The following is an 84,391-nucleotide window of genomic DNA, read 5'->3' as shown; positions in this document are numbered from 1 at the left end:
TATTGAAATATATGCATAGATTGTTCATTTACAGGTTTGTAAGTTGATGAAAACTCAGTAAATGAATGTTTATAAATTGAAAATAAAGATAATGATTTAAAATCAAGTACAGTTTTAAGCTTGTTGACATGAATCATTCGGTAGACGTGTTATTTTTAAAGATTTAGTATTCTAAAAAGTTATAGTATTTATAAAATAAAATGTTTAAAAATTGAGCTGTTTTAGTGATCATTCAGTCGCAATATATTATAAAAGTAGAATGTTTTGTGTAGAAATTACAGAATTTTTTGAAAAAAGTGGGTATTGTTAAAGGCATATAAAGACGATTTATTTTCAAAATTTTAACCAAGTTTTTTCTATAAATTGGTCTGTTTGTCATTTAGACGAGCATGCTCAAAAGGTGTGTATCTGAATCAAACAACAAAAATTAGTTTTATGGTCTTTTGATGTTAACGATATAACCACAATAAGTTGCATGTAAAAGGGCCTAAGGTTTAGGTGTTGTATGTCGGATAATCGTGAGAACTGGTCTGCACGATCAGGGTTTATTATTGCAGCTATTGGTTCTGCAGTAGGTTTAGGTAATATTTGGCGTTTTCCATACGTAGCGTATGAAAATGGTGGCGGGGCATTTTTAGTTCCTTATTTAATTGCAATTTTTGCTGCAGGTTTACCATTATTATTCTTGGACTATGCGGTAGGCCATAAATTTCGTAAAGCGCCACCAACGGCTTATAAGAAACTTATGAACGCTGAGTCTCTAGGCTGGTGGCAAGTCATGGTGACATTGGTGATTGGTATTTATTATGCCAGTGTACTGTCATGGGCTGGCAGTTATATGTTCTATTCATTTGGGCAAAAATGGGGAGCTGATACGCAAGCCTTTTTCTTTTCGACATATTTACAAAATGGCGAAGGCTTAGCTTTAGGTTTTGTACCGACCTTATTCTTTGGTTTGGTTGCTGTTTGGGCTGTAGTGATGTTCATCCTATATGGCGGTGTGCGTCGTGGCGTTGAATTAGCAAATAAAATCTTTATGCCGTTATTAGTGATTTTATTTACCATTTTAGTGATTCAAGCTGTACGTTTGCCTGGTGCAACAGAGGGTTTAAATGCTTTCTTTACGCCAAATTGGGATGCAATGACCAATTATAAAGTTTGGTTAGCTGCCTTTGGTCATATTTTCTTTTCGTTGTCAGTGGGCTTCGGCATCATGCTGACCTATGCATCGTATTTAAAGAAGAAGACTAATTTAACTGGATCTGGTGTCGTTGTAGCTTTAGCGAATTCTTCATTTGAAATTTTAGCAGGTATTGGTGTATTTGCAGCGCTTGGCTTTATGGCACATAGTGCTGGGGCAAGTGTACAAGATGTTGTATCTGGCGGTATTGGTCTAGCATTTATTGCTTTCCCTAAAATTATTTCAAGTATGGGTGCTGGCGGCGATCTATTTGGTTTCTTGTTCTTTGCATCATTGGTTGTTGCTGGTATTACTTCCATGGTAAGTATTTTGGAAGTGCCGATTGCTTCTTTTCAAGATAAATTGGCTTGGTCGCGTAAGAAGTCTGTAACGATTATTGCTGGTGGTTCAGCAGTTGTATCTACGCTTATTTTCTCGACTCATAGCGCAATTACATTTGTAGATATCATTGATTACTTTGCCAATAACATTGGTATTGTTGGTGGTGGTTTATTGTCTATTATTTTGGTTTCTTGGTTCCGTCGTCCATTGTTGCAACAATTACAAGCACATGTGAATGAATACTCAAGTATTAAATTAGGTAAAGGTTGGAATTTCCTTGTTACCGTGATTACACCATTATCTTTATTAGTTGCACTTGTGTTGACTTTTAAGTCGATTATGCTTGAAGGCTATGGTGGTTATGCATCGCATATTTTATGGATTGTAGGTGGCGGTACGATGGCATTCTTAATTCTTGGTGCGATTGTATTGGCCTGTTTCAAAGATAAAGTAGTTGAGGAGAAATGATATGAATACATCTGCAATGATTATGATGATTATTTCTATGGTATTACTTTGGGGTGGGTTAGTTTTGGCGACTGTTCATCTTGTGAAACATCCAGATGAGGAAGATGATTAATTATCTTATTTAAAAAAAAGGGAATCCATAAGGATTCCCTTTTTTAATTTACTGATTCAAAAAATTACGATTTTTGGATCAAGCAATAATAGAAACCATCGCCTTTCGCTTGCTGTGGTAACAATTGACGACCGTGGATTTGTTCAATTCCCCAATCTGCATCAATTTTAATTTCTTGAGCATCTGCATGCGTTGCAAAAAAATCAACCATCTGCTGTTCATTTTCCGCTTTTAAAATTGAACAAGTGATGTAGAGCAAGTGGCCACCAGCTTTCACTTGTTGCCACATGTGTTGCAAAATTTCTTTTTGCAACGCAACGGTTTGAGCAATATCACTTGATTGGCGCAGTAAGCGAATATCTGGATGGCGGCGCATTACACCAATCGCCGAGCATGGTGCATCTAGAACGATACAATCGACAGCTTCAGGTACAATCCAGTTGGTCGCATCGGCTGTCAAAATTTCAACATCCGCGTGCTGTGTCAATTGAAGGCGTTCTAGATTTTCAGAAACGCGTAATAAGCGTTTTGAATCTTGATCAATGGCATATAACTTTTTCAGGTCAAAGCGTTCAAGTAAATGTGCTGTTTTACCACCTGGTGCTGCACATGCATCTACCACCACTTTGCCATCTAAGTTTGGCAAAATTTGTGCGCAGAGCTGAGCGTGCTCATCTTGTACAGAAAAACCGCCATCTTCAAAGCCAGGAAGGTTTGGAATTTGAACAGCTTGCTCGAGCACGATCCCAACATCTGAAAGTTCACATGCACGGGCAGCAATATTGTGTTCGGTTAAAATGTCTAAGAAGTCACCACGGCTCACTGCACTGTCGTTGACACGGAGTGTGAGTGGGGCAATTTGTTTTAAATCCCAACATAATTTTTCAAGGGTTTCTTCGCCCCAGTCTTTTTTCAAGCGTTTAAATAACCAACTTGGTAGACCATGCGCGTGAGCGAGTTCTTCTTGAAAATGCGTTGTTTCACGTGAAACACGGCGCAGCACCGCATTAACCAAACCACTGAGTGGGCCATAACCCAATTGCTTTACAGCTTCAACAGTTTCAGAAATTACCCCATGTGGTGCAAGTCGTGTGCAAAGCAGTTGGTAAATACCTACATATATGCAGGTTTCGACGGTTTCGTTGTTATCTGATTTTGTCAGTAACGGCAAAGTAATACTTTTTAAGCTATACCACTGGCGTAGTGAACCCAGTACTAATTCATGAAAAAGTGCACGATCACGATCCGCGACTTTTTGTAAATGAATTGGGAGCACGCTAGCAAGAGATTGACCTTGATGGACGGCCAATAAAGTACGAATCACTTGAGCGCGTAAATTAAGGTGGGAAGTTCCCGGTTGTGGCTGACTCATGGGAGAATTTGTCCTACCTGAAGTTTTTGAGTTTGGTTAATTTGAACGGGGTTGAGGGCTTTGCCACCCGGCCATTGAAGACTGGTCAGGCAAATCGCTTTTTCATCGCCGCAAGCAACGTGAACGCCTTGCTTGTCTATATTTAAAATGGTGCCAGCTGTTTTGCCTGAAGCATCTACATTTGACAGCATAGAGCCCCAAACACGCAGATTATTGCTTTCATCTAGCGCAATAAAAGCCACAGGCCATGGGTTAAAGGCACGAATGTTACGGTCAATTTGTACCGCTGTTTCAGACCAGTTAATTTGCGCTTCAGCTTTAGAAAGCTTGTGTGCATAGACTGTTAATGCTTCATCTTGCACTTCTCGTTCAGCCAAATAACGCTGCAGGCTTGCTTCGGAAGCCAAGACTTGAACAGTGGCTTCTGCACCTTGTTGCGCCAATTTGTCGTGCAAAGTAGCAGAAGTATCTGAAGCTTCAATCGGACAGATGGTTTTCAGCATCATATCACCCGTATCTAAACCAGCTGCCATTTTCATAATGGTTACACCAGTTTCGGCATCACCTGTGCTGATAGCACGCTGAATAGGTGCTGCACCGCGCCAGCGTGGAAGCAAAGAACCATGAATATTCAAGCAACCATATTTAGGCATGTCTAAAACAGCTTGAGGGAGAATCAAACCATAAGCTGCAACCACCATAACATCTGCGTTGTGAGCACGAAGTTCTGCTTGAGCTGCTAAGCCGTCTTCAGTAGAAGATTTAAAATGTAAAGGTTGATATACCGGAATGCTGTTCTCAAGTGCTAACTGTTTCACTGGAGATGCAGTGAGTTTTTGACCGCGACCAGCTTTACGGTCAGGTTGGGTGTAAACCGCAACAATTTCATGTTCTGTTTTTAATAATGCGTCCAAAGCTACGGCCGCAAATTCGGGCGTGCCTGCAAAGATGATTTTCAACGTGAACACGCTCAAAAAATGAAGTGAGCTCTATTATACCAAACTCGAAATTTATAGTTTTGATTAATAGACCTTGTATCTTGGAGCTTGTAGTGATTAGCTTCCACTATATGCAAATTGTAGAGTTTGTAATAGACCTAAGACTTTTAGTCTGTGAAAGAGATAAAACCTACAATTTGCCCTAACCACTTGCACAACTCTGGACGGTAACTAAGCACTTTGATGCAGTATTCACAAGAAAAGACGGTGGTTATGCTAAAACAATAATTGGATAAATAAAGCAGGTAAAGATTATGTTTTATCTTGGTATTGATGTTGCTAAAGCTAAAATTGATTGCTGTTTAATTTTAGAAAATTCTGCAAGTAAAAAGAAAACCAAAACTTTTTCAAATACGCCAAAAGGTTTTGAGCAACTTCAAACCTGGCTAAAGTAGCATGCTGCAACTTCTACGCAGACCATTATCTTAATGGAAGCCACATCTATTTATCATGAACTCTTGGCTAAATATTTATTTGATGCGGACTATCAAGTCTGTGTAACCAATCCTGCCAGAGCTCGATATTTTGCTCAGAGTATGTCTAAGCTAAATAAAACAGACAAGGTGGATAGTGAAGTTCTAGCTCGATTTGCGATGACTGCCGATCTACATTTTTGGCAACCTTTACCCCAACCTATTCAATTTCTGAATGCTTTGCTAGATAGAAGAGCTGTGCTTTGTGAAGATTTACAACGTGAAAAGAATCGTTTGGAAAAAGCAGAGTCTACCTTCACGATGGAACCTGTACTTTAGTCTATCCATAAGAGTATTAGGCAGTTAAACAAGCACATTCAGGGTATCGACCAGCAAATTGATGCTCATATCGATCAGAATCCTGATTTAAGAAATGATAAAGAACTGCTCAGCAGTATTCCAGCTATTGCAGATCGAACCAGTTTATTAATGCTTAGTTTCTTGCGCAGCCATACTTTTGAAAGCGCTAGTCAAGCGGCCGCCTTTGTTGGCTTGGTCCCCATTCAAAAGCAATCAGGTAGCTCCATTCATGGCAGAAGCCGTTTATCCAAAGCGGGCTCTTCCAAAATACGTGCCGGTTTATATATGGCAGCCATTGTCGCAACTCGGCATAATCCCCACATTAGAGGGATGAATGAAAGATTATTGGCCAATGGTAAAACCAAAATGATGGCGATTGGAGCTGCGATGAGGAAGTTGGTTCATCTTTGTTATGGTGTACTCAAACACCAACAACCTTATCAAGCGGATTATTGAGCATGAATTCTCAATAATTTGCTTGACGTTTCAGACGGTATCTCTTGCGAAAGTAAAAATCACATCCATATAAATTTCATGAGATATCAGAAATTAAATCGTTTTTCAGATTCTGAATTCAAACGCTTGGTTGGCGTGCCTCGACAAGTTTTTACTGAGATGGTAGACGTTCTAGAAAAAGCAGAATCACTCAAAAAGAAATCAGGTCAACCTCATACTTTAGATATAGAGGATCAATTGTTATTAACTCTCAATTACTTACGAAACTACAGCACTCAACTGGAATTAGCGGCAAATTACCATATTGCTGAAAGTAATGTGAATCGGACGATTAAAAAAGTTGAAAATGCATTGATGAAATCAAGACGTTTTACCCTGCCAAAACGAAGCATAACCACAGTAGAAGAACACTTTAACTGGGTCATTATTGATGCGACAGAATGTTCAATCGAACGCCCGAAAAAAAATCAGAGTAAGTTCTATAGTGGTAAAAAAAGAAACATACGCTAAAAGCTCAAGTGATCTATCATCCGAAGAGTAAACAAATCATAGGGCTAGATATATCGAATGGCAGTCAGCATGACATTACACTGGCAAGAAAAACGGTTAAGAAATTTAAACATTGTGAATATGTTATGACCGATTTAGGGTATTACGGATTAGAGCAACATGGCTTTAAATTATTGATGCCCATAAAGAAAAAGAAGAATTTCCCCTTATTTAGTGTTGAGAAAAATTACAATAAACTGATTGGAAAAATACGAGTTGTGATCGAACACATCAATAGTCAATTGAAAACATTTAGAATATTGAGTGAGCGCTATCGAAATAGACGGAAAAGATTCGGTTTACGCATTAACTTAATTGCTGCACTGGTAAACCGAATAAACTCGCAATAAGGACTTTCGCAAGAGGTCTAATATTAATGATGCAATTTCGAGCGTAAATACGGCAGCCACCAAAGCCAAAACCACAGTGACACAAGGTGCAAATATTGTCGTTACACCATCGACCAATACCGATGGTTCTACGAACTATCAAGTTGCAACGGCGAAGGATGTTAATTTTGATAATGTGAATGTCAGCAACAACGTGAGTGTCGGTGGAAATGTCAGCGCAAATGAGTTCAAAGCTGGCAACACCAGTGTGAATAACAACGGCATCACCATTGCTCATACTGACCCGAATAAAGTGGTGAGCGTGACAGATAGTGGCATTAGTGCAGGAGGCAATAAAGTCACCAATGTTGCACCGGGGGCCATTTCATCAACATCTACAGATGCGGTGAACGGTTCACAATTGAATGCAACGAATAATGCCTTCAATAGTTTCCTTGGTGGTGGCGCAACCTATAACGACAATACCAAAACCTATACGGCACCAACTTATGTGATTAACAATGGTTCGGGTAGTAATAGCTATAACAATGTTGGTGATGCGTTGGGTGCACTCAATCAGGCGGATAGCACCATCAATAACAGAATCGATGTGTTAGGCGACCGCTTAGAACAAAGTTTCCGTAATACCAATAACCGAATTGATGATGTAGAGAAAACAGCAAATGCAGGTATTGTAGCAGCTATGTCCTTAGAAAACGCACCTTATATTGCAGGTAAATATACTTATGCAGTGGGTGCGGCCTATCACGGTGGTGAAAATGCAATTGGTGTGACCTTACGTAAAACAGCGGACAATGGTCGCTGGTCATTAACAGGTGGTGTTGCAGCAGCCTCTCAAGGTGATCCAAGTGTTCGAATTGGTATCAGTGGTGTGATTGATTAATACACGGGATATCTACACTTTTCTTAGATTCAAACAATTAGAGAGAATATAACAATGAATAGAACACAGAAGATTGCGATGATGGGCCTGATCGTTGTGGGTATGGCATCATCAGTATGGGCAAATGAAAACCTAAATTTAAACCAAGCCTCTGAGGATGTGACTTTTCCAGAGCCAAAAGATAGTTACTTAAAACAAGTGCATCGTTATGAATATGCAGATGTACTGCGTTTGGATAATGGGCTGACTAAAGATCAAATTCGACGCTTACTGGGTAATCCACAGTTTAGTGAAGGGTTGTTTGCGGTACGCCAATGGAACTATGTTTTAGATATTCGAGTTCCAGAAACACAAAACTACCGCAGATGCCAATTACGAATTGATTTTGATCAACACTATTTGGCAGAACGTTATTCATGGCGAGGCTTGTCAGGGTTTAGCACAGTATGGCGCAAATAATGAAACGCCTCCTGTTGTACCAGCTCCAAGCCCACAAAAGCATGCAGCTCACTTTCTATTTGCATTTGACCGTAGTGATGCATCCTCGATTGAGCAGCAGTCTATTCAATTTAATGAATTGGTAGCTGCATTAAAAAACAGTAATCAGCCGATTCAAATTACAGGTTATACCGACCGAAAAGGCCATGCTGCTTATAATCAAAATTTATCTGCACGACGTGCACAAACTGTGGCGGCATTGCTCACCCAAAATGGAATTGCTGCTGATCGCATTCATGTATCAGCACAAGGCGCGACAGGAGAATACCAAAGCTGTGAAGGGCAATTAAAACGCTCAAGTGAAATCCAATGTTTAGCGCCCAATCGGCGAGTTACCGTAAATTGGTAAGCTTTTAAATTTTAACCATATAAAAAAAGCATTCTGAGGAGTGCTTTTTTTATGGCATTGGATCAGTATTTATATAAATAAAACTCATGCAAATTGTAAAAATTATTCATGAAAGTTTTGTATTTAATCATTGATGATAGCGTTATAGTAGTTTTTAGATAGAAATTTATTGTGCTTGCATTGAAGCGATTATAGACATATCTAAGCGGTCACACGCATTTTCTGCTACTTTGCATAACAGTAGCTTATTTTATGATATGTTTAAAATTAAACTGTTTTCATGCTCACAATCATAAAGATTTTGCCAGAGTAAATGCGATCATTTACTCCAGCACAAACATAGTTGGAATAACACCATGCCTGATTATCGTTCAAAAACATCGACACACGGAAGAAACATGGCGGGTGCGCGTGGCTTATGGCGCGCAACTGGTATGAAAGACGAAGACTTCGGCAAGCCAATTATTGCGGTCGTTAACTCATTCACGCAATTCGTACCAGGCCACGTTCATCTCAAAGACTTAGGTCAACTTGTGGCGCGCCAAATTGAACAAGCAGGTGGTGTAGCCAAAGAATTCAACACTATCGCAGTCGATGATGGTATTGCAATGGGCCATGACGGCATGTTGTATTCATTGCCTTCACGTGACTTGATTGCAGACTCAGTTGAATACATGGTGAATGCACACTGTGCAGACGCAATGGTATGTATCTCTAACTGTGACAAAATCACCCCAGGGATGCTAATGGCATCAATGCGTTTGAACATTCCAGTGGTGTTTGTATCAGGCGGTCCAATGGAAGCGGGTAAAGTTAAAATCCGTGGCAATGAACATGCAATTGACCTTGTTGATGCCATGATCGTAGCGGCTGATGACAACTTTACTGACGAAGAAGTAAAAGAATATGAACGCTCTGCATGTCCAACATGCGGTTCATGTTCAGGTATGTTCACGGCAAACTCAATGAACTGCTTAACAGAAGCATTAGGTTTATCTTTGCCGGGCAATGGTTCAACACTTGCAACACATGCCAACCGTAAAAAATTATTCGAAAAAGCAGGTCAGTTAATCGTAGAGATTACTAAACGTCACTACGAACAAAATGATTACAGCGTGTTACCGCGTAATATTGCTCCTAAAGCAGCCTATGAAAATGCCATGACTTTAGACATCGCAATGGGCGGTTCAACCAATACGGTATTGCATCTTTTAGCTGCTGCACACGAAGCAGAAGTAGACTTTACGATGGACGATATTGACCGTTTATCACGTAAAGTACCTGTGCTATGTAAAGTTGCACCAGCGAAACAAGACGTTCACATGGAAGATGTACACCGTGCAGGTGGCATCATGTCAATCTTGGGTGAATTAGACCGTGCAGGCTTATTAGATACTTCTGTGAGTACTGTACATGAGCCAACCTTAAAAGACGCTTTGGATAAGTGGGACATTATCCGCACTGAAGATGAAGATGTTTATAATTTCTTCAAATCTGCGCCAGGCGGTGTACCAACACAAACTGCCTTCTCACAAGACCGTTACTACTCACGTTTAGACGGCGATCGTGAAAAGGGCGTCATCCGCAATGCAGAACATGCTTTCTCTAAAGACGGCGGTTTGGCAGTGCTTTACGGTAACATTGCGCTTGATGGCTGTATCGTAAAAACTGCGGGTGTAGATGAATCGATCTTAAAATTCAACGGCACAGCACGCGTATTTGAAAGCCAAGATGATGCAGTAGAAGCGATCCTAGGTGGTAAAATCGTTGCAGGTGATGTGGTTCTTATCCGCTACGAAGGCCCGCAAGGCGGTCCAGGTATGCAAGAAATGCTTTACCCAACCAGCTATTTAAAATCGAAAGGCTTAGGTAAAGACTGCGCACTGGTAACAGATGGTCGTTTCTCAGGCGGTTCTTCAGGTCTTTCAATTGGCCACGTTTCTCCTGAAGCAGCTGAAGGCGGTGCAATTGCCTTGGTTGAAGATGGTGACCGTATCGAAATTGATATTCCAAACCGTACCATTCACTTGGCAGTAGACGATGCAACAATGGCGCATCGCCGTACGCAACAAGAAGCGAAAGGTTGGAAGCCTGCGAAAGAGCGTCCACGTAAAATTTCGAAAGCACTCAAAGCTTATGCAATGCATGCTACAAGTGCTGCCAAAGGTGCAGTAAGAGAGATCTAATCTTTCAATAAACCCATAAAAAAGCACGCGAAATAAGCGTGCTTTTTTATGTCTAAGTTTAGGCTGTAGTAGATGTGGCAGGCAATTTTACAAGTAGGTATCTGAAGCTTGAACTGATAAACTAGTGGGCAAATGATCAACGGCTAATTTGATTGATGTTGCCCGCCACCCGCGAAACATTGAACATTGTGACTTGAGTTGCTATAAATTTGGCTGAGGGTTATAAACTAATTTCATATTCCCACATCGGGAGATAAAACTGTGCGATATCATCATGATCGCATGGCTTTGTTTATTGAGGCTTAAATTCATGTCACTGTTACGCCGTTGGTTTGATCCAATCCGATCGGGATGGTTTTACAATAAACCGTCACGTCAAGCGGTGTTGTCCACAGAGCAAGGTTTAAGCGTCTATTTGCGTTTAGATGATGTCTATAGTTATTTGACGGCGCAGCAATTGCCTCAGTTAGAAGACATTTTGAGTGATGAACTAAAACCGCTTAAGGTGATTATTTCTAATCGTTCAGCAGAAGCACCCAATCACATGTCAGAAGCTGAGTGGCATAATTATTGTTTAAATGATGCGCAAATTTTATCGAAGCAACATCGCTTTAGTTTTCACGAAACGCCAGAACAACCCAAACCAGAAGCCTTATTACAGGCCGAAACAATCTTAAAAAATACCCCCTTACGTGGGCAAGATTTTCTCTATTTATTAGAAGATGTGTTTCACATGCTGTGGCAAAAGCAAGATGGCAAATTACGTACTTTATATGCCATGGCCAGCAAACATCATCGTGCACAACATTTTGAAGAACGTATTTTTAACGACACGCCAGTATTGGCCAGTTATTTTGAATTTGGGGAGCGTAAATATCATGCAGTTGATGATTTATTGCGCTTAACCCGCCGTTTGCGTCAGCAAAAACTCCTGACGGATAATCCTATTTTTTTAATTAACCACATCGAATGGCGCGAACATCTGATTAGTGATGCTGAAGAGCTCAATGAAATTCAAGCACTCGACCCAGAGCTAGATTTATATGTGGCCTTAGAAGATCCGATTTCGTGGCTACTTTTGGCTTATATCAAAGAAGAGCTGGCAGACTATTATAATATTCGCCTGAATATTTATCCGCTGAGTTATCACGGCCGCGATTTATTTGATTGGGGCTTGGCAACACGTTTGTCTAAACGAACGGGAGTCAGTTTTACGCCGTTCTGTCGTCCAGACCAGCAGGCAACAGTGCAGATGGCCAATTTGTACTACAGTGTGCCTGAAGAGCAACGCATTGATGCCATGTACAAAATCTTGCATGCAGTATGGTGCAAGGGCAAAGACCTATCATTTAAGCCCCATTTTCAACAGTTACAACAAGAATTAGAACTGACCACGTTTAGCACTGAAGATGTAGTGGGTAAATTAGCTGAAAATGACATGCATTGTGAAATGAAATCACAGCCAGACTTTCCAGTACTTGAGCTCAGAATTGATGGGCAAAGTTATGTATTTAATAGCTTATATCGCGTATGGATGATTGAAAGTATTTTCAGTAATGTGTTAGAAGAGAAGTATAAAAGTGAAAACATTGCTGAGAATGAGTTAAGGAAGAATGAAGAAAGATAAGGTTGAAAATTTGGAACAGGCGCGTGCTCAAATCGATGTGATTGACCATGCTTTAATTGAGCTTATTTCAGCCCGTCAGTTTTATGTCGATCAAGCTGTTCGATTTAAACGTACAACGCACGATGTACAATCTCCAGAGCGTGTGGAAGATGTGATTAAGAAAGTTCGTGGTGCGGCACAAGATCAAGGTGTAGATCCAAATTTAATTGAGCATATTTATCGCGAAATGATTCATCATTTTATTCAACGCGAGTTAAAGGAGCTACGTCCATAATTGGCAGGTCATATTGCAGTGAAAAATCAAATTTTTACTGCAATATGGGATAGTTTGCAGATAAGCTTAATATTTCATTTAACATTCACATTAAAAATGAAATAATGCATGCCTTATGTCCATGACTAAAGTCACTTTTTATTGCCTATGGATTCCCAATTTCAATATAGCAAGATCGTTAATGAGCTTGAAAACTATCAAGTTGCTATTGATGCACATTCAATTGTTGCGATTACAGATACTCAAGGCGTAATTACCCATGTGAATCAGAAATTCTGTGATATTTCTAAATATTCACGTGAGGAATTGCTGGGTTCTACGCATAAAATTATTAATTCAGGTTGCCATCCACGTAGTTTCTTTAAGCAAATGTGGGGCACCATTGCTCAAGGCAAAATCTGGAATGGTGAAATTTGTAATCGAAATAAGCAGGGTGAACTGTATTGGGTGGACACCACGATCGTTCCTCTTAAAGATCGGCACGGCATGTTGCAACAGTACATTGCAATTCGAACGGATATTACGCAGCTCAAACAGTCCGAAGATCATGCCCGCTACATGGCCTTGCATGACGAGTTAACCAGTCTGCCTAATCGGCGCTATATGCAAGATTATATGAAGCAAGTAATTGCTTCTAATCGTAGCAATGGCATGTATAGCGCGATGATCATGCTGGATTTGGATAATTTTAAAAATATTAATGACACATTAGGGCACAGTGTAGGGGATAGCCTACTGAAAATGGTGGCTACCCGTCTTTTACTTAACACCCCACAGCCTAATTCGATTATTCGCTTAGGTGGCGATGAGTTTTTGGTGATCGTGTCGAATTTATCCATGCAATATGAAGAAGCGCATGACGCGGTATTGCAGGTGGCGAATAAGCTCAAAACAGAATTAAATAAACCCTATTTTTTAAATGAGCAAAGTGTTCATACCACGTCCAGTAGTGGCGTATTTATTTTTAAAGACTTTAATTTATCTGAAAATGCCTTTTTAAAATATGCCGATATGGCGCTGTATCATGCCAAAGGCAATGGTAAAAATTGTATTGCGGTTTTTGATCCTTTAATTGAAGAAAGCATTGTATTGAAAGCAAAATTAATTAATGACTTAAGTCGTGCATTACAACATGACGAGTTTGAACTGTACTATCAACGAATCGTCAATGATTCCCAGCAGATTATTGGTTATGAAGCTTTAATTCGTTGGCAACATCCTGAAAAAGGCTTGGTTTTACCTGGACATTTTATGGCTGAGATTGAAAAATCCAGCATGATTCATGAAGTAGGTCAAAAAGTTCTCAACATGGCATGTCAGCAGTTACAAGCATGGCGTGATATCCCCGAATGTGCGCATTGGACAATTTCAGTCAATATTAGTGTCGGGCAATTTAGAGCAATTAATTTTGATCAAGAGGTCATTCAGTTGGTTCATGCATACGGTATTTGTCCAAGCCGTTTACGCTTGGAACTGACCGAAAGTATGTTTTATACCGACATGGACAGTTCAATCGCTAAAATGCATCGCCTCATTGAAGCGGGTTTTAACTTTTCTATGGATGACTTTGGGACAGGGTATTCATCTTTAAATTATTTAAGAATGTTGCCTCTACGCCAATTGAAAATTGACCGCGCTTTTGTTGAACATATTAGTGAAAACCCGCGTGATTTAGCGATTGTAAAAACTATTATTGCTTTGGCGGCAGCATTAGAGTTAAACGTTGTTGCAGAGGGTGTGGAAACTTTAGAACAGTTCCAATTACTCAAAGACAATGGCTGTACGGCATTCCAAGGTTATTACTTTGGTCGTCCTGAAGCATTATAAGGTCGCTTTAAGTTGGACCTTTAGAGGTTTTACTCATATCGAATAAGCCAAATATGCACTCTATAGGCATAAAAAAAGCAGCCATTTGGCTGCTTAAAATATTGTTCAATTATTTAGATTTGTCTGCAAGGCTAAAGAACCAGTTGAGAATAAGGGCTGCGAAAGTTGCAGTACCAATACCACCTAGGTTAAAGCTACCAAATTGTAGTGCAAAGTCACCCGTACCTAAAATAATCGTAACCGCAGCTACCATGAGGTTTTTGTTTTGTGAAAAATCGACTTTGTTTTCAATCCAAATTTTGGCACCAGCAATGGTAATTAAACCAAACACCACAATAGATGCACCAGTTAAAATCGCACTCGGAATGGTATGAATGATTGCACCAAATTTTGGTGACAGGCCTAAGAAGATTGCGAAAATACCCGCGACAACAAAAATAATCGTTGAATAAACGCGTGTAACCGCCATGACGCCAATATTTTCACCATAAGTGGTCATCCCAGGGCCACCCACACTACCCGATAAAGTCGTTGCAACACCATCAGCGACAAAAGCTTTACCAATATGTGGATCGAGGTTTTCGCCTGTCATTGCGCCAACTGCTTTAATATGACCTAAGTTTTCAGCCACTAAAATCAATGCAATCGGTGCAATAATTAGCATGGCATTGACATTAAATTCTGGTGAATGGAACTGTGGAATACCAAACCAAGCCGCTTGTTGGATTGGCGTAAAGTTGATTGGTGTGCCATATCCCATTACATTCGATACGATAAAGTAGATGAAATATGCTGAAAGCAAGCCCACCAATAGTAATAAGCGTTGTAAAAGGCCTTTGGTGAATACGGCAATAGAACCCATACAAAGCACAGTAACCAATGACATCCACATATTAAAGTTATTACCCATTACGCCTTTAACAGTGACTGGTGCAAGGTTAAGACCAATAATCATTACTACAGCACCTGTTACTACAGGTGGCATAAGTTTTTCAATCCAGCGTGTACCCGTAGCCATCACGATAAAACCAAAAATCGTGTAGAGCACACCGCAGGCAATAATCCCGCCAGCAGCCATGGCAATATTGGCATTTGGAGCACCAGTACCAGAGGCTGCATAGCCTGTGGCAGCAATAACCACCCCAATAAAGGCAAAACTTGAACCTAAATAGCTAGGTACACGACCACCCGTCATAAAGAAGAAGAGTACGGTACATAGACCTGACATCAAAATTGCGAGGTTTGGATCAAAACCCATTAAGAAGGGTGCAAGTACCGTTGCCCCAAACATTGCAAAGGCATGTTGTATGCCCAAAACTACACTTTGTGCAGGGGGCAAATATTCATTAGTGCCTACAGGACGTGCATCAATACTGTCTTTATACGGACGCCATTTGGGAAACCAACTGGACATAAAATGAGCACTCAAAAGATAAATTGTGCACATCATACGCTTCTTTTTTGGAAGATTTAATCATTGAGTAAAAAAAACGTTAAAACTAATGTACTGACTTTTCGATTGTTTTACCGCATGGTAAAAGTTTTGGTATTTAAAAATAAAGTGAAATCAGTTATTAATCGCCAATTGTATCGAGCTGTTTAGTTATAAATAAATCTTATTCTTGATATAAATAAATTGTGGATGTTTCTTGCAATCGCTTATAAATAAAGCACATCATGGCGATGTGCTTTATTTATGCTAAAAAAATACAGTGTTTAACTTAGCCTGTATTGCGTAGCCCAGCAGCAATACCTGCAATGCTGACCATCAGTGCATGATCGACAGGGGTATTTTCTGCCTGACAATTGGCCAAGTAAGCACGGCGTCGTTTCATTAATTCAGCTTGGAGCAGATGCAATGGTAATAAATATGGCTTACGCACTTTCATGGATTGATCTAAAACATCATTGCTACTGAGCAGTTTAGATTCACCTTTGAGCGCTAAAAGTGTTTGCACCGCATCACGTAAACGTTGACGTAGCTCTTCACCTAAAACTTTCAAATCTTCATCTTGAGTCAGATGCGCTTCATAATATAAAGCCACATGACTGTCTGCTTTGGAGAGCACCATTTCCAACATATCAATTAAGGTTTGGAAATAAGGCCACTGATGTAGCATGTCCTCAAGCATGGCTTTTTGGCCTTGGTCGAGCACTTGGTTAATGGCTGCACCTGTACCTAACCATGCAGGGAGCATCAAACGGATTTGTGTCCATGCAAATACCCATGGAATCGCGCGTAAAGATTCGATCCCGCCACTGACTTTACGTTTGGCTGGGCGTGAACCCAACGGTAGCATTTGTAGTTCGAGTTCAGGGGTAACCGTACGTAAGTATTTCACGAAGTGTGGGTTTTCACGCACTGTTTGGCGGTAGACCTGTACAGAGAGGTCCGTCATGCTGTGCATGAGCTCGCGCCATTCTGGTTTCGGCACTGGTGGTGGAAGCAATGTAGCTTCGAGCGTAGCCGCGGTATAGATCTCAAGATTTTGGAGCGCAATGCCTTCTAAACCAAATTTGAAGCGGATCATTTCGCCTTGTTCGGTTACACGAATAGCCCCAGAGATGGAACCTGGCGGTTGAGAGAACAAAGCTTGTTGAGTTGGTGCACCACCGCGACTAATTGAACCGCCACGACCATGGAATAAGGTCAACTGCACTGCATGATTTTTAGCAATTTCAGTCAGTTCTTCTTGCGCACGGTACTGTGCCCAATTGGCAGACATAAAGCCAGCATCTTTGGCTGAGTCCGAATAGCCGATCATCACTTCATGTTTACCCTGAATATGCTGTTTATACCAATGCATATTAAATAGGGTGTTCATGGTTTTAGATGCGCCATCTAAATCTTTGAGGGTTTCAAATAAAGGAACGACACGTAAGGGATGTAAAATGCCCGCTTCTTTTTGCAGTAATAATACTGCCAATACATCACTTGGGTATTCGGCCATGGAAATAATATAAGCTCCCAAACTTTCACTTGGCTGTGAGGCCAATGTGCGCATGGTCGCAAACACTTCTTGCACATCTGGATGGCAAATCAGACTACCTTCAGGCTCACTCAGATGTTTAGGTAATAATGGACGTTTGCTTTGAAGTTCTTGGAGCAAGAAATTTTGTCGTGCTTGTTCTGTCCATGTTTCAAAATTACCTAAGCCCAAGTATTCGGTAATGGCAGAAATCGCTTGGCGATGGCGCCCAGATTCCTGACGAATATCCAGCTTTAATAATTCAATACCAAAGCAATTTACGCGATGAATGAAGTCCAACAGTTTACCGTTGGCAATTTCAGGCAAATCGCATGCGATGAGCGAACGATAGCAGAGTAAAAGCGGCTGAAGCAGTTCATCCTTACTTTTAATCACTTGGCTGTCGTCGGCATCATGGCCACGTAGTTTTTCTGTCAGCCAAAAACGTGTGGCTTTCAGGCGTTGGCGTGTGTCACGTAAATATTCGCGGTAGGGTTCAGCGTGTTCTTTGCCTAAGGCTGTTCGTAGTTCATCGCTACATTGTTCAATCGACAGTTCCCAACGCAGGGCTTCAATATCACGCACATATAAATCAGCAGCTTTCCAACGAGATAACCACAGCACCTCTTGAGTGATGTCATGGGTGACATTGGGGTTGCCGTCACGGTCACCGCCCATCCAAGAGGCAAAGCGAACTGGCGCGATGGTGAGAGGTAAAGATTGACCACAATGTTCTGCCACCATGCCGTCCAATTCACGCATAAACTTCGGCACAGCATTCCATAAGGTTTGCTCAATAGTGGTAAAGCCCCATTTGGCTTCATCTACTGGAGTCGGGCGGTGCTGACGAATTTCATCAGTTTGCCAAGCAGAGCAAATCAATTGTTTTAAATCATCTAAAACTGCGCTGCGTTCACGTGGCGTGAGTTTTTGCTGATCCATTTTAAATAAACAGTCATTGATGCCGTCATATTTTTGAATCAAGGTGCGACGGCTGACTTCTGTTGGATGCGCAGTTAAGACCAATTCAATTTTGAGTTCGCAAATTTGTTGATACAGCGTTTCTGAACTGATGTCGCGATCTTTAAATTTTTGAAATAAGTGATCTAAAGGATTTGGTGATGGAGCGTGCTCATCAAATTCGCTTTGGCGACGGCTACGCACCACATTATATTGTTCTGCAATATTGGCAAAATTTAGAAAGTGGGTAAAAGCGCGGGTAAGCGGCAGAATTTCATGGTCTTCTAGGCTTAAAAATAATTTTTCGAGTTCTTTTTCTGCTTCGGCTTGACCATCACGTGCACCCTTGGCCAAGGCACGAATTTGTTCAATTTGATTAAACAAATCTTGTCCAGCCTGCTGTTTCAGGGTTTCACCCAATAAATTTCCCAGCAGGCGTACATCTTCTCTTAGTGGAGCATCAATTTGTTGAATCATTCTACATTCTCCGTATGTCCTTGATTTTGACTATAGCGCGAATCTTGGTCTTGCCAAGTGAAACCTCGACAAAAGTCGGATTTGTTTTGTGTATTAATTAGCAAACTGAATGCCAAAACAGCAGAATGTGAAGGTTTAAGCTAAATGCCAGCTAGGCTTGAGGCGAATAGCGCAGTAAAAATAACTTTAGCGCGGATTGAATAATCTGTTCCTGCTCTTGAGGATTGGGGATTTCACGGACTCCCATGAGGACTTCATGGTGGCGCATACCTAACAGTAAAGAAAACAATAACAGCAGATGTTCACGCTCAGCAGCAGGTTGAATAAACTTTAGCGCCACGGCTTGGTCAAAAAAGTTTTGCCATAAGGCACTGAGTTTTTGATGAGATGCATTATAAAACTGCTGTGCCAGTGGATTATGCTGTGAAGCCAACTCCAACAATAAATATTCCATTTTGAGTGCTTCGGGTAAATTCACTAAATTTAAGGTGAGCTCACAAGCACTGATAAATGCTTGAATGAAATTACTATCAGGGCTTAATACCATTGGACGAGCATTAATCAGAGAATCACAGGTTTCTGCAATTGCACAGGTAAACAAGCTTTCTTTGTCTTGAAAATGGTTATATACCGTCAGTTTGGTGACATCGGCTTTTTGTGCAATTTTATTCATGCTACAGCCGTGGTAACCACATTCTAAAAATAGAATTTTTGCGGCATCTAAAATCCGTTTACGTTTTTCTAAATCTTTCGGTCGGCCAGCAGTCATTTGCTAAAAAAGTTTCCAAAATGTCATTAAAGTCATTGATTTTACCTTAAATAGGTAATTAATGTGCCGTATAGTTTATTAATTAAAAAATAACCATTTTAATTTCGTCTATATTGCCTGAAAAAACAACTTTAGATAAGAGCCTAAGTTCATGAGTACGATCAAGACCGCCTGTATAGGCATAATCATCGTTTGTAGTGTGACCTTGTGGGGGTGTAGTCATCATGATGCACCTACGGAACAGGAAGTTCCTTTGGTCATGGTGGCGCAAGCAAGTAGCAGTCATGCTGAGCAAAAAAGCTATGCAGGTGAAGTGCAAGCGCGCCAACAAACTGCGTTGGCTTTTCGTGTCGCAGGGCAGGTGGTCGAACGTTATGTGGATGTCGGTGATCAGGTCAAAGTTGGGCAGGTCTTAGCGCGTTTAGATGTAAAAGATGCAGAATTACAAAAAAATGCCACGCGTGCGCAATTAGAAAGTGCGCAATCTGCTGCCAAAATAGCAGGTGATGAACTCAAGCGTTATCAGCAATTACTGCCAATGAATGCTGTTAGCCGTTCACAATATGATGCTGTTGAAAATCAATATAAAGCAGCGATGTCGAGTTTAAAACAAGCGCAATCAAATGACGACGCCAGCGCAAACCAAACGCAATATAACCAATTAATTGCAAGTAAAAACGGTGTGATTACACAGCGTAATTTAGAAGTTGGGCAAGTGGTGTCTGCAGGGCAGGCGGTGTATCAGCTGGCGATTGATGGTGAGCGAGATGTCGTGGTGGGTGTACCTGAGCAGCTCATTTCAAGCATAAAAACAGGGCAAGTTGCAGAAGTGAGTCTGTGGTCGAAGCCTGAAGAAAAGTTTCAAGCCTATGTCCGTGAAATTGCACCTGCAGCGGATCAGTCGCGCACGTATCGTGTCAAAGTCGCTTTGCGTGAAGGCTCAGGTGTGATTCAACTGGGACAAAGTGCACGGGTATTTTTAAATACTGCGACTCATGAAACCTTAAACATTCCATTATCAAGTGTGTCTGCACAAGGGCAACAAGCCTATGTGTTAACGGTGAAAGCGGACAATACGGTACATAAAGTCCCTGTGAGCTTAGGTGCCTATGGCCGTGACAGCGTACCTGTGTTGAGTGGTTTAGCACCTTCAGATTATGTGGTGATTGGCGGTGTGCATTTATTACGAGATAAACAAAAAATACGTCCGATTGACCGAGAAAATCGTGCGGTGACTGTTCGAGCTGGGGGTTAAAAATGAATTTTAACCTGTCGGAATGGGCGCTCAAAAATAAAGGTTTGGTCCTTTATTTTATGATCCTCTTGGGCATCGTTGGGGTATTTTCATACTCGAAATTAGCACAAAGTGAAGACCCGCCATTTACTTTTAAGGTCATGATCATTCAGACCTATTGGCCGGGTGCAACAGCGGAAGAGGTGTCTTTACAAGTCACAGATCGCATTGAAAAAGAACTCATGACCACGGGCAATTATGAGCGCATTATGGCGTTTTCACGTCCAGGTGAGTCTATGGTGACCTTTGTTGCCAAAGATTCTTTGCGTTCAAAAGATATTCCAGACGTTTGGTATACGGTGCGTAAAAAGGTGAATGACATTCGTCATCAGTTGCCTAGTGGGGTGCAAGGGCCATTTTTTAATGATGAATTTGGCGATACCTTTGGCAATATTTATGTACTGACAGGCAAAGACTTTGACTATGCCACGCTGAAAGACTATGCCGACCGTTTACAACTGCAATTGCAACGCGTGCGGGATGTCAGCAAAGTCGATTTGATTGGCCTACAAGATCAAAAGATTTGGATTGAAATGTCCAATACCAAGGCTGCCCAATTGGGTGTGCCTGTTTCTGCGATTCAGCAAGCCTTACAACAGCAAAATACAGTGGCCAGTGCAGGCTTTTTTGAAACGCAGTCAGACCGCATTCAAGTGCGTGCCAGTGGTAGTTTAAAAACGGTTGAAGAACTGAAAAAAATGCCCTTACTGGTAAATGGTCAAACCATTCAATTGGGCGATGTGGCTGATATTTACCGTGGCTTTAGCGATCCAGCACAGCCTCGTATGCGTTTTATGGGTGAAAATGGCATTGGTATTGCGGTGTCTATGCGCAAGGGTGGAGACATTCTGGCATTGGGGAAAAACCTCGAAACTGAATTTGCACAACTGCAAAAATCATTACCACTGGGCATGAAATTACAGAAGGTTTCAGACCAGCCTGTGGCAGTAAAGCGCAGTGTAAACGAGTTCATGAAAGTCTTGGCAGAAGCGGTGATTATTGTTCTGCTGGTGAGCTTTTTCTCTTTGGGCTTTCGTACAGGATTGGTGGTGGCATTTTCCATTCCATTGGTCTTGGCCATGACCTTTGCGGGCATGAATATGCTCGATGTCGGCTTACACAAAATTTCTCTAGGGGCTTTAATTCTAGCCTTGGGTCTGTTGGTCGATGACGCCATTATTGCCGTAGAAATGATGGCAATTAAAATGGAGCAAGGCTATAGCCGTATACAAGCGGCTGGTCATGCATGGCGTACCACAGCATTTCCAATGTTAACGGGAACCTTGATTACTGCAGCGGGCTTTTTACCGATTGCCACGGCTGCATCGAGTACTGGTGAATATACCCGCTCAATTTTCCAAGTGGTCACGATTGCACTGATTGTGTCGTGGTTTGCGGCAGTCCTATTTGTGCCTTATTTAGGAGACAAACTGCTCCCCGATTTTAATAAAGACCTGGTACAAAAAGCGCCGTGGTATGCACGCTTGTTGGCACGTTTAAGAAAACAACCTGAGCCTGCACCTGTGGTTCATCATGCTGGTGAGCATCATGATCCTTATCAAACCAAGTTTTATCAGGGCTTTAAGCGATGGGTGAATATTTGTGTGACCTATCGTAAAACTGTGATTGCAACCACGGTGGCCATTTTTGTGTTGTCAGTGATGATGTTTAAACTGGTGCCACAACAATTTTTCCCACCGTCGAACCGTGCCGAAATTTTAGTCGATATTAAACTTGAAGAAGGGGCATCTTTAAAAGCCACTGAAGCTGCTGTACGTAAAGTCGAGCATTTTTTATCGAAACAACAAGGCATTGATAACTTTGTGGCTTATGTCGGCACTGGTTCACCACGTTTCTATTTGCCCTTAGATCAACAATTACCACAGGCTAGCTTTGCACAATTTGTCGTGCTGGCATCATCACTCGATGATCGAGATGAAATTCGCCGTAATTTGAGTGACAAAATTCGTGTGCTGTTACCTGAGGCGCGTACACGGGTGTCTTTATTGGAAAATGGCCCACCTGTGGGCTATCCATTACAATTTCGAGTCTCAGGTGAAAACTTGGACGTAGTGCGTGAATGGGCACAAAAAGTCGCAGCTACAATTAGTGCGAATCCAAATAGTACCAATGTCCATTTAGATTGGGGCGAGCCAAGTAAAGTTATTCAACTAGACATTGATCAAGATCGTGCACGCCAATTGGGCATCAGCAGTTTAGATTTATCTAATTTCTTAAGCAGTGCAATTAGCGGTGCATCAGTCAATCAATACCGTGAAAAACGTGATTTGATTGAAATCCGTATGCGCGGCGACCAAGTTGACCGTGTTGATGTAGGTTCACTCAGTAGTTTGGCTGTACCTACGGCGTCAGGTCAATCTGTACCTTTAGCGCAAATTGCTAAAATTGAATATGCGTTTGAAGACGGTTTGATCTGGCATCGTAATCGGTTACCGACCATTACTGTACGGGCGGATATTCGTAGTCAACTACAGCCTGCAACGGTGGTCAATGAGCTTGCAGAGCCATTGGCAAAATTGCGTGCAGCACTACCAAATGGTTATTTGCTGGAAGTGGGTGGCACAGTAGAAGAGTCTGCAAAAGGTCAATCTTCTGTGAATGCAGGTATGCCAATGTTCCTTGCTGTGGTGCTGACCTTGCTGATGATTCAGCTCAAAAGTATGTCGCGAACCTTTATTGTGTTTTTGACTGCACCACTGGGCATTATTGGCGTAGTTTTATTCTTGCTACTTTTTAATAAGCCATTTGGTTTTGTGGCCATGTTGGGCACCATCGCGCTGTCAGGGATGATCATGCGAAACTCACTGATTTTGATTGATCAGATTGAACAAGATATCCAAGCAGGGCATGATCCTTGGGATTCAATTCTGGATGCGACGGTACGTCGTTGTCGTCCGATTGTACTCACAGCATTGGCTGCGGTTTTGGCCATGATTCCATTATCGCGCAGTATTTTCTTCGGTCCGATGGCCGTTGCGATTATGGGCGGTTTGATTGTTGCGACACTGTTAACATTATTCTTCTTGCCAGCCTTGTATGCACAGTGGTTTAAGGTGAAAAAAAGTCCTGAGAAAGTGTAAAAATGGGTGCGAAATATTGTTTTTTTCAATATAGTAGCACCTAAATCTTTGCTGAAAATTTTTATAAGACAAACACTGTTCGGGGTAAAGATTCACAGGGCAGTGTATGGGGTTAAATCAGACATGACGACAGATAAACTGATCAAGTATCGGCGCTATATTGCGATTTCTTACGTCTTCATGTTTTTGGCGATTTTTACCGTGGTTAGTGGGGTGTTAGCGTATTGGCTGGCACGTAAAGTCACACAGGTCGATTCCGCTGAAGTTTGGTTACAAGCACAGGCATTTTGGGTGATGCGTAGTATCGTAATTTTCACTATTTTGGCTTTGTTTGCAGCACTTTGGTTTATTCCACTCTTCTTCTTTTATTGGGACAGCGCGCTATGGGTAACAGGTTGCACTGTTGCTGGCGTTATTTTTAGTGCCATTGCATTTTTATATTTGTTAAATGCATGGGTACAAGGCTTATCTAAATTCTTTAAAAATAAAGCAGTTTTTTAACTCGTCTTTATTTTTTTCATCGCTGACCCTTGAAAAAATGGTTTGATCCCCCAATTTCAGACCACAGCCCAGTATTAAATAAATTCCGTGAGGAGCATCGCCAGACATGGCTAAACGTGATTATTATGAGGTTTTAGGCGTATCTAAAACCGCAGGTGATGATGAAATTAAAAAAGCCTACCGTAAGTTGGCGATGAAGTATCACCCTGACCGTAACCCAGATAACCCAGAAGCTGAAGAGAAATTCAAAGAAGCTGCTGAAGCTTATGAAGTTCTTTCAGACAGCGAAAAGCGTAGCATGTACGACCGTATGGGCCATCAAGCATTTGAAGGCGGTATGGGCGGCGGTGGTGGCTTTGGCGGTGGTTTCAGCGCTGAAGACATTTTCAGCCAGTTCGGCGACATTTTCGGTGGTGCTTTTGGTGGTGGTGGCCGTGGTGGTCAGCAACGCGCACGCCGTGGTTCAGACTTACGTTATGTGATGGAACTCACCCTTGAAGAAGCGGTGAAGGGCGTGAAAAAAACCATTACGTTCACTGCGCCTGCGCCGTGTGAAACTTGTGATGGTAAAGGCTCTAAAAATCCTAACGACGTTGAAACCTGTAAAACCTGTCATGGCGCGGGTCAAGTGCGTATGCAGCAAGGTTTCTTCTCTGTACAGCAAACCTGTAATACGTGCCGTGGTCAAGGCAAAATCATTAAGAACCCATGTAATACATGTCATGGTTCAGGTGTGTCTGACCGTCAGCAAACTTTGGAAGTCACTATTCCTGCAGGCGTAGACAATGGCGATCGCGTACGTTTAAGCGGTAAAGGCGAAGCGATTCGTGACGGCCAATCAGGCGACTTGTACGTAGAAGTGGTTGTCCGTGAACACGAGATTTTCCAACGTGATGGTGCAGATCTGTATATGGACGTGCCTGTAAGCATTGCTGATGCGGCTTTAGGTAAAGAAATTCAGATTCCAACACTCGATGGCCGTGTCAGCTTGAAAGTGCCTGAAGGTACGCAAACTGGTAAGTTATTCCGTTTACGTGGCAAAGGGGTAAAACCTGTACGTACCAGCATGCAAGGTGATTTACTTTGCCGTATTGTGGTGGAAACACCTGTGAATTTGACTACTCGTCAACGTGAGTTACTCAAAGAATTACAAGCGAGTATGGAAAGTGAAGAAGGCGGTAAATCTTCTCCGAAGAAAAAATCGTTTTTAGATCGCTTATTTGACTAAGTCATGCAGTCAATGCCATCGAAAGCATAAAAAAAAGCGCCTCAAGGCGCTTTTTTTTATGTGCTTAAACAGCCTTAAGGTTGCTTTGGCGCACCGTTAAGTAAGCTGTCATAGTCCATATCCGTTTTTTGGATAATCGCCAGTAGTTTGAGCTGATGTTTCGCTTCGGCTTCATAACCATTAAATGCCAGCATTTTAGCGTATTTAATGATGTGATAACGGGTTGGATAGCTACGTGCCATTTCACCTGCCATTTGCAGTTGTTGTGGGCTTAACTGGGTAAACGGATCAATCAGAATAAAATTAATCCGTTGATCCAATTCGGTTAGTACATAAATTCGATCATGATTGGTGATTTTTTCAGGCTGTAGTTCATTTTTATAGACATTGCCCAACTTCGGCACCAGCGTGTCGTAATCACGGTAGACCAAGGCCAACATGGCTAAACCAAAAACCAAAATCAGTTTATTGCCCAGTGCAGGCAGTGCTACGGTTTTGGTTTGTGCATATTGCGCTTGTAGCGTACCCAAAATAAAGCCTGCAGGAATCAAGAAGAATGCATAATTTTGTGGAAATTCGAGCATCATGTGAATGATGAATGCACCGAGCATCAACAAGGCAACCACAGACTCCGCTGAGTTCACTTGGCGGTGTAATTGAATGAGCCAATACGCCAGATAAGCAAAAAATGGAATCGCAACGATAAAGCCATTCCATAGAATAAAATCGAGGACAAAGTTATGTGCGCTACGAATCCACACAGGTCCTTGGAAATGCTCTGAGATGCTGACAAAAGCGGTACTGGTTTGGTACCAACCATAGCCAAACCACGGCTGTGCGGCGACTGCATGCACCATCTGTTGCCAAATCGCCAAGCGAGACATATCGCCACCGGCACGTTGAGCCAGATCACGACCTTGAATCACGTTCATATTGGCGCTGTCGGCCAGTAATTGTGTCACATGTGGAAGCACCACAATTAAGCCGATAAACAGACCAAACCACGCTAGACTATAAAACCAGCGTAAACGAACCTGATGGCGGAATTGTTGGTAGGCAAGGTACAGCAGAATGCAAATACTCGCGACCCATGAGGTACGCGATTGACTCAGTACAACACCGATTAAAATCGGCAAGGCGGCCAGCACTAACCAACGTGTGGCAAGGGCTTTTTTCTCATATAAATACAGCGTTGCCATTAAGGCCATGAGCAAGAAGGTTGCCATTAAGTTGGGCTGGGCAAAATTGGCAAATGGACGCGTCGTACCACTGATATTCATCATGATGGCATTTAAAGGCTCATCAAAATTCAGCGCTTGGCAAATCGCAACCAAACCAGTTGCCACACCTGAAATTAAGAAGCTAAAACTTAAATAACGAAAAGTTTTTGCACGCTGTTCTGGACCTCGAGACAGATTAAAGCCCAAGGTCATTGCGAGCCAAAAAGCAGCGATGTACAGAAATCCGAGGAATGCGATACTAAAAAAGTACACATGGCCGAATGCCAATTGAATAAAAGGCAACACGGCCAAAGCTAAAAAGGGCAAGCCAATTTTAGGAAGATAAAATTTGTCTTTGACGCAGGCCACCATCAAAAACATCAGGGAGATAAACGCATATAGCTCACCGGTATAGGTGACCCAAGGTCGGTAATGGACTGGCATTAGCCATGCGAAAAAAATGCATATTGCAGCACAAGCAAACAGGACGTTTTTCATGCTCATTCAGTATAAAAAAAACTCGCCTATGATACATCGAAAATCACTTAAAAAATGCAATACAGATGAGGGTACGATAGGGGATTTCATCCGTGCGTGAGCGCAACAGAGCAAGCGAGGAAAAAAGCATAATTTTTTTGTGTCAAACTTAGCCAAAGTCAGGAGTTTTGCTATAGTAAGGGCAATTTTGAATCTAGCATTAGGAAAATGTTATGTCAGCAACTCCACGCATTGGCATTTTAGGGGCAGGTGGCCGTATGGGTCGTATTCTTATTCAAGCTGTTGAACAAGCAGGTTTTAAACTTGCAGCAGCTGTAGAACGTCCAGAAAGCTCACTTTTGGGTGCAGACGCAGGCGAACTTGCTGGCATTGGCCGTCTAGATGTGAAAATTGTCGGTAGTTTAGAAGAAGTTGTGAAGGACTGTGATGTCGTGATTGATTTCACTGCACCTGTAGCTACCGTCAATCACCTCAAAATTTGCCGTGAACATGGTGTCGCAATCGTGATTGGTACCACAGGCATGAATGATGAACAAAAAGCCTATTTAGATGCATCTGCAACAGAAACGCCCGTGGTTTATGCAGCCAACTATTCAGTCGGCGTGAATGTTTCAATCAAACTGTTGGAACTGGCATCAAAAGTATTTGGTGACACAGTAGATATCGAAGTGATTGAAGCACATCACCGTCATAAAGTTGACGCGCCATCAGGTACTGCACTGATGATGGGTGAAGCGATTGCTGAAACTTTGGGTCGTGACTTAAAACAAGACGCCGTATATCACCGTGAAGGCCATACTGGTCCACGTGAGCGCCAAAGCATTGGTTTCCAAACCATTCGTGGTGGCGATATCGTCGGTGAGCATACGGTGATGTTTATTGGTGAAGGTGAACGTGTGGAAATTACGCATAAAGCGACCAACCGTATGAACTTTGCTGCGGGTGCAGTACGTGCAGCCGCTTGGGTCGTAGGCCGTGAAGCGCGTAAGTATGATATGAAAGATGTACTTGGATTTAACGATATTCAAGTATAAAAGCACTTCAAAATCCGCTATAAAAATAAAAGAAAACTAAAAAGACGAATAATTGGAATGAAAATAGCTTTGTTGATGGCCTGTGTACTCGCATGTTCTGCGACTACACAGGCAGCACCTACAGATAACGTTAAGCTCAGTATTAATAAAAACAATATTAAAGTTTGGACGATTCAAGACAGCCAAAACCCAATCATGATGTATAAAGCAGAAACCACGCTTAATGTTCCCATTGAACAAGCTGTGGCGCTGATTTTAGACGTGGATCATGCAATGGAATGGGTGCCTTTTTTAAGTCAAATGAAAGTCTTATCGCGCGATGACAAAAAAGGTGAATTCCAACTGTATATGGTGTTGGATTTTCCATTTCCTTTAAAAGACCGCGATTTGGTTGTGCAAGGTAAAATGAGCAAAGATGCACAGGGCATCATTAGCATACAAAATAAAGCCATTAAAAAAGGCTATATGCTGAATAAAAACTACGTCCGACTGAATCAGTATGAAGGCGATTGGTCGTTTCAGAAATTAGGCCCACAAAAAGTCAAAGTATCGACCTATGGTTATGCCAATCCTGAAGGGTCTATTCCCTTGTCAGTCGTGAATATGTTTGTTCAACAGCAGCCTTATCAAATGCTGCAAAAAATGAAAGTAGAGCTAGAAAAACCAAAGAATTTCGCGCCCTTACCTGACATTTTAAAGTAGTGTTTAAAACTTTCTTTCCGGTGAACCCAATGTATACACGGTCAGTTGTTTCATCCGTTCAGGCTGAGGCAACTGTAGGCTAAGCAAGGTTTCTTCAGGTACTGCACCATTTGCCTCTGCTGATGGCGCCAGTTTAATTTGAAACTGCTGAGCACTGTTTTGTTCACAGTTAAAGCGCAATTTTTTTTGACTCGGCATGAGACGGGGTTGATAAGATGTCTGCGCCTGATACACATATAAGCGCTGACTGGCAACATGCTGTAATGCAGGCTGAATATGCCAGAGTTGATATTGGGTCAGATTTTGGGTTTTTAAAAAGCCTTCAATTAATGCACTACAAATAAAATGTTGCTGTTGAGCGACGGTATTGCCTTGTGGCTGGCAAGCTGAAAGTGCAATTGCACAACTGAATAGGCTGAGCGCTGTGGCTATTGTTCTCATGAATCGCTCCTGTATCCTTTTGAAAAACTGTACAGAAAGCTTAAATATGTTAGTGTTTAGGATACAGATACAGAAAATATAAAAAAACGGGTACAGATATGGCATTTCAATATCAGCTGCTGGCACAGCAGCTGAGGCAGAAAATATTGGCTGGGGATATTGTTGCGGGGCAGCGCTTAGCTTCATTACGTCAATTTTCTGAGCAGCATAACATTAGTCTAAACACAGCAAAAAGCTGTTATGAAATGCTCGAAGCGCAAGGGCTGATTTATGTGAAAGCTAAGTCTGGCTATTTTGTACAGCGTCCCTCGACTGTGTCAGGTTGTGCTATTGATGCCCCAAAGCATCCAGATTTCAAGTCGGAAATGCGTGAAGTTTCCAATTTAGCACTGCAAATTGAAATTCATGAAGCCGCTATCAATAGCAAGCTCATTCATTTAGGATCAATTCAGCTTTCTCCGAATTTAGTCCCAGCCAAAGCATTAAGTCGTTCGATTCAACGTGCCTTAAAGTACAGCAAGCCTGAAGATTTTCTATATAGCGACCGCCAAGGGCATATTCGACTGCGTGAAGCACTGTCTGCCCATTGGGCTGAAGATGGCTTTCATATTGCCCCAGAATTGATTTATATCAGCAATGGTTGCATGCCAACATTGGCCGTTATGATTCAAAGCTTGACGCGTGAAGGGGATGGCGTGATTGTGCCAACCCCTAACTATAATGGGCAATTGCAGATGCTGGCCTTACTCAACCGTAAAATTGTGGAGATTCCTGCCAATACGGAAGGTTTTGACTTGGTGCGATTGGAACAAGCCATGCAACAGTCAGGGGCTAAAGTTTGTTTACTCACTGCAAATTATCAAAATCCCTTGGGCTTTTGTTTGAGTAATGCAGATAAAGAAAAAATTGCGCAATTGGCTGCCAAATATCAATGCTATGTGATTGAAGATGATATTTATGCCGAATGTAGCTTTAGCATGCAGCGACCGCTTCCGATTCAGTATTGGGATCAAGAGGGTTATGTGGTGTATTGCGGTTCTGTCTCCAAGTCATTATCACCTTCTTATCGCGTGGGATGGTTTTGTTTGCCTACACGCTTAAAACCAATGCATGCAAAAATTATTCTGCGCAATGTCTCAGTCAATACACCGCTGCAATTGGGCTTGGCAGATTTTATCTTTAGCCGCGAATATCGTCAGCACTTAACGGCATTACGCCCCCAGTTACAACAACAGGTACAGCAGTACCGTCAGTTTATTGCGCAGGCTTTTCATGGCATAGATTTTCGTCTTAATGATCCACAAGGGAATTATGCATTGTGGCTTCAATTTCCAGATCAGATTAATAGTTTAGCGCTGTATTATTTTGCTGCCGAACAAGGGATTAATTTGGTGCCGGGAATTTTATTTGGTGAAGACAGGCGCTATAACAATTGCATCCGCCTCAATGCAGGGCATGAGCTATCGTTTGAGGTTCAGCAAGCTATTCAGTTACTCGCAGATTGGGTTCGGGCAGAGCTGGACAATCAAGCGGTTGCTTAAATATCGAAAGCAATACTTATGCTATGTCGATATAAAAAAGCCTGCAGTGATGCAGGCTTTTTTAGTTTAGATTTGATCGCGCAGGGCCTAAAAATCTGCTTTGAGTACCACACGGTAGCGTACTTTACCTGAATGTAATCGTTCAATCGCCTCATTAATTTGTGACATAGGGAACAATTCAATTTGTGGTGCAATATTTTTACGCGCGGCAAATTTTAACAGTTGGCGCAAAGCGGCAGGTGAACCTGTTGGCGAGCCAGTGACCGATTTAGAACCACTGATGAGCGCACCTGCTGGAATTTGCATGGGTTCGAGTGCCAGCCCAAGCATGTGAATAGCGCCATTGGGTGCTAAAGTCGCAAGATAAGCCTGCCAGTTTAATGTGACATTCACGGTACTCAGTAAGAGGTCAAATTTGCCACGATGTGCTTTGAGTGCATTAGTATCACGGCTACTGACCACATGATCAGCGCCCATGGCTTTAAGCTCCTCTGTTTTATCTAAACTAGAGGTAAATGCAGTAATTTCACAGCCCCAAGCTTTAAGTAGTTTAATCGCCATGTGGCCAAGACCACCAATACCGATGACCCCGACATGATGAATGGCTTGAATCTCGTGTTTTAAAATGGGATCGAATACCGTGATGCCACCGCAAAGCAGTGGGCCTGCAGATTCAGGATCAAGATCATCCGGCAGAGGAATGACCCATTGCCAACCAGCACGGACTTTATCTGCAAAACCGCCTGCATGGCCAACAATCGTTGCAACTTTGTCACCAGTACACTGTACTTGCTGTCCTGCTACGCATGGGTCACAGCATTGGCAACTCTCAGCAGTCCAACCCACACCAACACGCTGACCTAATTTTAATCCTTTGGCTTCTGAACCTAAACGTGCAATGGTGCCAATAATTTCATGGCCAGCTACAACAGGATAAACAGCAGAGTTCCAGTCATTATCAATAACCGAAAGATCTGAATGACACAGGCCACAGTATTCAACTTTAATTTCGACCTGATGTGCGAGTAATTCACCCGCATCAAATTGATAAGGCTGTAGTGCTTCACCTGCCTGCATGGCTGCATAGGCATGAATGGTATTTTCACTCATCTCAACGCTCCTTTTTTGAGAGGATTTGATATTTAAAGTCACAACTATTTTCATGGTCATTGACCATGCCCACAGCTTGCATAAAGGCATAACAAATCGTTGGCCCTACAAATTTAAAGCCTTGCTTTTTTAGGCTTTTGGACATGGCTTGGCTTTCTATTGTTTGAGCTGGCGCTTGATAATAGTTGGGCACATCATTGCACAGTGTTGGTTGGACTGAAAATGACCACAACCATGCCACAGGGTCGATACCCACGAGTTTTAAATTTTGCCATGCAATGGCGTTGCTACGAATGGCCTGTAATTTACCTAGGTGACGAATCACATTTGGGTCTTTGACAATGTTTCCCAGTTGCGTATCGCTCATATTGGCAATGCTGGCGATATCGTGTTGAAAAAAATGTTGGCGATATGCCTGACGTTTTTTAAGTACGGTGATCCAAGATAGCCCAGCTTGCTGGCCTTCTAAGCACAACATTTCAAACAGTTGTGCTTCATCATGTAGCGGGTGCCCCCATTCATGATCGTGGTATTGGATATACAACGGGTCTTGTGTACACCACGCACAGCGTTGGGCGCTCATGGTTTTGAGTTGATCCAATTAAAGCTTAAATTCAGACCATTGGTCATTTTGATTGTCCCAATAAGACAGTGCCGCTTGATCTAAGTCACTAAATTGAATCCATACATCTTTGCCCGCTTTGTCTGCATAGCCTGTACTGATCATGAGTGCTTCTTCGGTAATTTCCATAATCCAGCCTTGATGGGTCTGTCCAGCCACGGTGATTTTTTGTTGGTTACCTGATTCTGCAAATTCAACAAGGCGGCTGATCAGTGCTTCTGACATGAATGTTTCCTGATAATTAACGTAAATAAGGGAAGGGGTTAACTGCACCTCGGCCTTTGCCATTTAAGTAAATACCATAGTGTAGATGTGGGGCGGTATGGCGAGCGTTGCCGGTATTGCCCACATAGCCAATGAGATCACCTTTTTTGACATAATCTCCGACTTTAAGTCCACGCTTATGGTCATCTAAATGTGCATAGTAATGCCAAGAGCCTGCTGGCCCGATTATCCATACCACTTTACCACCCAAATTGTTATTGCGTAAGTCGGCAATCAAGCCTTCGGTGGCGGTGTAGACTTTCGTTCCACGTGGAGCCAAGATATCTATCCCTTCATGTGTACGACCACTGCTACGTGATGCACCCCAAGTATCTTTTAAATTTTTGGCTTTAATATCGTCTACAGGCACTGGCAGTTTAGTTGGCAAGCGCATCTGTTGGAGTTTTTGAATTTGTGCGGGGGGCAGTGGTTTGGAGGGTGCTGGTGGTGTGCTGGTACAAGCGGCCAGCCAAAGCAGATTCATTCCTAAAATGACAATTGCAATCCAGCGCAGCACGGCAATCCCTCTATGATCTAATTGGATGTGCCGAAGCACTGTGTTCTGACTATGTCATAGATTGATGGCTGAGATCAATTTTTTCATTGCGGTTGGAATTCCGAGTGCAGATGCGGCTTGTGGTGTTAGCCATTGCGCATTGAACTCGATTGCCAAATGTTCTTTTTGATCTGGAGGAAGTTCAACGGCAATCGCATCAAGGTGCCAGGTAAAATGGGTAAAGCTATGTGAAATTTGTGCACGAGAAATTTCTTTTTTCAGTGCATAGCGTTGCAATTCATTTTGGAAATCAAGTGAACTTTCATAAATTGGCAAACACCATAAACCACCCCATAAGCCCTGATTTGGACGCTGTATCCAAAGCCATTCTCCAGCAGATTGAATCAACAAGACCTGTGCTTCTTTAACTGGAACAGGCTTTTTGGCTTTTTTAAATGGCAGTTCAGTTTCAATGCCTTGCTGATGCGCCTTGCAATGCTGCTGCATTGGGCAATAGAGGCAAAGCGGTTTTTTGGGCGTGCAGACGGTTGCACCTAAATCCATAATTGCTTGCGTATAGTCATGATTACGCTCAGTAGGACATAACTGCGTTGCTAAAGCCCACATTTCACGTTCATGTTGTGGCTTAGACAGGTCATCTTCAATGGCAAAAAAGCGTGAGAGCACACGTTTAACGTTGCCATCCATAATCACGCCGTATTCACGTAAGCCCAGAGACATTAAGGCCCCAGCGGTTGAACGACCAATGCCAGGCAGTTCAATCCATTGTTCTAAATTGCTAGGAAATGCTCCTTTTTGCGCGACAATGCCAGCTGCTTTATGTAAATTTCGCGCGCGGGCATAGTAGCCTAAACCAGCCCAATAAGGCGCCACATCATCCCAGCTGGCACGGCCTAAGTCCTGTACAGTGGGAAAACGCATAATAAAACGCTCAAAATACTGCAAGACGGTTTTGACCTGCGTTTGTTGGAGCATTATTTCAGACACCCAGACTTTGTATGGATCATCGACAACTTGCCAAGGCAAATCATGGCGACCATGAACATCAAACCAAGCCAGTAAAGCATCTGAAAATTTAAAAGACATGGAACATCATTAATACAGTGAAAAACGCGCTTTATTGTAGACCATTCAAATTTGATGCGCTTTGATTTAACTTTAAAATTGTAAAATCAATAATGAATTTGGTGTTTATTATTGTTTTATTTAGATATTTTCTTAGGGTTGAGATCGATGTGCATTCTAATTTGTAGGTATTAAAAATAATGGGAATTGCTGAATATTCAAAAAGACATTATGTTCAAATTAGTCTGATCATTATATTTTCCTCATTCACAATACATACTTTAAGAGAGCATTTTTTTTCTAATTAATAAAGCTAAAGAACTATCAAAAAATCATCAGAATATATATTTAGGATGCTTGTATTTAGAAAAAGCATTTTCAACTAAGCATGGAATCGAAAGACATGAGGTCAATATAAATGGTGAGAAGCTTTTACTTCAAAATATGAATATTCATGGTTTTCCATTTCACTATAAGTATTTTGTTTTTCAACAAAAAATTAAGCATAAAACCTGCTATAAAGTTCGATATATTCAAGTGAATTATCTACTCGCAAACAGAACATATATTTATGATTTAGTAGAATAAATCTGTCATAAGGATCATTAATCTATTGAACCAAATGGCTGTTATTAGAAATCTAAAGTGCTCATGTCGGATAGGAATCGTTGTTCACGATTTAGTTAGATTAAGTGCCCATGAATATAAGCATAAATATCAACATTCTAAAAGCGTAGAAAAAAAGATACAGGCCCCAATAGGACCTGTATCTAAACATCGTTACTCAAAAATTAAGGCTGTGCTATGTTGCCCCAGCGCTGATCAAGGACTAAGTCTTGGTTGTCATAATAGGGGATAATGTGAATATGCAAATGCTCAGCTTCTGTGCCAAATGCATGGCCGTCATTAAAGCCAATATGAAAACCCGCTGGCTGATGAATTAAATTTAATTCATTGCGCGCTTGTTCCAATAAAGACATTAAGCTTTTACGTTCTTTGTCAGTGATTTCAAAAAATGAACTGACATGACGTATTGGAATAATGACACAATGTCCTTTAGATAGGCTTTGGGGTTCTGGGAGAATCGATCCAAATTCATTTTGTGCCAGTACTGCATAATCATTGTAGTCACAATAAGGGCAGTGCGTATTCATTGTTCTATCCTCCTTCGAATCAGTGGATATTCAAATTATAAACTTAAATTTGCTCAGCAGTTTTAAGATTGCGGTCGAGTAAATCGTACATGGCAGCCAGACTCTTTTTTTCTGCTTCGGCGTTATAGCCTAAGTCAACGCCATTGGCTTGAGCACGTTCATCTGCTAATGGATTTGAGAATCCATGTTTAGCATCTTCATATACAATGATGTCATGCTCAACCTGAGCGCTAAACATTTCTTCTTTAAATTTTGCGACATCATCTAGACTAACCATGCTGTCCTCTGCACCATGGAGGACCAAAATTTCTGCCTGAACTTGACCTGCTTGTGCAGGCGTTTGTGCAGATAAATTGGCATGGAATGTTGCAACAGCTTTGAGCTGTGCACCAGAGCGCGCCAAATCCAATACAACTTTGCCTCCATAGCAAAAACCAATCGCACCCAGTTGGGAAGCATCCACTTCTGCTTGAGATGCAAGACAGTTCAGTGCTGCTGTAGCACGATCTACAATGGTATTGCTTTGCTCGAAAGTTTGCATCATCCAAGCATAGGCTTGTTTTGCATCTGTGGTGACGTTTTTATTGCCGTACATGTCGAGGGCCAAAGCGGCATAGCCATGTTCTGCTAATTCTCGTGCGCGCTGCTCTGTATAGTCATTTCGTCCCCACCATTCAGGTGAAACCAGTACGCCAGGTACGACTTGATCTGTTTCAGGTGTGGCAAAATATCCAATTAAAGTTGTTCCATCTACCGCCTTATATTGAATTTCACGTGTTTTTATTTTCAGAGCCATGAAGCCAAATCCTTGTTCCAATACGAATGCAAAGATTAAAGCATAAAAATATGATTTATTTATGATAAATGCGTAAATTACAGGCTAATAAATTAGGGTAAAAGTACACTATCCTGCACGGAATATAGAGCTGACTTAGGGCTGAGGCAGGCTTATCATCCCGTAGGGCAATAAGCCAAAATTGTAATGAATTATTTAGAATTCACGTTGAGTAACTCAACATCAAAAATTAAGGTGCTATTGGGTTCAATGACATCACCTGAACCAATTTGACCATAGGCCAAATTTGCAGGAATAAAGAAGCGATATTTCGCGCCTTCTTTCATCAGTTGTAAGCCTTCCGTCCAGCCTTGAATCACTTGGCTGACTTGAAAGTTAGCGGGGTGGTTACGTGCAATTGAACTGTCAAAAACAGTATCATCAATTAAGCGACCTTCATAATTGACGGTCACATTTGAATTGGCCTTAGGCGATTTGCCGGTTCCCTCTTTGATGACAATATATTGCAAACCAGACTTGGTGGTTTTAACCCCTTCTTTTTTGGCATTTTCAGCTAAAAATGCAGTACCAATTTTTGCATTTTCGTCGGCTTTTTGTTTTAGCTCGATCAATTGTTTCGCTTCTGCTCGACGCTTAAATTGGGTCAATACACGCGTCATTTCTTCGTCAGTTAAGGTTGCAGTTTGCCCTTGAGATGATGCTTTTAAGCCCTGTACAAAGGCATCAAGATCCATATCTTTCATGGCATCGGCATTACTACGACCCATTAAGTAACCAAAGCTATAGCCCACTTGTTCGGCAGTGCTACTTTGCGTATTAATGTCTTTTGCGAAGGTCGTGCCACTCAAAAGTGCACAGCATAGCAGGCTTATTTTAATTTTCATGTTGTTTATTTCCAGAAGAAATGAAGGAGAGCAAATGCTCTCCTTGGAATCATTTTTGTTATTTCACTTTAATCAATTCAACATCAAAAATAAGCGTGCTATTTGGTGGAATTGTGCCAGGAACGCCGTTTTCACCATAACCTAATTTTGCTGGAATATAGAGCGTTGCTTTACCGCCTTCTTTCATCAATTGTAAGCCTTCAGTCCAACCAGGAATCACTTGATTCAGTGGGAACTCAATTGGCTCACCGCGTTCAATTGAACTATCAAAGACTTTACCATCTACCAATTGGCCTTTGTAGTGGACTGTCACGATCGAATTGGCTTGAGGTTGTTTCCCTGTACCTTCTTTCGTAATTTTATACTGTAAGCCAGATGCGGTTGTTACAACACCTGGTTTCTTAGCATTTTCAGCAAGGAAGGTGTCGCTAGCAACTTGTACTTGTTGCACTTGATCATGCTGTTTTTGTTGCATGTCTTTTTGGAACTGTACATAGGCTTGTTGTAATTCTTCTTCTGTATAAGCCGGTTGGGTGCGGGCATGACCTGCACGAACACCGGTCACAAAGCTATCAATATCAAGCTCTGGAGGCGTTTGGTGAGCAACTTCATAGCCCAATGCATAGCTGATTTTTGCGACAGCAGAGGCATTGGCTGCAGGTTGAGTTGAAGTCGCAGCCTGTACAGCTGGTTTTTGTGACGCAAAATACACTGGAACAAGTGCAGCACCGCCTAGTACAACAGCGACAGCAATGGGTAGGGCCTTACTCATAAAATTTCCCAAATTATTCTAAATCTATAAAGTTGCTGAAAGATTAGCAGACTTTTCCAGCTGTGGTGCAATTGCTTGTGTGAATTACACCTGACTTGAGCTGGAAAACTCATCATAGTCATGTCATATAAAATATTCTATAACAGACTGAATGTATAAAACATTTATCATACAAATAAAATGGATTTAATCGCCTATTTTACTGTGCTTTAAAGTCTTTGCTGGCATAAAAAAACCAATGCAGTGCATTGGTTTTTAAACAATCAAGATTTAGTCCTGATCTTTATTGGCTTTATAACCATAAGAGTAATTATAGCCATAACCGTAGCCATAACCACCTGTGCCACGCTGAATATCATTCAGAATCACACCATTAATTTTGACACCCACTTGTTCAAAGCGGTTCATGGTCAATTCAAGCTCTTTCATTTGCGTTTTAGCAAAGCGTACAATCACCAGATTTACACCAGTATATTGTGAAATGATAATACCATCGGTCACAGCCAACACAGGCGGTGTATCAATAATGATATGGTCATAGAGTGGTGAAAGTTGCTCTAAAAGTGCTGCGAATTTTGCAGAGCTGAGAAGTTCTGATGGATTCGTTGGGCTCTTGCCACGAGTAATTACACTTAAGCCAGAAATTTCAGATGGTTTGATAATCGCATCTAGATTCTGTTGGTTATTTAAGTAATCAGCAAGACCAGGGGTATTTTCAGTGTTGAAATATTTATGCAAATAACCGCGACGCATATCTGCATCAATAATCAATACGCGCTTATTACTTTGCGCCAAAATTGCGGCCAAATTGGTCGAGATAAATGATTTACCCACTTCAGGTGCTGGGCCTGAAATCATGATTAAATTATTTTTGGCACTACTCATTGCAAAATGAATCGCGGTACGCATGCTACGTAGGCTTTCAATAGCAATGTCATCGTTATTTTTAACTGCAAGAACAGGGATCGTTTTCTTTTTCTTTAACAGTTTAATACGACTTTCTTGTACTGGTGAACGCGGTACAGTGGCATAAACAGGTAAATCAAGTTCATTTTCAATTTGTGATGAGTCTTTAATACCTGTGCGCATCATATTACGCAGTAATGCAAGGAGTGTACCTAAGAAGCCACCTAGGAAAATAGACAAAATTAAGATTTGTAACTTTTTAGGGGCGATTGGTGCAATGGGTTCTACAGCAGTATCTACAATGCGAACATTGCCAATTTCACCCGCTTTGGCAATACGTAGTTGTTGGTAAGAGTTTAACAAAGACGTATATAGCTGTGTTTTGACTTCAACTTCACGATATAACTGTAAGTAACGACGTTGTAGGTCAGGCAGTTGCTTGAGTGTGCTTTCTAATTCACCAATTTTTTTATTCAGCGCACTCAGCTGGGCTGTCATCTGCTGCATCACAGGATGTTCGTTGGTGTACTTCGCGCCAGCTTCGGCAACTTTTTGCTCTAACTCTGCTTTTTGTGTTTCTAGGGTTACACTTTGTGTTAAGTACAGTTCAGATTCTTTGGTGACATCTACCGTATTATATTGTTGACGGAATTTGTTAAATTCACGTTCAGCTGTATCCAGTTGTTTTTTTAATTCTGGTAATTGTTCATCCAAGAATTTTAAAGTTTGTGCACTTTCTGCTGAACGGCGTTCAATATTCTGATGACTATATGCCAATAAAATGGCATTGAGCACTTTAGTGATATGAGTTTTGTCTTGGCCTTGGTAATTTAAACCGAGTACCCCTGTCATTTTACCTTTTTCAGCCACTGAGTAGTTAGTTAAGATATTACTAACAGCTACAGGAATAGATTGCTTTTGAATAAAGAAGTGATCTTTAAAATCATCTTGACTATAAATTGCAACTTTCCAGAGGCCTTCTGAGGTAGTAAATTGATTGTTTTGATTTAAACGACCTGTATAAATTAATTGTTCGGTCTTTTGGTCTGTTAAGGTAAATTGACCAGCTTTAATTCCTAAGATAAGGGTTTTGTCTAAATAGCCTGCTGGGACACTAAATTGACGAACATCAAAGGCTTGATCATCATCTTGGAAAATGACAGATTTATTCAGATATTGCGTTTGATAAGCATGTGGACTAAATAAGCGATCTGTAAATGAGTCTTGTGAGCCCGAAATTTGTATATCTAAATTGAGATTTTGAATAACTGAACCTAAAACCAAGCGTGATTTTAAGATTTCAATTTCTGCTTGAGCAGGTTGTTTTTGATCAATCATACTTGATAGATCGCCAAGCAATGCTGCTGATGCGCCTTTATTTTCCTCTACTTGTACTAAAGCATCGACAGAATATGTATCTGGCGTGGCACGTAAATAGAGTAGGGCACAGACCAAACTTAAAATAACGCAGAGCGCAATCAGTTTCCACTGAGCAATTAATGAGAAAAATAATTCTTTTAAGTCAATGGTATCTTCAGTATTGGTGTTTTGTTGGCTCATAATCGTCATTCAAAAATAATTAAATATGGTTTTTCCAGTCAGTGACACATTGCTGAATGAGTGCACAGGCTTCATTAAATGTTTCTTGATCCTTTTGATAAGGATCGGCAACGTTGCGTCCTTGCCAATGACCTAAGCGAAAGGTTTTTCCCTTGGCAAAAGGCCAAGTCTGCTCGACATGTTTTTGCTGATTTTGACTCATCACCAGAATCAGATCTGCTTGTTTGATGAGTTCAGCATTCAATTTACGCGCCACATGTGCCTGCATTTGAATCCCCAATTCCGCCATGCAATGTTGCGCTTTTTCATCTGCAGGATGTCCGACCAGACCTGAAATACCTGCGGAATGGATTTTTAAATGAGGAAGTTCCTGTTTAAAAAAATATTCTGCCATAGGACTACGACAAATATTACCAATGCAGACCACTAAGATATTTTGAATCTGCATTACTGACCTAACCGATCTAAGTTGGAAATTGCGCTAGAGAAGGGTAGGACTTGATTGACGACACGTTGCCAGCGCGCAAGCCCAGATGCATCCACATACACGATATCATTACTACGCATCTTGAACTGATTGGCCAAGCCAAAGTCACCAATGCTGGCTAAATTTAAATGATAAATTTCAGTCACTGGATGATCGGCACCACTACGTACGACGTAAATTTTGCCACGACTTGCAGAAAGTGGATTTAAACCTAAGCTTTCACCCAACACATCGCTGAGCGTCATCCCTTGATCACGCATTGGTAGGGATTGATTTTTTCCAGATTCACCCATCACGTAAATCTTTTGGTTTTCACGTGAGTTGACGTAGAGCGTATCATTGGCTTGAATGAGCAGGTTATGCAGAGAATAGCCTGCTTTTTCTAATTCAATACTATTGAGCGTATAGGTTTGTCCTTGGCGCACTAAGGTAATCGAAGTATTGTCACCAAATTGTGTATTTACCCCACCAGCAAGACCTAAGGCAGTATATACACTAACAGGTTGATCACTGAGGAAGAACTGTCCACCTTTCATGACATTACCCTGAACTGAGTAACGCTGGCCTTGATAGGATAAAACACGTGCGACTACATCAGGTGTTTTAAGATAACGTGACAATTGACTACGAAGTTCTTGGTTGACTTGGGCCAACGATTTACCTGAGGCTTTATAACGACCAATGACAGGGAATTGAATATAACCTTGCTGGTCAATTTGATAACCATTAGCTTGAGCATTTAATTCATTTGAAACATTATTTGTGGGTGGTGTAATTTCTGGATAAGCCCATAAATATATAGACAGAATATCGCCAGCACTGAGTTTATAATTGTTATGTGTGCGATTAAATAAATGCGCAAAACTTTGTTGATTAAATTGAGCAGGCTGGAAAGCAGGAAGAGATTCTTGTGTGATTTTTACCACATTAACCTGTGTGCCAAGTTCAGTTTGGTATAAACCTTCGCTTGGTAAATCATAGGTTTGTAAGCCTGAAGTAATTGCGCAGCCAGTCATTCCCAAGCTGAGAGCTGCGATTAAACTGTAACGGTATAAGTCCACTCTAAATCAAATCCTATTTATAAAAATAATTGGGTCACACACATACGGGTTAACAAAACCCAAAATATAGATTAAAACACGGTATGAATTTATACCATTATTGTGCGCTAATATAACACAAGAAAACTTTGCGTCGTAAGCTTTTCAAAAATATCTGATGTAAGCCAGTTCATCTGTTTTTAGGTGCTGCTTAATATGTATTTGAATATTGAACTGATTTATTAAAATAAGCATTTATAAATATTGTTAAGACTATTTCTATAATGTATCTCGGGTTGTATTCCAGTTGATTTATGTGGTGATCGCTTATTCTAGCGCATCATTTAGTAGCAAATTCTGCTATATTAGCAAGCTCATTATCATGTCATGATGATTCATCATCGATCGCATAGGCTTCTGTATGTTACAGCTTTCTGAACTAAAAATAGCAATTATTGGTCTAGGTTATGTGGGACTTCCTCTTGCAGTAGAATTTGGAAAAAAAGTACCCGTGGTGGGTTTTGATATCCATCAAAAGCGTATTGATGAGCTACAAAGCGGGCAGGATCATACTTTAGAAGTTTCACCTGAAGAATTACAACAAGCAGCACATTTAAGCTACACCACGAATTTACAGCAACTCGAAGACTGTAATTTCTTTATTGTTACTGTACCTACCCCAATTGACGAATATAAACAACCAGATTTAACCCCATTGGTTAAAGCTTCAGAAAGCATTGCAAAAGTGTTGAAAAAAGGTGATGTGGTTGTCTATGAATCAACGGTTTATCCGGGTGCAACGGAAGAAGTTTGTATTCCTGTTTTAGAGAAAAACTCAGGTTTAACATTTAATCAAGATTTTTATGCAGGTTATAGCCCTGAGCGTATTAACCCAGGCGATAAACTGCACCGTGTGACGAATATTTTAAAAATCACCTCGGGTTCTACACCTGAAGTCGCTGATTATGTTGATGCAGTTTATAACCTGATTATTGAAGCAGGCACACACAAAGCAGCCAGCATTAAAGTGGCAGAAGCAGCCAAGGTAATTGAAAACACCCAGCGTGATGTGAATATTGCCTTAATTAATGAATTGGCATTGATTTTCAATAAAATGGGTATTGATACCGAAGCGGTATTACAAGCAGCAGGTACCAAATGGAACTTTCTTCCATTCCGTCCGGGTTTGGTTGGCGGTCACTGTATTGGCGTTGACCCGTACTATTTAACCCATAAAGCACAAGCGATTGGTTATAACCCAGAAATTATTTTAGCGGGTCGCCGTTTAAATGATGGTATGGGTGCTTATGTAGTAACGCAGTTGGTGAAAGCCATGCTGAAAAAACGCATTCAAGTAGAAGATGCCAAAGTCTTAATTTTAGGCTTAAGCTTTAAAGAAAACTGCCCGGATATTCGTAATACCCGCATCATTGATATTGTGAAAGAATTGCAAGAATATCATGTCAATGTTGATGTATATGATCCATGGGTGGATGCTGCTGAAGCTGTGCATGAATATGGGATTCAGCCTGTACAAGCGCCTGCACAAGGTGAATATGATGCTGTGATTTTGGCAGTCGCGCATGAGCAATTTAAAGACATGGGCGTAGATGCCATTCGTGCTTTGGGTAAGGCTGATCATGTACTCTATGATTTGAAATACGTGTTATCTCAAGCTGAATCTGATCTTCGTTTGTAAGAGGCATACCAAAATGAATCAATATCAACAGGTATGTGAAAACCTTAAAACAGCGCCTAAAACATGGTTAGTCACAGGTGTTGCGGGCTTTATTGGCTCGAATCTTCTCGAAACATTGCTTAAGCTCAACCAAACCGTAGTGGGTTTAGATAACTTTGCTACAGGTCACCAGCATAATTTGGATGAAGTACAAAGTTTAGTCACTGCTGAGCAATGGGCAAAATTCAGTTTTATTGAAGGTGATATTCGCCAATTTGCCGACTGCCAAAAAGCCTGTGCAGGTGTGGATTATGTCTTGCATGAAGCTGCTTTAGGTTCTGTACCGCGTTCGATTGCCGATCCGATTACCACTAATGACACCAATATCAGCGGTTTCTTAAATATGCTGACTGCTGCGCGTGATGCAGGGGTTGCCAGCTTCACATACGCAGCCAGCAGTTCGACTTATGGTGATCATCCTGCATTGCCAAAAGTTGAAGAAAACATTGGTAATCCGCTTTCACCGTATGCAGTGACCAAGTACGTGAATGAGCTATATGCCGATGTCTTTGCACGCAGCTACGGTTTTAAAGCGATTGGCCTGCGTTACTTTAACGTGTTTGGTCAGCGCCAAGATCCAAACGGTGCTTATGCCGCAGTCATTCCAAAATGGACAGCATCGATGATCGCTGGTGAAGATGTCTTCATCAATGGTGATGGTGAAACCAGCCGTGATTTCTGTTTCATCGATAACACGGTTCAAGCCAATATTTTGGCGGCAACAGCATCTGATGACGCTAAAAACCAAGTGTATAACGTGGCTGTGGGTGACCGTACTACGCTGAATGAGTTATATCGCGCCATTCAAGTGGCACTTGCTGAAAATGCGGTGAACTTTGAGCGTGATCCTGTGTACCGTGAATTCCGTGCAGGAGATGTACGTCATTCACAAGCCAGCATTGCTAAAATTGAGCAAGGTTTGGGTTATGCACCGCAGTTTAAAATTGCCGAAGGCATTCAATTGGCCATGCGTTGGTACGTCAATAATTTAAAATGATCTTGAACCGATGATTGCGAAACTCTTCGCAAAATATCAGTCTATTGGACTGATTACCTTAAGTTTACTGGCAGGTGCGATAATGACATTTATCGCACTTCCTGTTTTAACACGCCTCTATTCTGTTGCTGATTTTGGCGCGTATGGCATTGCTTTGGCGATTGTCAGTGTGCTTTCAACAGTAGCCAATTTACGTTTGGATCAAGCGCTTTTGGTCGCTGAGGAACAAGATAAAAAAAGCCTGATTTTTGAGGGTGCAGTCTTTTCAACAGTAATCGCTGTGATGAGTGGCATCGTTATCAGTCTGATTTTAAATGTTGAAATGGCATGTGCTGTGGCAACTGGTGTGCTTGCCAATACCTTGCTTCAAAGCGTTTATAACTATCAATTTGCTGCGCATAAGGAATATTTTTGTGCGAGCTTAAATATTTTTAGAAGTGCGATTGTGGTTGCAGTGCAATTGAGTTTGCCACTGTTTATGCAGATCAGTTTGGTGAATAGCTACAATGTTAGCTCGATCCTGATGATTGTGGCAGTGCTGATTTATTTAATGAAGTATCAGCTCTATCAAGTCAGTTGGCGCGCGTTTAAAAATTATCAAGACTTTATCTATGCCAATACGCCTCATGCCTTGCTGAATAGTTTTTCACATAATTTGCCGTACTATGTGGTGTCGCATTTTGTCGGTGTGCAGGCGATGGGTTTTTATGCCATTGTTGAGCGGACTTTACGTGTTCCGATCAATTTGATTTCACAAACCTTACGTCAATTTTTTATCCGTAAGTTTAAAAGCACGGATTCAAATAAGAATGCCTTGAAGGCAAGTGTGCTTTTAAGTTTGGTATCACTGCCTCTTTTTGCAATTTTCTTTATCTTGCCTGAATCGCTATATCTTTGGATTTTCGGTTCTGAATGGGTTGGCATCTCGACCTATTTCCAAATTTTGGCGTTGGGCTATTGGGCGGTTTTTTGTAATCCGCCAAGTTCGGCTTATTTAATTGCCAAGCGCAATAGCCAAGTGTTATTTAAACTGCAAATGGTAGAACTCATGATTAAGTTCGCTTTATTTGCAGGTTTATATGTTTTATGTGCCGATAAAATTTATATGCTCTTGGCGGTGCCTGTGGCACTAATCATTTATAACTTTGCCATTTTATATGTAGTGTGGAGAAACAAAAGCTGATGTTTTTTAAACTGTTAAAGCTGATGAGTTGGTTCACTGCACAATGCCGTCAGCAATTTTATAATGTGGCTTTTGGCACGAAATTTCGTTATTTCGGTAAAGCCTGTACGGTCGAAATTAGTGGACAAGTGAAGATTGGTCAGAATGTTTATATTGGCGATCATGTCAGTTTAATCGTCGAGCAAGGTGCAATTTTAGAAATCGCGGATAATAGTTTCATTGGTGAAAGTTGTTACATCAAATGCTTTGGTGGCAAGGTGTCGATTGGTAAAGATGTCAGCATTAACTCTAAGTCATTTATCAATGGCTGTGGCGGTGTGAGCATTGGCGATAACACCCGTATAGGCACGCAAAGCATTATCATTGCCAGTAATCATAAATTTGGTGAACCTGATCTTTTGGTAAAAGATGCAATTACTAAACAAGGGGTCAGTTTAGGCGAAAATATTTGGCTGGGTGCGCGGGTGACGGTACTTGATGGTGTGAAAATTCCAAGTGATTCGGTGATTGGCGCGTGTAGCCTTGTGTCGAAACCTTTGGATGAATCGGGTGTCTATGTCGGCAGTCCTGCTAGAAAAATCAAATCGCTGTGATCTTATTTTTTCATCCTGCATCGTGACTGCGTTTTCCATATCGTAAAGTGGATTTTCAGCGTAAAATAGCTGACTTATTTTCCTCCTTTTAAGTCGCCTCGCCTCATTCAGGTACTGTGTATGTCATTTATGGTTTCTGCTTTTCGACAGCTGTTTGATTTGGCTTATTTTATGGCAAAAGGCAGTGTGGCTTATGCACGTAAAAAAGGTGTGAAAGTCGGTGAAAATTGCCGAATTTATATTAAAAGCTGGGGCTCAGAACCATTTTTGGTCAGCATTGGTGATCATGTGACGGTCACTTCAGGGGTGAAATTTATTACCCATGATGGCAGTACCTGTTTGGTGAAAGATGAGCAAGGTAAACGCTACCAACGCTTTGCACCAATTCAAGTCGGTTCGCATGTATTTATTGGGGTCAATAGCATTATTATGCCCGGTGTGAGCATTGGCTCTAATGTGGTGATTGGTGCAGGCTCGGTGGTGACCAAAGACATTCCAGATCATAGCGTGGCGATTGGCGTACCTGCCAAAGTGGTATCCAGTTTTGCAGACTATCAAGCCAAAATTCAAAGCACCTGTGCCAGTGATACTGACTTAGCTGGTATTACGGATTATCGTGAGCGGGTTGAGCGCGCCATGGCAATTCAAGCATCAAAAACACCGCATTAATATTCTCCCATTTTAAAATTTAGGTCTGATTATGTTGAATAAAGTCATGTTCTTTTTGCCAAGCTTGGGCGGTGGCGGTGCAGAACGTACAGTCATTCAACTGGCGAACAGCTTTGCAGAACAAGGTCTGAATATTCATTTGGGCGTGTGTGATGTCACAGGTGATAAAGCCAAACTCTTGCCTGAAGTCAGCGCGAAAATTCAATTGGTGAATTTTAATTGCGGTCGGGTGATGAATAGCATTACTCCCTTAAAAATGAAACTGAAAGCTGAGCAATATGACTGCTTGGTGGCAACGCAAACGCATACTAATATTGTGGCAGGCATTGCCAAAAAACTGGCAGGCGTTCAAACCGCTTTAATCTTTCGTGAAGTATCGACACCGTCCAAAAATTTGAAGTTGCAGGGCATTGCTAAATTTGTGCTGAAAACTTTGGTGAATTGGACCTATCCCATGGCACAGCAAGTGGTTTGTGTCTCCAAAGGTGTAGAAACGGACTTTCGTGAATATTATGGCTATAAAAATAATAATCTGAGCACCATTTATAACCCTGTGCTGGATGATGCCTATTTTGAAAAGCTTAAAGCGCCTGTCACACACCGATTTTTTGATGATCACAATAAAGTGATTTTGGCGGTAGGACGTCTGACTGAAGCAAAGAACTTTGGTTTTCTAATCCGTTCTTTTAAAGCCTTACATGATCAGCATTCTGAAACCCGTCTGATTATTTTAGGGGAAGGCGAGTTACGTACTGAATTTGAAGCTTTGGTATCGGACTTAGGTTTAAACGATGTCGTAGATTTACCGGGCTTTGATGCAAACCCGTATGCCTATTTTAAATATGCATCGCTATTTGTTTTAAGTTCAAATTGGGAGGGTCTACCGGGTGTGTTGATTCAGGCACTTGCGTCTAAAGTGAAAGTGGTGAGTACTGATTGTCCAAGTGGGCCAATGGAAATTCTAGAAAACTCCAAGTTTGGCTTATTGGTCGAATGCAATGATCAAGCAGGCTTGACGCAAGCTATGCAACAGGCAATTTTTGCCGATTATGTAGATTATTCAGAAGCTGATTTTGAAGCGCATATTCAGCAATTCCACAAAGTAACGGTATTGAGGCAGTACTTAAACATGATGGAGTCTGCAACATGAGCAAACCGTTGATGGTGCATGTGATCACCAACTTTGCAGGGGTGGGCGGTGCAGAAATGATGCTGGCGCGTCTGATTCAATATACTGAAAACCAATATCAGCACGTGATCATCAGTTTAATGAAAACATCGAGCATCTATCAAAGCACGCTCGATCGTTGTCAGTCACATTATGCTTTAGGTTGGAATGGCATCAATACCCTGAGTACCATTCAAAAATTACGTAAATTGCTAAAGCAGTTACAACCAAAAACCGTGCAATGTTGGATGTACCATGCCAATGCCTTAACCAGTTTGAGTGTCATTGGCTTAGCTAAAAAACCAAAGGTGGTATGGGGCATTCATCACTCGTTGGCTTCACCGAAAGATGAATCCATCAGCACCAAGATTGCTCTAGGTTTAAGTAAAATCTTATCAAAACAGCCAAATCACATTATTTATTGTGCGCATTCTTCATTGGAACAGCACCAAGCGTTTGGCTTTCAAAACCCAAATAGCCAAGTGATCGCCAATGGGGTATTTCTTGATAAATTTCAGCCGAACCCTGAATTGCATCAGCCAACCGTGATTGGTTTTGCAGGGCGTTACCACACGGCAAAAGGCTATCCGTATTTATTTGAAACCATGGGCTTACTGAAAGATGAGAACATCATCTTTAAAATTGCAGGGAGCGGGGCGAGTTTCGAGAATGTGGACGTCAAAGCCTTATTTGAAGAGTATCAATTAGATGTCGAAAAGGTACATCTACTGGATCAAATTTCAGATATGCCTGCGTTCTATCAATCGATTGATGCATTTCTTATGACGTCAATTACTGAAGGTTTTCCGAATGTCTTGGTAGAAGCGATGGCATCAGGGTTACCGTGTATCAGCACCGATGTTGGCGATGCTAAATACATTGTGCAGGACTTAGGCGCAATTGTACCGCCACGCAATGCACAAGCTTTGGCAGAGGCAATTTTGGTGTATGTGCAAAAAACAGAAGCAGAAAAACACGCTTTAAAACAAGCAACGCGTGAACGGGTTGAACAGAATTTCAGTATCGAAACCGTCAGCGGTCAATATATGCAGGTGTGGAGCCAACAGGCATGAAGTTTTTAATGATATGTAGTTATTTGCCCTCTGCACTGAACTTCCGTGGCAAGCTGTTAGAAGCGATTGCAAATCAAGGCTATGAGATTCACATCATGGCGCCTGAGCTGAGTACGTTCCCTGACGAGTATCATCAGTTGCAGTCGCTCGGCTACATCGTGCATGATATTCCAATGCAACGCACCGGCACTAATCCTGTTGCAGACTTAAAATTACTTAAAAACCTGTATCAGCAGATTCGTCGCATTCAGCCTGACTATGTGCTGTCTTATACCATTAAGCCAGTCATTTATGGCACGCTGGCATCATGGTTGGCAAAAGTCCCACATCGCTTTGCTTTAATTACCGGTCTAGGTTATGCCTTCCAAAATGTCGAATCGGGCAAACGTAGTCTGTTCCAAAAAATGGTGCATGGTTTATATGCACAAGCCTTGAAACATAGTGATAAAGTCTTTTTCCAAAATCCTGATGATTTGAAGTTATTCCAAGACATGCATTTGCTTGAAGCTGAAAAACCGACGGTGGTGGTGAATGGCTCAGGGGTGAATGTGCAAGACTTTGATGTATTGCCCTTACCGCAAAATGATGCGGGCGTAGTCAAAGCTTCGTTCTTACTGATTGCACGTTTGCTCGGTGATAAAGGCGTACGTGAATATGCCAAAGCCGCACGGATCATCAAAGCAAAACACCCAGCAACAGAGTTTCATTTGGTCGGTTGGATTGATGATAATCCCTCAGTCATTGCCCAAGCTGAACTTGATGAATGGATTGCCGATGGTCGTCTCAACTATTGGGGTAAACTGAGAGATGTGCGTCCTGCGATTAGCCAAAGCTCGGTCTATGTATTGCCGTCGTATCGTGAAGGTACGCCACGTACCGTGTTAGAAGCGATGGCGATGGGACGTGCGATTATTACCACTGATGCACCAGGTTGTCGTGAAACTGTTCAACATGGGCAAAATGGTTATTTGGTCGGGGTGAAATCAGTCGATGATTTGGTGCAAAGCATGCAGTACTTTATTGAAGATCCAAAATTGATTGAATATATGGGACAGCGTTCACGTGAAATCGCGCTGAATAAATACGATGTACATCAGGTTAATGCACACATGATGGCTGAAATGGGAATATTGCGATGATCAAACGTATTTTAGATATTGCGATTGCATCGACCGCTTTAATTCTGCTGTCGCCTGTGTATTTTATTGTGGCGCATAAGGTAAAAAAGAATTTAGGTTCGCCTGTTTTATTCCGTCAGGTGCGTCCGGGTCTGCATGGCAAGCCGTTTGAAATGGTGAAGTTTCGCACCATGAAAGATGCGCTCGATGCGCAGGGTAATCCTTTACCTGACAGTGAGCGTCTGACGCCATTTGGAAAAATGCTCCGTGCCACCAGTTTGGATGAAATGCCTGAACTGTGGAATGTGATTAAAGGCGATATGAGTATTGTCGGACCACGACCATTATTGATGGAGTATTTACCGCTCTATAATCATGAGCAGGCCAAGCGTCATAACGTGCGTCCGGGCATTACAGGTCATGCTCAAGTGAATGGTCGCAATGCCATTTCATGGGAAAAAAAGTTTGAACTCGATACTTGGTATGTGGAAAATCAGTCCTTATGGCTCGATTTTAAAATCATGCTAAAAACCGTGAAAAAAGTGATTGCCAAGGATGATATTAGTGCCGAAGGCGAGGCAACCATGACAAAATTTACCGGCACACCGGAACAAAAATAATGACAACACTCTATGCGATTTATGGGGCTTCAGGTTGTGGGCGTAGCCTGATGCCTGTCGCGCGTCAACAATTGGCACGTCAAGGTGATGCGTCTGAAATTATCTTTATTGATGATGCTTTGACAGAAATTGGTGAGGTAAATGGTCATCGTGCCATGAATTACCAAGCTTTTTTAAATGAAACTGTTTCTGAAAAATGTGTGCAAATCGCGATTGCCAATAGTCGTGTGCGTGAAAAAATTGCTCAGCGTTTAGAAGCGGATGGCATTCAGCTTTGGTCGATCACTGCGGATAATGTAGTTTTAATGGATCAAATTGAACTTGCTGAAGGTTCGGCTTTAAGTCCATTTGTCAGCATTGGCTCAAATGTCAAAATTGGCAAGTGTTTTCATGCCAATTTATACAGTTATGTCGAGCATGATTGTGTGATTGGGGATTTCGTTACTTTCGCGCCAGGCGTAAAATGCAACGGCAATATTCATATACACGCGCATGCCTATATTGGCGCGGGTGCGATGATTAAGCAGGGCACACCTGATCAGCCTTTAGTGATTGGTGTAGGTGCAATTGTGGGTATGGGTGCTGTCGTGACCAAAAGTGTACCCGCAGGCGTCACTGTGGTCGGTAATCCTGCCCGAATTGTGGCTTCAAAATAGATTTTTAAACTCGATTTTTAGACTGGGAAAATTCCATGTTAAACAGTGCATTTGAGCCTTGGCCAAGCTTTACCCAAGCAGAAGCCGATGCGGTGTCAAAAGTCCTATTATCCAATAAAGTGAATTATTGGACAGGTCAGGAATGCCGTGAATTCGAAAAGGAATTTGCACAGTTTGCAGGAACCAAGCATGCGGTTGCCGTTGCCAATGGTACAGTAGCACTCGATTTAGCCCTCAAAGCTTTGGGTATTGGTGCAGGCGATGATGTGATTGTCACCTCACGGACGTTCTTAGCGTCTGCAAGTTCAATTGTCACCGCAGGTGCAAACCCGATTTTTGCCGATGTTGAACTGGATTCACAAAATATCTCACGCCGTAGCATTGAAGCTGTTTTAACACCCAATACCAAAGCGATAATCTGCGTGCATTTGGCAGGGTGGATGTGTGATATGGATCCGATCATGCAATTGGCTGAGGAAAAAGGCATTTTTGTAATTGAAGACTGTGCCCAAGCACATGGCGCGATGTACAAAGGTAAATCGGCAGGTTCAATTGGTCATATTGGGGCATGGTCATTCTGCCAAGACAAGATTATGACTACAGGCGGTGAAGGCGGGATGGTCACCACCAATGATGAAGGTCTTTGGAAAACAATGTGGTCGTATAAAGATCACGGCAAAAACTTTGATAGCGTCTATAACAAACAACATCCACCGGGCTTCCGTTGGTTGCATGACTCATTTGGTACCAACTGGCGCATGATGGAAATGCAAGCCGTGATTGGTCGTCTGCAACTCAAACAAATGTCTGAATGGACGGCAAAACGTAATACCAATATGGCGCGTATCCAAGCCGTATTTGAAAGTAGCCCTTATTTTACGGTAGCGAAACCGTCAAACGATTATGTACATGCCGCTTATAAATGCTATGTGCAAGTCAATGTTGATGCTTTGCCAGAAGGCTGGTCACGTGACCGCATCATGGCGGAAATGTCATCTCAAGCTGTTCCATGCTTTAGTGGATCATGTTCAGAAGTATATTTAGAAAAAGCCTTTGATGGCACAGCATGGCGTCCAAAACAATCATTGCCACATGCAAAGCAACTCGGTGAAAGCAGTTTGATGTTCTTGGTACATCCAACATTGTCGGATGCCAGCATGCAAAAAACCGTGGATGTCATTACGCAAGTCATCGCAAAAATCTAAACCTGAAAAGCGCGTATAATATTAGGCGCGAATATTCCCTTGACCTGATTCGAGCACGTTGTGAAAGACATTATCCGATCTATAGCATCACTACCGCGTCGCCAAAAGCAAATTGTTTTGGTGCTGATGGATATCTGTGTTTTACCGTTGATGATGTGGCTGGCTTATGCCATTCGTTTGGCGCGTCCGAATGTACAGGTCATGCAAGGCTTAGATGCTTGGTATATCTATGTCGGTATTTTTGGCATTGCTATTTTTGCTTTACTTGGGATTTACCGCGCAATTGTCCGTTCTTTTAATGAAGACTATTTGTTACGGATATTAATTGGGACATTTATTCAAATCGTGGCCTTGTATACGATTAAAAAACTGAATGTCGCTTTTATTCCCATGAGTATTCCACTGATGTATGGCTTTATGCTGTTTTCATACATGTGGTGGAGCCGTGCAGTCATTCGTTATGCAACATTAAAAACCTTTGCCAAAAAACAAAGCCGTAAACGTGTTGCAATTTATGGTGCAGGCTTAGCAGGTCAGCAAATTGCAGCAGCGCTAAACCGTTCAGATGACTATTTACCAGTGTGTTTTATCGATGATAAACGCTCTTTAAAAGGACAGTCATTAAGCGGTTTAAAGATTTATTCACCCAAAAAAGCACAAACTAAATTGGGTAAATTTGGTATTGAAGAAGTCTTACTTGCGATGCCTTCGGTCGGACGTGCACGAAAAAAAGAGATTATTGAATCTTTTGATTCGGCAGATGTCAAAATTATGGAGTTGCCTGGGGTAACCCAGTTGGTCGATGGGCAAGTCCAAGTCTCAGATATTCGTGAAGTGGATATTATTGATTTGCTAGGGCGTGATCCTGTACCGCCTAAAGCTGAATTGTTAGAAAAAAACATTAAAAATAAAGTGGTCATGGTGACAGGGGCAGGGGGGTCGATCGGCTCTGAACTATGCCGTCAGATCGTGAAGCATCAGCCGAAAATGCTGGTGCTGTTTGAAATGTCTGAATTTGCTTTGTATTCAATTGACCGTGAATTGCAGGCATCTGATATACAAATTATTCCAGTCTTAGGTTCTGTCACCAATCAGTCAAAACTGGAACGTATATTGCAACAATATGCGGTACAAACGGTGTATCACGCGGCGGCTTATAAGCATGTGCCGCTTGTGGAGGCAAATCCATTTGAAGGTATTTACAATACCTCAATTGGCACACAGCGCAGTGTAGATGCTGCGGTGAATCAAAATGTTGAAACTTTTGTTTTAATTTCAACGGATAAAGCGGTACGTCCAACCAATGTGATGGGTGCTTCTAAACGTATGGCAGAGCTGTATTGTCAGGGTTTAGCATCGACAAATCCAAAGACTCAAATCAGTATTGTACGTTTTGGTAATGTGCTGGGTTCATCAGGTTCTGTGGTGCCATTGTTTAAAAAGCAGATTGCAAACGGTGGACCTGTGACAGTGACGCACCCTGAAGTAACGCGTTACTTTATGACTATTCCAGAGGCTGCACAGCTGGTAATTCAAGCAGGGGCGATGGGTACTGGCGGTGATGTATTTTTATTAGATATGGGTGAGCCTGTTAAAATTGTAGACTTAGCCAAACAAATGATTCGCTTGAGTGGTTTTAAGCCTGTAGATGAAAAAGGGCTTGGGGATATTAAGATTGAATTTACTGGGCTAAGACCAGGTGAAAAATTGTATGAAGAATTATTAATTGATGCAGAAAATGTTGAAAAAACAAAGCATGAGCGGATTTTAAAATCTTTTGAGCAATTTTATAGCATTAAAGAAATGAAGGAAGTTTATGTAAATTTTGAAAAGATACATAAAGATGAAGATAGGTTGAGTTTGCATAAAATCCTTGAAAATCATGTGGATGGATTTGTTAGGTAAAAATACAATCTGATTATATTATAATGAGAGAATTATATTTAAATAAAATGAAGCGTATTTTTCGCAGATTTTGTAAAAAATATGTATAATTCCTCGCGTTAAAATTTTTTGAATGATTATTTTATAAGTTATGGCAATTATTATGCCTGCAATTTACTTTGAAACATAATGTAAATGAATGCCAATGGAATAATGGGACATGTGCATATATTTAACCAAGAAGAGCGGTGAGGACGAATGTCTAAAATAACAGTAGTTGGTACGGGTTATGTGGGGCTTTCAAATGCGATGCTTTTCGCAGAGAAACATGAAGTTACTGCATTAGATATAGATAAACATCGTGTAAATTTGTTACAACAATTAAAATCACCCATCCAAGATGAGTTAATTGAACAGTATCTCACTAAAAAAAATATTCACTTTAACGTGACGATGGATCAGCATGAAGCTTATGCTATGGCTGATTTTATTATTGTTGCAACACCAACAAACTATGATGAGAGCACAAATTATTTTGATACAAGCTCAATCGAGCAAGTATTAGCTCATTTAAGTGAAATTCAAAGTAAATCGATCATTATTATTAAATCGACAATACCAGTTGGTTTTACAGCAAAAATGCAAAATCAATATTCAGATTTGCATATTGTATTTGCCCCAGAATTTTTGCGTGAAGGCAAAGCACTCTTTGATAACTTGTACCCATCGCGGATTGTCGTTGGTGAAAAAAGTGACGTTGGTGAGACCATCGGGCTTTTATTTAAAAATTCTTGCTTAAAAGATGATGTTGATGTTTTGTTGATGGACGCAACGGAAGCAGAAGCAGTTAAATTGTTTTCAAATACTTATTTGGCAATGCGTGTAGCTTATTTTAATGAGCTAGATAGTTATTGTGCACTTCGTGGTTTAAATTCGAAAGATATTATTCAGGCTGTTGGTTTAGATCCACGCATTGGTTCGCATTATAATAATCCATCATTTGGCTATGGTGGTTATTGCTTACCTAAAGATACCAAACAGCTTTTAGCCAATTATCAAGATGTACCTCAGAGCTTAATTTCTGCCATAATTCAATCGAATACCACACGTAAAGATTTTATTGCAGAAGAAATATTGAAAAAATCACCTAAGGTTGTTGGGATTTATCGTTTGGTAATGAAAGCAGGCAGTGATAATTTTAGGCAGTCTGCAATACAAGGCATTATGAAACGCCTTAAAGCAAAAGGCATTGAGTTGGTAATTTATGAGCCAGCTTTGAATGAGGGCACATTTTATAATTCAAAAGTATTAACAGATATTCACGAGTTTAAAGCCACTGCTGATATTATTATTGCAAATAGAATAGTGGCAGATTTGGATGATGTGTTAGATAAAGTGTATACACGTGATTTATTTGGCGATAATTAATACCATTTATATTTAATAACTTGATTGGAATTTAACGATGAAAAAAGCACTGATTACGGGGATTACAGGTCAGGATGGTTCTTACCTTGCAGAATTTTTATTAGAAAAAGGTTACGAAGTACACGGTATTAAGCGTCGTTCTTCATTATTTAATACCCAACGTATTGACCATATTTATCAAGACCCACATGAGTCTCATGCTCGTTTACACTTACATTATGGTGATCTAACAGATACATCAAACTTGACGCGTATTTTGGCGGAAGTTCAACCTGATGAAGTTTATAACTTAGGTGCACAGTCACATGTGGCAGTGTCATTTGAGTCACCAGAATACACTGCAGATGTAGATGCGATTGGTACACTACGTTTATTGGAAGCAATCCGCTTTTTAGGCTTAGAAAAGAAAACTAAATTTTATCAAGCCTCTACTTCTGAATTGTATGGTTTAGTCCAAGAAATTCCACAAAAAGAAACAACGCCGTTCCATCCACGTTCACCGTATGCAGTAGCTAAAATGTATGCCTATTGGATTGCAGTGAACTACCGTGAAGCTTATGGCATGTTTGCATGTAATGGTATTTTATTTAACCATGAGTCACCACGACGTGGTGAAACCTTTGTAACACGTAAAATTACCCGTGGTTTAGCCAATATTGCTCAAGGCTTAGACCAGTGTTTATATATGGGTAATTTAGATTCACTGCGTGACTGGGGCCATGCTAAAGATTATGTGCGTATGCAATGGATGATGTTACAGCAAGATCAGCCTGAAGATTTTGTTATTGCGACAGGTGTTCAGTATAGTGTGCGTCAATTTATTGAATGGTCAGCACTTGAACTTGGCATTACTTTGGAATTCACGGGTACGGGTGTGGATGAAAAAGGTATTGTCGTTAAGGTAGAAGGTGATGATGCACCTTCAGTGAATGTTGGGGATGTATTGATTGCTGTAGATCCGCGTTATTTCCGCCCTGCTGAAGTTGAAACATTACTTGGTGACCCATCTAAAGCAAAAGAAGTCCTTGGCTGGACACCTGAAATTACAGTGCAAGAAATGTGTGCTGAAATGGTGGCTGAAGATTTGAAAGAAGCACAACGTATTGCATTATTAAAAGCCCATGGTCATAACGTATCTGTATCTTTGGAGCACTAACAAATGTCAGTTGATTTAAATCAACGCATTTTTGTGGCTGGCCATCGTGGGATGGTCGGCTCAGCAATTGTGCGCCAGCTTCAAGCCAAAGGCTACACAAATATTATAGTAGCAACACATGCCGAACTTGATTTATGTAGTCAGGTAGCAGTAAATGACTTTTTTAAAACCCATCAAATTGACCAGGTGTATTTAGCTGCAGCAAAAGTGGGTGGTATTCATGCCAATAATGAATATCCAGCGGACTTCATTTATCAAAATTTGATGATAGAGGCAAATGTAATACATGCTGCCCATGTAAATGATGTACAAAAGTTGATGTTCTTAGGGTCATCATGCATTTACCCTAAAATGGCACAGCAGCCTATGGTTGAGTCTGAGCTTTTGACGGGTGTCTTAGAAAGTACCAATGAACCTTATGCTGTAGCAAAAATTGCGGGTATTAAGCTGTGTGAAAGTTACAACCGTCAGTTTGGGCGTGATTATCGTAGCGTAATGCCAACGAATTTGTATGGTCCGCATGATAATTATCACCCTGAAAATAGCCATGTAATTCCTGCATTGCTTCGCCGTTTCCATGAAGCGGTAAAAGACAATGCTGAAGTGGTAACCATTTGGGGTAGTGGTAAGCCAATGCGTGAATTCTTGTATGTTGATGATATGGCAGCAGCCAGCATTCACGTAATGGAGTTAGATACTGAAACGTTTAAAGCCAATACGCAGCCAATGTTGAGTCATATTAACGTTGGAACAGGTATTGACTGTACCATTCGTGAACTAGCAGAAACGGTTGCTAAAGTTACTGGTTTCCAAGGTCGTCTTGAGTTTGATGCGACTAAACCTGATGGCACACCACGTAAGCTGATGGATGTAAGCCGTTTAGCTGATTTAGGTTGGAAGGCCAGTATTTCATTGGAAGATGGTTTACGTGATGCTTATCAGTGGTATTTAAACAATATTGATTCTGCGCGGTCTTAAATATGTGGCTACCAGACGAAACTTTTAAAAGTGTTATACAGCATACTCCGCTGATTTCGATTGATTTGATTGTTCGAAATGAGCAGGGTGAGGTTTTATTGGGTAAACGTGTCAATGCACCTGCAAAGGGCTATTGGTTTGTGCCTGGTGGGCGAGTACGTAAAAATGAAACTCTGGATGATGCTTTTGTTCGTTTGGTGCGCGAGGAGCTTGGTATTAAATCAGGTATTACTCGTGCAGATGCCAAGTTTCTAGGCGTGTTTGAGCATTTTTATGATGATTGTGTGTTTAATAATGAAATAAGTACACATTATATTGTGTTAGCTTATGAATTAAATATTAGACAAGAGTTGATGCGTCTAAAATATGTACAACATCAGGATTATATATACAAAAATACCAAAGAAATAACGAGTTTTGAAAAAATAAATCATTATACAAAATTGTATTTAAGTTTGTGAGTTTATGGAAATTAAAATTAGTAAGACTAAGTCATATTTTATAATACTTTGGTTGCTTTTAATCTTTGGTTTACATTCCGATATACCTTTTAATTATGCAGGGATTGCTTTCCCGTCTTTAATTTCATTAATTTTTTTTATTTTAATACTTAATAAATTTAATCTTAATAAAAATTTAATATTATTGGTTGTAATATTTTCTCTAATGTCATTAATTTCATATATTTTTAAAGCTTCAAATCATAGTGTTGAAGATTTTTTAAGAAGTTTTTTCCAAATTTTATTTTGTATATTTTTTTCATATGGAGTGAAACAATGGATAGAAAGAAATAATTTCAATTCTAATTTTTATTATAAATTGATAGAGGCTACATTATTTTTACTTGTTATAATGGTTATTTTAGAATGGTTGGGAGTTATAAGTAATATTTCAAATGAGTTTGGGTTACATTTTTATACAGGTAATGTTGGATTTGAATTTTACGGTGCAAACGAATATGCCTTGAATCGAGATGAACAGTTATCTGGAGGAAGACGTCCTACTTTATTCTCACCTGAACCATCTATACCAGCAATAACGTTAACTGTATTCACAATTATTTATAGTTTTTTTTCTAAAGGAAAGAAAATTCTTATTAGCATAGCGGTTTTATTCCTGGTTTGGTTTATATTTAATAGTCCAACACCCTTATTAGGGGTATTAATAGTAGTATTAGGAAAATTGCTAAAGGCAAAAGAGCTAACAAATAGATTAATTTTAACAATATTTACAACTTTATTGGGAATAGGAATTTTTCCTTTAATTTATATAAGATTAAGTAGAGTGTTTTCAGAGCATGAAGGTATTTTAACTACTTCGGAAGGTATTAGGCTCATATTACCTTTTTTAAATGCATATAATAGCATAAAGAATGGAGCTTATTTAGGGAATTCACCAGGAGTTTTATCTGATATTAATTATATAAAAGGGTTAAATCCGTATGGTTCACCAATGTTTGGTACCAATAATATAGCTTTAATATTTTTATATTTTGGTCCTGTATTTTCTTTATTTTTATTTTATTTGTATTGGAAAACATTTAAAATAAAAGAGAATAGATACTCCAGTTATATATTAGGTATATCAACTATTGTATTGCTGGGATTCTCTTTGGGAGCCATTGAATCGGTCAGATTTTTAGGCTACTGGAGTTTAATTATGGTGTTTTGGTATATTTCTAACGGAGTAGTTAATGGAAAAAAATATTAAAAAAAATATTTTAATATGTTCGGGATTTACTGAAACTGAATTATATTCTTTTCGTGAAAATGTATATCCTAATCTTATAACTAAGAACAAAAATTGGAATGTAACAATATATACATCTAACCAATCTTGGATATGGAAGTATAATCGTGCTAAGAAAAAGCAAACTATTCCATATCGTTTTGATGATGTAATTCAGCAAAATAAACAGGTAAAAATTATTAGAAAAAAACCTATAATTAGGCTTTCTGATTTTTTAATAATGCCTATCCCTTTCAAACTAATCAGAAATAGTGATTTAGTCCATATAATTGAATTTAGACAAGGTTTAGGAGTTTTTATAGCTTTATTTGCCAAATTAATGGGAAAGCCAGTTATATATGATCATGAGCAAAGAGGTGATAGGCATTATACTATTTTACACTCTTTAGATAGCTTAATGAGACGTTTTTTTATTAGAATGGGTTCACTATTTGTGGATCATGTTCGCCATACTGTTATTGAAAATAAAAAACATTTTCTTAAAAATTCATTTAGAAAAAAAATTAGTATGTCCTTAGCTCCTCTAGGCGCAGATCCAAACAAATTTTTCTATTATCAAAAAATAAGAGATGAAAAAAGAAAAATATGGGGGATATCTGAAACAGATATATTAGTAGTTATATCAGGAAAAATAGATAAGGCTAAAAGAACTATGGAGGCAATTTCTGCCTTATTAGATAATGGTATAAAAGTTAAAGTTGTAGGCTCATATTCTATAGATATAGAGTATGAAATGAATAGTTTAATGAAGCGTGGAGTAAGTTTTTTGCCTCAAGCTTCAGCTGATGAACTAAATCAAATTTATAATGCTGCAGATGCAGTATTATTTACTACATTTAGTGTTTCATATTGGGAGGCTTTAGCAACAGGAGCTAAAATTATTATTCCAAAAACTGAATTTAGTGATTTATATATTTCAGAAAATTTGAAAATAACTTTTGGCAATGAAGAAATGTTTTCAGTGGTTGAAGAGCAATATAAAGAATCAGCAGATGTCTATAATGCTGTAAAGAGTGCAACCAAAAATATAAGTGAGCTTAGATCATTAGAAAGAAAGGCAGAGACAAAATATACATGGGAAAATACTAGAAAGCAGTTAATTGAAGACTACTCGAGATTTATTTAGTGAATATCAAGAAATTAATTCTAAGTGGTGCATTTAGGCAGCTAGTATCTGGTCTTGCTTTAGTTCTAGGATTAATATTGGCTGCTAAACAAATTAGTATAGAAGATTTTGCAGCCTATAATTATGAAATGCTTGTTATTTATACAGGGGGTGCTGTCTTAGGTGTTTTAGGTTATCCACTAATATATAAATATTTATCTGAAAATAATGCAAAAAATCTGTATTTACCCCTAATAATTATATTAGTCAATTTAATCATATCTGGTTTTATTGGCTTTTTGTTATATTATTTTGGGATTTTTAAGAGTCAATATTCAATAATTGGTATATGTTTGTTTATTTGTTCTAATTGTATAACTGCTATTTCCTTGGGGATTTCTAAATATATTTTATATAATTTGGGAGAAGTTCTTCCTTCCCTAACATTACTTTTATCTGTCTTATTTTTAGGAATAAATAATTATAATAAACTATTACTTTTTACTTTTTTTGGTTTTTTTTTGAAAATATTAATATATATATTAATATTTAAAATTGACTCCGAGATATATATAAAAAAATATAAAATTATTTCATTATCTTTTATTAAAGATGGCTTATTAGTAGGTTGCACAGGAGCATTACAGAATTTCTTTTTTAGATTTAGTTTTTTATTAGGAATGGCTTCAGGATTAAATTTTTCAACATTATTTACAGCTATTTATCCTTTTGTTGAAAAGGTATTGGTGTTTCCACAAGCAGCTAATTCAATCCTATATGGTAAGATAGTTAAAAATGAAATACCAAAATTAACTTTTTTAAAATTGATAAGTTTAATAATGTTATTGTGTATAGTATCATCTATTTTTATATATTTATTAATTAGAATTTTAGAAATTTATTATTTTGACAGTTCGTATAAGGGAATTTCAATGATCTCTATTTTTGTGTGTTTTCTTTTTGTATTGCAAGGCTTGCGTATTTTAATTCATAATTTTTTTCAAGGTGTTTCCAATTCTATCATAGTGCTTAAAGACTCAATTATTTTGGGGTTGTTGTGTGCTATTCTTTATATTTTGAAAATTGAAGATTTTGCATTTATAATTGCTATATACTTTGTTTTCTTTTTATTATCTCTTATTTATCTAATACGTAGATTTAACAGGTTTCAAGATGTCTAAAAAAAAATTCCTTTTTTATTTTAATACTCCTGGTTGGGGAGGGAATGAAATAATGGCTCTCTCAATAATGAAAGAAGTGGTAAGGTGCGAAAAAATAGTTGAAATAATATGTAGTGCAGAACAAAAACAAAAATTTATCAAAATGGATAATTTTGATAAAATCTCATTTCTCAATGATAAGGTAATTAATTATGAGGAATATGAAAAAATTATTATAATTTTACCTTCTTTTTTATCTTCTTTGAAAATGATATCAGAATATAATCTTTTTTTTAATGATAAAGTTTATTTATATGCTCCATTTTGGGGGTGGGAATGGTCAAAAAAAAATTCTGTTATATTTAGAAAGTATTTTTTAAGTGTATTTTTATTTTTTACAAAAATAAAAATATTAGCTATTAGACATGATTTTGAAAAAAATATTATTAGAGACTCTGAAAATAGAGTATTGATAATACCTAATTACGCTACAAAAGAGTTTCATTGTTATGAAAGCAATGAAAAAAATTTATATTGTATAGGTAGAGTTGATTTCTCTCAGAAAGGGCAAGATGAACTATTAAAAGCTTTAATTAAGCTAAAACAAAAGAAATTTAATTTCTTTGATAAATTAATATTTATTGGCGATGGTCCAGACTTAAAAAAATTGATGAAACTTTCTGAATCCTATGAATGGGTTGAGTTTTCACCTTGGATTAGTAGTGGGGAAATTAGAATTTCTAATAAAAGTATTTGTATTTTAGCTTCACATTATGAGGGGTTACCTCTTACAGCACTTGAAGCCATTATGTCAAATATACCTGTAATTGCAACAAGAAATTCTGCTTTAAATAGTATCCTTCCTAGGGAGTGTTTACATCAAAATGATAGTATTTCTCTTGAAAAAGCTATAAATTACACTTTTAGTAATTATTCTAGAATTTTAGTTTATTGTAAAAGTAAGGTTACAAAAGGTTATACTTACTCCTCATTTAGTGAATCTATTAAAAAATTTTGTAGAGATTAAACAGTGAAAGTTTTGATAATTGCGCCCCATTATATGGTTGATGAAAAAAATGGTGCTAACAGTTATATTGATTGGATATATAGTTCTCTTTCTAATCATTGTGACATTACCTTATTGAGTGCTTTTCATATTCATACGCCTTATGGTATAAAAAAAATCAGATCAGTAAATAATAGAACTAGTTTAAAAGCTTCTCTAAATGTTATTTTTTTAAAAAAACAATATTTTGTTGAAAGATTAGTGCCTAAAAACTTTCTTTTAAATATAGATGATTTTTATAGTTATGATATTGTTATTTTTAGTTTTATTCATACATATTTAGCTGCTTTAGAAGCTGGATTTGTTTCAAATAGATTCAGAAAAGTTATAATTCTAACTCATAATTATGATCCTGATATTTATAAAAGTTGGGAAAATGAAGGTTTTTTTAAAGCTTTAATTGGTAAGATATCTTTAAGTCGTTATTTTCAAAGCCTTAAAAAAATTGATACTAAAGTTATATTAGGAAATATTTCTGAAAGTGATTCTCATTTATATAGAAATATTTGTTCGAATAAATCAGTAGAAATACCTAGTGGTGCAGTTGTTAATGAAATTTTCTTACCTATAAAAGCTGATAAAATAAAAATTGTTTTTTTGGGTTCACTTTCTACCCCATTTAATATTAATGGTTTAAATTATTTTAAAGATAAAATTTTTAGAACACTAAAGATGAGTTTAGATTTTGATTTTTATGTAATTGGTAGTAACCCCACTAATAGTGTTAAAAATTTATGTATTGAAAATAATTGGATATTAATTGAGAACCCTTCTGATCAAGAATTAGAAAATATTCTTAAAGAAATGTCATTTGGTATATTGCCATTTAATATTACTCAAGGAGTAAAAGTTAAAATTTGGTCTTATTTATCAATGGGTTTGCCAATTTTAGCGACTGATATATTTAAAGATTATGATTTTCCAAGTGATATTTATTTGGCTAGTGATAATCTTGATCAATGGGTCGTTTGGATTCAAAAACGATTTAATAATTTGGAATTTAGATATAGAGCTAGAAATGTTTTTGATATGAATTCAAAAATTTCTTCTAATAAAGTTATTAAAGAAATTTTAATTTAGGTATAAATGGTATGATTTATCAAGATTTATCTAAATTTAAAATGCCTCCTAATTTTCGTAGAGCTTCTGCTTTAAAAGTTCAGCTTTGGTGGTTAGTTCAAGCATCTTTATTTAAGTGGTCACCTCAATTTTTATATGGGTTTCGCGCTTTTTTATTACGTTTATTTGGCGCAAAAGTGGGGAAATCCGTGGTGATTAGACCTTCAGTTACCGTAACTTATCCTTGGAATGTTTGTATTGGGGATTATGCTTGGATTGGCGATGACGTGGTTCTCTATAGTCTCGGTGAAATTAAGATAGGTGACCATGCTGTGGTGTCACAGCGCAGTTATTTATGTACAGGTGATCATGATCACACTCAAATCGACTTTCCTATTCGTGGTCATCAAATTATTGTTGAAAATGAAGCTTGGGTAGCAACAGATGTATATATAGCCCCTAATGTGACTATTGGTCGTGGCGCTGTGATAGGTGCACGAAGTTCTGTTTTTAAAGATATGCCAGAAGGATATATTTGCCTAGGTTCACCTTGTAAGCCAATTAAGCCTAGAGAAATGCAATGAAAATATTATTCTATGGAATTAACTTTGCTCCTGAGCTTACAGGTATTGGTAAATATACAGGTGAAATGGCGCAATGGTTTGCTGAACAAGGTCATGAAGTTCGTGTAATTACTGCTCCGCCCTATTATCCAGCATGGAAAGTCTCTGAAGGTTATCAAAATGCCTATGCCACGGAGCAATGGAATGGCGTGACTGTTTATCGTTCTCCTCTTTGGGTACCTGCACAGCCAAGTGGTGTAAAACGGCTTGTTCATCTTGCTTCCTTTGCCTTAAGTAGCCTGCCAACCTTGTTTAAGCAATGGTCATGGAAACCGGATGTTATTTGGACTGTAGAACCGGCGTTAATGTGCGCGCCAGCTACAGTCGCTTTTGCAAAAATAAATGGTGCAAAATCTTGGTTACACGTGCAAGACTATGAGGTAAATGCAGCCTTTGATATGGGATTAATCAAAGCTAAATGGCTTCGAGGTTTTGTGGAAGCATGTGAACGTTGGTTAATGCGTTGTTTTGACCGTGTATCAAGCATATCTGGACAGATGCTAAAACTTGCACGTTCAAAAGATATAGATGAGCAAAATATTATTTCTTTCCCAAATTGGGTGGATATCTCAGCTATTCAGCCTTTAAAAGGCGTTAGCCCATATCGGAAAGAATTGCGGATTAGTGAAGATAAAATTGTTGCCCTTTATTCAGGTAATATGGGGGGTAAACAAGGCCTGGAAATTTTAGCTGAAGCTGCGAAAATCATTTCAGATGAAAAAAACGATAATATTCAGTTTGTGTTCTGTGGTAATGGTGCAGGGCGTGCAGATCTAGAGCAGGCATGTACAGGTTTAAGCAATGTCATATTTATAGACTTGCAGCCTTTAGAGCGTTTGAGTGAATTGCTTGGTTTGGCCGATATTCACTTATTACCGCAACGCGCAGATGCTGCAGATTTGGTTATGCCGTCAAAACTTACAGGTATGTTGGCAAGTGGTAAAAGTGTAGTTGCAACGGCTACTTCTGATACTGAATTAGGTAGCGTGATTTTAAATGATGCGCAGTGTGGTGTGATTGTAGAACCTGAAAATGGTCAGGCATTGGCTCATGCACTTATTGAATTATCGCAAGATTCAGAACAGCGTAAAATACTAGGTTGTAATGGCCGTCAATATGCAGAAAATTCACTATCAAAAGATAAGATATTAAAAAAATTCGAAACGGATTTATTAAATTTAATTTCTTAATAAAAAAGAGCGGCTAATTAGCCGCTCTTTTTATATTTTTATACACGTCCGTATAAATCTTCAAAACGCACAATATCATCTTCACCCAAATATGAACCTGACTGAACTTCAATCAGTTCTAGTGGTACTTTTCCGGGGTTTTCAAGCGCATGTGTTTCTCCGAGCGGAATATATACCGATTCATTCTCAGTGAGTAAGAAAGTTTCTTTACCTTTGTGGATGCGAGCTGTTCCACTGACTACAATCCAATGCTCTGCACGGTGGTGATGCATTTGTAAAGAGAGCTTTTGGCCAGGATTCACTGTAATGCATTTGACTTGGTGGCGCTGTCCATTATCGATGGAATCATAGCAACCCCAAGGGCGATATACTTTACGGTGAGTATCCACCTCGGTACGTTCATTTGATTTTAATTTTTCTACAATCTTTTTAATGTCTTGGACTTTATTTTTATTTGCAACCAAAACAGCATCAGGTGTTTCAATTACAACAACATCATCTAATCCAAGGACGCTAACTAAGCGACTGTCAGCGTGAATTAAAGAGTTGGATGTGTTTACAGTGATGGTATCGCCACGGCAAACATTGCCATTTTGATCTTTGTTGCTGACTTCCCATACACTTTTCCAAGCACCTACATCACTCCAATTGGCTTTAAGAGGCACAACAACAACCTGATCAGATTTTTCCATTACGGCATAATCAATAGAGTCATCAGGTGATTTTTTAAAACTTTCTTGATCTAATCGTACAAAATCTAAATCATTTTTGCTAAGTTTGAATGATTCTTTGGCTTGATTTGCAATAGCTGAATTAAATTTCTGTAACTCTTGTAAATACACAGAAGCTTTAAACATAAACATGCCACTATTCCAAAGATACGAACCTTGGTCTAAATATTGTTGGGCAGTTTGAGTATCTGGTTTTTCTACAAATTGCTCAACTTTGCATGCTTTTATTGCTTGGTCTGTAGAAATTGAGTCTGATGCTTTAATATAACCATAACCGACTTCTGGTGAAGTAGGAACAATACCAAAAGTCACTAGTAGACCAGATTCAGCTGCTTCTAAGCCCACTTTAACAGCATCATTAAAAGCTTCTTGTTGCTGTATAACATGGTCTGCAGCAAGAATGAGTAAAACAGGATCATCTCCATAAGAGAGGGCAAGTTCTGCGGCGGCAGCAATAGCAGGTGCAGTGTTTCTAGCAACAGGTTCAAGTAAAATTTTTGCGTTGATTTTCTGTTGCCTTAGTTGTTCGGCAACAATAAAGCGATGATTTTCATTGGTAACAATAATAGGGTTTTGAAAGTTATCTATAGCATGATTTAATTTTGTAATTCTTTCTAAAGTAAGCTGAAATAATGTTTTTTCTTCAGTAATGGGTAAAAATTGTTTAGGATAGTTAGATCTTGAAAGTGGCCAAAGTCTCGTGCCAGAACCACCAGATAGAATCACAGGAATCATATTATGGGTCTCTCATAATTTTATTATTGCTTATCCTACATGAATATATATCTAAATCAAAATAAATACAGCTTTTTATTCGATATTCAATAATATGGTAAAAGATAATGTAAGTAATTTTAGAGTTTAATTGTCAAAAAATGATTGCGTGTTTATAATGCTAAAGAAAATATTAATTAATTTATTGATTTTTCAAGACTTGGGGTGGACTTTCTAAATAAATCAAGAATCTATGTAATGGGTTTCATTGATAAGAATGGCTGTTTATATAATAAATTAAGCGATATGGGGAAAAAATGGCTTCTCGATTAAATGCGTCTTACGTATCAATTTTACAAAGATTTTGTGATGTGGTGGCTATTTATTGGGCTTTGTATGCTGTTTTTAATTTAAACTCATTAGCGATCAGCCATCAGGCTATGCTTATATTTTTAAGTATGGTCAGCTTTTTTCAATTGATTGGTGGATTGACCGATTTTTACCGCTCTTGGCGTGGTGTAAGCCTATTCAATGAATTGGTTGCATGCTTAAAAAATATCTTCTTTAGTGCTTGTTTGCTTCTTCCATTTTGTCTTTTTTATTCTGATATTAGTTTAATGGTTCTGATCCAATATTTTTGTTCAGTCTTAGTCTTTATGGCAGTATTACGAATTTTTGTTCGTTTAATATATGCGATTTCCTTTAAAATATTCAAAAAATCTCGAAATGTAATTGTTATTGGTGATACCGTTAAAGCACATAAGCTTTTTACTGATTTAAAAAAATCAGAGTGGATTGGATTTAATCCGCTGGGTATTTACTCATTTAATGAAAAAGCAGATCAATATGATTTTAATGGTAATGTAAATGATGCAATTGGCATTATTCATTCAGAAGATATTAATCAAGTCTATATTGTGACTAGTCAGGAAAATATTCATCAAGTCGATAACCTATTAAAAATGCTTTCGGATACAACATGTTCAACAGTTATTGTCCCTGAGTTATTTAGTTATGATTTTTTATATTCTCGAGTAGAAGATATTAATGGTACTCCAATTATTCCAATCATCGATACACGTATTAAAGGAATAAATATCTTTCTTAAGCGTGTCGAAGATATCTGTGTTGCTTCTACCATTTTAGTGCTTATTTCCCCCTTGTTATTGTGTATTGCGATTGCAATTAAGCTCAATTCTAAAGGTCCTGTATTCTTTAAACAAATCCGTTATGGCTTAAATGGTAAACCAATTTTAGTTTATAAATTCAGAAGCATGTCTGTTATGGAAAATGGCGCTAAAGTTACACAGGCTGTAAAAAATGACCCACGTGTGACTAAGGTTGGTGCATTTTTACGAAAAACATCTTTAGACGAGCTTCCTCAATTTATTAACGTTGTTTTAGGCAATATGTCTGTTGTAGGACCTCGACCGCATGCCGCTGCACATAATGAACAATATCGTAAACTGATTACCGGCTATATGTTGCGTCATAAAGTGAAGCCAGGTATTACAGGCTTAGCGCAAATTAGAGGTTGGCGTGGCGAAACAGATACCTTAGATAAAATGGAAAAGCGGGTTGAGTGTGATTTAGAATATATCCGTACATGGAGTATTTTACTGGATATTAAAATTATCTTTCTTACTATATTTAAAGGATTTATTAATAAAGCGGCATACTAATATGTGGCTTATATTTAATAACCAAACATTTATTAACTTAATATTTTAAACTTAGAAGTGTAGTGTCATGATTAAAAAGGCAATTCTTCCAGTCGCAGGCTTAGGTACGCGTTTTTTACCTGCAAGTAAATCTATTCCTAAAGAAATGGTTACAGTTGTAGACCGTCCAGCCATTGAATATGTGGTGCGTGAAGCTGTTGCGGCTGGTGTAGAGCAAATCATTTTGGTCACACATAGCTCTAAAGCTTCAATTGAAAACTATTTTGATCGTAACTTTGAGCTTGAAACAACTTTAGAAAATAAAAAGAAATATGATCTGTTAAAAACAATTACAGAAATTTTACCTGCACATGTGAGTGTTGTGAGTGTACGTCAGCCTCAACCATTAGGTTTAGGGCATGCTGTACTTTGTGCAAAATCTATTGTAGGTGAAGATGATTTTGCAGTTTTACTTCCAGACGTACTGGTTAAAGATGATGCGGCGGATAATGATTTGAGTTTGATGATTCGTCGTTTTAATGAATCAAAAGCTTCGCAAATTATGGTCGAAGCTGTTCCTGATGAGTTAGTCGATCAGTATGGTATTGTTGATGTGGCAACAACCCCAGAGGAAGGCCATAGCATCGAAATGCAAGGGATTGTTGAAAAGCCTGCAGTAGGGACAGCACCTTCTAACCTATCTGTGGTGGGACGTTATGTGCTCCCAGCAAAAATTATGCAATTACTTGAGCAGACACCTAAGGGTGCAGGCAATGAAATTCAATTGACTGATGCAATTGCATTGTTGCAACAAACAGAATCAGTTGAAGCTTATCGTATGAAAGGTCAAACCTTTGACTGTGGTAGCAAAATTGGCTATTTAAAAGCAGTTTTGCACTATGGAATTGCACATCCGCAACTTGGTGAAGAATTTAAAACACTTATTAAAGAGCTCGATGCTTAAAATAAACAGAGGATGTATATGAAAATTGCGGTATTTGGTTCGACGCTTAATGCAGCGGTTATGGGGGCATTATTTGCTGAACATGGGCATAGTGTGATCTGGTGTCCAGAGTCTGATATCCGCTTTTTTCATGTACATAATTTGCCTTTCGATTCCAATTTAAAAAAGATTATTGAATTACAGCAGCTGAACGGTGCTTTAAAAATTTGTGATTTGTCGCAGATTTTAAAATACGAATTTGATGTCTATTTCTTGGCCTTCAACCCTTCAAAATTAGATGTCGCAATTGAACTGGCTCATAAATTAAAAGCTGAACCGATTATTCATCCTAAATTGATGGTTAATAGTTCGACCTTTGGTTTACAAGGAACAAAGACGCTACAAGATATTTTGTCTAAAGATGCGTGGGTATATATACCTGATATGACGCAGGAAGGCTCTTCAGTTGAGAATATTGCACAATCTAAGTCAATTGTGATTGGAACGAATGAAGATGCTTTTGCTAAGAAACAGATAAAAGAATTGTTACGGCCGATTTATCCACGTATGCATCAGCTGATTTTTATGCCAATATTAGATGCTGAATTTACTAAAATGAGTATTTCAGGCATGTTAGCAACGCGGATCAGTTATATGAATGATCTGTCCTTAGTTGCTGAAAAACTCAATATTGATATTGAAAATGTACGTTTAGGGGTAGGAGCTGATAGCCGTATCGGGCCAAGCTATTTATATTCTGGTGTGGGGTTTGGTGGGGAAAATTTCTCACGTGATATTTTAGCTTTGTCGCAAACCGTCACTGATTCAGGCAATCGTAGTCGATTATTACAACAGGTTTGGGAAATTAATGAGCAGCAGAAAGAATTGCTGTTCAGAAAATTTTGGAACTATTATAAGGCAGATATTCAGGGTAAAACAGTCGCAATATGGGGGGCTTCATTTAGAGAAAGCTCATCCAGTATTATCAATTCACCGATCCACAGTTTACTACAAGCATTCTGGGCACAAAAGGTGACCGTTCGACTGCATGACCCAAGAGCATTGCCTGAAATTGAAAAGGCTTATGGGGCGCGCGATGATCTAATTTTGTGTGACGACCAATATGAAGCAGCAGAAAATGCGCATGCACTGTGTTTAGTTACAGCATGGAAACAATATTGGAGTCCTGATTATCGACGATTAAAAAACGTGATGCAGCATCCTTTTATATTAGATGGTCGTAATATTTATGACCCACACTATGTAAAAGAAGAGGGCTTTGCATACGAGGGGGTGGGACGATTATGAATAATATAGAGCAATTTCCGAAACAAGATTCACATATGATCTATACGAAGCTAAAGGCTTTAGCGGACAATCAAAAAGAAACGCATTTAAGTCAACTATTTGCAAAAAACCCATTAAGATTTGAGCAATGTTCAATTCATATCAACCAATTGTGCTTCGATTTTAGTAAGCATCGTGTCAATGGCAAAGTATTTGAGCAACTGATTGCTTATGCAAAATCTCATCAATTAAAAGATTGGATTCAAAGTCTATTTTCGGTAGAAAAAATCAACTACACCGAAAAACGTGCTGCCATGCATTGGGCATTGCGTTTACCTAAAAATAGTCATGAGCATCCACAACTTGCAAAACAAGTACATGGTCAATTGGATCGAATGTATGAATTGGTAGAGCGAATTCATGCTGGTCAATATCGTGGTGCGACTGGTGAAGTGATTCGAGATGTAGTGAATATTGGTGTAGGTGGGTCAGACTTAGGCCCACTCATGATTTCACACGCTTTAACTGATTTTAAAGTGCAAACGGCACAAGATCTGAAAGTCCATTTTGTTTCTACAATGGATGGGAGTCAGCTTTCTGATTTATTGCACCAACTGCGCCCAGAGACGACTTTATTTATAATTTCATCAAAATCCTTCGGAACGATAGATACACTTTCTAATGCCCAAACAGCTCGATGCTGGTTGCAACGCACTCTAAAAGCATCTGATAGTGCATTGCAGTGCCATTTTGTGGGTGTTTCAACAAAACCTGACAAAATGACCGAATGGGGAATTAGAGAAGACAATCAATTCTTACTTTGGGATTGGGTAGGTGGTCGTTATTCTCTATGGTCTTGCATTGGTTTACCTATTGCATTAACAGTAGGTGTGGAAAATTTTAAAGACTTACTGGCTGGCGCATTTGAAATAGATCAACATTTTCAAACCGCACCATTTGAGCAAAATATTCCAGTGTTGATGGCACTTTTAGGTGTTTGGAATAATAACTTCTTAGATATTCAGACGCATGCGGTTTTACCTTATGATGGGCGCTTGAAGTATTTTGCCTCTTATTTACAACAGCTCGAAATGGAATCAAATGGTAAGTCTGTACAGCGTACAGGCGAAAAAGCTGTAGTGGATACTTGCCCAATTATTTGGGGAGAGGTGGGGCCAAATGCACAACATGCCTTTTATCAACTGTTACATCAGGGTACTCATGCGGTAAGTTGTGACTTTATTGCTCCTGTACATCGTTATAATGCAAATCAATTTACCTATATTGATAATGCTGATGCCTTGGTTGAACAGCATCATTTAGCACTTTCTAACTGTTTGGCACAGTCTCGTTTACTTGCCTTTGGTAATGAAGTGTTAGATCAAACAGAACTTGAAAATTTACCTGCTTATAAGCAATATGCTGGAAATCAACCGAGTACTACCGTGTTATTGGATCAATTAACGCCATATACATTAGGGATGTTGGTTGCGCTATATGAACACAAAGTGTTTGTACAATCGGTGTTGTGGAATATCAATGCATTCGATCAATGGGGTGTAGAAAAAGGTAAAGAAATTGCCAATCACCTTTTGCCGATTTTAAATCGTGAAGTAGAAGATGTGTCACACTTTGATTCTTCGACACAAGGTTTGTTAAAGATTTTATTAGGAAAAAAGAATGGCTAAGATTTTAGTGACGGGTGGTGCAGGTTATATTGGCTCACATACCTGTGTTGAGCTTCTTTGCGCTGGTCATGAAGTTGTAGTCTTAGATAATTTATCCAATAGTGCTGAAGAGGCCTTAGTGCGTGTGCAGAATATTGCATCAAAGTCTTTAGACTTTGTACAGGGTGATATTCGCGATGCTCAGGTTTTGGATACATTATTTGAGCAGCATACAATTGATGCAGTCATTCATTTTGCTGGCTTAAAAGCCGTAGGCGAAAGCCAACAATTTCCTGCGATGTATTTTGATAATAACATTGCGGGTTCTATCTCTTTAGTACAAGCCATGGCGCGAGCAGGCGTATATAAGCTGGTATTTAGTTCATCGGCTACGGTTTATGATGAAGCGAATGTATCGCCCTTAAATGAAGAAATGCCAACGGGCATGCCAAATAACAATTATGGTTATACCAAGTTGGTTGTTGAGCAAATGCTACAAAAGTTAGCTGAAGCAGATGAGCGCTGGTCGATTGCCTTGTTGCGTTATTTCAACCCTGTTGGCGCACATAAGAGTGGTCAAATGGGGGAAGACCCACAGGGCATTCCTAATAACTTAATGCCTTATTTGACACAAGTAGCTGTTGGTCGCCGGGAAAAGTTGTCTATTTTTGGCAATGATTATGAAACCGCTGACGGGACTGGTGTACGTGATTATATTCATGTGGTCGATTTGGCCAATGCGCATTTATGTGCGCTGAATAATCGTCTGCATCAGACAGGTTGTCGTGCATGGAATATTGGTACGGGTACAGGTTCTTCTGTTTTAGAACTTAAAAATACGTTTGAGCAAGTGAATCAAATCACCATCCCGTTTGAATTTGCACCACGACGTGCAGGCGATGTAGCAATTTCATTTGCGGATAATGCGCGTGCTGTTGCAGAATTAGGCTGGCAACCGAAATATGGATTAGAAGATATGTTGGCAGACAGTTGGAACTGGCAAAAGCAGAACCCACAAGGTTACCAATCCTAAGCTAGAAAAAAAGAGCCTCGAAAGGCTCTTTTTTATTGCTATCAATTAAGCTTCAATGAGCTGGGTAAGTAGATCAACATAGTATTGAATAGATTCTGGATTTTTCGATGCTGTTGTTTCGATATTCAGGCGTAACAGTGGCTCAGTATTCGAAGCGCGCACGTTTAATCGCCAGTTGCCAAAATCGAGGCTAATGCCATCAGTTTTATCAATCGCAGGATTTTGTGTTGCAAAATACTCAAAGATCTTTTGAATTGTCACTTGTGTATCTTGTACTTTAAAATTGATTTCGCCAGAGCAAGGGAATTTTGCAATCATGCCTTCTACTAAAGAAGACAGTGTTTGCTGCGTTTCAGACAATACTGAAACAGCCAACAACCATGGAATCATGCCGCTGTCGCAGTAAGCAAAATCACGGAAATAATGATGTGCAGACATTTCGCCACCATATACCGCATTTTGTTCACGCATCACTTGTTTAATAAATGCATGCCCTGATTTTGATTGTACAGTTTGGCCCTTATATTGTTCTACGATGTCCACGGTATTCCATACGAGGCGTGGGTCATGCACAATTTTTTCACCTGCTTGCTTGAGCAAAAATGCTTGAGCAAGTAAGCCAACAATATAATAGCCTTCAATAAATTGACCTTTTTCATCAAATAAGAAGCAACGGTCAAAGTCACCATCCCAGGCAAGGCCCATATCTGCCCCATGTTCAAGTACTGCATTACGTGTACTGTCACGGTTTTCAACTAAGAGTGGGTTAGGAATACCATTGGGGAATGTGCCATCCGCTTCATGATGGATTTTAATAAATTCTACAGGTACATTGAGGCTTTTGAATTTTTCTTCAATGGCATCAATTACATGGCCTGCTGCACCATTCCCCGCATTGACCACCAGTTTTAATGGACGAATTTTTGCTGGGTCAATATAGCCCATCAAATGCTCTACAAATTCAGGCAAAATATTGTATTTTTCTGTCGTGCCTTTATGCTCAACTTCATTGAATACACCAGCTTCAGCTAAAGCTTGAATTTCTTTTAAGCCTGTATCAGCGCTAATTGGACGTGAATTTTCACGCACCAATTTCATGCCATTATAATCCATAGGATTATGGCTGGCAGTGACTTCAATTCCCCCTTGTACATCAAGATGGAATGCACCAAAGTAGACTTCTTCAGTCCCTGTCATACCAAGATCAAGCACATTGACGCCTGCATCATTCAGGCCTTTGATGGTTGCTTGTTTTAAGCCTTCACTGCTTAAGCGAATGTCACAGCCGACCACAATGGTTTTGGGTTGGTAAATTTGACCATAGGCGCGGCCTACTTTATAGGCGATGTCTTCGTTTAATTCTTCCCCAAGTTTTCCACGAATGTCATAAGCTTTAAAACAAGTTAAGGTTGTCATATAAAGTTCTCAAATTGTAGTTAGGAAAAAGGCTGACAACGTCAGCCTTTTTGTTATTCAACAGTTACGGATTTTGCTAAGTTTCGTGGCTGGTCTACATCTGTACCACGTAAAACAGCAACATGGTATGACAACAGTTGCACAGGAATACTGTAAACAATTGGAGCCAGTAGAGCATGAATGTTTGGCACATTCACAATATGTTGGCGATCTTTATTTTTGATGCCACTGTTTTCATCAGCAAAAACAAAGAGCTCACCGCCACGTGCTTGAACTTCTTCCATGTTAGATTTTAATTTATCCAACATGTCATCTTGCGGTGCAAGAATCACGACAGGCATGTCATTGTCAACCAAAGCCAATGGGCCATGTTTGAGTTCGCCTGCAGCATAACCTTCAGCATGAATATATGAAATTTCTTTCAGTTTCAATGCGCCTTCTAGTGCAATTGGGAAATTCGTACCACGGCCTAAAAATAGGCAGTGTTGTTTTTCTTTAAACAGTTCAGAGAGGCGAAGGATTTCTTCGTTATTTTGTAAAGTATCTAAAATAACTTTTGGAAGGTGCCATAGCTCAGCTGTAATTTCTTCAATTGCTTGATTTGAAATATTGCCCTTGATTTGACCAATTTTTAAGGTCAATAACATTAAGGCAGCGAGCTGTGTGGTAAAGGCCTTGGTTGATGCAACACCAATTTCTGGGCCTGCAAGTGTCAGCAAGCTGTGATTGGTTTCGCGCACCATAGACGATGTTGCAACGTTACAAATCGTCATGGTTGTAATGTCTAGGCCTTTTGCGAGAGCGCGTTTTTGCGTATCACGAAGTGCCGCTAAAGTATCTGCTGTTTCACCAGATTGTGAAATACACACATAGAGTGTGTTATTTACAATCACAGGTGAGCGGTAACGAAATTCGCTGGCAATTTCGACTTGGCAAGGTACATCAATGAGTTGTTCCAACCAGTATTTTGCAATCATACCCGCATGGTAGCTGGTACCACAGGCAATGATTTGCACTTGTTGGATCTTTGTAAAGTCAGCTTCAGCTTCTTGTAAGAAATCTGAGCGTAATGCATTGCCATTTAAGGCTTGAGAGATGGTTTGCTGAATCGCTTCAGGTTGCTCATAAATCTCTTTGAGCATGAAATGCTTATATTCACCCTTTGATGCATTACTCACTGTCGCATCAAGTTCTTTAATTGGGCGTTCTACACGGTTGCCATTTACAAATACTTCAATGCTGGTACGTGTTAGACGTGCAATATCACCTTCTTCTAGGTAAATGAAGCGATTGGTAATAGGCAGGAGTGCCAATTGGTCTGAACTGATAAAGTTTTCACCAAAGCCGACACCAATCACCAGTGGTGAGCCTTCACGTACCGTGATCAATTCATTTGGGTGATCTGTATGGACAATACCAAGTGCATAAGCACCTTTCAGCTGTGGTACAACTTGGCGTACAGCTTCGAGTAAGCTCGGAGTTGATTTCAGTGCATCATTCACCAAATGTGCCACAACTTCGGTATCTGTTTGTGAGGTAAACACATAGCCCAAAGCTTCTAAGTCATCTTTGAGCTCTTGGTAGTTTTCGATAATCCCGTTGTGTACAACCGCAACCGTGCCAGAAATATGTGGATGCGCATTATTTTCAGTTGGTTTACCGTGTGTTGCCCAGCGGGTATGTGCGATTCCAAGTGAACCTGAAATTTGTGATTGATTCACCGCTTCTTCAAGATTCGCAACTTTACCCACGCGACGTTCGCGTAGTACATGACCTGAATTGATGAGGGCTAGACCTGCAGAGTCATAGCCACGGTATTCAAGGCGTTTTAAGCCTTCAATTAAAATATTAGTGATGCTGCGTTCAGCAATGCCGCCTACGATGCCACACATAATTTTGACCTCTTATTTCTTAATTTTTTGCGGACGCTGATAATTTTCTTTGGCAAATTGTTTAGAGCGTTCTACAGCTAAACAATTGTCAGCAACATCGCGGGTAATTGTTGAACCCGCACCGACTGTTGCACCATTGCCAATGGTAACAGGAGCAACAAGTGAGCTGTTTGAACCAATAAAGGCTGCATCGCCAATAATGGTTTTAAATTTGTTGGCACCATCATAGTTACAGGTAATCGTGCCTGCACCAATATTTGAGCCTGCACCTACTTCTGCATCGCCGAGATAAGTGAAGTGATTGGCTTTAGAACCGAGGCCAATTTTAGTATTTTTGACTTCAACAAAGTTGCCAATATGCACATCATTGGCTAATTCTGCCCCTGGGCGTAAACGTGCGAAAGGCCCAATTTGAGCATATTCACCTACGACAGCGCTATCAAATACGCTATAAGGTTGAACTTTGGTGCCTGACGCAATTTTGGTGTTTTTAATTACACAGCCTGCACCAATTTCCACATTGTCACCAAGCTCGCAATCACCTTCGATAATCACATTGATATCAATGCGTACATCCTTGCCAGCTGTGAGATTGCCGCGTAAATCAAAACGACTCGGATCAATCAAATGTATGCCTTGTTGCATGAGCTGTTTTGCTTGGAATATTTGAAATTCACGTTCTAAGGCAGCCAGTTGTACGCGGTCATTGACGCCTTCAACTTCAAAAGCAAGCTCTGGTTCTACAGATGCGACTTCTAAGCCATCCGCAATCGCCATGGCAACGATATCGGTCAGGTAATATTCGCCTTGCGCGTTATTGTTATTTAAGCGTGGAAGCCATTCGTGCAATTTGGCATTGCTCACAGCATAAATGCCTGTATTGAATTCTTTAATTTTACGTTGTTCTTCAGAAGCGTCTTTGTGTTCTACAATCGCTTGAATTTTACCATTTTCACGTACAATTCGGCCGTAGCCTGTTGCATCAGCAACAGTTAAAGTGACTAAGCCAATACCAGAAGATCGAGATGCGTCGAGTAGCTTTTGCAGAGTTTGTTGCGTAATGCATGGTACATCACCTGAAAGGATGAGCGATAGGCCTTCTTTTGGTAAGACGGGGAGCGTTACTTTTACCGCATGGCCTGTACCGAGTTGTTCAGCTTGTTCGACCCATTGAATGTGTTCTTGAGTAAAAGCCTCTTGAACCAAACTGCCACCATGACCGTAGATCGTAATAATATTGGCTGCATTGAGTTTTTTTGCAGTTTCAATTACGTGTCCCAGTAGAGGGCGTCCTGCTAAGGGTTGCAAGACTTTTGGTAAATTAGAGCGCATACGCGTTCCTTTACCAGCGGCGAGAATGATAACGCTTGTTGACATGGTTGATCCTAGAAGTATCTTCACATCGATAAGAAATAAAAGTATAGGCAAATACACAAGGCTGCCCACAAACCTGCAATGATGTCATCGAGCATGATCCCGAATCCACCATCGACGCCACGGTCAATGGCACGAATAGGCCATGGTTTCCAAACATCAAAGAGCCGGAATAAGCCGAATCCAATCAATGCCCAGATCCAATTCATATTGCCTAAATATAGAAGAGGCAAGAAGGTAATGGATTGGCCTGCGAATTCGTCCCAGACGATACGCCCATCATCGTGTACGCCCATAATTTGTGCTGTTTTGCCACAAATATAGATTCCAATGACTGACATCAGCACAATAGCAATAATGGTGGCATTCAAACCAATTGCAAGCCACGCAGGGATAAACAGTAATGCGAAAGCAGAACCAAAAGTCCCTGGTGCTTTAGGAGCTAAGCCTGACCCAAAACCTACGCCACAAAACACGACGCAACGTTCAAACCAAGTCATACGCTGGAAATGAATTTTAGGTTTATGCAAAGTGTTGATATCCATTAGATTGAATGGAGTAATTTACGCCATTTTTTAATAAATTTAATCCCAAGTTTTGGGTAATTTGTCCAATAATCGTAATCGATGTATTGACGTACTGTTGTTTAATTTTTTGGTAATTTTCAGGGCTGATACTAAAGCATAACTCATAGTCATCGCCACCTGCTAATGCAGATTGAAATTTTTCTTGTTCAGATAATTTATTTACAGTTTCGCTGAGAGGGAGCTTATCTAACTCAATGGTCGCACCGACATTTGAAGCCGTGAGAATATGTCCCAAATCTTGAGCCAAACCGTCTGAGATGTCGATCATGCTCGAGGCTAAGCCTTTGAGTTGCTCACCCAGTTCACAGCGAGGTGTTGGATAGTCTAGGCGTTGCTGTAAGGGGTGCCCACGGTGTTTTAAGCCATAAGCTGCATCACCAACTGTGCCGCTGACGCAAATGAGGTCGCCGATTTGAGCACCCGAGCGTGTAATGGCTTGACCAGTTTCAATCCAGCCCAGTGCGGTAATGGTAATGGTTAAGTGAGGACTTTGGGTGGTATCACCACCAATTAAACTCACACCAAATTGATCGCAACAATCATATAAACCCTGACTAAAGCCTTTGAGCCAGTCATGATCAATTTGGGGTAAGCTCAATGCGAGTAAAATGCTATGCGGTTTAGCGCCCATGGCCGCAATATCAGAAAGATTGACGGCAACAGATTTCCAACCAATGGCATGTGGATCTGTATCGAAGGGGAAGTGTCGTCCAGCAACTGAAGTATCGGCACAGATGACCAATTGTTGCTGTGGCGGTGGGGTGAGCAGGGCTGAGTCGTCACCGACCCCTAAATCGACAGAATTTACATTCTTGCGATTAAAATAGGTGTCAATAATCGAAAACTCAGCCATACAACAATTCGACTTAAAAACTTAGTTCGCTTGCTGCTTTTCTGCTGCACGTAATGTAGTCGCTAAACGATCCAATACACCATTGATGTATTTATGGCTGTCTGCACCGCCAAAATGTTTAGCTAGCTCGATAGCTTCGTCTAAAACGACGCGATATGGAATTTCAAGATGTTCTTTCAATTCATACGCACCTAAACGAAGCGTTGCAAGTTCAACGCCATCAAGCGCTGATAACTCGCGGTCAAGCACAGGGATTAAAAGCGCATCCAATGCTTCATGATTGGCAACCACCTCGGTCAACAATTCATGATAATAGCCGAGATCCACTTTATGCATAGCATTTTCCACGCGAGTACGCGCTTCAATTTCATGCACTGGATTGTGGCTCATTTGCCATTCATAAATTCCTTGTACAGCAAAACGACGTGCTTTGCGTTTTGCTGCATAAGTTGCTTGAAGTGTTTGCGACATAGCGTTAAATAGCCTTTAACAAGTTAACCATTTCAATTGCAGTCAATGCAGCTTCGCTGCCTTTATTGCCTGCTTTTGTTCCTGAGCGTTCAATCGCTTGTTCAATACTGTCCGTAGTCAATACACCGTTGATTACTGGCAAGCCAGCATCTAGGCCAACAACGCCTAAACCTTTAGCACATTCACCTGCAACAAAGTCGAAGTGAGGTGTGCTACCACGAATCACGGCACCAAGTGCAATGATAGCGTCAAAACGACCTGTTGCTGCGAGTTTTTTCGCAACGATAGGAAGTTCCCAAGCACCAGGCGCATGAACAACAGTGATATTATCCTCTGATACGCCATGACGTTTCAATGTATCAACGGCACCTTCTAGCAAATGTTCTACAACAAAGCTATTAAAACGACCAACTAAAATCGCATAACGGTCTTCGTTTGCGAGATGTAACATACCTTCAATACGGCGAACTGCCATAGTAACCTCGATAATTTCTTAAGATGTTTGATTTGCGGTGATGTATTCCACCACTTCTAAGTTAAAGCCTGATAGGGCATTGAAACGTAATGGAGAGCTAAGAAGCTTCATTTTTTCAACACCTAAATCACGTAAAATTTGTGCACCCACACCAATCGTTTGGTATTGCTGAGATAAAGCAGCATTGGATTTGGTTGGTTTTGGTGTGGTCAAGCTTTCAAGCGCAGGGCCTAAATCTTGTAAATGACGCTGACCAATCCAGACCAATACACCACGGTCACTGCTGGCAATTTCTTTCAGTGCTTTGTCTAGATTCCACGCTGGCTCGCCATCTTTTTTGTTGATTTTCAACAAATCACGTGCTGGGCTAAAGCCATGTACGCGTACAGTAGTTACGCCTGCTTTTGGTTCACCTTTGACCAAAGCCAAATGAATGTCTGGGTTACCCACTTCACGGTAACGGAACAATTCAAATGTGCCGTATTCTGTGTCGAGGGTTTGTTGATCTAAACGTTCTACCGTTTGTTCATTGGTCATACGGTAGTGAATAAGATCGGCAATGGTCCCCATTTTAAGACCATGCTTTTCAGCAAATACTTCTAAATCTGGACGGCGCGCCATGGTGCCATCTTCATTAATAATTTCACAAATGACAGAAGCAGGTTCTAGCCCAGCTAAACGTGACAGGTCGCAGCCCGCTTCAGTATGACCTGCACGGTGTAATACGCCACCAGGCTGTGCCATCAGTGGGAAAATATGCCCAGGTTGTACGATGTCTGCTGGTTTTGCATGTGCAGCTACAGCCGTTTGAATGGTGTGCGCGCGTTCTGCAGGTGAAATGCCAGTCGAAATGCCGTTTGCGGCTTCAATCGACAATGTAAAGTTTGTTCCATGCTGTGCGCCATTGGCATCGACCATGAGTGGTAGATTTAACTGTTGGCAACGCTCTTTGCTTAATGTTAGGCAAACTAAGCCACGTGCATGCGTAATCATGAAGTTAATGTCTTCAGGGCGCACGTGGGTGGCAGCGATGACTAAATCACCTTCATTTTCACGGTCTTCGTCATCCATTAGAATGACCATTTTACCTGCACGAATATCCGCGACGAGCTCTTCAACTGTATTGAGCGGCATCAGCCTTCACCTTCTTTTTCGTCTTCTGTGAAGACATTAAACTTATATAGATTGTTGCATAGTCTAACGTTTTTTTGTGCGTTTTGCCTATGCTTATCATTTTCCCTTTCAGGTCCATTGTTATACACAGTCCGAACCAATTTTTAAAGTCAGGCTGAATTTAAAAGAATCGCTTTATGCATAATCTTTAAGCAATTGAAAAGAATAAAAAATGACAAAGTTAGTGTGGAAAGGCATAAAGCACAGCATTTTGTCCCTTAGTATCGATGGCTATGACTGCTTTACGAAAAAGTAATTATGAGCAATGACCCTTGATCAGCGTTATTTACATGTATATGAATTTATTGTGCCAAATGATGAAGATAATTTCGCATCATGGTTTTATTGGCCTGAAGAATCTGCTGTTGGAGACTAGGGTCTGGAATCGCACGAGCAATTAAAATGGCACCAACCAGCTGGCAGAGCATAGCCCAAGCTTTATCTGGGCATCCTAAGTGTTGTGTAAACAGTGCATGACCACGAAGCAGTTCTTGTTGATAGGTATATTTGATGTCGTCATTGGCGCGTGCCACTTCACTGGCCAATGCAGGGAGTACACAACCTTGATCTGCATGTTTTAAATGCGAAGGGGTCAAATAACGGTCCAACTCAAAATCAACCCATTCTGCTAACGTCTGATGGGGATTATTTTCCCAATGGGCAAAACTGTGTTGCAATTCTGTTTCTATTAATGCTTTAAACAAATCTTGCTTACTCGAAAAATGTGAGTAAAACGCACCGCTGGTGACACCAGCTGCTTTCATAAAGCTGTCTACGCCTGTAGCAGCGAAGCCATTTTGTTTTGCTAACTGGCCACTGATGTGAAGCAATTCTTGCCGTTTTTGTTGTTTGTATTCGGGTTTGTAGCGCATGAGCACGACCCTGAAATTAAGATTGACGATAATTTAATCATAACATAGTATTCGTTATAGTAACGATCGTTATCTAATAGAATATTGATAGCGCATGGAATAAAACAATCCAGCATGAGGGGATCGTCATGGAAAATAATCAGCTGTCTCATCCAGCCAAGGGCGTGGCATTAATCATTGGTGCAGGAGATGCGACTGGCGGTGAAATTGCCAAGCGTTTTGCCCGCGGTGGCTATATAGCCTGCATGACGCGAAGAAATGCAGATAAGCTCGCGCCTCTAATAGAAGAAATTGAACAGCAGGGAGGCACGGCATTTGGTTTTGCTTCTGATGCGCGTAAAGAAGAACAGGTCGTTGAGCTGATGGAGCGGATTGAGTCTGAAATAGGGCCGATCGAAGTGCTGGTATTTAATATTGGTGCCAATGTGCCTTGTAGTATTTTGGAAGAAACAGCACGTAAATATTTAAAAATATGGGAAATGGCCTGCTTTGGCGCATTTTTGACTGGCCGTGAAGCGGCGAAACGCATGGTGACACGGGAGCGTGGCACGATTATTTTTACTGGTGCAACGGCGGGTATACGTGGTGCAGCCGGCTTTGCGGCTTTTGCAGGTGCAAAACATGCGCTTCGTGCCTTGGCGCAAAGTATGGCGAGAGAACTTGGCCCC

At 40.0% G+C, this 84,391-nt stretch carries 71 protein-coding genes and 5 pseudogenes; 47 read left to right on the top strand and 29 right to left on the bottom strand.

Going from position 1 to position 84,391, the window contains the following annotated elements:
- Window positions 1–505 precede the first annotated feature (505 nt).
- Both EXE29_RS10445 and EXE29_RS10440 read left to right on the top strand, forming a co-directional pair.
- A complete protein-coding gene (locus EXE29_RS10445) occupies window positions 506–1,990 on the top strand; it encodes a sodium-dependent transporter (RefSeq protein WP_106986768.1) in 1,485 nt (494 codons plus the stop codon).
- Window position 1,991: 1 nt separating this feature from the next.
- Window positions 1,992–2,102 carry a methionine/alanine import family NSS transporter small subunit gene (locus tag EXE29_RS10440; RefSeq protein WP_120364610.1) on the top strand — a complete coding sequence of 37 codons (111 nt, stop codon included), beginning with the start codon at window positions 1,992–1,994 and terminating at the stop codon, window positions 2,100–2,102.
- 64 nt (window positions 2,103–2,166) lie between these two features.
- Here the strand turns inward: EXE29_RS10440 and rsmB are convergent, their stop codons facing one another.
- Together rsmB and fmt are read right to left on the bottom strand one after the other, a co-directional pair.
- Window positions 2,167–3,474, bottom strand: a complete 1,308-nt coding sequence (rsmB, locus tag EXE29_RS10435; protein ID WP_120364609.1) for a 16S rRNA (cytosine(967)-C(5))-methyltransferase RsmB — start codon at window positions 3,472–3,474, stop codon at window positions 2,167–2,169.
- On the bottom strand, window positions 3,471–4,433 hold the full coding sequence (gene fmt, locus EXE29_RS10430) for a methionyl-tRNA formyltransferase (protein ID WP_106986447.1): 963 nt from the start codon (window positions 4,431–4,433) through the stop codon (window positions 3,471–3,473). Before fmt ends, rsmB begins: the two co-directional genes overlap by 4 nt.
- Before the next feature lie 293 nt (window positions 4,434–4,726).
- Here fmt and EXE29_RS10425 point away from each other — a divergent pair.
- The 8 genes and pseudogenes from EXE29_RS10425 to EXE29_RS10390 all read left to right on the top strand — a co-directional run bounded on the left by EXE29_RS10425 (window position 4,727) and on the right by EXE29_RS10390 (window position 14,244).
- Window positions 4,727–5,701 (top strand): annotated as a pseudogene (locus tag EXE29_RS10425) (IS110 family RNA-guided transposase).
- Window positions 5,702–5,779: 78 nt separating this feature from the next.
- Window positions 5,780–6,600, top strand: a protein-coding gene (locus EXE29_RS10420) for an IS5 family transposase (protein WP_120364608.1) whose coding sequence is annotated in 2 segments (ribosomal slippage) — window positions 5,780–6,191 and window positions 6,191–6,600 — 822 coding nt in all. Because the reading frame shifts where the segments join, the coding sequence is not laid out codon by codon here.
- A 16-nt stretch (window positions 6,601–6,616) separates the two neighbouring features.
- Window positions 6,617–7,483 (top strand): annotated as a pseudogene (locus EXE29_RS10415) (YadA-like family protein); the annotation flags it as partial.
- A gap of 54 nt (window positions 7,484–7,537) precedes the next feature.
- Window positions 7,538–8,330, top strand: a pseudogene (gene tpgA, locus EXE29_RS10410) (trimeric autotransporter adhesin/peptidogylcan-associated protein TpgA).
- 356 nt (window positions 8,331–8,686) lie between these two features.
- A complete protein-coding gene (gene ilvD / locus EXE29_RS10405; RefSeq protein ID WP_106986450.1) occupies window positions 8,687–10,516 on the top strand; it encodes a dihydroxy-acid dehydratase in 1,830 nt (609 codons plus the stop codon).
- A gap of 310 nt (window positions 10,517–10,826) precedes the next feature.
- Entirely contained in the window at window positions 10,827–12,143 is a 1,317-nt protein-coding gene (locus tag EXE29_RS10400; protein ID WP_120364606.1) for a hypothetical protein, read from the top strand.
- Window positions 12,130–12,417 carry a chorismate mutase gene (locus EXE29_RS10395; RefSeq protein WP_106986452.1) on the top strand — a complete coding sequence of 96 codons (288 nt, stop codon included), beginning with the start codon at window positions 12,130–12,132 and terminating at the stop codon, window positions 12,415–12,417. The genes EXE29_RS10400 and EXE29_RS10395 overlap by 14 nt, the downstream gene beginning before the upstream one ends.
- Window positions 12,418–12,564: 147 nt before the next feature.
- The gene (locus EXE29_RS10390; RefSeq protein WP_120364605.1) at window positions 12,565–14,244 is read left to right on the top strand and encodes a putative bifunctional diguanylate cyclase/phosphodiesterase; all 1,680 of its coding nucleotides are present in this window, start codon (window positions 12,565–12,567) and stop codon (window positions 14,242–14,244) included.
- A gap of 109 nt (window positions 14,245–14,353) precedes the next feature.
- Here the strand turns inward: EXE29_RS10390 and EXE29_RS10385 are convergent, their stop codons facing one another.
- The 3 genes from EXE29_RS10385 to EXE29_RS10375 form a co-directional block, all read right to left on the bottom strand.
- Window positions 14,354–15,658, bottom strand: coding sequence for a solute carrier family 23 protein (locus EXE29_RS10385; protein WP_117007680.1), 1,305 nt, complete (start codon window positions 15,656–15,658; stop codon window positions 14,354–14,356).
- 307 nt (window positions 15,659–15,965) lie between these two features.
- Window positions 15,966–18,650 carry a phosphoenolpyruvate carboxylase gene (gene ppc / locus EXE29_RS10380; protein ID WP_106985635.1) on the bottom strand — a complete coding sequence of 895 codons (2,685 nt, stop codon included), beginning with the start codon at window positions 18,648–18,650 and terminating at the stop codon, window positions 15,966–15,968.
- A gap of 151 nt (window positions 18,651–18,801) precedes the next feature.
- A complete protein-coding gene (locus tag EXE29_RS10375) occupies window positions 18,802–19,419 on the bottom strand; it encodes a TetR/AcrR family transcriptional regulator (RefSeq protein WP_106985634.1) in 618 nt (205 codons plus the stop codon).
- Window positions 19,420–19,570: 151 nt separating this feature from the next.
- Here EXE29_RS10375 and EXE29_RS10370 point away from each other — a divergent pair, with 151 nt between their 5' ends.
- The 4 genes from EXE29_RS10370 (at window position 19,571) to dnaJ (ending at window position 25,543) form a co-directional block, all read left to right on the top strand.
- Entirely contained in the window at window positions 19,571–20,674 is a 1,104-nt protein-coding gene (locus EXE29_RS10370; RefSeq protein ID WP_106985633.1) for an efflux RND transporter periplasmic adaptor subunit, read from the top strand.
- Window positions 20,675–20,676: 2 nt separating this feature from the next.
- Window positions 20,677–23,814, top strand: coding sequence for an efflux RND transporter permease subunit (locus EXE29_RS10365; protein ID WP_106985632.1), 3,138 nt, complete (start codon window positions 20,677–20,679; stop codon window positions 23,812–23,814).
- A gap of 123 nt (window positions 23,815–23,937) precedes the next feature.
- Window positions 23,938–24,315 (top strand): hypothetical protein, encoded by a 378-nt coding sequence (locus EXE29_RS10360; RefSeq protein ID WP_106985631.1) that lies wholly within the window; start codon window positions 23,938–23,940, stop codon window positions 24,313–24,315.
- 106 nt (window positions 24,316–24,421) lie between these two features.
- Entirely contained in the window at window positions 24,422–25,543 is a 1,122-nt protein-coding gene (gene dnaJ / locus EXE29_RS10355; RefSeq protein WP_106985630.1) for a molecular chaperone DnaJ, read from the top strand.
- 74 nt (window positions 25,544–25,617) lie between these two features.
- Here dnaJ and EXE29_RS10350 read toward each other — a convergent pair whose 3' ends face one another.
- The gene (locus EXE29_RS10350) at window positions 25,618–27,261 is read right to left on the bottom strand and encodes a PglL family O-oligosaccharyltransferase (RefSeq protein ID WP_120364614.1); all 1,644 of its coding nucleotides are present in this window, start codon (window positions 27,259–27,261) and stop codon (window positions 25,618–25,620) included.
- Window positions 27,262–27,473: 212 nt separating this feature from the next.
- Here EXE29_RS10350 and dapB point away from each other — a divergent pair, with 212 nt between their 5' ends.
- Complete coding sequence (gene dapB / locus EXE29_RS10345; protein WP_117007684.1) at window positions 27,474–28,295, top strand: 4-hydroxy-tetrahydrodipicolinate reductase; 822 nt, start codon at window positions 27,474–27,476, stop codon at window positions 28,293–28,295.
- 57 nt (window positions 28,296–28,352) lie between these two features.
- Window positions 28,353–28,997, top strand: a complete 645-nt coding sequence (locus tag EXE29_RS10340) for an START domain-containing protein (protein WP_106985627.1) — start codon at window positions 28,353–28,355, stop codon at window positions 28,995–28,997.
- 3 nt (window positions 28,998–29,000) lie between these two features.
- Here EXE29_RS10340 and EXE29_RS10335 read toward each other — a convergent pair whose 3' ends face one another.
- On the bottom strand, window positions 29,001–29,438 hold the full coding sequence (locus EXE29_RS10335) for a hypothetical protein (protein WP_120364604.1): 438 nt from the start codon (window positions 29,436–29,438) through the stop codon (window positions 29,001–29,003).
- A 98-nt stretch (window positions 29,439–29,536) separates the two neighbouring features.
- Between EXE29_RS10335 and EXE29_RS10330 the strand changes: the two genes are divergently transcribed.
- Window positions 29,537–30,979 carry an aminotransferase-like domain-containing protein gene (locus EXE29_RS10330; RefSeq protein WP_120364603.1) on the top strand — a complete coding sequence of 481 codons (1,443 nt, stop codon included), beginning with the start codon at window positions 29,537–29,539 and terminating at the stop codon, window positions 30,977–30,979.
- 87 nt (window positions 30,980–31,066) lie between these two features.
- On the opposite strand, the gene ahr is transcribed toward EXE29_RS10330, so the two are convergent.
- The 12 genes from ahr to EXE29_RS10270 form a co-directional block, all read right to left on the bottom strand.
- Complete coding sequence (gene ahr / locus EXE29_RS10325; RefSeq protein WP_120364602.1) at window positions 31,067–32,089, bottom strand: NADPH-dependent aldehyde reductase Ahr; 1,023 nt, start codon at window positions 32,087–32,089, stop codon at window positions 31,067–31,069.
- Window position 32,090: 1 nt separating this feature from the next.
- Window positions 32,091–32,672 carry a DNA-3-methyladenine glycosylase I gene (locus EXE29_RS10320; RefSeq protein WP_117007687.1) on the bottom strand — a complete coding sequence of 194 codons (582 nt, stop codon included), beginning with the start codon at window positions 32,670–32,672 and terminating at the stop codon, window positions 32,091–32,093.
- A gap of 18 nt (window positions 32,673–32,690) precedes the next feature.
- Window positions 32,691–32,936: a hypothetical protein gene (locus EXE29_RS10315; protein WP_120364601.1), complete on the bottom strand. Its 246-nt coding sequence runs from the start codon at window positions 32,934–32,936 to the stop codon at window positions 32,691–32,693.
- Between the two features lie 16 nt (window positions 32,937–32,952).
- Complete coding sequence (locus EXE29_RS10310; protein WP_120364613.1) at window positions 32,953–33,459, bottom strand: M23 family metallopeptidase; 507 nt, start codon at window positions 33,457–33,459, stop codon at window positions 32,953–32,955.
- A gap of 87 nt (window positions 33,460–33,546) precedes the next feature.
- Window positions 33,547–34,578, bottom strand: coding sequence for an A/G-specific adenine glycosylase (gene mutY, locus EXE29_RS10305; RefSeq protein ID WP_120364600.1), 1,032 nt, complete (start codon window positions 34,576–34,578; stop codon window positions 33,547–33,549).
- Window positions 34,579–35,348: 770 nt separating this feature from the next.
- Complete coding sequence (locus EXE29_RS10300) at window positions 35,349–35,711, bottom strand: HIT family protein (RefSeq protein ID WP_120364599.1); 363 nt, start codon at window positions 35,709–35,711, stop codon at window positions 35,349–35,351.
- Window positions 35,712–35,754: 43 nt separating this feature from the next.
- Window positions 35,755–36,507: a dienelactone hydrolase family protein gene (locus EXE29_RS10295; RefSeq protein ID WP_120364598.1), complete on the bottom strand. Its 753-nt coding sequence runs from the start codon at window positions 36,505–36,507 to the stop codon at window positions 35,755–35,757.
- A 191-nt stretch (window positions 36,508–36,698) separates the two neighbouring features.
- A complete protein-coding gene (gene bamJ / locus EXE29_RS10290) occupies window positions 36,699–37,391 on the bottom strand; it encodes a BamJ family beta-barrel-assembly machinery protein (RefSeq protein WP_106985617.1) in 693 nt (230 codons plus the stop codon).
- Between the two features lie 58 nt (window positions 37,392–37,449).
- Window positions 37,450–38,163: a BamJ family beta-barrel-assembly machinery protein gene (bamJ, locus tag EXE29_RS10285; RefSeq protein WP_120364597.1), complete on the bottom strand. Its 714-nt coding sequence runs from the start codon at window positions 38,161–38,163 to the stop codon at window positions 37,450–37,452.
- Between the two features lie 270 nt (window positions 38,164–38,433).
- Entirely contained in the window at window positions 38,434–40,629 is a 2,196-nt protein-coding gene (locus EXE29_RS10280; RefSeq protein ID WP_120364612.1) for a polysaccharide biosynthesis tyrosine autokinase, read from the bottom strand.
- Window positions 40,630–40,648: 19 nt separating this feature from the next.
- On the bottom strand, window positions 40,649–41,077 hold the full coding sequence (locus EXE29_RS10275) for a low molecular weight protein-tyrosine-phosphatase (protein WP_106985615.1): 429 nt from the start codon (window positions 41,075–41,077) through the stop codon (window positions 40,649–40,651).
- Complete coding sequence (locus EXE29_RS10270; RefSeq protein ID WP_120364611.1) at window positions 41,077–42,132, bottom strand: polysaccharide biosynthesis/export family protein; 1,056 nt, start codon at window positions 42,130–42,132, stop codon at window positions 41,077–41,079. Before EXE29_RS10270 ends, EXE29_RS10275 begins: the two co-directional genes overlap by 1 nt.
- A 445-nt stretch (window positions 42,133–42,577) precedes the next feature.
- Here EXE29_RS10270 and tviB point away from each other — a divergent pair, with 445 nt between their 5' ends.
- The 23 genes from tviB (at window position 42,578) to EXE29_RS10155 (ending at window position 66,574) form a co-directional block, all read left to right on the top strand.
- On the top strand, window positions 42,578–43,855 hold the full coding sequence (gene tviB / locus EXE29_RS10265; protein ID WP_120364596.1) for a Vi polysaccharide biosynthesis UDP-N-acetylglucosamine C-6 dehydrogenase TviB: 1,278 nt from the start codon (window positions 42,578–42,580) through the stop codon (window positions 43,853–43,855).
- Window positions 43,856–43,868: 13 nt separating this feature from the next.
- A complete protein-coding gene (locus EXE29_RS10260; RefSeq protein ID WP_120364595.1) occupies window positions 43,869–44,891 on the top strand; it encodes an NAD-dependent epimerase/dehydratase family protein in 1,023 nt (340 codons plus the stop codon).
- A gap of 10 nt (window positions 44,892–44,901) precedes the next feature.
- A complete protein-coding gene (locus EXE29_RS10255) occupies window positions 44,902–46,074 on the top strand; it encodes a lipopolysaccharide biosynthesis protein (RefSeq protein ID WP_120364594.1) in 1,173 nt (390 codons plus the stop codon).
- Window positions 46,074–46,667, top strand: a complete 594-nt coding sequence (locus tag EXE29_RS10250; protein WP_120364593.1) for an acyltransferase — start codon at window positions 46,074–46,076, stop codon at window positions 46,665–46,667. The genes EXE29_RS10255 and EXE29_RS10250 overlap by 1 nt, the downstream gene beginning before the upstream one ends.
- Before the next feature lie 120 nt (window positions 46,668–46,787).
- Complete coding sequence (locus EXE29_RS10245) at window positions 46,788–47,336, top strand: acyltransferase (RefSeq protein WP_120364592.1); 549 nt, start codon at window positions 46,788–46,790, stop codon at window positions 47,334–47,336.
- Between the two features lie 31 nt (window positions 47,337–47,367).
- Window positions 47,368–48,486 (top strand): glycosyltransferase, encoded by a 1,119-nt coding sequence (locus tag EXE29_RS10240; RefSeq protein WP_120364591.1) that lies wholly within the window; start codon window positions 47,368–47,370, stop codon window positions 48,484–48,486.
- Window positions 48,483–49,577 carry a glycosyltransferase gene (locus EXE29_RS10235; RefSeq protein ID WP_120364590.1) on the top strand — a complete coding sequence of 365 codons (1,095 nt, stop codon included), beginning with the start codon at window positions 48,483–48,485 and terminating at the stop codon, window positions 49,575–49,577. Before EXE29_RS10240 ends, EXE29_RS10235 begins: the two co-directional genes overlap by 4 nt.
- A complete protein-coding gene (locus tag EXE29_RS10230) occupies window positions 49,574–50,716 on the top strand; it encodes a glycosyltransferase family 4 protein (RefSeq protein ID WP_120364589.1) in 1,143 nt (380 codons plus the stop codon). Before EXE29_RS10235 ends, EXE29_RS10230 begins: the two co-directional genes overlap by 4 nt.
- Complete coding sequence (locus EXE29_RS10225) at window positions 50,713–51,315, top strand: sugar transferase (RefSeq protein WP_120364588.1); 603 nt, start codon at window positions 50,713–50,715, stop codon at window positions 51,313–51,315. Before EXE29_RS10230 ends, EXE29_RS10225 begins: the two co-directional genes overlap by 4 nt.
- On the top strand, window positions 51,315–51,971 hold the full coding sequence (locus tag EXE29_RS10220) for a NeuD/PglB/VioB family sugar acetyltransferase (protein WP_120364587.1): 657 nt from the start codon (window positions 51,315–51,317) through the stop codon (window positions 51,969–51,971). The genes EXE29_RS10225 and EXE29_RS10220 overlap by 1 nt, the downstream gene beginning before the upstream one ends.
- Window positions 51,972–52,006: 35 nt before the next feature.
- Entirely contained in the window at window positions 52,007–53,176 is a 1,170-nt protein-coding gene (locus EXE29_RS10215; RefSeq protein WP_120364586.1) for a DegT/DnrJ/EryC1/StrS family aminotransferase, read from the top strand.
- Between the two features lie 60 nt (window positions 53,177–53,236).
- Window positions 53,237–55,081: a polysaccharide biosynthesis protein gene (locus EXE29_RS10210; RefSeq protein ID WP_120364585.1), complete on the top strand. Its 1,845-nt coding sequence runs from the start codon at window positions 53,237–53,239 to the stop codon at window positions 55,079–55,081.
- 237 nt (window positions 55,082–55,318) lie between these two features.
- A complete protein-coding gene (locus tag EXE29_RS10205) occupies window positions 55,319–56,488 on the top strand; it encodes a nucleotide sugar dehydrogenase (protein ID WP_120364584.1) in 1,170 nt (389 codons plus the stop codon).
- A gap of 37 nt (window positions 56,489–56,525) precedes the next feature.
- Window positions 56,526–57,644, top strand: a complete 1,119-nt coding sequence (gmd, locus tag EXE29_RS10200) for a GDP-mannose 4,6-dehydratase (protein ID WP_120364583.1) — start codon at window positions 56,526–56,528, stop codon at window positions 57,642–57,644.
- A gap of 3 nt (window positions 57,645–57,647) precedes the next feature.
- Window positions 57,648–58,622: a GDP-L-fucose synthase gene (fcl, locus tag EXE29_RS10195; RefSeq protein ID WP_120364582.1), complete on the top strand. Its 975-nt coding sequence runs from the start codon at window positions 57,648–57,650 to the stop codon at window positions 58,620–58,622.
- A gap of 2 nt (window positions 58,623–58,624) precedes the next feature.
- Window positions 58,625–59,083 (top strand): GDP-mannose mannosyl hydrolase, encoded by a 459-nt coding sequence (locus EXE29_RS10190; RefSeq protein WP_120364581.1) that lies wholly within the window; start codon window positions 58,625–58,627, stop codon window positions 59,081–59,083.
- Between the two features lie 4 nt (window positions 59,084–59,087).
- Window positions 59,088–60,332 carry a hypothetical protein gene (locus EXE29_RS10185; protein ID WP_120364580.1) on the top strand — a complete coding sequence of 415 codons (1,245 nt, stop codon included), beginning with the start codon at window positions 59,088–59,090 and terminating at the stop codon, window positions 60,330–60,332.
- Window positions 60,316–61,497, top strand: a complete 1,182-nt coding sequence (locus EXE29_RS10180) for a glycosyltransferase family protein (RefSeq protein ID WP_120364579.1) — start codon at window positions 60,316–60,318, stop codon at window positions 61,495–61,497. The genes EXE29_RS10185 and EXE29_RS10180 overlap by 17 nt, the downstream gene beginning before the upstream one ends.
- Complete coding sequence (locus EXE29_RS10175; RefSeq protein WP_120364578.1) at window positions 61,497–62,657, top strand: hypothetical protein; 1,161 nt, start codon at window positions 61,497–61,499, stop codon at window positions 62,655–62,657. Before EXE29_RS10180 ends, EXE29_RS10175 begins: the two co-directional genes overlap by 1 nt.
- Complete coding sequence (locus tag EXE29_RS10170; RefSeq protein ID WP_120364577.1) at window positions 62,650–63,663, top strand: glycosyltransferase family 4 protein; 1,014 nt, start codon at window positions 62,650–62,652, stop codon at window positions 63,661–63,663. Before EXE29_RS10175 ends, EXE29_RS10170 begins: the two co-directional genes overlap by 8 nt.
- A gap of 33 nt (window positions 63,664–63,696) precedes the next feature.
- Entirely contained in the window at window positions 63,697–64,782 is a 1,086-nt protein-coding gene (locus EXE29_RS10165; protein ID WP_120364576.1) for a glycosyltransferase, read from the top strand.
- 11 nt (window positions 64,783–64,793) lie between these two features.
- Window positions 64,794–65,345 (top strand): putative colanic acid biosynthesis acetyltransferase, encoded by a 552-nt coding sequence (locus EXE29_RS10160; RefSeq protein ID WP_120364575.1) that lies wholly within the window; start codon window positions 64,794–64,796, stop codon window positions 65,343–65,345.
- Window positions 65,342–66,574 carry a glycosyltransferase WbuB gene (locus EXE29_RS10155; protein ID WP_120364574.1) on the top strand — a complete coding sequence of 411 codons (1,233 nt, stop codon included), beginning with the start codon at window positions 65,342–65,344 and terminating at the stop codon, window positions 66,572–66,574. The genes EXE29_RS10160 and EXE29_RS10155 overlap by 4 nt, the downstream gene beginning before the upstream one ends.
- 38 nt (window positions 66,575–66,612) lie before the next feature.
- Here EXE29_RS10155 and EXE29_RS10150 read toward each other — a convergent pair whose 3' ends face one another.
- The gene (locus EXE29_RS10150) at window positions 66,613–68,040 is read right to left on the bottom strand and encodes a mannose-1-phosphate guanylyltransferase/mannose-6-phosphate isomerase (RefSeq protein WP_120364573.1); all 1,428 of its coding nucleotides are present in this window, start codon (window positions 68,038–68,040) and stop codon (window positions 66,613–66,615) included.
- A gap of 296 nt (window positions 68,041–68,336) precedes the next feature.
- Here EXE29_RS10150 and EXE29_RS10145 point away from each other — a divergent pair, with 296 nt between their 5' ends.
- The 6 genes and pseudogenes from EXE29_RS10145 (at window position 68,337) to galE (ending at window position 74,610) form a co-directional block, all read left to right on the top strand.
- Window positions 68,337–69,701 (top strand): undecaprenyl-phosphate glucose phosphotransferase, encoded by a 1,365-nt coding sequence (locus EXE29_RS10145; protein WP_120364572.1) that lies wholly within the window; start codon window positions 68,337–68,339, stop codon window positions 69,699–69,701.
- A gap of 67 nt (window positions 69,702–69,768) precedes the next feature.
- Window positions 69,769–70,644: a UTP--glucose-1-phosphate uridylyltransferase GalU gene (galU, locus tag EXE29_RS10140; RefSeq protein ID WP_117007709.1), complete on the top strand. Its 876-nt coding sequence runs from the start codon at window positions 69,769–69,771 to the stop codon at window positions 70,642–70,644.
- A 12-nt stretch (window positions 70,645–70,656) separates the two neighbouring features.
- Window positions 70,657–71,118: pseudogene (locus EXE29_RS17920) on the top strand (UDP-glucose 6-dehydrogenase); the annotation flags it as partial.
- A gap of 42 nt (window positions 71,119–71,160) precedes the next feature.
- Window positions 71,161–71,931, top strand: a pseudogene (locus tag EXE29_RS17915) (UDP binding domain-containing protein); the annotation flags it as partial.
- 35 nt (window positions 71,932–71,966) lie between these two features.
- Window positions 71,967–73,598 (top strand): glucose-6-phosphate isomerase, encoded by a 1,632-nt coding sequence (gene pgi / locus EXE29_RS10130; RefSeq protein WP_228198775.1) that lies wholly within the window; start codon window positions 71,967–71,969, stop codon window positions 73,596–73,598.
- The gene (gene galE / locus EXE29_RS10125; RefSeq protein WP_106985587.1) at window positions 73,591–74,610 is read left to right on the top strand and encodes a UDP-glucose 4-epimerase GalE; all 1,020 of its coding nucleotides are present in this window, start codon (window positions 73,591–73,593) and stop codon (window positions 74,608–74,610) included. Before pgi ends, galE begins: the two co-directional genes overlap by 8 nt.
- A gap of 45 nt (window positions 74,611–74,655) precedes the next feature.
- Here the strand turns inward: galE and EXE29_RS10120 are convergent, their stop codons facing one another.
- The 9 genes from EXE29_RS10120 to EXE29_RS10080 all read right to left on the bottom strand — a co-directional run bounded on the left by EXE29_RS10120 (window position 74,656) and on the right by EXE29_RS10080 (window position 83,723).
- Window positions 74,656–76,026, bottom strand: coding sequence for a phosphohexomutase domain-containing protein (locus tag EXE29_RS10120; protein ID WP_120364569.1), 1,371 nt, complete (start codon window positions 76,024–76,026; stop codon window positions 74,656–74,658).
- A 53-nt stretch (window positions 76,027–76,079) separates the two neighbouring features.
- Window positions 76,080–77,918: a glutamine--fructose-6-phosphate transaminase (isomerizing) gene (gene glmS / locus EXE29_RS10115; RefSeq protein WP_120364568.1), complete on the bottom strand. Its 1,839-nt coding sequence runs from the start codon at window positions 77,916–77,918 to the stop codon at window positions 76,080–76,082.
- Between the two features lie 12 nt (window positions 77,919–77,930).
- Window positions 77,931–79,295: a bifunctional UDP-N-acetylglucosamine diphosphorylase/glucosamine-1-phosphate N-acetyltransferase GlmU gene (gene glmU / locus EXE29_RS10110; RefSeq protein ID WP_120364567.1), complete on the bottom strand. Its 1,365-nt coding sequence runs from the start codon at window positions 79,293–79,295 to the stop codon at window positions 77,931–77,933.
- A 20-nt stretch (window positions 79,296–79,315) separates the two neighbouring features.
- Window positions 79,316–79,837: a phosphatidylglycerophosphatase A family protein gene (locus tag EXE29_RS10105; RefSeq protein WP_106985583.1), complete on the bottom strand. Its 522-nt coding sequence runs from the start codon at window positions 79,835–79,837 to the stop codon at window positions 79,316–79,318.
- Window positions 79,815–80,732, bottom strand: coding sequence for a thiamine-phosphate kinase (gene thiL / locus EXE29_RS10100; RefSeq protein ID WP_120364566.1), 918 nt, complete (start codon window positions 80,730–80,732; stop codon window positions 79,815–79,817). The genes EXE29_RS10105 and thiL overlap by 23 nt, the downstream gene beginning before the upstream one ends.
- Window positions 80,733–80,753: 21 nt before the next feature.
- Window positions 80,754–81,203, bottom strand: a complete 450-nt coding sequence (gene nusB, locus EXE29_RS10095; RefSeq protein ID WP_106985581.1) for a transcription antitermination factor NusB — start codon at window positions 81,201–81,203, stop codon at window positions 80,754–80,756.
- Between the two features lie 4 nt (window positions 81,204–81,207).
- Window positions 81,208–81,678 carry a 6,7-dimethyl-8-ribityllumazine synthase gene (ribH, locus tag EXE29_RS10090; RefSeq protein ID WP_067731440.1) on the bottom strand — a complete coding sequence of 157 codons (471 nt, stop codon included), beginning with the start codon at window positions 81,676–81,678 and terminating at the stop codon, window positions 81,208–81,210.
- 18 nt (window positions 81,679–81,696) lie between these two features.
- A complete protein-coding gene (gene ribBA, locus EXE29_RS10085; RefSeq protein WP_120364565.1) occupies window positions 81,697–82,812 on the bottom strand; it encodes a bifunctional 3,4-dihydroxy-2-butanone-4-phosphate synthase/GTP cyclohydrolase II in 1,116 nt (371 codons plus the stop codon).
- Window positions 82,813–83,153: 341 nt separating this feature from the next.
- Window positions 83,154–83,723 carry a TetR/AcrR family transcriptional regulator gene (locus EXE29_RS10080; protein WP_120364564.1) on the bottom strand — a complete coding sequence of 190 codons (570 nt, stop codon included), beginning with the start codon at window positions 83,721–83,723 and terminating at the stop codon, window positions 83,154–83,156.
- Window positions 83,724–83,851: 128 nt separating this feature from the next.
- Here EXE29_RS10080 and EXE29_RS10075 point away from each other — a divergent pair.
- Window positions 83,852–84,391: SDR family NAD(P)-dependent oxidoreductase (locus EXE29_RS10075; RefSeq protein ID WP_120364563.1), on the top strand; the 540-nt coding region annotated here is incomplete at its 3' end.

The organism is Acinetobacter sp. WCHAc060006, from assembly GCF_004209135.1.
GTDB classification, from domain to species: Bacteria; Pseudomonadota; Gammaproteobacteria; order Pseudomonadales; family Moraxellaceae; genus Acinetobacter; species Acinetobacter cumulans.
The sequence above is the reverse complement of the archived record's forward strand: the minus strand, read 5'-3'. Positions and strand labels throughout refer to the sequence as shown.

Excerpts from the sequence above, each read along its gene's own strand:
- EXE29_RS10440 (WP_120364610.1), top strand. The coding sequence starts at position 1,992 with ATGAATACATCTGCAATGATTATGATGATTATTTCTATGGTATTACTT.
- EXE29_RS10235 (WP_120364590.1), top strand. The coding sequence starts at position 48,483 with ATGAGCAAACCGTTGATGGTGCATGTGATCACCAACTTTGCAGGGGTG.
- fcl (WP_120364582.1), top strand. The coding sequence starts at position 57,648 with ATGTCAGTTGATTTAAATCAACGCATTTTTGTGGCTGGCCATCGTGGG.
- ppc (WP_106985635.1), bottom strand. The coding sequence starts at position 18,650 with ATGATTCAACAAATTGATGCTCCACTAAGAGAAGATGTACGCCTGCTG.
- EXE29_RS10445 (WP_106986768.1), top strand. The coding sequence starts at position 506 with ATGTCGGATAATCGTGAGAACTGGTCTGCACGATCAGGGTTTATTATT.
- EXE29_RS10105 (WP_106985583.1), bottom strand. The coding sequence starts at position 79,837 with ATGGATATCAACACTTTGCATAAACCTAAAATTCATTTCCAGCGTATG.
- ribBA (WP_120364565.1), bottom strand. The coding sequence starts at position 82,812 with ATGCCGCTCAATACAGTTGAAGAGCTCGTCGCGGATATTCGTGCAGGT.
- EXE29_RS10145 (WP_120364572.1), top strand. The coding sequence starts at position 68,337 with ATGGCTTCTCGATTAAATGCGTCTTACGTATCAATTTTACAAAGATTT.
- EXE29_RS10360 (WP_106985631.1), top strand. The coding sequence starts at position 23,938 with ATGACGACAGATAAACTGATCAAGTATCGGCGCTATATTGCGATTTCT.
- EXE29_RS10260 (WP_120364595.1), top strand. The coding sequence starts at position 43,869 with ATGAATCAATATCAACAGGTATGTGAAAACCTTAAAACAGCGCCTAAA.
- EXE29_RS10225 (WP_120364588.1), top strand. The coding sequence starts at position 50,713 with ATGATCAAACGTATTTTAGATATTGCGATTGCATCGACCGCTTTAATT.
- EXE29_RS10215 (WP_120364586.1), top strand. The coding sequence starts at position 52,007 with ATGTTAAACAGTGCATTTGAGCCTTGGCCAAGCTTTACCCAAGCAGAA.
- EXE29_RS10365 (WP_106985632.1), top strand. The coding sequence starts at position 20,677 with ATGAATTTTAACCTGTCGGAATGGGCGCTCAAAAATAAAGGTTTGGTC.
- EXE29_RS10280 (WP_120364612.1), bottom strand. The coding sequence starts at position 40,629 with ATGAGCCAACAAAACACCAATACTGAAGATACCATTGACTTAAAAGAA.
- EXE29_RS10400 (WP_120364606.1), top strand. The coding sequence starts at position 10,827 with ATGTCACTGTTACGCCGTTGGTTTGATCCAATCCGATCGGGATGGTTT.
- EXE29_RS10390 (WP_120364605.1), top strand. The coding sequence starts at position 12,565 with ATGGATTCCCAATTTCAATATAGCAAGATCGTTAATGAGCTTGAAAAC.
- EXE29_RS10120 (WP_120364569.1), bottom strand. The coding sequence starts at position 76,026 with ATGACAACCTTAACTTGTTTTAAAGCTTATGACATTCGTGGAAAACTT.
- galE (WP_106985587.1), top strand. The coding sequence starts at position 73,591 with ATGGCTAAGATTTTAGTGACGGGTGGTGCAGGTTATATTGGCTCACAT.
- ribH (WP_067731440.1), bottom strand. The coding sequence starts at position 81,678 with ATGGCAGTTCGCCGTATTGAAGGTATGTTACATCTCGCAAACGAAGAC.
- bamJ (WP_120364597.1), bottom strand. The coding sequence starts at position 38,163 with ATGAGTAAGGCCCTACCCATTGCTGTCGCTGTTGTACTAGGCGGTGCT.
- bamJ (WP_106985617.1), bottom strand. The coding sequence starts at position 37,391 with ATGAAAATTAAAATAAGCCTGCTATGCTGTGCACTTTTGAGTGGCACG.
- thiL (WP_120364566.1), bottom strand. The coding sequence starts at position 80,732 with ATGGCTGAGTTTTCGATTATTGACACCTATTTTAATCGCAAGAATGTA.
- EXE29_RS10250 (WP_120364593.1), top strand. The coding sequence starts at position 46,074 with ATGTTTTTTAAACTGTTAAAGCTGATGAGTTGGTTCACTGCACAATGC.
- EXE29_RS10240 (WP_120364591.1), top strand. The coding sequence starts at position 47,368 with ATGTTGAATAAAGTCATGTTCTTTTTGCCAAGCTTGGGCGGTGGCGGT.
- EXE29_RS10370 (WP_106985633.1), top strand. The coding sequence starts at position 19,571 with ATGAGTACGATCAAGACCGCCTGTATAGGCATAATCATCGTTTGTAGT.
- EXE29_RS10395 (WP_106986452.1), top strand. The coding sequence starts at position 12,130 with ATGAAGAAAGATAAGGTTGAAAATTTGGAACAGGCGCGTGCTCAAATC.
- EXE29_RS10275 (WP_106985615.1), bottom strand. The coding sequence starts at position 41,077 with ATGCAGATTCAAAATATCTTAGTGGTCTGCATTGGTAATATTTGTCGT.
- gmd (WP_120364583.1), top strand. The coding sequence starts at position 56,526 with ATGAAAAAAGCACTGATTACGGGGATTACAGGTCAGGATGGTTCTTAC.
- ilvD (WP_106986450.1), top strand. The coding sequence starts at position 8,687 with ATGCCTGATTATCGTTCAAAAACATCGACACACGGAAGAAACATGGCG.
- pgi (WP_228198775.1), top strand. The coding sequence starts at position 71,967 with ATGATCTATACGAAGCTAAAGGCTTTAGCGGACAATCAAAAAGAAACG.
- EXE29_RS10205 (WP_120364584.1), top strand. The coding sequence starts at position 55,319 with ATGTCTAAAATAACAGTAGTTGGTACGGGTTATGTGGGGCTTTCAAAT.
- EXE29_RS10185 (WP_120364580.1), top strand. The coding sequence starts at position 59,088 with ATGGAAATTAAAATTAGTAAGACTAAGTCATATTTTATAATACTTTGG.
- nusB (WP_106985581.1), bottom strand. The coding sequence starts at position 81,203 with ATGTCGCAAACACTTCAAGCAACTTATGCAGCAAAACGCAAAGCACGT.
- galU (WP_117007709.1), top strand. The coding sequence starts at position 69,769 with ATGATTAAAAAGGCAATTCTTCCAGTCGCAGGCTTAGGTACGCGTTTT.
- EXE29_RS10170 (WP_120364577.1), top strand. The coding sequence starts at position 62,650 with ATGTCTAAAAAAAAATTCCTTTTTTATTTTAATACTCCTGGTTGGGGA.
- EXE29_RS10190 (WP_120364581.1), top strand. The coding sequence starts at position 58,625 with ATGTGGCTACCAGACGAAACTTTTAAAAGTGTTATACAGCATACTCCG.
- rsmB (WP_120364609.1), bottom strand. The coding sequence starts at position 3,474 with ATGAGTCAGCCACAACCGGGAACTTCCCACCTTAATTTACGCGCTCAA.
- tviB (WP_120364596.1), top strand. The coding sequence starts at position 42,578 with ATGTTACAGCTTTCTGAACTAAAAATAGCAATTATTGGTCTAGGTTAT.
- dnaJ (WP_106985630.1), top strand. The coding sequence starts at position 24,422 with ATGGCTAAACGTGATTATTATGAGGTTTTAGGCGTATCTAAAACCGCA.
- EXE29_RS10150 (WP_120364573.1), bottom strand. The coding sequence starts at position 68,040 with ATGATTCCTGTGATTCTATCTGGTGGTTCTGGCACGAGACTTTGGCCA.
- EXE29_RS10220 (WP_120364587.1), top strand. The coding sequence starts at position 51,315 with ATGACAACACTCTATGCGATTTATGGGGCTTCAGGTTGTGGGCGTAGC.
- EXE29_RS10335 (WP_120364604.1), bottom strand. The coding sequence starts at position 29,438 with ATGAGAACAATAGCCACAGCGCTCAGCCTATTCAGTTGTGCAATTGCA.
- EXE29_RS10160 (WP_120364575.1), top strand. The coding sequence starts at position 64,794 with ATGATTTATCAAGATTTATCTAAATTTAAAATGCCTCCTAATTTTCGT.
- EXE29_RS10320 (WP_117007687.1), bottom strand. The coding sequence starts at position 32,672 with ATGAGCGCCCAACGCTGTGCGTGGTGTACACAAGACCCGTTGTATATC.
- glmU (WP_120364567.1), bottom strand. The coding sequence starts at position 79,295 with ATGTCAACAAGCGTTATCATTCTCGCCGCTGGTAAAGGAACGCGTATG.
- EXE29_RS10155 (WP_120364574.1), top strand. The coding sequence starts at position 65,342 with ATGAAAATATTATTCTATGGAATTAACTTTGCTCCTGAGCTTACAGGT.
- EXE29_RS10340 (WP_106985627.1), top strand. The coding sequence starts at position 28,353 with ATGAAAATAGCTTTGTTGATGGCCTGTGTACTCGCATGTTCTGCGACT.
- EXE29_RS10180 (WP_120364579.1), top strand. The coding sequence starts at position 60,316 with ATGGAAAAAAATATTAAAAAAAATATTTTAATATGTTCGGGATTTACT.
- mutY (WP_120364600.1), bottom strand. The coding sequence starts at position 34,578 with ATGTCTTTTAAATTTTCAGATGCTTTACTGGCTTGGTTTGATGTTCAT.
- dapB (WP_117007684.1), top strand. The coding sequence starts at position 27,474 with ATGTCAGCAACTCCACGCATTGGCATTTTAGGGGCAGGTGGCCGTATG.
- glmS (WP_120364568.1), bottom strand. The coding sequence starts at position 77,918 with ATGTGTGGCATCGTAGGCGGCATTGCTGAACGCAGCATCACTAATATT.
- EXE29_RS10375 (WP_106985634.1), bottom strand. The coding sequence starts at position 19,419 with ATGACTGCTGGCCGACCGAAAGATTTAGAAAAACGTAAACGGATTTTA.
- ahr (WP_120364602.1), bottom strand. The coding sequence starts at position 32,089 with ATGAGTGAAAATACCATTCATGCCTATGCAGCCATGCAGGCAGGTGAA.
- EXE29_RS10300 (WP_120364599.1), bottom strand. The coding sequence starts at position 35,711 with ATGAATACGCACTGCCCTTATTGTGACTACAATGATTATGCAGTACTG.
- EXE29_RS10080 (WP_120364564.1), bottom strand. The coding sequence starts at position 83,723 with ATGCGCTACAAACCCGAATACAAACAACAAAAACGGCAAGAATTGCTT.
- EXE29_RS10295 (WP_120364598.1), bottom strand. The coding sequence starts at position 36,507 with ATGGCTCTGAAAATAAAAACACGTGAAATTCAATATAAGGCGGTAGAT.
- EXE29_RS10385 (WP_117007680.1), bottom strand. The coding sequence starts at position 15,658 with ATGTCCAGTTGGTTTCCCAAATGGCGTCCGTATAAAGACAGTATTGAT.
- EXE29_RS10165 (WP_120364576.1), top strand. The coding sequence starts at position 63,697 with ATGGTTGATGAAAAAAATGGTGCTAACAGTTATATTGATTGGATATAT.
- EXE29_RS10310 (WP_120364613.1), bottom strand. The coding sequence starts at position 33,459 with ATGAATCTGCTTTGGCTGGCCGCTTGTACCAGCACACCACCAGCACCC.
- EXE29_RS10350 (WP_120364614.1), bottom strand. The coding sequence starts at position 27,261 with ATGAAAAACGTCCTGTTTGCTTGTGCTGCAATATGCATTTTTTTCGCA.
- EXE29_RS10230 (WP_120364589.1), top strand. The coding sequence starts at position 49,574 with ATGAAGTTTTTAATGATATGTAGTTATTTGCCCTCTGCACTGAACTTC.
- EXE29_RS10245 (WP_120364592.1), top strand. The coding sequence starts at position 46,788 with ATGTCATTTATGGTTTCTGCTTTTCGACAGCTGTTTGATTTGGCTTAT.
- EXE29_RS10270 (WP_120364611.1), bottom strand. The coding sequence starts at position 42,132 with ATGACTGGCTGCGCAATTACTTCAGGCTTACAAACCTATGATTTACCA.
- EXE29_RS10255 (WP_120364594.1), top strand. The coding sequence starts at position 44,902 with ATGATTGCGAAACTCTTCGCAAAATATCAGTCTATTGGACTGATTACC.
- EXE29_RS10330 (WP_120364603.1), top strand. The coding sequence starts at position 29,537 with ATGGCATTTCAATATCAGCTGCTGGCACAGCAGCTGAGGCAGAAAATA.
- EXE29_RS10315 (WP_120364601.1), bottom strand. The coding sequence starts at position 32,936 with ATGTCAGAAGCACTGATCAGCCGCCTTGTTGAATTTGCAGAATCAGGT.